Annotated in this window: 109 protein-coding genes, 1 tRNA gene and 1 riboswitch (1 of these 111 cut by a window edge); of the genes, 52 read left to right on the top strand and 58 right to left on the bottom strand. The window is 69.9% G+C overall.

Translation table 11 applies throughout. From position 1 onward, the window contains the following. Positions 1-998, bottom strand: partial view of an FHA domain-containing protein gene (locus tag OG984_RS25215; protein ID WP_328528902.1) — the 5' portion only. 889 nt of this gene lie to the left of the window's left edge; only the first 998 of its 1887 coding nucleotides appear in the window; it begins with the start codon at positions 996-998; the stop codon falls past the left edge of the window. Further along, a complete protein-coding gene (locus OG984_RS25210; protein ID WP_008360931.1) occupies positions 995-1822 on the bottom strand; it encodes a PP2C family protein-serine/threonine phosphatase in 828 nt (275 codons plus the stop codon). Before OG984_RS25210 ends, OG984_RS25215 begins: the two co-directional genes overlap by 4 nt. Before the next feature lie 282 nt (positions 1823-2104). On the opposite strand from OG984_RS25210, the gene OG984_RS25205 reads away from it, so the two are divergent. The 3 genes from OG984_RS25205 to OG984_RS25195 all read left to right on the top strand — a co-directional run bounded on the left by OG984_RS25205 (position 2105) and on the right by OG984_RS25195 (position 10576). Further along, the gene (locus tag OG984_RS25205) at positions 2105-4105 is read left to right on the top strand and encodes a helicase-associated domain-containing protein (protein ID WP_328528901.1); all 2001 of its coding nucleotides are present in this window, start codon (positions 2105-2107) and stop codon (positions 4103-4105) included. Positions 4106-4154: 49 nt separating this feature from the next. Further along, complete coding sequence (locus OG984_RS25200) at positions 4155-5804, top strand: DNA repair helicase XPB (RefSeq protein ID WP_328528900.1); 1650 nt, start codon at positions 4155-4157, stop codon at positions 5802-5804. A gap of 110 nt (positions 5805-5914) precedes the next feature. Further along, complete coding sequence (locus OG984_RS25195) at positions 5915-10576, top strand: family 78 glycoside hydrolase catalytic domain (protein ID WP_328528899.1); 4662 nt, start codon at positions 5915-5917, stop codon at positions 10574-10576. A gap of 3 nt (positions 10577-10579) precedes the next feature. Here OG984_RS25195 and OG984_RS25190 read toward each other — a convergent pair whose 3' ends face one another. From OG984_RS25190 to OG984_RS25180, 3 genes are read right to left on the bottom strand one after another with little or no spacing between them, the layout of a single operon-like run. After that, a complete protein-coding gene (locus OG984_RS25190) occupies positions 10580-10837 on the bottom strand; it encodes a hypothetical protein (RefSeq protein ID WP_328528898.1) in 258 nt (85 codons plus the stop codon). Between the two features lie 42 nt (positions 10838-10879). Further along, complete coding sequence (locus OG984_RS25185; RefSeq protein ID WP_328528897.1) at positions 10880-11524, bottom strand: hypothetical protein; 645 nt, start codon at positions 11522-11524, stop codon at positions 10880-10882. Next, positions 11514-11975 (bottom strand): pyridoxamine 5'-phosphate oxidase family protein, encoded by a 462-nt coding sequence (locus OG984_RS25180; protein WP_328528896.1) that lies wholly within the window; start codon positions 11973-11975, stop codon positions 11514-11516. The genes OG984_RS25185 and OG984_RS25180 overlap by 11 nt, the downstream gene beginning before the upstream one ends. A gap of 71 nt (positions 11976-12046) precedes the next feature. Between OG984_RS25180 and OG984_RS25175 the strand changes: the two genes are divergently transcribed. Further along, complete coding sequence (locus OG984_RS25175) at positions 12047-12343, top strand: DUF1905 domain-containing protein (RefSeq protein WP_008360921.1); 297 nt, start codon at positions 12047-12049, stop codon at positions 12341-12343. Positions 12344-12385: 42 nt separating this feature from the next. Here OG984_RS25175 and OG984_RS25170 read toward each other — a convergent pair whose 3' ends face one another. Further along, the gene (locus OG984_RS25170) at positions 12386-13009 is read right to left on the bottom strand and encodes a TetR/AcrR family transcriptional regulator (protein WP_196872800.1); all 624 of its coding nucleotides are present in this window, start codon (positions 13007-13009) and stop codon (positions 12386-12388) included. Further along, positions 13006-13617 carry a hypothetical protein gene (locus OG984_RS25165; RefSeq protein ID WP_328528895.1) on the bottom strand — a complete coding sequence of 204 codons (612 nt, stop codon included), beginning with the start codon at positions 13615-13617 and terminating at the stop codon, positions 13006-13008. The genes OG984_RS25170 and OG984_RS25165 overlap by 4 nt, the downstream gene beginning before the upstream one ends. A gap of 91 nt (positions 13618-13708) precedes the next feature. Here OG984_RS25165 and OG984_RS25160 point away from each other — a divergent pair, with 91 nt between their 5' ends. The 8 genes from OG984_RS25160 to OG984_RS25125 all read left to right on the top strand — a co-directional run bounded on the left by OG984_RS25160 (position 13709) and on the right by OG984_RS25125 (position 20328). After that, positions 13709-14707 (top strand): TIGR01777 family oxidoreductase, encoded by a 999-nt coding sequence (locus OG984_RS25160; protein WP_328528894.1) that lies wholly within the window; start codon positions 13709-13711, stop codon positions 14705-14707. Next, entirely contained in the window at positions 14704-15000 is a 297-nt protein-coding gene (locus OG984_RS25155) for a DUF2087 domain-containing protein (RefSeq protein ID WP_196872797.1), read from the top strand. Before OG984_RS25160 ends, OG984_RS25155 begins: the two co-directional genes overlap by 4 nt. Before the next feature lie 38 nt (positions 15001-15038). Continuing rightward, on the top strand, positions 15039-15458 hold the full coding sequence (locus OG984_RS25150; RefSeq protein ID WP_328528893.1) for a hypothetical protein: 420 nt from the start codon (positions 15039-15041) through the stop codon (positions 15456-15458). Positions 15459-15513: 55 nt separating this feature from the next. Next, positions 15514-16170: an exonuclease domain-containing protein gene (locus OG984_RS25145; RefSeq protein ID WP_328528892.1), complete on the top strand. Its 657-nt coding sequence runs from the start codon at positions 15514-15516 to the stop codon at positions 16168-16170. A 115-nt stretch (positions 16171-16285) separates the two neighbouring features. Continuing rightward, positions 16286-17134: a L,D-transpeptidase family protein gene (locus OG984_RS25140; protein ID WP_328528891.1), complete on the top strand. Its 849-nt coding sequence runs from the start codon at positions 16286-16288 to the stop codon at positions 17132-17134. A 74-nt stretch (positions 17135-17208) separates the two neighbouring features. After that, a complete protein-coding gene (serA, locus tag OG984_RS25135) occupies positions 17209-18405 on the top strand; it encodes a phosphoglycerate dehydrogenase (protein WP_328528890.1) in 1197 nt (398 codons plus the stop codon). A 17-nt stretch (positions 18406-18422) separates the two neighbouring features. Next, positions 18423-19040, top strand: a complete 618-nt coding sequence (locus OG984_RS25130) for an HD domain-containing protein (RefSeq protein ID WP_328528889.1) — start codon at positions 18423-18425, stop codon at positions 19038-19040. A gap of 40 nt (positions 19041-19080) precedes the next feature. Continuing rightward, positions 19081-20328 (top strand): MFS transporter, encoded by a 1248-nt coding sequence (locus OG984_RS25125; protein ID WP_328528888.1) that lies wholly within the window; start codon positions 19081-19083, stop codon positions 20326-20328. An 82-nt stretch (positions 20329-20410) separates the two neighbouring features. Here OG984_RS25125 and OG984_RS25120 read toward each other — a convergent pair whose 3' ends face one another. Further along, on the bottom strand, positions 20411-20677 hold the full coding sequence (locus OG984_RS25120) for a DUF4031 domain-containing protein (protein WP_008360901.1): 267 nt from the start codon (positions 20675-20677) through the stop codon (positions 20411-20413). 317 nt (positions 20678-20994) lie between these two features. Between OG984_RS25120 and OG984_RS25115 the strand changes: the two genes are divergently transcribed. Further along, positions 20995-21342, top strand: a complete 348-nt coding sequence (locus OG984_RS25115) for a hypothetical protein (protein ID WP_328528887.1) — start codon at positions 20995-20997, stop codon at positions 21340-21342. A 10-nt stretch (positions 21343-21352) separates the two neighbouring features. Here the strand turns inward: OG984_RS25115 and OG984_RS25110 are convergent, their stop codons facing one another. Beyond that, positions 21353-22087, bottom strand: a complete 735-nt coding sequence (locus OG984_RS25110) for a GntR family transcriptional regulator (RefSeq protein ID WP_328528886.1) — start codon at positions 22085-22087, stop codon at positions 21353-21355. A 126-nt stretch (positions 22088-22213) separates the two neighbouring features. Between OG984_RS25110 and OG984_RS25105 the strand changes: the two genes are divergently transcribed. Next, positions 22214-22825, top strand: coding sequence for an alpha-ketoglutarate-dependent dioxygenase AlkB (locus OG984_RS25105; RefSeq protein ID WP_008360896.1), 612 nt, complete (start codon positions 22214-22216; stop codon positions 22823-22825). A 7-nt stretch (positions 22826-22832) separates the two neighbouring features. On the opposite strand, the gene OG984_RS25100 is transcribed toward OG984_RS25105, so the two are convergent. The 3 genes from OG984_RS25100 to OG984_RS25090 form a co-directional block, all read right to left on the bottom strand. Then, on the bottom strand, positions 22833-23435 hold the full coding sequence (locus tag OG984_RS25100) for a TetR/AcrR family transcriptional regulator (RefSeq protein WP_328528885.1): 603 nt from the start codon (positions 23433-23435) through the stop codon (positions 22833-22835). 62 nt (positions 23436-23497) lie between these two features. Then, positions 23498-24388 (bottom strand): SDR family oxidoreductase, encoded by an 891-nt coding sequence (locus tag OG984_RS25095; RefSeq protein ID WP_328528884.1) that lies wholly within the window; start codon positions 24386-24388, stop codon positions 23498-23500. A gap of 33 nt (positions 24389-24421) precedes the next feature. Continuing rightward, on the bottom strand, positions 24422-25162 hold the full coding sequence (locus OG984_RS25090; RefSeq protein ID WP_328528883.1) for an SDR family oxidoreductase: 741 nt from the start codon (positions 25160-25162) through the stop codon (positions 24422-24424). A gap of 198 nt (positions 25163-25360) precedes the next feature. On the opposite strand from OG984_RS25090, the gene OG984_RS25085 reads away from it, so the two are divergent. Genes OG984_RS25085 through OG984_RS25060 form a run of 6 tightly spaced genes read left to right on the top strand, consistent with a single transcriptional unit; the run spans position 25361 to position 30491 of the window. Beyond that, positions 25361-26374, top strand: coding sequence for an AAA family ATPase (locus tag OG984_RS25085; RefSeq protein ID WP_008360887.1), 1014 nt, complete (start codon positions 25361-25363; stop codon positions 26372-26374). A gap of 36 nt (positions 26375-26410) precedes the next feature. Continuing rightward, positions 26411-27298, top strand: coding sequence for a DUF58 domain-containing protein (locus OG984_RS25080; RefSeq protein WP_328528882.1), 888 nt, complete (start codon positions 26411-26413; stop codon positions 27296-27298). After that, complete coding sequence (locus OG984_RS25075; RefSeq protein WP_328528881.1) at positions 27285-27788, top strand: hypothetical protein; 504 nt, start codon at positions 27285-27287, stop codon at positions 27786-27788. Before OG984_RS25080 ends, OG984_RS25075 begins: the two co-directional genes overlap by 14 nt. Further along, entirely contained in the window at positions 27779-28861 is a 1083-nt protein-coding gene (locus OG984_RS25070; RefSeq protein WP_328528880.1) for a VWA domain-containing protein, read from the top strand. Before OG984_RS25075 ends, OG984_RS25070 begins: the two co-directional genes overlap by 10 nt. Then, a complete protein-coding gene (locus tag OG984_RS25065) occupies positions 28858-29760 on the top strand; it encodes a VWA domain-containing protein (protein WP_328528879.1) in 903 nt (300 codons plus the stop codon). Before OG984_RS25070 ends, OG984_RS25065 begins: the two co-directional genes overlap by 4 nt. Next, positions 29757-30491, top strand: coding sequence for a tetratricopeptide repeat protein (locus OG984_RS25060; protein WP_328528878.1), 735 nt, complete (start codon positions 29757-29759; stop codon positions 30489-30491). The genes OG984_RS25065 and OG984_RS25060 overlap by 4 nt, the downstream gene beginning before the upstream one ends. Positions 30492-30518: 27 nt before the next feature. On the opposite strand, the gene OG984_RS25055 is transcribed toward OG984_RS25060, so the two are convergent. The 19 genes from OG984_RS25055 to OG984_RS24965 form a co-directional block, all read right to left on the bottom strand. Continuing rightward, positions 30519-32405 carry a carboxypeptidase regulatory-like domain-containing protein gene (locus OG984_RS25055; protein ID WP_328528877.1) on the bottom strand — a complete coding sequence of 629 codons (1887 nt, stop codon included), beginning with the start codon at positions 32403-32405 and terminating at the stop codon, positions 30519-30521. Positions 32406-32482: 77 nt separating this feature from the next. Next, positions 32483-33451, bottom strand: a complete 969-nt coding sequence (locus tag OG984_RS25050) for an AraC family transcriptional regulator (protein WP_328528876.1) — start codon at positions 33449-33451, stop codon at positions 32483-32485. A gap of 165 nt (positions 33452-33616) precedes the next feature. Beyond that, positions 33617-35098: a flavin-containing monooxygenase gene (locus tag OG984_RS25045; RefSeq protein ID WP_328528875.1), complete on the bottom strand. Its 1482-nt coding sequence runs from the start codon at positions 35096-35098 to the stop codon at positions 33617-33619. Between the two features lie 125 nt (positions 35099-35223). Beyond that, positions 35224-35922, bottom strand: coding sequence for an SRPBCC family protein (locus tag OG984_RS25040; protein WP_328528874.1), 699 nt, complete (start codon positions 35920-35922; stop codon positions 35224-35226). 3 nt (positions 35923-35925) lie between these two features. Then, positions 35926-36780 (bottom strand): FAD binding domain-containing protein, encoded by an 855-nt coding sequence (locus OG984_RS25035; protein ID WP_008360872.1) that lies wholly within the window; start codon positions 36778-36780, stop codon positions 35926-35928. Continuing rightward, positions 36777-39254 (bottom strand): xanthine dehydrogenase family protein molybdopterin-binding subunit, encoded by a 2478-nt coding sequence (locus OG984_RS25030; protein ID WP_328528873.1) that lies wholly within the window; start codon positions 39252-39254, stop codon positions 36777-36779. Before OG984_RS25030 ends, OG984_RS25035 begins: the two co-directional genes overlap by 4 nt. Continuing rightward, a complete protein-coding gene (locus tag OG984_RS25025; protein ID WP_141795068.1) occupies positions 39251-39766 on the bottom strand; it encodes a (2Fe-2S)-binding protein in 516 nt (171 codons plus the stop codon). The genes OG984_RS25030 and OG984_RS25025 overlap by 4 nt, the downstream gene beginning before the upstream one ends. Positions 39767-39864: 98 nt before the next feature. Continuing rightward, the gene (locus OG984_RS25020; RefSeq protein WP_328528872.1) at positions 39865-41088 is read right to left on the bottom strand and encodes a transcriptional regulator; all 1224 of its coding nucleotides are present in this window, start codon (positions 41086-41088) and stop codon (positions 39865-39867) included. A 158-nt stretch (positions 41089-41246) separates the two neighbouring features. Continuing rightward, the gene (locus OG984_RS25015) at positions 41247-42032 is read right to left on the bottom strand and encodes a hypothetical protein (protein ID WP_328528871.1); all 786 of its coding nucleotides are present in this window, start codon (positions 42030-42032) and stop codon (positions 41247-41249) included. 35 nt (positions 42033-42067) lie between these two features. Beyond that, positions 42068-43189, bottom strand: a complete 1122-nt coding sequence (locus tag OG984_RS25010) for an XdhC/CoxI family protein (RefSeq protein WP_328528870.1) — start codon at positions 43187-43189, stop codon at positions 42068-42070. Beyond that, positions 43182-44315: a vWA domain-containing protein gene (locus OG984_RS25005; protein WP_328528869.1), complete on the bottom strand. Its 1134-nt coding sequence runs from the start codon at positions 44313-44315 to the stop codon at positions 43182-43184. The genes OG984_RS25010 and OG984_RS25005 overlap by 8 nt, the downstream gene beginning before the upstream one ends. A 35-nt stretch (positions 44316-44350) precedes the next feature. Then, positions 44351-45229: an AAA family ATPase gene (locus tag OG984_RS25000; protein ID WP_328528868.1), complete on the bottom strand. Its 879-nt coding sequence runs from the start codon at positions 45227-45229 to the stop codon at positions 44351-44353. Positions 45230-45302: 73 nt separating this feature from the next. After that, positions 45303-45833, bottom strand: coding sequence for a nucleotidyltransferase family protein (locus OG984_RS24995; RefSeq protein WP_328528867.1), 531 nt, complete (start codon positions 45831-45833; stop codon positions 45303-45305). Further along, positions 45830-46405: a hypothetical protein gene (locus OG984_RS24990; RefSeq protein WP_328528866.1), complete on the bottom strand. Its 576-nt coding sequence runs from the start codon at positions 46403-46405 to the stop codon at positions 45830-45832. Before OG984_RS24990 ends, OG984_RS24995 begins: the two co-directional genes overlap by 4 nt. A gap of 284 nt (positions 46406-46689) precedes the next feature. Beyond that, positions 46690-47721 carry an alpha/beta hydrolase family protein gene (locus OG984_RS24985; RefSeq protein ID WP_328528865.1) on the bottom strand — a complete coding sequence of 344 codons (1032 nt, stop codon included), beginning with the start codon at positions 47719-47721 and terminating at the stop codon, positions 46690-46692. A gap of 176 nt (positions 47722-47897) precedes the next feature. Further along, positions 47898-49532, bottom strand: a complete 1635-nt coding sequence (gene groL, locus OG984_RS24980; protein WP_183550110.1) for a chaperonin GroEL — start codon at positions 49530-49532, stop codon at positions 47898-47900. Between the two features lie 210 nt (positions 49533-49742). Then, a complete protein-coding gene (locus OG984_RS24975; RefSeq protein ID WP_328528864.1) occupies positions 49743-50276 on the bottom strand; it encodes a GNAT family N-acetyltransferase in 534 nt (177 codons plus the stop codon). 26 nt (positions 50277-50302) lie between these two features. Beyond that, positions 50303-51637 (bottom strand): M1 family metallopeptidase, encoded by a 1335-nt coding sequence (locus OG984_RS24970; RefSeq protein WP_328528863.1) that lies wholly within the window; start codon positions 51635-51637, stop codon positions 50303-50305. Between the two features lie 15 nt (positions 51638-51652). Beyond that, the gene (locus OG984_RS24965; RefSeq protein WP_328528862.1) at positions 51653-55477 is read right to left on the bottom strand and encodes a Pls/PosA family non-ribosomal peptide synthetase; all 3825 of its coding nucleotides are present in this window, start codon (positions 55475-55477) and stop codon (positions 51653-51655) included. Positions 55478-55704: 227 nt separating this feature from the next. Between OG984_RS24965 and OG984_RS24960 the strand changes: the two genes are divergently transcribed. The 4 genes from OG984_RS24960 (at position 55705) to OG984_RS24945 (ending at position 59999) form a co-directional block, all read left to right on the top strand. Continuing rightward, a complete protein-coding gene (locus tag OG984_RS24960; RefSeq protein WP_328528861.1) occupies positions 55705-56064 on the top strand; it encodes a YciI family protein in 360 nt (119 codons plus the stop codon). A gap of 192 nt (positions 56065-56256) precedes the next feature. Next, complete coding sequence (locus OG984_RS24955) at positions 56257-56700, top strand: hypothetical protein (RefSeq protein WP_328528860.1); 444 nt, start codon at positions 56257-56259, stop codon at positions 56698-56700. 17 nt (positions 56701-56717) lie between these two features. Continuing rightward, positions 56718-58286, top strand: a complete 1569-nt coding sequence (locus OG984_RS24950; protein WP_328528859.1) for an AMP-binding protein — start codon at positions 56718-56720, stop codon at positions 58284-58286. 87 nt (positions 58287-58373) lie between these two features. Beyond that, positions 58374-59999 carry an AMP-binding protein gene (locus OG984_RS24945; protein WP_328528858.1) on the top strand — a complete coding sequence of 542 codons (1626 nt, stop codon included), beginning with the start codon at positions 58374-58376 and terminating at the stop codon, positions 59997-59999. A gap of 121 nt (positions 60000-60120) precedes the next feature. Here the strand turns inward: OG984_RS24945 and OG984_RS24940 are convergent, their stop codons facing one another. The 8 genes from OG984_RS24940 to OG984_RS24905 all read right to left on the bottom strand — a co-directional run bounded on the left by OG984_RS24940 (position 60121) and on the right by OG984_RS24905 (position 68446). After that, a complete protein-coding gene (locus OG984_RS24940; protein WP_328528857.1) occupies positions 60121-61041 on the bottom strand; it encodes an SGNH/GDSL hydrolase family protein in 921 nt (306 codons plus the stop codon). A 135-nt stretch (positions 61042-61176) separates the two neighbouring features. After that, positions 61177-62448, bottom strand: a complete 1272-nt coding sequence (gene thrC, locus OG984_RS24935) for a threonine synthase (RefSeq protein WP_328528856.1) — start codon at positions 62446-62448, stop codon at positions 61177-61179. 11 nt (positions 62449-62459) lie between these two features. After that, positions 62460-62598, bottom strand: a riboswitch (SAM riboswitch). Between the two features lie 87 nt (positions 62599-62685). Further along, positions 62686-63597 (bottom strand): GlxA family transcriptional regulator, encoded by a 912-nt coding sequence (locus OG984_RS24930; RefSeq protein ID WP_328528855.1) that lies wholly within the window; start codon positions 63595-63597, stop codon positions 62686-62688. Then, a complete protein-coding gene (locus OG984_RS24925; RefSeq protein ID WP_328528854.1) occupies positions 63594-64145 on the bottom strand; it encodes an isochorismatase family protein in 552 nt (183 codons plus the stop codon). Before OG984_RS24925 ends, OG984_RS24930 begins: the two co-directional genes overlap by 4 nt. A gap of 68 nt (positions 64146-64213) precedes the next feature. Then, on the bottom strand, positions 64214-66538 hold the full coding sequence (gene lon / locus OG984_RS24920) for an endopeptidase La (protein ID WP_328528853.1): 2325 nt from the start codon (positions 66536-66538) through the stop codon (positions 64214-64216). A gap of 166 nt (positions 66539-66704) precedes the next feature. After that, positions 66705-67559 carry a trehalose-phosphatase gene (gene otsB, locus OG984_RS24915; RefSeq protein ID WP_328528852.1) on the bottom strand — a complete coding sequence of 285 codons (855 nt, stop codon included), beginning with the start codon at positions 67557-67559 and terminating at the stop codon, positions 66705-66707. A gap of 92 nt (positions 67560-67651) precedes the next feature. After that, on the bottom strand, positions 67652-68149 hold the full coding sequence (locus tag OG984_RS24910) for a LytR C-terminal domain-containing protein (RefSeq protein ID WP_328528851.1): 498 nt from the start codon (positions 68147-68149) through the stop codon (positions 67652-67654). Then, entirely contained in the window at positions 68150-68446 is a 297-nt protein-coding gene (locus OG984_RS24905) for a DUF3263 domain-containing protein (protein WP_091046051.1), read from the bottom strand. Positions 68447-68602: 156 nt separating this feature from the next. On the opposite strand from OG984_RS24905, the gene OG984_RS24900 reads away from it, so the two are divergent. Next, entirely contained in the window at positions 68603-70045 is a 1443-nt protein-coding gene (locus tag OG984_RS24900) for an alpha,alpha-trehalose-phosphate synthase (UDP-forming) (protein ID WP_328532389.1), read from the top strand. 66 nt (positions 70046-70111) lie between these two features. Beyond that, entirely contained in the window at positions 70112-71137 is a 1026-nt protein-coding gene (locus tag OG984_RS24895) for a Gfo/Idh/MocA family protein (RefSeq protein WP_328528850.1), read from the top strand. Positions 71138-71140: 3 nt separating this feature from the next. Here OG984_RS24895 and OG984_RS24890 read toward each other — a convergent pair whose 3' ends face one another. Both OG984_RS24890 and OG984_RS24885 read right to left on the bottom strand, forming a co-directional pair. Further along, on the bottom strand, positions 71141-72256 hold the full coding sequence (locus OG984_RS24890; protein ID WP_328528849.1) for an FMN-binding glutamate synthase family protein: 1116 nt from the start codon (positions 72254-72256) through the stop codon (positions 71141-71143). A 498-nt stretch (positions 72257-72754) separates the two neighbouring features. Then, positions 72755-73747 carry an LLM class F420-dependent oxidoreductase gene (locus OG984_RS24885; protein ID WP_328528848.1) on the bottom strand — a complete coding sequence of 331 codons (993 nt, stop codon included), beginning with the start codon at positions 73745-73747 and terminating at the stop codon, positions 72755-72757. 52 nt (positions 73748-73799) lie between these two features. On the opposite strand from OG984_RS24885, the gene OG984_RS24880 reads away from it, so the two are divergent. Genes OG984_RS24880 through pdxY form a run of 4 tightly spaced genes read left to right on the top strand, consistent with a single transcriptional unit; the run spans position 73800 to position 76606 of the window. After that, positions 73800-74489 carry a uracil-DNA glycosylase gene (locus OG984_RS24880; RefSeq protein WP_328528847.1) on the top strand — a complete coding sequence of 230 codons (690 nt, stop codon included), beginning with the start codon at positions 73800-73802 and terminating at the stop codon, positions 74487-74489. 34 nt (positions 74490-74523) lie between these two features. Then, positions 74524-75090 carry a hypothetical protein gene (locus OG984_RS24875; RefSeq protein ID WP_328528846.1) on the top strand — a complete coding sequence of 189 codons (567 nt, stop codon included), beginning with the start codon at positions 74524-74526 and terminating at the stop codon, positions 75088-75090. Positions 75091-75104: 14 nt separating this feature from the next. Beyond that, the gene (locus OG984_RS24870) at positions 75105-75701 is read left to right on the top strand and encodes a rhomboid family intramembrane serine protease (protein WP_328528845.1); all 597 of its coding nucleotides are present in this window, start codon (positions 75105-75107) and stop codon (positions 75699-75701) included. 56 nt (positions 75702-75757) lie between these two features. Further along, positions 75758-76606, top strand: coding sequence for a pyridoxal kinase PdxY (gene pdxY / locus OG984_RS24865; RefSeq protein WP_328528844.1), 849 nt, complete (start codon positions 75758-75760; stop codon positions 76604-76606). Here the strand turns inward: pdxY and OG984_RS24860 are convergent, their stop codons facing one another. Both OG984_RS24860 and OG984_RS24855 read right to left on the bottom strand, forming a co-directional pair. Continuing rightward, positions 76607-76930, bottom strand: a complete 324-nt coding sequence (locus OG984_RS24860) for an HNH endonuclease signature motif containing protein (protein WP_328528843.1) — start codon at positions 76928-76930, stop codon at positions 76607-76609. It lies immediately after the preceding gene. A 117-nt stretch (positions 76931-77047) separates the two neighbouring features. Beyond that, positions 77048-77123, bottom strand: a tRNA-Thr gene (locus tag OG984_RS24855). 177 nt (positions 77124-77300) lie between these two features. On the opposite strand from OG984_RS24855, the gene OG984_RS24850 reads away from it, so the two are divergent. Continuing rightward, a complete protein-coding gene (locus OG984_RS24850) occupies positions 77301-78830 on the top strand; it encodes an alanine/glycine:cation symporter family protein (RefSeq protein WP_328528842.1) in 1530 nt (509 codons plus the stop codon). Positions 78831-78832: 2 nt separating this feature from the next. Here the strand turns inward: OG984_RS24850 and OG984_RS24845 are convergent, their stop codons facing one another. From OG984_RS24845 to nirD, 5 genes are all read right to left on the bottom strand, one after another. Continuing rightward, positions 78833-80347, bottom strand: a complete 1515-nt coding sequence (locus tag OG984_RS24845) for a metallophosphoesterase (protein ID WP_328528841.1) — start codon at positions 80345-80347, stop codon at positions 78833-78835. A gap of 62 nt (positions 80348-80409) precedes the next feature. After that, positions 80410-81366 (bottom strand): 23S rRNA (guanosine(2251)-2'-O)-methyltransferase RlmB, encoded by a 957-nt coding sequence (gene rlmB / locus OG984_RS24840; protein WP_328528840.1) that lies wholly within the window; start codon positions 81364-81366, stop codon positions 80410-80412. Continuing rightward, a complete protein-coding gene (cysS, locus tag OG984_RS24835) occupies positions 81366-82775 on the bottom strand; it encodes a cysteine--tRNA ligase (RefSeq protein WP_328528839.1) in 1410 nt (469 codons plus the stop codon). Before cysS ends, rlmB begins: the two co-directional genes overlap by 1 nt. A 116-nt stretch (positions 82776-82891) precedes the next feature. After that, positions 82892-83371 (bottom strand): 2-C-methyl-D-erythritol 2,4-cyclodiphosphate synthase, encoded by a 480-nt coding sequence (gene ispF, locus OG984_RS24830; RefSeq protein WP_328528838.1) that lies wholly within the window; start codon positions 83369-83371, stop codon positions 82892-82894. A 23-nt stretch (positions 83372-83394) separates the two neighbouring features. Then, entirely contained in the window at positions 83395-83757 is a 363-nt protein-coding gene (gene nirD, locus OG984_RS24825; protein ID WP_328528837.1) for a nitrite reductase small subunit NirD, read from the bottom strand. Positions 83758-83926: 169 nt separating this feature from the next. Here nirD and OG984_RS24820 point away from each other — a divergent pair, with 169 nt between their 5' ends. Beyond that, complete coding sequence (locus OG984_RS24820; protein WP_328528836.1) at positions 83927-84619, top strand: IspD/TarI family cytidylyltransferase; 693 nt, start codon at positions 83927-83929, stop codon at positions 84617-84619. Positions 84620-84642: 23 nt separating this feature from the next. Here the strand turns inward: OG984_RS24820 and OG984_RS24815 are convergent, their stop codons facing one another. Continuing rightward, complete coding sequence (locus tag OG984_RS24815) at positions 84643-85251, bottom strand: hypothetical protein (protein ID WP_328528835.1); 609 nt, start codon at positions 85249-85251, stop codon at positions 84643-84645. A gap of 79 nt (positions 85252-85330) precedes the next feature. Next, positions 85331-85816, bottom strand: a complete 486-nt coding sequence (locus OG984_RS24810) for a CarD family transcriptional regulator (RefSeq protein ID WP_008360791.1) — start codon at positions 85814-85816, stop codon at positions 85331-85333. 235 nt (positions 85817-86051) lie between these two features. Here OG984_RS24810 and OG984_RS24805 point away from each other — a divergent pair, with 235 nt between their 5' ends. The 3 genes from OG984_RS24805 (at position 86052) to OG984_RS24795 (ending at position 88493) form a co-directional block, all read left to right on the top strand. Continuing rightward, the gene (locus tag OG984_RS24805) at positions 86052-86897 is read left to right on the top strand and encodes a hypothetical protein (RefSeq protein ID WP_328528834.1); all 846 of its coding nucleotides are present in this window, start codon (positions 86052-86054) and stop codon (positions 86895-86897) included. Between the two features lie 67 nt (positions 86898-86964). Next, positions 86965-87753, top strand: coding sequence for a hypothetical protein (locus OG984_RS24800; RefSeq protein WP_328528833.1), 789 nt, complete (start codon positions 86965-86967; stop codon positions 87751-87753). After that, positions 87753-88493: a phosphoglyceromutase gene (locus OG984_RS24795; RefSeq protein WP_008360784.1), complete on the top strand. Its 741-nt coding sequence runs from the start codon at positions 87753-87755 to the stop codon at positions 88491-88493. Before OG984_RS24800 ends, OG984_RS24795 begins: the two co-directional genes overlap by 1 nt. Positions 88494-88582: 89 nt before the next feature. Here OG984_RS24795 and phoU read toward each other — a convergent pair whose 3' ends face one another. Continuing rightward, the gene (gene phoU / locus OG984_RS24790) at positions 88583-89233 is read right to left on the bottom strand and encodes a phosphate signaling complex protein PhoU (protein WP_328528832.1); all 651 of its coding nucleotides are present in this window, start codon (positions 89231-89233) and stop codon (positions 88583-88585) included. A 121-nt stretch (positions 89234-89354) separates the two neighbouring features. Between phoU and OG984_RS24785 the strand changes: the two genes are divergently transcribed. Both OG984_RS24785 and OG984_RS24780 read left to right on the top strand, forming a co-directional pair. After that, entirely contained in the window at positions 89355-90512 is a 1158-nt protein-coding gene (locus tag OG984_RS24785) for a sensor histidine kinase (protein WP_328528831.1), read from the top strand. After that, the gene (locus OG984_RS24780) at positions 90509-91186 is read left to right on the top strand and encodes a response regulator transcription factor (RefSeq protein WP_008360778.1); all 678 of its coding nucleotides are present in this window, start codon (positions 90509-90511) and stop codon (positions 91184-91186) included. The genes OG984_RS24785 and OG984_RS24780 overlap by 4 nt, the downstream gene beginning before the upstream one ends. Positions 91187-91267: 81 nt before the next feature. Here OG984_RS24780 and OG984_RS24775 read toward each other — a convergent pair whose 3' ends face one another. Next, positions 91268-92566, bottom strand: a complete 1299-nt coding sequence (locus OG984_RS24775) for an MFS transporter (protein WP_328528830.1) — start codon at positions 92564-92566, stop codon at positions 91268-91270. A gap of 71 nt (positions 92567-92637) precedes the next feature. On the opposite strand from OG984_RS24775, the gene OG984_RS24770 reads away from it, so the two are divergent. Continuing rightward, positions 92638-93621, top strand: a complete 984-nt coding sequence (locus OG984_RS24770) for a GlxA family transcriptional regulator (RefSeq protein ID WP_328528829.1) — start codon at positions 92638-92640, stop codon at positions 93619-93621. A gap of 192 nt (positions 93622-93813) precedes the next feature. Continuing rightward, on the top strand, positions 93814-94716 hold the full coding sequence (locus OG984_RS24765) for a DMT family transporter (RefSeq protein WP_328528828.1): 903 nt from the start codon (positions 93814-93816) through the stop codon (positions 94714-94716). Here OG984_RS24765 and OG984_RS24760 read toward each other — a convergent pair. Further along, positions 94713-95240: a YbjN domain-containing protein gene (locus OG984_RS24760; RefSeq protein WP_328528827.1), complete on the bottom strand. Its 528-nt coding sequence runs from the start codon at positions 95238-95240 to the stop codon at positions 94713-94715. The genes OG984_RS24765 and OG984_RS24760 overlap by 4 nt on opposite strands. Beyond that, positions 95237-96493 (bottom strand): D-inositol-3-phosphate glycosyltransferase, encoded by a 1257-nt coding sequence (mshA, locus tag OG984_RS24755; protein ID WP_328528826.1) that lies wholly within the window; start codon positions 96491-96493, stop codon positions 95237-95239. The genes OG984_RS24760 and mshA overlap by 4 nt, the downstream gene beginning before the upstream one ends. Positions 96494-96599: 106 nt before the next feature. On the opposite strand from mshA, the gene OG984_RS24750 reads away from it, so the two are divergent. Further along, positions 96600-97388, top strand: a complete 789-nt coding sequence (locus OG984_RS24750; RefSeq protein ID WP_328528825.1) for an SDR family NAD(P)-dependent oxidoreductase — start codon at positions 96600-96602, stop codon at positions 97386-97388. A gap of 96 nt (positions 97389-97484) precedes the next feature. Continuing rightward, on the top strand, positions 97485-98177 hold the full coding sequence (locus OG984_RS24745) for an aspartate/glutamate racemase family protein (RefSeq protein WP_328528824.1): 693 nt from the start codon (positions 97485-97487) through the stop codon (positions 98175-98177). 10 nt (positions 98178-98187) lie between these two features. Here the strand turns inward: OG984_RS24745 and OG984_RS24740 are convergent, their stop codons facing one another. Further along, complete coding sequence (locus tag OG984_RS24740) at positions 98188-99492, bottom strand: protealysin inhibitor emfourin (protein ID WP_328528823.1); 1305 nt, start codon at positions 99490-99492, stop codon at positions 98188-98190. Positions 99493-99590: 98 nt separating this feature from the next. On the opposite strand from OG984_RS24740, the gene typA reads away from it, so the two are divergent. The 7 genes from typA to OG984_RS24705 all read left to right on the top strand — a co-directional run bounded on the left by typA (position 99591) and on the right by OG984_RS24705 (position 108297). Beyond that, entirely contained in the window at positions 99591-101480 is a 1890-nt protein-coding gene (gene typA / locus OG984_RS24735; RefSeq protein ID WP_328528822.1) for a translational GTPase TypA, read from the top strand. A gap of 264 nt (positions 101481-101744) precedes the next feature. Further along, the gene (locus OG984_RS24730) at positions 101745-102581 is read left to right on the top strand and encodes a class II fructose-bisphosphate aldolase (protein ID WP_328528821.1); all 837 of its coding nucleotides are present in this window, start codon (positions 101745-101747) and stop codon (positions 102579-102581) included. A gap of 136 nt (positions 102582-102717) precedes the next feature. Continuing rightward, positions 102718-104019 (top strand): ABC transporter substrate-binding protein, encoded by a 1302-nt coding sequence (locus OG984_RS24725; protein ID WP_328528820.1) that lies wholly within the window; start codon positions 102718-102720, stop codon positions 104017-104019. Positions 104020-104022: 3 nt separating this feature from the next. Next, positions 104023-105015, top strand: coding sequence for a carbohydrate ABC transporter permease (locus tag OG984_RS24720; RefSeq protein WP_328528819.1), 993 nt, complete (start codon positions 104023-104025; stop codon positions 105013-105015). Then, positions 105012-105842, top strand: a complete 831-nt coding sequence (locus tag OG984_RS24715; RefSeq protein ID WP_040756108.1) for a carbohydrate ABC transporter permease — start codon at positions 105012-105014, stop codon at positions 105840-105842. Before OG984_RS24720 ends, OG984_RS24715 begins: the two co-directional genes overlap by 4 nt. Beyond that, positions 105839-107296: a glycoside hydrolase family 1 protein gene (locus tag OG984_RS24710; protein WP_328528818.1), complete on the top strand. Its 1458-nt coding sequence runs from the start codon at positions 105839-105841 to the stop codon at positions 107294-107296. The genes OG984_RS24715 and OG984_RS24710 overlap by 4 nt, the downstream gene beginning before the upstream one ends. 2 nt (positions 107297-107298) lie before the next feature. Then, a complete protein-coding gene (locus OG984_RS24705) occupies positions 107299-108297 on the top strand; it encodes a LacI family DNA-binding transcriptional regulator (RefSeq protein ID WP_328532388.1) in 999 nt (332 codons plus the stop codon). A gap of 21 nt (positions 108298-108318) precedes the next feature. On the opposite strand, the gene fahA is transcribed toward OG984_RS24705, so the two are convergent. From fahA to OG984_RS24690, 3 genes are all read right to left on the bottom strand, one after another. Beyond that, a complete protein-coding gene (fahA, locus tag OG984_RS24700; RefSeq protein WP_328528817.1) occupies positions 108319-109494 on the bottom strand; it encodes a fumarylacetoacetase in 1176 nt (391 codons plus the stop codon). A gap of 46 nt (positions 109495-109540) precedes the next feature. Continuing rightward, positions 109541-110722, bottom strand: a complete 1182-nt coding sequence (locus OG984_RS24695) for a homogentisate 1,2-dioxygenase (RefSeq protein WP_328528816.1) — start codon at positions 110720-110722, stop codon at positions 109541-109543. Positions 110723-110813: 91 nt separating this feature from the next. Next, positions 110814-111488: an IclR family transcriptional regulator gene (locus tag OG984_RS24690; protein WP_328528815.1), complete on the bottom strand. Its 675-nt coding sequence runs from the start codon at positions 111486-111488 to the stop codon at positions 110814-110816. 195 nt (positions 111489-111683) lie between these two features. Between OG984_RS24690 and ectB the strand changes: the two genes are divergently transcribed. The 4 genes from ectB (at position 111684) to OG984_RS24670 (ending at position 115308) form a co-directional block, all read left to right on the top strand. After that, positions 111684-113552, top strand: coding sequence for a diaminobutyrate--2-oxoglutarate transaminase (gene ectB, locus OG984_RS24685; RefSeq protein WP_328528814.1), 1869 nt, complete (start codon positions 111684-111686; stop codon positions 113550-113552). A 28-nt stretch (positions 113553-113580) separates the two neighbouring features. Next, positions 113581-114015: an ectoine synthase gene (locus tag OG984_RS24680; protein ID WP_328528813.1), complete on the top strand. Its 435-nt coding sequence runs from the start codon at positions 113581-113583 to the stop codon at positions 114013-114015. Then, complete coding sequence (gene thpD, locus OG984_RS24675) at positions 114012-114911, top strand: ectoine hydroxylase (protein ID WP_328528812.1); 900 nt, start codon at positions 114012-114014, stop codon at positions 114909-114911. Before OG984_RS24680 ends, thpD begins: the two co-directional genes overlap by 4 nt. A gap of 70 nt (positions 114912-114981) precedes the next feature. After that, the gene (locus tag OG984_RS24670; RefSeq protein ID WP_328528811.1) at positions 114982-115308 is read left to right on the top strand and encodes a DUF4333 domain-containing protein; all 327 of its coding nucleotides are present in this window, start codon (positions 114982-114984) and stop codon (positions 115306-115308) included. Positions 115309-115343: the final 35 nt, after the last annotated feature.

Raw genomic sequence — 115343 nt, 5'->3', positions numbered from 1 at the left:
GGCTCCGGGGATACCGCGGAGGGTCCGAAGGACGACGCCACCGCGGCGGCGTGCTCGTCGCTGGCGTAGTCGTCCTCGTAGCTCCGGGAGGCCGACTCCGGGTAGTCCTGGTCGTCGGCGTCCTGCGACGAGTCCTGCGACGCGGCCGGCATCTCGAACGCGTCGGTCGGCTCGGTCAGGTCGTCGTGGCGCGGGGCCGACGCCTCGCCGGGCTCGTCACCACGGTTGACCGAGACCGGCTCGTCCGAGTCGGTGTCGGAGTCCGCGTCGGCGCCGAGACCGGGAAGGTCACCCGAGACCGGGATCGGGGGCACCACCGAGAGCGAGGGCGGAGCCGCGACCGGCTCGTCCTCCTCCAGACCCTGCTCCTCGACGGAGTCGGGGTAGGTCTCCTCGGGCAGCGGGTCGGTGAGCGGGTCGGCCTGCGCCGGCTCGTCCAAGCTGTCGTCGGTGTCGTCGGCGGCTTCCTCGACCGCCACCGGGGCCGGCACGAAGCCGGCGCGACTCTCCGGCGAGTCGTCCTGGCTGGACTCCGGGGCCGGCGGCGGGACCTCGAGGCCCGAGACCCGCAGCAGGCCACCGAGCGCCGTCATCGGCTCACCGGTCGCGCCCTCCTCGCCGAGGGAGATGGACATCCGGGTGACGCCCTCGAGGGTGCGCTCGACCCACGTCTTCGACGACGACCCGTCGACCTCGACGGCACCCTCACCGGCCTCGAAGGAGACCACCGACGGGCCGCGCACGACGGTGCGTACGCTGCCGCCGTCAGGCGTCACGTCCCCGGCGACGAGGACGAAGCCCGGCAACGAGCTGAGCCCGGTCGCGACGAGCGCGTCGAGCACCTCGTCGAACCCGGCACCGTCGTCGACGAGAGCCCACAGGGCTCCCGCGCGGCTCTTCTCCGAGGGCGGGAGCAGCACCGTGGCGCTCTCACCGATGATGCCGAACCAAGTGCCCGGCGTGTAGGACGTGCTTGCGACGGTTGCTGATTCACTCATGGCAGCACTCCTAGCTTCTGCTCCATACTCACCCTTTGTTGCTCCGAGTCATACGGGTTCTCCTCGGCCAATCCCATCACATCGACCACGATCGCGGTGGCGTTGTCCCTGCCGCCCGCTTCGACCGCGGCGGCGACGAGCTTCTCGGCCGTGTCACGTGCATCGGTGTCCTCGGCGGCGAGGATGTCGGCGATCTCGGCATCCGAGATCATCCCGCTCACCCCGTCCGAGCACAGCATCAGTCGGGCGCCCACCGGCAGGGTCACCTGGAAGATGTCGGGGACCGCGGGGGCCATCCCGCCGAGCGCCCTGGTCACCACGTTGCGCTCGGGGTGGTGCTCGGCCTGCTCGCGCGTGATCTGCCCGGAGTCGACGAGCTCCTGGACGAGGCTGTGGTCGCGGCTGAGCTGGCTCAACGTACCGTCGAAGAATCGGTAGATGCGCGAGTCGCCGACGTTGAGGAGGATCCACAACGGGCTGCTCCCGCCGTCGGCGATCAGGGCCGCGGCGCAGGTGGTGCCGGACTGGTAGTCCGAGGCCCCGCGCGAGCGCTGCTCGAGCGCGAAGGCCACGATCCGGTCCTGGGCAGCCTGGAGCGCCTCGACCATCGCCTGGCTGCCGGACTCGGACACGTAGTGGGTGCCACCGAGCTTGGCGAACTCCTGGATCACCATCTCGCTGGCGATGTCACCACCGTCGTGGCCACCCATGCCGTCGGCGACGACGAAGACGGGGGGCTCGGCCACGTGGGAGTCCTCGTTGACCTTCCGCACCTGGCCGACATCGGTCGCCGCCCCGTGCGCGATCACTACTTTCCTGGACATCTCGCCCCCTAGGCCTGACGGGATAGCGTGATGCCGATGGACACAGGCTTCCGCTCTCTTGCAGACCAGTTGCGCTCTTGGCCCACAGAGCGCATCTCACGCCTGCTTCTTGCTCGTCCTGATCTCGCCACGCCGTCCCCTCATGACTCCGGCCAACTCGCCGCCCGAGCAGCCACTCGCACATCCTTGCACTACGCGATGGATGACCTTAACCATCTCGAGCTGATCGTGCTTGATGCCGTTGCCCTCGCGAATCAAATCACCAAAGCCCACTTATCTTCCATGGTGAACGCGGAAGTGGACGCCGCGACACGGGCACTTTCTCATCTGGAGGACAGCGGCCTGGTCTGGCACTCCCTCGGCGGCCTGCGCGCCGTGACCGGAGTCGCCGCTGTGTTGCGGGGCTCCCCGGGCGCCTCCGGCCTGCAGCCGTTCGCCGGCGATCCCGGGGCTGACCAGGAAGAAGTCGTACGCCGCCTGGCGGCCGTCTCCGGCGAGGCCCGCGCGATGCTGGAGGCCGTCGACGCCGCCGGCGGGCAGGCGTCCTCCTCCCGCGCGCGCCCGCGCGTCTCGGTGGCCGAGGCCTCCGGGCCGGCGGAGGAGCTGATCGCCCACGGGCTGCTGGTGTCCTCGGGCGACGGGATGCTGACCCTGCCCGGTGAGGTCGGACTCACACTCCGCGGCGGGCGGACGACGCGCGACCGGGTGGACGTCCCACCCTCGCTGCCGACCTCCGCGCGGGCGTCCGCTCTGGTCGACAGGGCGGCCGCGGGTGCCGCCTTCGAGCTCGTCCGCAACCTCGAGCTGCTCCTCGACGCCTGGGGCGCGACCCCACCCCGGTCGCTGCGCGGCGGGACCGGCCTCACGGTGCGCGACCTGAAGACGACCGCCGAGCGGCTCCACGTCACCGAGCCCACCGCGGCCCTGCTGATCGAGGTGTCCTGGTCCTCCGGCCTGCTGGGCCTGGGCACCGACGAGGAGGGCGACCCGTCCTGGATGCCGACCGAGCTCTTCGACCAGTGGCTGCAGCAGCCGCTGGCCGCCCGGTGGGCGCACGTGGCCACGGCCTGGCTCGCCTCGCCCCGGCTCCCCGGACTGGTCGGCCAGCGCGACCCAGCCGGGAAGACGTGGAACGCGCTGGCGCCCGACATGGCCGGCGCCTCGGCGGTCGAGATGCGGCGGCTGACGCTGGAGCTGCTCGCAGGCGTGCCGGAGGGCGAGGTGCTCGCCGCCGGCACCGGCCCTGCCGCCGTCGTGGCACGGCTGGCCTGGGAACGGCCGCGCCGGCCGCGCAGCCGCACCGAGTCCCGGGAGTCGCTGGTGGCCTGGACGCTCACCGAGGCGGAGACGCTCGGGCTGGCGGCGTTCGGGGGGCTGGCTGCGTACGGACGGGGGTTGGTGGCGGGTGAGGACCCGGTCCCGATCCTCGCGGGGCTGCTGCCGGAGCCGGTCGACCACGTCCTGCTGCAAGGCGACCTGACCGCGGTCGCGCCGGGGCCGCTGGAACCCGCCCTGGCCCGCACCCTGGCCGTGGTGGCGACGGTGGAGTCTCACGGCGGGGCGACGGTCTACCGGTTCACCAAGGAGTCCGTGCGCCGGGCGATGGACCGTGGCTGGACCGCCACCGAGATCCACGCGTTCCTCACCGCCGCCTCCCGCACCCCCGTGCCGCAGGCGCTGACCTACCTGGTCGATGACACGGCGCGTACGTTCGGGACGGTCCGGGTCGGGTTCGCCGCCGCCTACCTGCGCAGCGACGACGAGGCCGCGCTGGCCGAGCTGCTGGCCCATCCGGCGGCCGAGTCCCTGGGGCTGCGCCGGCTCGCGCCGACGGTCGTCGTCAGCACCGTCGCGCTCGACTCGCTCCTCCCCCGGCTGCGCGAGCTCGGCCTGGCGCCGGTCGTCGAGGCGCCCGACGGGTCGGTCCATGTGGCGCGCCCCGACGCCAAGCGCGCCAAGGCTCGCAACGCGCAGCGTCCGGCGGGTGCCCAGGAGGCCCACCTGACCGTACGCGCGACCGCGGTGGCCGCGCGCGTCAAGGCCGGCGACGAGACGGCCTCATCACGACCTTCCCCGCCCGAGCCGGCCTCGACGATGGCGATCCTGCACGAAGCCATCGATGCCGGGGAGCAGGTCGTCATCTCCTACGTCGACGGTCGCGGGGTCGCCGGCGAGGCGCGCGTCGAGCCGCTGAGCCTCGACGGCGGCTCGCTCACGGCCCGGGTCGACGACGACGAGCGCTCCTTCGCACTGTCCCGGATCAGGAGCGTCCGGCCGGCGTGAGCCGCCGCCATGAGATCTCGCGGCATCGCTCGGCCCGTAGGCTGGTCCGGTGAACGACGGCCCCCTGATCGTCCAGTCGGACAAGACGCTCCTGCTCGAGATCGACCATGCCCGGGCCGGCGAGTGCCGCAAGGCGATCGCGCCCTTCGCCGAGCTGGAGCGGTCGCCGGAGCACATCCACACCTACCGCCTCACCCCGCTGGGGCTGTGGAACGCCCGCGCGGCCGGGCACGATGCCGAGCAGGTGGTGGACACGCTGCTGGAGTTCTCGCGCTATCCCGTGCCGCACTCGCTTCTCGTCGACGTCGCCGAGACGATGGCTCGATACGGCCGGCTGCGGCTGGAGAAGAACCCGGCCAACGGGCTGGTGCTGGTCTCCTCCGACCGCGCGGTGCTGGAGGAGGTCGTCCGGGCGAAGAAGGTCTCCGGGATGCTGGGCGAGCGACTCGACGAGGACACCGTCGTCGTCCACCCCTCCGAGCGCGGCAACCTCAAGCAGGCGCTGCTCAAGATCGGCTGGCCGGCCGAGGACTACGCGGGCTACGTCGACGGCGAGGCGCACCCGATCGCGCTGGACACCACCGACTGGGCACTCCGCCCCTACCAGTCGGAAGCGGCCGAGTCCTTCTGGCACGGGGGCTCCGGCGTCGTCGTGCTCCCCTGCGGTGCCGGCAAGACGCTGGTCGGCGCCGCCGCGATGGCGCATGCTCAGGCGACCACGCTCATCCTCGTCACCAACACCGTCTCCGCGCGCCAGTGGAAGGACGAGCTCGTACGCCGCACCTCACTGACCCCGGACGAGATCGGCGAATACTCGGGGTCGGTCAAGGAGATCCGGCCGGTCACGATCGCCACCTACCAGGTGCTGACCGCCCGCCGGAAGGGCGCCTACCCCCACCTGGAGCTGCTCGACGCCCGCGACTGGGGTCTGGTCGTCTACGACGAGGTCCACCTCCTGCCCGCCCCGATCTTCCGGATGACCGCCGACCTGCAGGCCCGCCGCCGCCTCGGCCTGACCGCCACCCTGGTGCGCGAGGACGGGCGCGAGGGCGACGTCTTCTCGCTGATCGGCCCCAAGCGCTACGACGCTCCGTGGAAGGACATCGAGGCGCAGGGCTGGATCGCGCCGGCGGACTGCGTCGAGGTGCGCGTGACCCTGCCCGCCGACGAGCGGCTCGTCTACGCCACCGCCGAGCCCGACGAGCGCTACCGGATCGCCTCGTGCACGCACCACAAGATCGACGTGGTCAAGGAGATCGTCGCCTCCCACGCCGACAAGCCGACGCTGGTGATCGGGCAGTATCTCGAGCAGCTCGACGAGATCGCCGCCTCCCTCGACGCCCCGGTGATCGAGGGCAAGACGTCGGTCAAGGAGCGCCAGCGGCTCTTCGACGCCTTCCGGTCCGGTGAGATCGACCTGCTGGTCGTCTCCAAGGTCGCCAACTTCTCCATCGACCTGCCCTCGGCCGAGGTCGCGATCCAGGTCTCCGGGGCCTACGGCTCCCGCCAGGAGGAAGCCCAGCGCCTGGGCCGTCTGCTGCGCCCCGGCGACGGCAACAAGACCGCGCACTTCTACACGATCGTCTCTCGCGACACCGTCGACGCCGACTTCGCCCAGAACCGCCAGCGCTTCCTGGCCGAGCAGGGCTACGCGTACCGGATCGTCGATGCCGAGTCCCTCGGCGACCTCACCTCCTGACCTTCATTTGAATCGTTGATCGTGGCCGGATGCGGCCATATCACTGCGATCGAATGTGACGCACGCCATACTCGCTGAAGCGTTTCAATTCCTCGACCTCAGGAGTCCGCGTGCGCCGACACATCGCAGGGCTGGTCACAGCCACCCTCGCCATCGCCCTCTCGCCCGCACTGCCCCCACTCGCCGCCGGCGCCGTCCCGTCGACCGAGGACGTGGTGACGGGCACCGTCCCCGCCGTCAGCGAGCTGCGTACGAATGCGCTCGTCGATCCTCTCGGTATCGCGACGACCGCTCCCACCCTGGGATGGCAGGTCGACTCCGATCGCCGCGGGGTCACCCAGAAGGCGTACCAGATCCGGGTCGCGACCTCGGAGCGGCGGCTCACGTCACCCGACGTGTGGGACAGCCGGAAGGTGAGGTCGGGGCAGTCCGTCGACATCCGGTACGCCGGGCCCGCCCTGAAGCCGCGTACGGACTACGTGTGGTCGGTGCGGGTCTGGGACGACGAGGGTGTTGCGTCCGCATGGAGCGATCCGGCGACCTTCGCGACCGGCCTCGGGAACGAGGCGTGGACGGCGGACTGGATCGGCGCGAAGACTCCTGAGCTGGGCGCGGAGTGGACCGACTACACGATCGAGTTCACCGCCTCCGACATCGGTGGAGCGCTCGGCGTCTACTTCCGGGGCCAGAACACCGAGAACGCGTACATGTGGCAGTTCAGCGATGCCGAAGACTCGCTCCGTCCGCACGTGAAGCGCAACGGCGGATACTCCGTTCTCCCGGCCAAGCCGGTCCCGAGCGGCTTCGACTTCGCCGCCGAGCACGACTACGCGATCACCGTCGCCGGCGACACGATCACCACCTCGATCGACGGCCAGCAGCTCGACCGGCGCACCGACGCGACCTTCGCCGGGCCCGGGGTGATGGGTTTCCGCACCAGCGGGTCCGAGCACGGACTGGTCCACGACGTGACCGTCACCAGCGCGTCCGGCGCCGTTCTGGTGGACACCGACTTCCCGGCCGGCGACCGCACCTTCACCGCCGGCACCGTCACCGCCGACGGGCTCCGGGTCGACAACGCCGGCGGCGAGGCGTGGCTTCGCGGCGACGACGCGGTCCCGCTGCTGCGCAAGGAGGTCGACCTGGGATCGAAGCAGGTCACCCGCGCTCGGGTCTACGCCTCGGCACGCGGTGTCTACGAGCTGCGCCTCAACGGCAAGCGGGTCGGCGACACCGAGCTGGCGCCCGGCTGGACGGCCTACGACAGGCGCATCGACTACCAGACCTACGACGTGACGGACCTGGTGACGTCGGGCTCGAACGTGCTCGGGGCCGAGGTCGCTCCCGGTTGGTACTCCGGCAAGGTCGCGATGTTCGGCACCGACGTCTACGGCACCGCCAACTCGGTCATCGCCGAGCTCGTCATCGACTATGCCGACGGCACCAGCCGGGTCGTCCGCACCGACGACACCTGGCGCACGACCGGAGGGCCGACCCGCGAGGCCGACCTCCTCGACGGTGAGTGGTACGACGCCCGCCGCGCGGCCGAGGTCGACGGCTGGGACGAGGCCGGGTTCGACGCCCAGGACTGGGCACCGGTCGCCGTCAGGGACGAGCCGACCGACGTGCTCGAGCCGCAGACGGCCGTCGACGTACGCGTCACCGAGGAGCTCGAGACCGCCGAGCGGATCGACTCGCCGACGGACGGTGTCTACCTCTACGACCTCGGGCAGAACATGGTCGGCCACGTCCGCCTCACCGTGCAGGGCGAGAAGGGTCAGACGGTCACGATCCGTCACGGCGAGGTGCTCAACCCCGACGGCACCCTCTATACGGCCAACCTGCGCTCCGCGAAGGCCACCGACACCTACACGATCGGCTCCGACGAGCCCGAGACCTTCGAGCCGTCCTTCACCTTCCACGGCTTCCGCTACGTCGAGATCTCCGGGCTGGACGAGGCCCCCGACGCCTCCGACATCGTCGGCGTCGTGGTCGGCACCGACGGCGACCTGACCAGCACCCTGGACACCGACTCCGACCTGGTCGACCAGCTGCATCGCAACATCGTGTGGGGGATGCGCGGCAACTTCCTCTCCATCCCCACCGACACCCCGGCACGTGACGAGCGGATGGGCTGGACCGGCGACATCAACGTCTTCGCCCGCACGGCGGTCTACAACATGGACTCCGAGTCGTTCCTCACCAAGTGGCTGCAGGACCTGCGCGACACCCAGCGCCCGAACGGGTCGCTGCCCGGCGTCGCCCCGGTCGTACCCGGTCGCTTCGACGGCGGCTACGAGTCGGCCGGCTGGATGGACGCGGGCGTGCACGTGCCCTGGACGCTGTGGCAGGCCTACGGCGACACCGGCGTCATCACGGAGAACTACGACATGATGAAGCGGTACGTCGACTTCCTCGACGCCGACTCGACCGGACACATCCGGTCCGCCGGTGGCTACCTGGACTGGCTCAACCTCGACGACCCGACCCCCGCGGACGTCCTGGACACAGCGTTCGTCGCGAAGAGCACCCGGGAGTTCGCGCAGATGGCGAAGGCCGTCGGCAGGGATGCCGACGCCGCGGCGTACCAGGCCCGCTTCGAGGCCATCCGGACCGCCTACCAGCAGGCGTTCATCGCCGCTGACGGCTCCGTCAAGGGCGACAGCCAGACGGCGTACATCCTCACCCTGACCAACGACCTCGAGCCCGAGGACCGTCGCGACGCGGTCTACGACCAGTTCGTGCAGACGCTCGAGCGGCGCGACTACCACCTCTCCACCGGGTTCCTCGGTGTGGACGGGCTGCTGCCGGCGCTGACCAAGGCCGGACGCACCGACATCGCCTACCGGCTGCTGCAGCACGAGGACTACCCGTCGTGGGGCTACGAGATCGGCAAGGGCGCCACCACGATCTGGGAGCGCTGGAACTCGATCAACCCGGACGGCACCTTCAACGACGTGGGCATGAACTCCTTCAACCACTACGCCTACGGCGCCGTCGGCGAGTGGATGTATCGCACCATGGCCGGCGTCTCGGCGGCCGAGCCCGGCTATCGCAAGGTGACGATCGCACCCGAGCCCGGCGCGGGTGTCGAGCACGTCGACTACAGCCTGCAGACCCCGTACGGCACGGTGAAGAGCGCCTGGGCGACCGACGACGGGCCGATGACCCTCGAGGTGACCGTCCCGGCGAACACGACCGCCGAGGTCCGGATCCCGGCCGCCAACCGCTGGGCGGTGACCGAGGGCGGATCGCCGATCGAGAACTCGGAGGACGTCGAGTTCGTGCGCTACGACGGCAACGCGCACGTGGTCGTCCTGGAGATCGGGTCCGGCGACTACAGCTTCAGGGTCGCGCCCGCGCTCGGTGACATCGGTGCCGCCCGGGCCGAAGCCGCCGAGGCGGCTGTGGACGTCTCCTCGCTGTCGCTCAACGGTCCCGCCGGCAGGGCCGCCAAGCGCGACCTCGCGAATCGGACCGCATCCCTGCGCGCCGAGATCGGCGAGGCATGGGATCTCGCCGCCCGTGACGCCGACGAGGAGCGGATCGCCGAGGCGGTCCACCGCGCCCTCGCGGCGGTCGCGAACCTGGACCGGACAGTTCGGATGTACGCCGACAACGGCACCCTCTCCGAAGCGACCGCGACCGGCCTGCGCAACCGGCTGACGGCGATCGGGAAGAGCCTCTCCCGAGCATCGGCCAGGTTGGTCGGCGCGGTCGCCACGCTGCAGGTGCCCGCGGACGAGGTGCTCCCCGGTGATGCCGTCGAGGTCTCGGTGCGAGTCGACAACTCCGGCAAGCAGTCGCTGAAGGAGGTCGCCTCGTCGCTCACGCTGCCGGAGGGCTGGACGGCGGAACCGGTCGGCGCCCACACCGACACCGTGCCCGCCGGTGGCCAGGTCGAGCACACCTACGAGGTGAGCGTGCCCGGAGATGCTGCCGTGGGTCCTGTCGACCTGACCGGGCAGCTGTCCTACAGCCGCTCGGGTGGCACCGCCACGCTGCCGGTGGGAGGCACCCTCCTGGTCGGCTCCGGAGTGCAGATCACCGCGACGTCGAGCGCCCCGGCGTCGGTCGACGGCGGGCAGACCGCGACGATCACCACCACGCTGCACAACCGCAGCGGCGTCACCCAGCGCGGCGACCTGTCGCTGGCCGGACCCGGTGGCTGGTCGGCGGAGCCGGCGGGCTTCGAGATCCCGGCAGGCCAGGACGCCGACATCGACATCGAGGTCGTCGTGCCGCAGACGGTCGTGGCAGGTCCGGTCTCCCTGACCGTCTCGACCGGAGCCACACCGACGGAGCAGGCGGCAGCCACCGTGACCGTCGGCCTCGCGACGCCACCGGCGGACTCGACCGACCACATCGATCTCGGCGAGACGACCTCGGAGTCGGCCCACGGGCTGACCGCCTCCGAGCGGTCGGGGACCAATCAGGAGGCCGGTCTGACCCGCCGCTACACACACTCCTCCTACCCCGGCGGCTGGTTCGAGCTCGACGCCGCGGTGCCGGTGGACCGACGGTTCGTGGTCCGCGTCGTCGAGACGTTCGACGGTGCGCGACGCAAGACCTACGACGTCGAGCTGGACGGCCAGGTCGCGCACAGCGTCGACCTGACCCGCACGGCCGGCGGCCAGGGCACCATGACCCACCAGTTCCTGGTGGAGCCCTCGGCACTGACCGCTGACGGCTCGATGCGGATCCGGTTCCAGGACACCGGCGCCGACTACGACCCGTCGGTCGCAGACGTGTGGGTGGTGCCGGTGGGGTGAGGCTCATCCGAGCGCCACGACGCGCAGCTGATGAGGCGGCGGGCAGTTCGCGACCCACTGGTCCCGGCACTCCGGGCACAGCAGATAGGTGTGGGTGCAGCGGTCGTCGGGACAGATCACGGTCACGGCGTACGCCGCCGCCTCGCCACAAGGCTCTGCGTCGCTGTCCGGGCTGCCACAGCTGCACTCGCAGGCGGGCCGCTCGCCGAGCTCCTCCTCGAGCCGCTCGATCTCCTCATCGATGGTCGTGCTGATGGTCATGACATCTCCTCCGGCTGGATCGGATGTCGTCCTCACCACCACCTAAGCAGAGGCCACCGACATTTCTGCCTCGTGGATCGTGGTCTCGAAAGCGAGGTCGGACCGGGAGCCGCCGACCGGGCTCAGCCGCACCACGACCCCGGTCGCGACGTCCAGCGCGATGTCGTACGCCTCGGGGTAGACCGTCCCCGCGGGCGGCTCCCATTCCGGGGCCCCGTCGCCGTACTCGTACCAGTCGGAGATCCGTGACCACAGCAGCGGACAGCACCCGCACCGCGGCTCGTACCCCTCACCGGGCACGGCCCGCGCCCACCAGGTCTCCCGGCCGGCCAGCGGCTCCGAGCGCAGGTCGCTCAGCGTCACATCTTCCGACAGCTCCTCGGGATCGAGCATCGACACGAACACGTAGTTGTCCCACATCGGGTCGTCGATGTCGTGGGTGTAGGCGCGCGGCCGGCTCGCCACGAGACCGTCGGCGCGCAGAACCGGCTCCGGAAGCGCGCTCGCCTCCTCCTCGACGACTCGATCGCCCCGGGCGTCGCGGACCCGCAGCCGGCCGGGCCGGCGCAGCCAGCACTCGACGTCCACGTCCGGCCACGTCCGCCAGGTGAAGTGCAGTGCGGTGAAGCGCCACGGCGACGATCGGGCGAGCGCGCGGAACGTGTCCTCGGTCAGCTCAGCTTCCATCCGACCCACCCTCGTCCAGCCAGCGGCCGTTCCGCATCAGATGACGTCCCTCGAGCTCGTTCTCCTCGCGCCAGGCCTGGACCTTGGTCGGCCGGACCCGGATCAGGCTGTCGGCCCAGCGGCTCGGGTCGCCACCCTGCTTGGCCGCGTAGATCTCGAGGACCCGCGGCGGCGTACGCTCCATCGGCTCGACCTCGGCGCGACCGTCGATGATCACGACGTCGCGCAGCTCGCCGAGCGCGAGACGCACGGCCGGCGAGGCGGAGAGGTTCCGCTGCGTACGCGCCCCGCCCATGCTCGCGATCCAGATCTCGCCCTCCCACCACACGAAGGAGATCGGCACCAGCCACGGCTGGTCGTCGTGCGCCGACGCGATCCACAGGTCGACGTCGTTCTCCAGACGGGCGCGGGTGTCGGCGAGTCTCTGGTCGAGTGAGCGAGGGTCAGCCATGGCCGCACCCTAGTCGCCGACCGAGCGGGCGACCTACGGCTTTCTGGGGAGTTCTGGAGGAGGATGGGCGCATGGAGACCTGGGAGTTCGAGGCCGAGCTGTGGCCGTGGAAGGGCGAGACCGATGCCTGGATCTTCGTGACCGCTCCGCCCGAGGTCACCGAGGAGATCCGGGAGGCGTCGGTCGCGACCGGCCCGCCCCGCGGCTTCGGTTCGGTGAGGGTCGAGGCGCGGATCGGCACGACCATCTGGAGAACGTCCGTCTTCCCAGGTCAGGAAGGCTATGCGCTGCCGATCAAGAAGGCCGTACGCCGCAAGGAGGACCTCCAGGTCGGCGACCGCGCGCTCGTGTCCATCACCCTCGTCTGACGCCCGCGGGACCAGGCACAGGCGGGTGGAGACGGGTCGGCGCTAGCCGCGGCCCTTGAGCCGGGAGCGAAGCACGAGCCGGGCCGCCGGGCCGAGATCCTCGATGACCTCGACGAGCGAGCCGAGCTGCTCGAGGGCGGCGAAGGCCGAATCGGCGCCGGGGCGGTCCACCCCGTCGTACATGAGCAGGCCGACGAACGCCGAGCTGATCGCGCGCGACAGGCCGGGCGCGTCCACCACGCTCTCGACCGGGCTCCCCTCGAGCGCACGGGCGACCGCGGCCTCGATCTCCTCGTTCCACCGGCCCATCGCATAGCGACCTGTCTCGGCCAGCGTCTTGTCCCGCTGCGCACCGGCCAGCAGCTGCGACATCACCGTGATGTTGCCCGCGGCTCGCTCCCGCTCGTGGAGAACCCGCCCGAGCGCCAGCAGCTCGCTCAGCGAGGTCACCTCGGCGAGCTCGTCGCGGTAGGACGCCGCCGCCTCGTCGGTCGCCGCCCGGCACGCCTGGTCGACCAGGTCCATGACGGTCCCGAAGTGGTAGAAGACCAGCGCCTGGTTGACCCCCGCCCGGTCGGCGACCGCCCGCGCCGAGACACCGGCGATCCCGTCCTCCTTGAGCAGGTCGGTGACCGCCGACATCAGCTTGGCCTTGGTGGGGTTCATTCTGCGGCGGGCTCCTGGGTGACGAGCAGGTCGAAGAGGATCAGCACGCAGCCGAGTATGCCCCCGCAGGCGAGCGCCAACAGCATGGCCACGGCGACGACGCCCGGCTCGGACGCCCCGGTATCCGACAGGCCCACCACGGCGCTCGAGATGCTGCAGACCATGCCCAGGGCGACGGCTCCGATCACCGTGTGCTGGAGCGGGATCCGTACGCCGCGTATCACGGCTTCTCCGAACCAGGCCGCCACCGCCCCGGAGAGGCCGGCGATGGCGAGCAGGGCGCCGATGCTCTCACCCGCAACGCCCGGGCCGTCGTTCTCGACGAACATCGCGAACCCCAGCGCGAAGGTGATCCCGAACCCCACGAGGCCGGGCCAGATCCGGTCGAAGACCGGCGACGACGGCAACAGCACGGCCGGCGCGACCAGTGCCGAGGCGATCAGTCCCACGACGGCGCCGACGAAGCCGCCGTACCAAGCGCCCATGAGCGTCCCGAAGACCGGCACCATCACGCTCCCCACGCCTCCTCCGACAACCACACCGAGGACGGCTCCGAAGAACCACCACCGGCACAACGCCCAGAACACAGACCACATCCGCTCCGCCACGTACGCCTCCTCGAGTCATTTGAGCGATCGCTCAAATCTAAGGTAGCGCAGATCTTGAGCGATCGCTCAAATAGGTTCTAAGGTCGCTCGTATGAAGATCGTGATCCCCGGCGGAACCGGCCAGGTCGGAGGCGTCCTGCGACGTGCCTGGAGCACTCGCGGACATGAGGTCGTGGTGCTCTCCCGCCACCCGGAAGTACTGGAGGACGGCGTACGCCACCGCCTCTGGGACGGCCGCACGATCGGTCCGTGGGCCGAGGAGATCGACGGCGCGGACGTGGTGGTCAACCTCGCGGGCCGGACGGTCAGCTGCCGCTACACCGCTGCCAACCTGACGCAGATGATGGACTCGCGGGTCGAGTCGACCCGGGTCGTCGGCGAGGCCATCGCGAGGGCGGCCGACCCGCCGAACGTCTGGCTGCAGATGAGCACCGCGACGATCTACGCCCACCGCTTCGACGCGCCCAACGACGAGGCCACCGGCATCATCGGCGGCGACGAGCCGGACGTGCCCGGCTACTGGGAGTTCTCGACGCGCATCGCCAAGCACTGGGAGGCCGAGCAGGCCGCGGCGGCGACCCCGCAGACCCGCAAGGTGGCGCTCCGCTCGGCGATGGTGATGAGCCCCGACAAGGGCGGTGTCCTCGACGTACTTCTCACCATGGCCCGCCTCGGCCTCGGCGGCCCGGTCGCCGGCGGCGAGCAGTTCGTCTCGTGGATCCACGAGCGGGACTTCGTACGCGCCTGCGATCTGCTCATCGAGCGCGCCGACATCTCCGGGCCGGTGAACATGGCGGCCCCCGGATCGCTGCCCCAGCGCGACCTGATGCGCGTGCTGCGCACGGAGGCCGGGATGCCCATCGGGCTGCCCGCCACCGCCTGGATGGCCGAGATCGGCGCCTGGGTGATGCGTTCGGACACCGAGCTGCTCCTCAAGAGCCGGCGCGTCGCCCCGGGACGGCTGCTCGAGGCGGGCTTCGAGTTCGAGCTCCCCGAGTGGGAGGCGGCCGCCCGCGACCTCGTCGCCCGAGCACGGCGGCGGAGAAACCATTCGCATCGCGCGCATGCGGGGAGCACGATGGACGGGTGACCCGCGCGACCTGGCAGCCCCGACCCGACGACGCCGAGACCCTGAGACGGTTCTTCGGCAAGGACGGGCGGCTGCTCACGATCCCGTCGAAGCACGTCAAGAAGCTGGTCGTGCTCAACCAGCTCGCGCAGTCCTTCGAGCTCGGGAAGGTCTATCCCGAGCGGGAGGTCAACGAGATCCTGGGCCGCTTCCACGAGGACGTCGCCGCCCTGCGCCGCTACCTCTACGAGGAGGGGTTCATGATGCGCGAGGGCGGCTTCTACTGGCGCGATGGCGGGAGCGTCGACATCTGAGCGGCGACGCCTCTGCCCGATCGGGCATGATGCGCCCCATGACGATGCCGGACCAGTCGGGCCAGCCGGTGCCCGGACAGCCGCCCGTGGGGTGGATCGACCTGACCATCCAGGGCAGCCACATGACCTCCAACCTGATCGTGCCGACGGTGCTGCTCAACGGCCACCAGATGCCGACGCAGTACGGACGCAACGTCTTCCCGGTGCCGCCGGGCCGTTGGAACGTCGACATGTACACCCAGTGGACCTGGAAGTTCGGCAAGGCGTCGCTGAGCTGTGACGTCGCCGAGGGGCAGACGGTGCCGGTCTTCTACGCCTCTCCGCTGACCGGGTTCAGCAAGGGTGCGATCGGGCACGTCAAGCAGCGCAAGCCCGGCGTCCTCGGGTTCGTCCTCATGATGGTCGTGCTGGTGCTCATCATCGTGGCCGTCGTGGGCCTGGGCGTCGTCGCCGGCTGACGACCGCGCGGGGACACGAGCCGAACTGTCGGTGCCCACCGATAGCGTCAGCACTGTGACCACCACCGAACCGCGCGGCCGAAGCGAAGCCCGGGGCAACCGACGGGGCTTCGCGGTCCTCGACGTCGAGACCACCGGGCTCGACCCCTACCGCGACCGCGTGATCCAGGTGGCGATCCGCCAGATCGCCGCGGACGGCACCGCCGAGTCGGAGTGGGAGACGCTGGTGAACCCGGGCGCCGGCGTCGACCCGGGGCCGGTCGAGGTCCACGGCCTGACCAGCGCCCATCTCGCGGGCGCCCCGCCCTTCCGGGACGTCGCCGCCATGATTGCCGAGCGCCTCGCCGGCCGGGTCTTCGTGGCCCACAACGCCGCGTTCGACTGGGCGTTCGTGGCCGTGGAGTCCGACCGTGCCGGTGTGCGGCTGGAGGTCCTGGACTGGTTGTGCACGATGCGGTTCGCGAAGGCGCTCGCCCTCGACGTGCCGGACAAGTCGCTGGCCACCATCGCCGCCTACTACGCGGTCGAGCAGCTGAAGGCGCACGACGCCGGTGACGACACCCGGGTGGCCGCGGAGATCCTGCTGCGCGAGCTGGCCGACGCCGACCGGGCCGGCCTCACGCTGCCGCTGGTCGCGTGCAACAGCGCGCGACACCGGCTGAAGCGAACCGTGCGCCGCTGGTTCAGCCGCCTCGCTCGACCATCTCGTTGAGATCGTCCCATCACGCGGGACGTCTCCCGAACAAATGCAACCGGAGGACCCCGTTCGGGCATCAGTATGTCGTCGGCCCGATCTAACCTGGAGGGCCCTGGTCCGGAGCGAGGCGATGAAGATGGTCAAGCGGGCATTGATCGCGGGGGCGCTCGCCGCCCTGCTGGCAACCACGTTCGCAGCATGCGCCACCGAGCCGGCCGCCGCCCCCGAGGCCAGCGCCTCGACCGCCGGCTCCTCCTCGGCGAGCCCGTCGCCGAGCGCCACGCCCACCCCGACTCCCAGCGCGAAGCCCAAGCCCAGGCCGAAGCCGTCCCCCACCTCGGGCCCGCGGCTGTTCGGCAAGGGCGACAGCGGCGACGACGTACGTGACCTGCAGGCGCGCCTGAAGCAGATCGGATGGTTCAACGCCGGCGTGACCGGGTTCTACGGCAACGTCACCACCGAGGCCGTCTCCGGATTCCAGGCCAAGCGCGGCATCGCGGTCACCGGCTTCGTGGACCAGACGACCCTCGACCGGCTCCACGCGATGACCCGCGAGCCGACCGCGGCCGAGCTGACCGACGCCCCGCCCCCGGTCCCGGCGGGCAAGCTCGACCCGCGCTGCCTGACCGGCCGGGTGATGTGCATCGACAAGTCCACCTCGATGCTGCGCTGGGTGATCGGCGGCACGGTGCAGATGAGCGTCGAGGTGCGGTTCGGCTCGCAGGAGCTGCCCACCCGCGAGGGCCAGTTCTCGGTCTTCGCCAAGAGCCGCGACCACGTCTCCTCCATCTACAAGACCCCGATGCCGTTCGCGATGTTCTTCTCCGGCGGCCAGGCGGTCCACTACTCCCCCGACTTCGCCGCCAACGGCTACAACGGCGCCTCCCACGGCTGCGTGAACGTGCGCGACTACGGCGCCATCACCTCGCTCTACGACCAGGTGAACATCGGCGACGGCGTCGTCATCTACTGGTCCTGAGAACCGCCACGGACCGGCGTCCGGCCCTCGGGCGCGATTGAGGAGGCGTACGCCGCGCGCCTTAGGCTTGAGCCATGAAGGCGCTGCTCCTGGAGAACATCCATCCCGTCGCTGTCGAGAACCTCGAGAAGGCCGGCTTCGAGGTCGAGCTGCGCAGCAAGTCCCTCTCCGAGGACGAGCTGGTGGCCGACCTGCCCGGCGTGACGCTGCTCGGCATCCGCTCCAACACCCACATCACCCCGCGGGTGCTGGACGCGGCCACCGACCTCAAGGCGATCGGCTGCTTCTGCATCGGCACCAACCAGGTCGACCTGACCGAAGCCGCCGAGCGCGGCGTCGCCGTCTTCAACGCCCCCTACTCCAACACCCGCTCGGTCGTCGAGCTGGTCATCGGCTACATCATCTCCCTGGCCCGACGGCTGCCGGAGAAGACCGAGAAGATGCACGCCGGCGTCTGGGACAAGTCCGCGAAGGGCTCCCACGAGGTCCGTGGCCGCACGCTCGGCATCATCGGCTACGGCAACATCGGCACCCAGCTGTCCAACGTCGCCGAGGCACTGGGGATGTACGTCATCTTCTACGACATCGCCGACCGCCTCGCCCACGGCAACGCACGCCGGATGAAGTCCCTCGACGCGCTCCTCGCGGAGGCCGACGTGGTCTCCATCCACATCGACGGACGCCCGGGCAACCTGGGCATGTTCGGCGAGGAGCAGTTCGCGAAGATGAAGCCGCGCTCGCTCTTCATCAATGCCGCACGTGGCTTCCTGGTCGACAACGACGCGCTGCGCAAGCACATCGAGTCCGGACACATCGCCGGCGCCGCGCTCGACGTCTTCCCGATCGAGCCCAAGGCCCAGGGCGACGCCTTCGAGAGCCCGCTCCAGGGTCTCGACAACGTCATCCTGACCCCCCACGTGGGCGGCTCCACGCAGGAGGCCCAGGAGGAGATCGGCTGGTTCGTCTCCGGCAAGCTGCGCGACTTCATCGGCTCCGGTTCGACCGCCCTGAGCGTCAACCTGCCGGCCGTCCAGCCCCCGCCGATGGCGGAGGGCTCGCGACTCGCGCTGCTGCACGACAGCGTCCCCGGCGTGCTCGCCGAGCTCAACAACCTGCTCGCCTCCGAGGGCGTCAACGTGACCGGTCAATACCTGGCCACCAGCGGCGAGACGGGCTTCGTGGTCACCGATGTGACCAGCGTGCCGCCCACGACGCTGGAGAAGATCGCGGGCAACCCGCACACCAGGTGGGTGCGCGCCTACCACGCCTGACGCTAGCGTTCTGGCCCATGGAGCTCCCTCGACATTGGCCGCTGCCAGAGGCGACCGACCTTCTCGGTGAGGTTCTGGCGGCGTACGACGAGCCGACCCGCCGCTACCACGACCGCCGGCACCTCTCGGAGGTGCTGGACCGGATCGAGGAGCTGCGGGAGGAGGGAGAGCGCTTCGACGCGCTGACCGTCACCCTGGCGGCCTTCTTCCACGACTCCGTCTACGACGGGGAGCGGGACGCCGAGGAACGCTCGGCAGCCTGGGCCGAGGACGCGCTGGCCGCCTACCTGGAGGCCGACGTGGTCGCCGAGGTCGCCCGGCTGGTGCGGTTGACCGAGACCCACGACCCGGAGCCCGACGACCACAGCGGCCGAGTGCTCTCCGACGCCGACCTGGCGATCCTGGCGGCCCCGGCGGAGCGCTACGAGGAGTACGTCGCGACGGTCCGTGAGGAGTATCAGCACCTGTCCGACGAGGAGTTCCGCGACGGTCGCGCCCAGGTTCTGGAGCGGCTGCTGGAAAAGGAGTCGCTCTTCTCGACACCCTTCGCGCGGATCAGCTGGGAGGCCGCCGCGCGGGCCAACATCTCGGCCGAGATGGAGACCCTCACCACATATCTGTCACCTGACCGATAACAATTCGCCCGGTCGGTCGGACCGGTGGCAGAATTTCGTGGTGAGCTTCCAGACGTACGCCGACCTGTGGCGGATTCCTGACGTTCGCCGCATCCTCGTGCTGGGTCTGTTCCTGCGGATCCCGATGCCGGCGTCCTCTGTCATCGTGACCCTGCACGTGGTCGGCCCGCTGGACCGCTCCTACGCCGAGGCCGGCCTGGTCTCGACGGTGCTGGCGATCGCGATGGCGATCTCAGGGCCCTGGCTCGGCCGGCTCCTCGACCGCCTCGGCCTGCGGCGTACGCTCCTGCTGCCGCTGGCCATCCTCCCGATCGCCTGGTCGATCGCGCCCTGGGTCGGCTACCTTCCGCTGATCGCGCTGATCGCCGTCGCCGGGCTCTTCACCGTGCCGTCCTGGTCGATCGTGCGCCAGGTCGTGCTCCGCTCGGTCGAACCCGGGCAGCGCACCGCGGCGCTCAGCGCCGACGCAATCATGACGGAGCTCGCCTTCATGGTCGGGCCGGTGATCGGCGTGCTCAGCGCCAGCTACCTCGGCACCTCGTGGGCGCTGCTGGTGACCCAGTGGCTCGGGATCGCTGCGGCCATCGTGCTGTGGCTGCTCAACCCGAGCATCACCGAGGGCGAGCCGGCCGTACCGAGCGACGCGGTCCCCAGCGACTCCGGTGTCCCGGCTCGCCGCTTCGCACTTCCGTCGTGGGTCAGCCCGGGCGTCGTACTCCTCCTCGCCGGCACCTTCACCGCCTCGCTCATCCTCATCGCCGAGGACCTCGGCACCGTCGCCGCGATGCGCGACTTCGACCGCACCGCCCTCCTCGGCCTGGTGATGGCGATCTGGGCCCTCGGTTCCCTGGTCGGCGCGCTCGTCTACGGCGCGCTCAACCGCCACCCGTCCGCCGCGGTGATGCTCGTCCTGCTGGGCGCGACCACGGTGCTCACCGCGTTCGCCTGGGACACGATCTCGTTCGCCGCGCTGCTCCTGCTCAGCGGCTTCTTCTGCGCGCCGACCCTGACCGCGGCGCTCGAGGCGATCACCAGCCGCGTCCCCTCGACCGTACGCGGCGAGGTGATGGGCTGGCACGGCTCGGCGATCACCCTCGGCAGCGCCGTCGGCGCACCCACCGCCGGGTTCGCCATCGACCTGATCGGCTGGCAGGGCGGGTTCGTCCTCGGCGGCGGGCTCGGCCTGCTCATCGCGGCGGCCATCTGGCTCACCGTGCGTCGGATGTCCACCCCTTCGGCCGAGGCGTCGGTCCCGCCGGGCGAGAAGTCGCCCGCGCCGGCCGAGTAGTCACCGCGGCGCCCTCTGGGCCGACGTATGTGACGCCTCAGCCGGGGGTGACGCCTCCGCGCTTCGCGCGGTCACCCCTCGGCTATCGGGGTTTGCGGCGGCGCAGGCCGGCCGCGAGGAGTGCGGAGACCAGCGCTCGGGAGGTGACCTCGACCGCACCGGCGGCGACCATGTCGTCGTACGCCTCGGCCGGCACGTCGTAGTGATCCCGGTCGAACCCGCGGGCCGGGATCCCCATCCGGCTCGCGAAGGCGTGCAGCTCCTCGTAGGAGGTGTCACTGGCCAGGTGCGACCACATCCGGCCACGGCTCGGCACGTTCGGCGGATCGATCAGAATCACAGGCTGCATTGTTGGCGATTGCTCCGCAATTCGCGAGCGCTTCCGCTTGACCCTCGTCTTCCTCCGCTCCGCTCGTCGCTACGCTCCTCCCTCCGCTGCGTCCAGACGAGGGACGCTCCAGCACTGGATTGTTGGCGATTGCTCCGCAATTCGCGAGCGCTTCCGCTTGACCCTCGTCTTCCTCCGCTCCGCTCGTCGCTACGCTCCTCCCTCCGCTGCGTCCAGACGAGGGACGCTCCAGCACTGGCCTGTTGGCGATTGCTCCGCAATTCGCGAGCGCTGAATCGCTTCTCGCCTCCTTGACCGGTGGGCGAGAATGGTCGGTGATGAACACGACAGTGCTGTTCGAGGCTCGGGCGAGGGTGCTCCATGACCTCGATGCGCGCGGACTCGCAGGGGCGGCGGCCGTGTCGGCCCTCGAGGACGCGATGACCGAGCGCGGCTGGTGGGTTGAGCAGTGGCCGGAGGGGAAGGCGTACGTCGCGGGCCTGGTCGCCCAGGACGTGCAGGACGTGCTCTTCGACGAGAGCTCCGAGCGCTGGCCCGTGTGCACGCTCTGTCCGCCCGAGGCGCCGGTGCACTCGCTCCACATCACCCCCGACCTGGGCGGCCCGGACCCGATCTGGGTCTGCGAGGAGAGCGGCGACGTGGTCGCGCCGCTCGGCGACCTCTGAGCCGCAGGCGTCAGGAGGGGCCGAGCTGCAGGTGCAGCGCGTAGCGGTCGGCGCGATAGACCGAGCGGCAGACCTCGACGTAGCGATCCCCTGCGACCGACTTCCGCTGTCTGCGGAGCACAGGCACACCGACCGAGAGGCCGAGCAGCGTGGCCTCCTCGATGTTGGCCACGTCGGCTCGGAACGTGTCGTCGACCCACGAGGGGCGCATGTGCCGGCGGGCAAGCTCGGCGTAGAGGCTGGTCGGCGTGGTGCGCTCGAGCATCCCGGGCACGATCGCCTCGTCGAGGTAGACGTCCTCGATACAGATCGGCACCCCGTCGCCGCGGCGCAGACGCCGCCAGTGGACGACGGCCGCGCCCTCCTTGATCGCCAGCGCACGCGCGATGGTGGGCCCGGCCTTCTCCCGGCCGAGCAGCAGCGTCTCGGAGGAAGCCTGCATCCCCCGGCGAGCCATCTCCTCGCTGAACCCGAGCACCGGACTCTGCGCCCGCGGCGGACGCGCCACGAACGTGCCCCGGCCCGGGATCCGGACCAGCAGACCGTCGGCGACGAGCGCGTCGAGCGCCTGCCGCACGGTCGCCCTGGCGACGCTGAACTTCTGGACCAGCTCGCGCTCCGAGGGCGCGGACGCACCCGGGCTCTCCCCGATGACCAGCTCCCGGACGTACTCCCGGATCTGGACGTGCTTGAGCGAACGCTCACCGTCGACCGACCGGACCATGAGCAGAGCGTAGGTGTACACATGGCGTACGGTCCCGGGTTTGGTCAAGTTGTGACATTGCAATGAGATGAGGCGGATCAGGTGCAACGAAACCCGAATGCAGGATTTCGCTAGAACACATGTTCGATCCCGAGGTATGCTGCAAGGGTGGACTTCCAGGGAACACTCTTCGCCCCCACCGACGACGAGACCACCGAGACGACCTACGAGCGGATCCATCTGGACCGCGGAGCCTGGGTGGACGTCGCCCGCGGCTGGCTGCCTGATCCCGACGACGTCTTCGCGGCCCTGGTCCACGACGTCCCATGGCGCGAGGAGCGTCGACAGATGTACGACCGCGTCGTCGACGTGCCCCGACTCCTGCACACCTACCTGCAGGGCGACCCGCTCCCCCACCCGCGGCTCGCCGAGGCCCGCGGCCGCCTCACCGCTCATTACCTGCCCGAGCTCGGCGAGCCGTTCGTGACCGCGGGCTGCTGCTACTACCGCAACGGCAACGACTCGGTCGCCTGGCACGGCGACAGGATCGGTCGCGGTCGCAGCAACGACACGATGGTCGCGATCGTCTCCGTCGGCGACCCGCGCCGTCTGGCGCTGCGGCCCCAGGGCGGCGGCAAGGGCATGAGCATCGAGATGGGCCACGGCGACCTGGTCGTCATGGGCGGCTCCTGCCAGCGCACCTGGGAGCACGCCATCCCCAAGGTCTCCTCCGCCGGCCCCCGGATCTCGGTCCAGTTCCGGCCCCGCAACGTCTTCTGAGACTGGCTCAGGAGGCTGCGACGCCGTCCAGGAGGTTGGCGACAAGGGCGGTGGCGAACTCGCGGGTGACGGGCTCGTCGGGGATGAGCAGCCGGTGGTAGACGGATCCCCAGAGCTGGTCGATGAGGACGCGTACGTCGACGTCGGAGCGGAGCTGGCCGGCTTCCTGGGCGCGGGTGAGGCGCTCCACGGCCAGGCGACGGCGCTCGGCGGAGTAGAGCGCTCGGTAGGCGGCCGCCAGCTCCGGGTCTGTCTGCGCTTCCCCGATCAGCTGGAGAAGCGCAGACCCGCCCTTCGTCTCGGTCATCACTGCGACGAAGGCATGCAGCTGGCTGAGGAGATCGGTGCGGATGTCGCCGGTGTCCGGGAAGGCCAGGGTGTCCTCGACCGCATGGAAGTATCCGTCGAGGGCGAGCGCGCCCCGAGACGGCCACCACTTGTAGAGCGTGGTCTTGCTGACGCCCGCGACACGGGCCACCCGGTCGAAGGTGAGGTCGGCCATACCCTCGGTGAGGAGCAGTTCACCCGTCGCGCGAAGGATGTCGGCTCGGACCTCGTCGGCGGGTCGGCGGCCCCGTCCTCGGCGCGGCGGAACGTCCTCGGCGGTCATGATCCGCCCCCTTCTGATGTCGATCGGTGAGCCAGTGTATGGGGCACCAGCAGCAAGACGTCTCACCGAGCGATGGTGAGAAGGTCGGCGAGGTCGACGCGGGTGAGGAACTCGCGACGGACACGATCGGCCACGTCGGAGACCTCCTCCGAGCCGTCGTCAGCCGGATCGATGTGGACCCGGAACGGACGCTCACCGGCCGGCAGGGACACGATCCGAGCGATCTCGTCGGAGACCATCGAGGCGTCCGCGTCGGCCGGAGCCAGCGCGGCGAGCTTCTCGGCCACCTGGCCCATGAGCCCGGCGTAGCGCGTCTCGTACGCCGCCTCGACCGCCGTGTCGGCGGGCCGTCCGGAGTGCGCGAAGTGGTTCGTGCCGCTGGTGAACGAGCCGGGCACGACGATCGAGGTCTCCACACCCCACCGGGCCAGCTCACCGGCATAGGAGACGGCGAGGGAGTCCATGCCCGCCTTGGCCGCGAAGTAGGGGGCCAGGTAGGGCGGCGTACCGCCCTTGACCGAGGAGCTCGACACCCACACCACCAGGCCGGCACCCCGTGCCCGCATGCCCGGCAGCACCGCCCGGTTCACCCGCTGGGTCGAGAGCACGTTGACGTCGTAGAGCTCGGCCAGCTGCTCGGGCGTGAACGCCTCGGTCGGGCCGACCACCATGTGACCGGCGTTGTGGATGAGGACGTCGATGCGGCCGTGGTCGGCCTCGACCTGGGCGATGGCCGCATCCACCGAGTCCTGGGAGTTGACGTCGAGCTCGATCGCACGAAGGTCGACGCCGTGCTCGGTCGAGTAGTCGGCAGCGGCTCGAACAGCCGGGGCGTTGCGGCCGCCGGTCTCGCGCATCCCGGCATAGACGGTCTGTCCGGTCCGCGCGAGCGCGCGGGCGGTGAGGGCGCCGAAGCCGCTCGAGGCTCCGGTGATGACGACGATCTGATTCATGGCGTTGTCCTTCCTGCTGCTCGTCGACCCGGCTCAGACCATGCCGCCGTTGGCGTACACGACCTGGCCGTTGATCCACCGGCAGGGACCCGCGAGGAAGGCGACGACCTCGGCGATGTCCTCAGGCGTGCCGAGGCGGTGCAGCGGGTTCATGTTGGCCATCCGCTCGATGGTCTCCTCGTCCTTGTCGTCCAGGAACAGCGGCGTGGCGACCGGGCCTGGCGCGACCGCGTTGACGGTGATGTCGCGGCCGGCGAGCTCCTTGGCCAGCACCATGGTGAGGGCGTCGACAGCGCCCTTGGACGCGGTGTAGGCGGCGTACCCCGGCAGCGCGACCTTCTTGACCGAGGTCGAGAAGTTGATGACGGCGCCGCCGTCGCGGACCTGGTTCGCGGCGAGCTGCGAGACGACGAAGGTGCCGCGGATGTTGGTGCGGTGCATCCGGTCGAGGACATCCAGGTCCAGCGACGCGATCGGGCTCAGCGCCATGATCCCGGCGGTGTTGACGACGACGTCGATGCCGCCGAACGCCTCGCTGGTGGCCTTGAAGGCCTCGGCCATCGCGACCTCGTCCGCGACGTCGCCGCCGACTGCGATCGCCTGGCCGCCGGCCGCGGTGATCTCCGCGACGAGCTCCTCGGCCCGGCCGGCGTTGCCGGCGTAGTGAACGGCGACCGCGAAGCCGTCGCGGACGAGTCGCTCGACGACGGCCGTGCCGATGCCGCCCGAGCCGCCGGTGACGAGTGCGACGCGAGTGTTGGTGGTGCTGGTCATGGTGGTCTCCTTCAGGAGTCGATGTGAACGATGTGTCCATATAATCACAGATATGAACCGCCCGTCCACATATGTGTCTCATGCCACCTTCCGAAGGGTCCTCGCGGTTCGCGGAACGGGCTTTGGAGTGGGTCCCAGATGCGTTCCGTACGCTGGTAGGAAAGGATGGGACCGACAGCCGACGCCTCTGGAGCCGCCTTGACCACCACCGCACCAACCCTCGCCCCGCCATCCGCTGAGGAGATCGCCCGGGCGAAGGAGATCGTCGGGCGGATCAGCACCGCCTTCAGCAGCCGTGTGGTCGGCCAGGAACGCCTCAGGACGGCGCTCCTGATCGCGCTTCTCTCCGAGGGACACGTGCTGCTGGAGAGCGTGCCGGGGCTGGCCAAGACACTCGCCGCGAGCACGCTGAGCCAGACGGTCAAGGCGCAGTTCTCCCGGATCCAGTGCACCCCCGACCTGCTGCCGAGCGACATCATCGGCACCCAGGTCTACGACCAGCGCAACCACGAGTTCGAGACCCAGCTCGGACCGGTCCACGCCAACTTCGTGCTGCTGGACGAGATCAACCGAAGCTCCGCCAAGACCCAGAGCGCCATGCTCGAAGCGATGCAGGAACGCCAGACGAGCATCGCCGGCCACGTCCACCCGCTGCCGCGCCCGTTCATGGTGCTCGCCACGCAGAACCCGATCGAGGAGGAGGGCACCTACGTCCTCCCCCACGCCCAGATGGACCGGTTCCTGCTCAAGGAGATCGTCAACTACCCCAGCGACGGCGAGGAGCTCATCGTCCTGGAGCGCATCGAGGCCGGCACGCTCGGTCCCGACCACGAGGAGACCCGTCCGGTCGCCGACCCCGACGACGTGATCTGGCTCCAGGAGCTGACCAAGCGCGTCTACGTCGACCCGGCGATCAAGCGCTACATCGTCGCCCTCGTCCAGGCCACCCGCAACGCCCGCCAGCTGCTCGGGCCGGAGACGGGCTCCTACGTCGAGATCGGCGCGTCCCCGCGTGCCTCGATCGCGTTCCTGCAGGCGTCCCGCGCGGCGGCGCTGCTGCTCGGCCGTTCCTACGTCACCCCGGAGGACGTGCGCGAGCTGCGCCACAGCATCCTGCGCCACCGGCTCCACCTCAGCTTCGAGGCACTGGCGGAGAAGGTCCAGCCGGAGATGCTGGTCGACGCGCTGGTCCGCGCGGTCCCCAGCCCCTGAGCCGAGCCGACCTGAGCACCTGACCTGAGCACCGACATGGCGACGTACCTCCCCCGGATCCGCACGCGGCTGATGATCCATGCCCACCGCAAGGTCGTGGGCCTGCTCGACGGGGAGTACGCCAGCCTCCAGACCGGGCGCAGCATGGACTTCCACGACCTGCGGGAGTACGTCCCCGGCGACGACGTGAAGGACATCGACTGGAAGGCGACGGCCCGGTCCCGGAGCCTGCTGGTCAAGCGGTTCACGGCCGAGCGCCAGCATCTGGTGCTGCTGGCCATCTCCACGGGCCGGAGCATGGCCGCCCAGGCGACCGGCACCACGACCAAGCGTGACCTGGCGATCTTCACCGCCGGCCTGGTCGGCTGGCTGGGCGTACGCCACGGGGACAAGGTCGCGGTCGCCTACGGCGACTCGGAGACCCAGAAGCTCACCAAGCCCGCCGACACCGAGGTCGCGCTCGAGCGGGCGCTGGGGCAGGCCCACGACGCCATCACCCCCGATTCCGCCGAGGCGGACATCGTCGCCGTCCTGCGCCACATCGCCACCAACGTACGCCGCCGGGCGATCCTGCTCGTCGTCACCGACGAGCACTCGGTCAGCGACGAGATGGCCGCGATCCTGCGACGCCTCACCGTCCAGCACGAGGTGCTGGTCGCGGGCATCGACGACCTCGACCCGACCACCGCGGTGGCCGGCGCCGGCCCGACGGTCGACGTCGACACCGTCGCCGCCCTGCCGGGATGGCTCAGCGGCGACGCGGTCCTCCAGGCCCAGTACGCCGAGCTGGCCGCCGCCGAGGAGCACGGCCTGCGCAGCACGCTGGACCGCCTCGGCATCGCCTACCAGCGGGTCCGCGACGACACCACCGCCATCGGCGCCGTCTTCCATCTCCTGGAGAGGCACCGTCATGCGCGCCGGTAGCGTCCCGGAGGAGTTCCAGCAGCCGCTGGCCCACTCGGGCTGGTGGCTGGTGCTCGCGCTGGCGCTGCTCGCCGCGGTGGCGCTCTACTACCTCGCGGTCATCCTGCTGACCCGCAAGCGCCGCCCGGTCGTCGAGGTCGAGACGCCGTGGGTCCCCGAGCCGCGCGACCTGCGTGCCGAGCACCTGGCCGAGATCGACCGGATCGAGCGGGCGGTGCACCGCGGCGACGTACCGGCGCGGGTCGGCCACCAGCACCTGAGCCGCACCGTGCGCGACTACGTCGCCGAGGTCAGCCAGATCCCGGCCGACAAGATGGTCCTCGCCGACCTGAAGGCGACCGTACGCAGCGACCCCCGCACCCGTCCCCTGGCGATGGCCGTCGAGGTGATGTACCCGCCCGCCTTCGCCCCCGAGGAGGAGGGCCAGGCGGCCGAGCGCTTCCCCGAGGCGCTGGGCCGAGCCCGGCAGGTGGTGACGACATGGACCTGAGATGGCCCGTCCTCGGCGTGATCGTGCTGGTCGTCACGGCCATCGCCGTCGCCGCGATCGTCGTCCTCGCAGCCCGGGTGCATCGCCGCCCGGCCGACGCCGTGCTCGTCGCCCACACCGAGCGTCTCAAGCGGCTCCCCCGGTTTCGCGAGCTCGCCACCCAGCAGCGCTGGCTGTCCTGGTGGCAGACCGCGGGCATCGCGCTCGCCGTGATCGGCTGCATCTGGCTGATCGCCCGCCCGCAGACCACCGACATCACCCAGAACCGCTACTCCACCCGTGACATCGTGCTGTGCCTCGACGCCTCGACGTCGATGTTCGACGAGGACACCCAGGTCACCCAGGCCTACTCCCAGCTCGTCGCCGGTCTCAACGGTGAGCGGGTCAGCCTGGTCCTGTGGAGCGACGCCGCCGTCACCGTCTTCCCGCTCACCGACGACTACGGCTGGGTGCAGGACGAGCTGGCGCGGGCCGGCCGGGCCTTCGCCCTCGGCGACCAGGAGTACGTCGCCGGCACCTACCTCGGCAAGGAGCGCGCCTCCCTGATCAGCGACGGGATCGTCTCCTGCGTCAAGCGCTTCGACCTGTCCGACCCCGAGCGCGGCCGCGCAGTCATCGTCGCCTCCGACAACGACCCGCAGGGCGGTCCGCCGGTCTACACGCTGCCCGAGGCGACCGAGTTCGCCAAGGAGCGCGACGTCCAGCTCTACGGCATCGGCTCCGCCGACCTCAGCTTCCAGGAGGACAAGCGCGCCACCTTCGACAAGGCGATGACCGACACCGGCGGCACCTTCTCGCTGCTCGGTGACGACGGCTCGATCGAGTCCATCCTGGCCGGCATCGACCGGCTCTCGGCCGACGAGGTCGTCGAACCGCCGAAGTACCAGATCCGCGACGCTCCCGGCTGGCCGATCGCGACGATCGTCCTCGGGGTCCTCATGCTCATCGCCGGGTGGGTCTACGCCCTGGTGCGCTCCGGGAGACTGTCCCCGCGCCCCCGGCCGACTCCGCCCGCGGCCCCGTGGCCCCAGCAGACCGAGCAGGCCCGGCCACCGAGCGAGGTGGGCCGATGAGTGCTCTGGGATGGCAGATCCTCACGATCGTACGCCGGGTGCTGATCGTCCTGCTCACCGTCATCGTCCTGGTGCGGCCGAGCTGGGGCGCGGCACCGTCGGAGATGCGTACGGCCGATCTCGATGTCCTCGTCGTGGTCGACCGGACCCGGTCGATGGTCGCCGAGGACGGGCCCGACGGCGAGGCCCGGATGACGCAGCTCAAGAAGGACCTCAAGGCGCTCTCGGCGGCGCTGCCGTCGGTGCGCTTCGGGGCGATCACCTTCGGCGGCGAGGTCGTACGCACCGAGATGCCGTTCACCTACGACACCACGGCCTTCAACGCCTGGGTCGACGGTCTCTACGCCGAACGGGCCTTCGACGGGTCCGGCTCGATGGTCGACGCCCCGCGTGACGAGGTCATCTCGGCGCTCGAGCGCGACCAGGAGCGTTTCCCCGAGCGGCGCCGGATCGTGGTGTTCGCCTCCGACGGGGAGAACACCCGCGAGGGCGTCGACCAGCAGTCGTTCAGCGAGATCGACGACCTCTCCGCCGGCGGCGTGGTGCTCGGCTACGGCACCGAGGAGGGCGGCCGGATGCCGTGGGACGACGAACGCCCCCAGGACGGCTACCTCAAGGACGGCGAGGGCCAGGACGCCCGCTCCCGGATCGACCTGGCCAACCTGCGCGAGATCGCAGGTCAGATGGGTCTTCAGACGCTTCACCGCACGACGAAGGAGACCAAGGAGATCGCCACCGAGGCCTCCACCTGGGACTCCGAGATGCTGACCGAGAAGACCTCCGCCGGCGGCGAGGTGTCCCGCGCCTGGATCTTCGGCTTCCCCCTGCTGGCACTCTTGCTGTGGGAGCTGTGGGGCCACCGCCGCCGCGGGCACGAGGCCGAGGAGGTGCTGTCGTGACGCTGACCGAGACACCCGTCGAGACGACCGAGCCGCAGCACCCCGTACGCACCGCCCGCGAGCAGGTGCGGCGCGCGCTGCTGCTGGCCGGGATCGTGCCGGTGGTCATCGGGCTGGCCTTCCTGATGAAGGTGATCCTGATGGGCCACCACGACCGGGCCGGCCGAGACGCCTGGGACGTACGCGACGCCGCGACCGCGATGGAGCACTACTCCTCCAACCGCGAGCTCAACATCCTGCAGCCGTGGATCGCCCACTTCGACGCCGGCAACGCCGCCTTCCTCCTCGGCGAGAACGCCCGCGCGATCGCCTACTACGGCGAGGCCCTGGAGCGGGTGCCCGAGGACCACGAGTGCACCGTACGCATCAACATGTCGCTCACCCAGGAGGCGATCGGCGACCGCGCCCGCGACGCCGGCGACCAGCAGGGGGCGAAGGCGGCCTACGAGGAGGCGCTCGCCACGCTGGAGGAGGGCGACTGCCCCACCGACTCCGGCCAGGGCCCCGAGCAGTCGCAGCAGGGCGAGTCCGTCGAAGAGCGCCTCCAGGAGAAGCTGACCCCGAAGACGCCGATCAGGCCTGACCAGCAGGACGACCCGCCGGACCCGCCGCAGGACCAGAGCAAGAAGGAGGACAAGCTCGACAAGCGCAACGGCGACGGCGAGAGCTACCGCCGCGACGACGCCGACCTCGACGACTACGGCGGGTTCAGCGACGAGCCGCAGTGGTGAGGCGCTGGCCGCCCGACGTCAGGGCGGTCAGCGGAATCGGACGTACGTCCACGGGCCGGTCCCGGCGGCGTTCGTCGAGTCACCCGCGAATCGAGCCGCGATGCGGAATCGCGAGCCACTGGGGTGGTAGCGCGTGAGCGTCCATCGGGCCTTGCCGTACGCGTTGGTGGTTCGGCACGTCGAGGTCGCGACCGTGCGCCACGCCGCGTCCGTGTACTTCTGAACCGTCATCCGGACGCACAGACCGGAGCGAACCGGACGGACCGAGGTGACGAGAGTGGGGTCGGCGGACGGCCGATACACGGCGTATGCCCCGACCCGGCGCAGCGGGTTCAGCGCCTTTGTGGCGAGCCCGAGGCGTACGGATCGCTTGAGCGTCGCCTTGGCCGCCGTGCTCCGTGAGTCGGCAGGGTGGCTGGCCACGATCGTGGTGTTCCGCCACATCGTGCGGTTGAGAGTCAGTCCGGTCGACGGGACGTTGCCGTCGTAGAGGACCTTGATGGTGCCGCCGGCATCCTGAGCCGTGACCCGCACCCTTCGGCTGTCGGTCTTGGTGAGGTTGACCCGGAACGTGGCGGTCTCGCCGGCAGCGTACGACGTCTTGTTGGCCGTCAGCGTCACAGCGGGCGTCTGCGGCTGCACCGTCACGGTCTGGGCAGGGTGATTGGTGTAGATGTAGCGATCGTCACCGGGGACCCAGACGTCATAGATGACGGACCCGGCGACATTCGGCGTGTGGACGAACTCGAACGCGCCGTCCGAACCGGTTGTCGTCTGGTATCTGTGCTCGACTCCCGACTCGGTGGCTTGGACCACAACCGTGACCCCCGCGTTCCGACCGTCGGCCCGGGCGAGACTCCCCCGAATGGTGACAGGTTTGCCGACGATCACCGATGACACGAGTGGCGAGACACTGAGGTCTGTGGCGACCTGGGACACGGGCACCGTGACGGACCGCTCGGCCGCCATGGTGTCGTCGGTTGCGTTCATGGTCGCGTGGATGTTCCAGTTGCCGGGTTCGGTCGCCTTGATCGGGATCGCGGCGACACCGTCCGGACCCGATACGACGTCCAGGTAGGTCGGCCCTGTCGCATTCGGCGCGAAGTAACGGATGTGGACGGTACGGTTCGGAGCCGGCGCACCGTCGACGAGAACAGTGACGCTGGTGTCCAGGTCGTCGTTGACGAAGGCGGATGCCGGAGTGTGGATCTTGAGGTCCGACCGGCGCCACGCGGTCGGCTCTCTCGCCCAACTCTTGACCGGCTGATAGTCCTGGTCGCCGTCCCACCAAGCAATGAGTGCGTATTCAGGACACGGGAACTGCTGGTCGTACGTCACGGTGAACGTGCCGACGGCTGAGGTGGTGCTGTCCGTGATGCGGCCGACCGAGACCGGGCTGGTCTCGGAGTACCAACACTGAAGGTCCCAGTGCACGATCCGGTTGGCCAGCCCTGCGCCGTCGCCGGACAGGAGGACGTCGAACGAGATCTGCTCGTCGGTCTGACGGAGGCCGTTGTCGGAGAAGGTGAACGTCGACGGGTGCCGAGCGACGTCGAAGTTGGTCCAGTCCTCGTAGGTGCCGTCGGCGCCGGCGTAGCTCGCGTGCAGGGTGTAGCGGCTCGCGACGGGCGGGGTGAACCGGTAGGCCCAACGCCCGCTTGCATCGGTGACGACAGTGGCGTGCCACGCCGCGCTCGGATCGATCTGCGCAAGCTCGACGTTCGCGCCGGCAACCGGCGCACCGTTCTCGGTCACCGTGCCTTCGAGGTCCATCGGCTCGCCCCACATGAACGGCCCGTCCGCCGACGGGAAGATGGTCACGCCGTCGGGCTCGGCGGCCTCAGCAACCGCAGAGGCGAAGGTGAGAAGTGGTGCGATGAGCAGGATGGCGATCGCGCTTGCGAGCCGAGCCATTTGGACCTCCGATTGCGCAGCCTCGGGCGAGGTGCGCAGACAAGATAGACGAAGGTCGGCTCACCCCGCCATCGAACTCATCGCATGAGCGTCTGTGACGGGAGCTCCTGGAACTGTGCCCGGTAGGCCTGCGAGAACCGGCCGAGGTGGAAGAAACCCCACTGGGCGGCGATGGCGGTGACCGAGGTGGCGGACGCGTCCGCGGCGAGCAGGTCGGAGTGGGCGCGGTCGAGCCGGGTCCGCCGCCAGTACTCCAAGGGCGTCGTGTCGAGGTCGCGCTGGAACGCCTCCTGCAGCGTGCGGGTGGAGACGCCGACCGATCGGGCGAGCTCGGCGACCTTCCAGGGACGCTCGGGGTGGGCTTCGAGGAGATCGACGGCCATGCGTACGGCGCGGGAGACGGTGGGTGAGCCCCTCTCGGAGACGATCTCCAGGGACGTGTTGGCCTGGATCGTCAGCAGGCCGCCGATGAGCGCCTGCTCGTAGGGCGCGGCGACCAGCGGCGAGCTCATCAGCGAGCCACCGGCCTCGACGTTGTCGTAGGCCAGCCGGACCATCTTCAGCCAGTCGCGCACCTCGGGCCGGCCCAGGTCGAGCGTGGGGTCGAAGACGACCGGCCCGGAGCCGCCGATGCCCGCGGCCGCCTCCTCGACGGCGCTGCGGCGGATGTAGACCTGCAGCTTCTCGCAGCCGTCGGACCAGAGCATGTCGACCGGCTCGGTCGGCGAGCCGATCGAGGCGCGGGTGCGGTCGGCCAGGACGACGTGCTCACCGACCTTGACCTTCGCGCTGCCGGCCAGCGGGAGCTGGATCAGGTAGAAGTCGTCGAAGGTGCCTGGGGTGATCCGCACCTCGTCGCCGTAGCGCATGTAGTTGAGCATCACGTCCTCGCCCAGGGGCGCGGCGTTGTGCACCATGTCGAGCTGGGAGCCGGCCTTGGTCAGCGCCAGGTAGTGCGCACAGAATCGCTCGGCCACGGCTTCACGGGCCTGGTCCACGTCGGTGGTGGCGACAACGGTGTGGCGGCTCAGCAGGGGACGGGGCAAGGGAGGCTCCTGGACCGTGGCTCGACTGACCGAAGAGCGTAGCGGAGCCGGCGCCGTGTCAACGCGAACACGGCGCAATCACTGTCTAAGGTCCCGACTGGGGTCCAGGTCGAACCCGAAACGAGATGCCGGTCCCACCCTGGAACACCGGCATCTCGCGTCGTACTAGCTCCTCGCCGTCAGCTTCTCCACGAGCCTGGGCGTGACGGAGGCGTACGCCTTCGGGTTGATCGGCAGCAGCCACTGCACCGCCTTGGTCAGCCTGCCGACATCGAGACCGACGTCCCCGAGGACCTCGTCGATGTTGTGCATCGAGAACGGGATGATGTTGGTGCCGCGGGCGTGGTGACCGTCGGTGCGCTCCCGCATCCAGGCGAGCCGCGCGGTGACGTGGGCCTCCATCTCCTCGACCGGCGGGACCTCGTGGCCACCACCGAGGTGGGAGCCGATCCAGACGGCGCTCATCTCGGCCGAGAGCGGCGAGAAGAACGAGGAGTTGTAGCCGGCGAAGGTCAGGTCCTTCACGGTCAGCGGCAGGATCTGGCGGTAGAGCTGGTAGTCGCCGTTGTCGTCGGTGAGCTGGTCCTGGATCTCCTCGGAGAAGAACGGGAGCTCCTGCTTGAAGCCGGTCGCGGTCACCACGACGTCGGCAGGCACCGCGCGCCCGTTGGCGAGCTCGGCGTACGGCTTGCCGTCCTTGGTCACGAAGGCGACGATCTCGGTGTCGCGCTCGACGGTGATGTCCCCGGCCTCGACGCCCTCGAAGAACCCCTCGGTGGCCAGCGAGACCGTGGAGCGGGCGATGTCGGTGAACTGCCCCTTGGGGATCAGCCCGAGCTTCTTCAGCTTGAGCTGGCTGGTGGTGACCGACTCGACGCTGCCGACCATCGAGCCGGCCATCTTCGAGCCGCCCGCGTGCAGGACCTTCTCGGCGCCACGGATGTTCTGGTAGGGGAAGAGCCCCTCCCCCATGCGCGTGAGCAGCAGCATCTTGTAGTTGAGGACGCCCTTGATCTTGCGGGGCATCTTCCACAGCAGCTGGCGCGCGACCACGGTGGTCGAGGCCGCCTCCTTGGCGATCTCGACGGACACGTCGCAGGCCGACTTCCCGTAGCCGACGACCACGACGTCCTTGCCCTTGACGGTCTCCAGGTCGTGCAGCTCGCTCGCGGCGAGGATCTGGCCGCCGGCGGCCCGCAGCTCGTCGACCCCGTCGTACGCAGGGGCGAACGGCTCCGAGAAGACGCCGCTGGCCACGATGAGGTGGTCGTAGTGCTCGGTCGTCTCGCCGTCGGCCCCTGCATGAGTGATGTCCCAGCCGCCCCCTCCAGCCGGCTGGGCACTCCGCACCTCGGTGGAGAGCCTGATCATCGGGGCGAGCTCGAACTTCTCGACGTACATCTCGAGGTAGCTCTGCACCTGCTCGCCGCTGAGCCACTCCGGGAACACCTTCGGCATCCTCAGGTCCGAGAGCGTGTAGGAGTCCTTGTTGTTCTGCGTCGTCAGGCCCGGGTAGCGACGGGTGCGGCTCCATACACCACCGACATCGGGCGTCTTCTCGAAGACGGTGATGTCGTGCCCGAGCTGGGTGAGCACCTTGGCCGAGGCGATGCCTGCGAACCCGGCGCCGATGACCGCGATCTTCACTTTTCTGTTTCCTCTCGCAGCGGGGTCTGCGTAGGCAAAACGCTAGAGAGGTCGAACAGCGCTCCGCTATCCGTGTTGCGCGAGGGGTATCCGGTTTGCGCGACGGATTGTCGCGCACACCGGCCTCAGCCCCGCAGCAGCTTGTAGACGATCACCACCGCGGCGATGACGGCCACCCCGATGGCGATCTTCTTGCCGTAGTTCTTGATCAGCACCGGCACCACGGTCGCGCCCAGGTCGATCGCCTCGGTCTGCTTGGCGTGCCTCGGCGCCTGCGGCGTCGGCGCTGCGGCTGGCGACGGGGCAGCCGGCGATGGTTCCGAGCTCTCCTCACCCACGGGCTCCGCCGCGGCCGGTGTCTCCGGGGTCACCGGAGCGGCAGCCGGAGCCGACTTGGACTCCAGGCACGCGACGAACTGTCCGAGGAGCTTGTCGGAGACGTCCTGCATGACCCCACGACCGAACTGGGCGGGCTTGCCGGTGACGGCGAGGTCGGTGACGATCTCGACCCTCGTGCCGGTCCCTTCTGGAGCCATCGTCAGGGTCGCGTTGGCACCGGCGGTGCCGTTGCCGCGCTTGTCCCGCCCCTTCGCCTCGACGACCAGTCGCCGGGCGGACTCGTCCTTCTCGACGAAGGTGCCGGAGCCGGCGTAGACCATGGCGATCGGACCGAGCTTCACCTTCACCGTGCCGGTGAAGGTGTCGCCCTCGGCCGAGGTGACCTGGGCTCCCGGGAAGCACTCGGCGAGCGAGCCGATGTCCAGGAAGCTGTCCCAGGTCTCCTCGACCGAGGTCGGAACCGTGAACTGGTGCGTCAGATCCACGCGTCAGCCCCCGAGCGCCTGCGTGATGGCCCGCCGTGCCAGCACCGTGACCAGGTGACGCCGGTAGTCGGCGTCGCCGTTGAGGTCGGAGGGCGGCTCGGCACCGTCCGCGGCCAGGGCCGCGGCGTTGCGTACGACCTCCTCGGTGGCCTGTTGGCCGATCAGCGCCTGCTCGACGCCGGCGGCCCGCAACGGGGTCGAGCCCATGTTGGTGAGGCCGATCGCCGCGCCCTCGATCACACCGCCGGAGACCTTGAGGGTCGCGCCGACCGCGCAGATCGGCCACTGGTGGGCGACCCGGACGAACTTCTCGTAGTGAGCCGTCCATCCGGTGTGCTTCGGGATGCGTACGCCGACCAGCAGCTCGTCCTCGGAGACGGCCGTCTCGAAGAGCCCCTGGAAGAACTCCGAGCCCGGGACGACCCGCTCGCCGGCCGGCCCGGCGATGACGAACTCGGCGTCCAGGGCCAGGGCCGGGGCTCCGAGATCGCCCGCCGGATCGGCGTGGGCGAGCGCACCACCGAAGGTGCCGCGGTGGCGCACCTGCTCGTCGGCGACCGTCGCCGTGGCGCGAGCGACCAGGGTCGCGTGCTCGGCGACCAGAGGATCGGCCGCGACGTCGCAGTGACGCGTCATGGCGCCGATCAGGATCGAGTCGCCCTCGTCGCGTACGCCCTTGAGGGAGTCGATGCGGCCGAGGTCGATGACCCATTCGGGAGCGTTGAGACGCATCCTCAGCACCGGCAGCAGGCTCTGCCCGCCGGCGATGATCTTGGCCTCGTCGCCGTACTGCGCGAGGGCTGCCAGCGCCTCCTCGACCGTGGTCGGGGCGACGTAGTCGAACGATGCGGGAATCACTGGGCGTCTCCTTCCGTGCGGTCGACGTTCCCGGACATGCCCGTCGACGGATCGAAGTGTGCTGCGGCCGCGCCGGTGGTCTCGCCACCGGCCGAGCCCTCGTTGATGGCCCGCCACACCCGTTCCGGCGTGCAGGGCATGGTCACGTCGTGCACGCCCAGCGGTCGCAGCGCGTCGACGACCGCGTTGACCACGGCCGGGGTGGAGGCGATGGTGCCGGCCTCACCGACGCCCTTGGTGCCGAGCGTGTTGGTGGTCGCCGGCGAGGTGGTGTGGTCGATCTCGAAGCTGATCGTGTCGGCGGCGGTCGGGAGCAGGTAGTCGACGAACGAGCCCGAGACGAGCGTGCCGGCGTCGTCGTAGACGGCGTCCTCCCACAGCGCCTGGGCGATGCCCTGGACCAGTCCACCGTGCACCTGACCTGCGACGATGAGCGGGTTGATGATGTTGCCGATGTCGTCGCAGCAGACGTACTTCCGCATCTTCACCTGGCCGGTCTCGGTGTCGACCTCCATCGCGCACAGGTGGGTGCCGTGCGGGAAGTTGAAGTTCTCCGGGTCGAAGGTGGCCTCGGAGTCGAGGTTGGCCTCGACGCCGTCGGGCAGGTTGTGCGCCGCGAAGACCGCCGTGGACAGCTCGCCGATCGACATGCCCTGGTCGGTGCCGCGCACCGTCCACTTGCCTCCGGTGAACTCCAGGTCGTCGACGCTGGCCTCGAGCAGGTGGGCCGCGATCGGCTTGGCCTTCTCGAGCACCTTGTCGGCGGCCCTGACCAGAGCCTCGCCACCCACGACCAGTGACCTGGATCCGTAGGTGTCGTAGCCCTTGGCCGCGATCTGGGTGTCGCCGTGCAGCACCTCGACGTCCTCGAACGGTACGCCGAGACGGTCCGCCACGATCTGGCTGAACGCGGTCTCGTGCCCCTGGCCGTGCGCGCTCGCACCGGTGATGACCTCGACCTTGCCGGTCGGCGTCAGCCGCACCTGGGCGTGCTCCCAGCCGCCGGCGCCGTAGTCGAGGCTGCCGAGCACTCGTGACGGGGCGAGACCACACATCTCGGTGAACGTCGAGACGCCGATGCCCAGCTGGACCGGGTCGTTGTTCGCCCGGCGCTGCTGCTGCTCGGCGCGGAGCTCGTCGTACCCGAAGAGCTCCTTCGCCTTGGCCGTCGCCGCCTCGTAGTTCCCCGAGTCGTACGTCAGACCGGCGATGGTCGTGAACGGGAACTCCTCGTGCTTGATCCAGTTCCGCTCCCGGATCTCGAGCGGGTCGACCCCGACCTCGGCGGCCAGCTCGTCCATCAGCCGCTCGACGGCGTACGTCGCCTCCGGCCGCCCCGCGCCACGGTAGGCGTCGGTCCAGGTGGTGTTGGTGAAGTGGGTCTGACAGTTGAACTGGTAGGCCGGGAACTTGTAGATCGCGTTGAACATGAAGGCGCCGAGGACCGGGACACCGCCGCCGACGATGGCGACGTAAGCGCCCAGGTTGGCGTCGAGCTCTACCTTGAGGCCGGTGACCTGACCGTCCTTGGTGGCCGAGAGGGTCAGCTTCTGGATCTGGTCGCGGCCGTGGTGGGCGCTGAGGAGGGACTCCGAGCGGGTTTCGGTGTACTTCACGGGCTTGCCGAGCCGGCGGGCCATCGCGAAGACGATCATCTCCTCCGGCGTCTGCTGGAGCTTGCCGCCGAAGCCGCCGCCGACGTCGGGCGCGATCACCCGGATCTTCGACTCGGGCACGCCGGTGGTCGCGGCGAACGCGAACCGCAGGATGTGCGGGATCTGGGTCGCGCTCCACACCGTGATCTGCTCACCGGTCGGGTCGCACACGACGCTGCGCGGCTCCATGAACGCCGGGATCAGGCGCTGCTGGCGATAGGTCCGCTCGATCACGATCCCGTCGCTCTTGGCGGCGGAGATGGCCTCGTCGACGCTGCCGCCGGTGCCGGCCTGGGCGCTGTCGAAGACCCACAGCGCGGACTTGTTGGTGCCGAGGTCGGGGTGGGCGAGCACCTCGTCCTTGACCGCGTCCTCGAGGGAGACGACCGCGGGGAGCTCCTCGTAGTCGACCTCGACCATCTCGGCGGCATCGCGGGCGGCGGCCGCGGACCGGGCGGCCACGACCGCGACGATCTCACCGGCGAAGGTGACCCGGTCGGAGGCGATCGGCGGGTGGGCCGGCGTCTTCTGGTCGGGCGTGATCGGCCAGGCGTTGATGCAGACGCCGAGCGTCTCGTCGAAGTCCTTGGCGGCCAGCACGGTCACCACGCCCTCGGAGTCCTCCGCGGCGCTGGTGTCGATGCCGGTGATCCGGGCGTGGGCGAAGGGACTGCGCACCATCGCCAGGTGCAGCATCCCGGGAAGGTTGATGTTGTCGGTCCAGCGGGTCCGGCCGGTGATCAGGCGCGCGTCCTCCTTGCGGCGCCGGTCGCGGCCGATCTCGTTGGTCTGCTCCGGACGAGCCTCCACGGCGGTCACAGCGCGTCCACCTCCTCGGTCGCGCCGCGCGGGTTGGCGGCGGTGGCCAGGTGGCCGCTGGCGTACTGCACCGCGCGGACGATGTTGTGGTAGCCCGTGCAGCGGCACAGGTTGCCCTCGATGCCCTCACGGATCTCGTCCTCGCTGGGCTGCGGGTTGCGCTTGAGCAGGTCGACGGACTGCATGATCATGCCGGGCGTACAGAACCCGCACTGCAGGCCGTGACACTCGCGGAACGCCTCCTGGACCGGGTGGAGATCGCCCTCGACCGTGTCGGCGAGCCCCTCGATCGTGGTCACCTCGCATCCGTCGGCCTGCACCGCGAGCACGTTGCACGACTTCACCGAGTCGCCGTCGAGATGGACCGTGCAGGCGCCGCAGTTGCTGGTGTCGCAACCGATCACCGTGCCGGTCTTGCCGAGTCCTTCGCGCAGATACTGCACGAGCAGTGTCCGCGGTTCGACGTCGTCGGTGACCTTCATACCGTCGACGCGCATGCTGATCCGGGCCATGTTGTCTCCCTGCCAGACGTCACTGTGTGGGCCAGATCACAGTAGGACGCGCAGGGTTGGGCTCCGGTTGGCTGCTGCTGCCGGTTACCTCTTCTTGGTCAGCGACTGGCTGCCAAACGTGCCCTGAGCAGGGGCAACGCCGGGTGGGGACTCCCGCCGAGACGGCGCAGACAGATGTCGACGACCTCGGTGTCGTAGGGAGCCAGCTCGCTGTAGCGCAGCACCGCGTCGGGCTGCGGGTCGGCGATCAGCGCCTCGCGCAGCGCGACCGCGACGTACTCGGCCATCTCGGCCAGCGCCGGGCTGTTGGTGCCGGGCAGGAGATCACCTCCGTACGCCTCCACCGCAGCCGCCACCCGGCCGTGCCGGATCAGGGTGAGGACCTGGTCGACGTCGGTCGCGACCGGCATCAGCAGACGGTAGGGACGCGAGGCGACCTGGCCGCCGAGGGCGTGGCGCAGGTGGGAGACCTCGGCCTTGAGCGTCGAGAAGGTGACCGCCTGGTCGCCGTAGACCATCGCGTGCAGCCGCTCCAGCGAGAGGCCCTCGGGATGGAGCGCGAGCAGGGCCAGGATCTCGGTCTGGCGACGGTTGAGCAGCAGCCGCTGCCCGTCGAGCCAGGTCTCCGCGGTGCCCAGCAGGGTCAGGACCAGGCCGGGCTCGGCGATCGCCTCGTCCGCCCGCGGGGTCGGGATCTTCGGGAGCGCACCCTCGATGAGGCGCGCCATCACCCGGGCCGTGGCCATCCCGATCGGGTGGGTGCGGTCCCAGGTCGTGGAGAGGTCGAGGACGCCGAGGTGCTTTCCGGTGACCGGGTCGTGGAGGGGTGCGGCCCAGCAGACCCAGTTGTGCACGACCTCGGCGTAGTGCTCGGGGCCGAAGACCATCGACGGCGAGTTGGTGCGGTTGGCGAGGTCGAGCGCGTTGGTGCCGGCGCTCTCGTCGTCCCAGCGCCCGCCCGGCACGAAGTTGACCGACTCCGCCTTGTGGCGCATCACCCGGCCGCCGTAGGTCCACAGCACCCGGGTGTCGGGGTCGGTCACGGCGATGACCAGGTCACCGTCGTCGGCGGTGCACCGCAGCTCCTCCTCGACCCGCTCGACGGCCACCTGGAGCGGCGACCCGCGCCACATCTCCCGGGTCTCGTCCTCGTCGGCCAGCGGCGCCTCGCGCACGTCCGGCTTCACGGCCGTCGCCGAACGCGTCCAGCTGGTCAGGATCTCGGGCCGGACGAAGTCCTCGGCGGCGTCGCCGCTCTCCACGAAGGCGGTCCACGCCCGCGCCGCGCTGATGCGGCGCTCCTGCAGATCGCTACGGACCATCAGATCCCCCTTCGGAGTCCGGCCCACGAGGCTCGGTCCTGCCCAAGGTAGCACCCTGTGACGAGCCTCACGATCCCCTCGGCGGTACCCGCTCCGTACCCCTTCGGTCACAGGCCTCGCAGCACCCGTGCGGCGATGTCGCCGCGGGTGCCTGATGATCAGGTCGGAGCGCTTCCGGTGCGGCCGTCGTAGGACAGTCCGCGAGCGATCAGGTGGAAGAGCATCGCCAGGATCAGGATTCCGGCACAGACCAGCGCCGCGATGGCCACCGACGTGCTCTGCGAGAGCTCGATCTGGCGCAGACCGACCGCGACCAGCGCCCAGGCGCAGGAGATCAGCAGCTCGCGCAGGTTGCGCTCGAGCAGAAGAGCCAGCAGAGCGACGGTGAGCACCGCGATCACCACGATGGCGGCCAGTGGGCCGACGGTCACGTCCTTCGAGTCCAGATAGGTCGCGATGTTGACGATGCTCGCCGCGGTCACCCAGCCCGTGTAGAGCATCAGCGGCAGCCAGACCATGAGGAAATCCTTCGCGGACGGGCGGGTCGTACCTACCCCGAGGCGCCACAGCGCGGCGTACAGCGTGGCGGTGAGAGTCAGCAGGACGACGACGGAGAGGCCGACCCACTCCTTCACGAAGACATAGGTCCACAGGCCGTTGCAGATGCTGGCGACGATGAAGAGCGGCCCGAGCAGCTGCGGGATGTCGTTGTCATCGCGCGGATCACGAAGATCCCTCGCCTGGTGGACCGCGAAGACGATCAGCAGCAGATAGATGAGAGTCCAGATGGAGAACGCGTATCCGGCCGGCGTCAGATAGGTGGCGTACCGATCCGATATCTCCCCGATCGCCGGCAGATCGAGAATCTGCGCGCCGGTCAGGAAGTTGGCCACAAGCGCGAAGAGGAGGGCAAGAACATTACCGATCTGCCATGTTCTCTTCACTCTTCGACCGTAACAAACGAGATCGTGGATCTTGCCTAACGGTCCTCGTGGATCCGTCCGGTGGTGGTCGCCAGGCGCTCACCGGAGCCGCCCCAACGGCCGGCGATGATCTCGGCGGCGATGGAGATGGCGGTCTCCTCCGGCGTACGGGCGCCGAGGTCGAGGCCGATGGGGCTGCTCAGGCGGGCGATCTCCTCGTCGGTGAGGCCGGCGTCGCGTAGGCGGGCGAGGCGGTCGTCGTGGGTGCGGCGGGAGCCCATCGCACCGACGTAGGCGATGTCGGGGAGGCGAAGCGCGACCTCGAGAAGAGGTACGTCGAACTTCGGGTCGTGGGTGAGGACGGCGATCACGGTGCGCTGGTCGATGCGGCCCGCCTCGACCTCGGCGCCCAGGTAGCGGTGGGGCCAGTCGACGACGACCTCGTCGGCCGAGGGGAAGCGGGAGTTGGTGGCGAAGACCGGGCGGGCGTCGCAGACGGTGACGTGGTAGCCGAGGAAGGCGCCGACCCGGGCCACGGCAGCGGCGAAGTCGATGGCGCCGAAGACGAGCATCCGGGGCTTGGGCGCGAAGGACCAGACGAAGACGCGCATGCCCTCGCCGCGGCGCTCGCCATCGATGCCGTAGGAGAGCGTCTGGTTGGTGCCGTGGGCCAGCAGCCCGAGGGCGTCGTCGTGGACGGCGTCGTCCATCCTCGCGCTTCCCAGGGATCCCTTGACACCTTCGGGGCGGATGAGGACGCGGCGGCCGAGGATCTCGGGGTCGGGGTGCTCGATCACGGTTGCAAGAGCGACGGGGGTGCCGCTGCGTACGTCCTCGGCGAGCTCGCCGAGCTCCGGGAAGGTCTCCTTCGACACCTTCTCGACGAAGACGTCGAGGATGCCGCCGCAGGTCAGACCGACCGCGAACGCGTCGTCGTCGGAGACGCCGTAGCGATGGAGCTCCGGGACGCCGGAGGCGGCGACCTCACGGGCGACCTCGTAGACCGCGCCTTCGACACAGCCGCCGGAGACCGAGCCGACCGCGGTCTCGTCGGGGCCGACGAGCATCGAGGCCCCTGGGGGCCGAGGCGCCGACTGGAACGTCGCCACCACCGTCGCCACCGCCACGGTCTCGCCGGACTCCCACCACTTCATCAGATCGTCGAGTACGTCACGCACGCGCGATCACCTCCACCAGATCCTCGTACGTCGCCAGCGAATGTCCGGCGACGAAGTCGTCCACGTGCGGAAGCACCGCGACGATGCCTCGCTGCAGCGGCTCATATCCAACCTTGCCACGGTGTGGGTTGACCCACACCACACGATGGGCGAGGCGGTGCAGCCTCGCCGTCTGCTCCTCGAGGAGCGCGGGGTCGCCGCGCTCCCAGCCGTCGCTCGCGATGACCACCACCGCGCCTCGGGCAAGTCCTTGGTGTCGCCGCAGGAACGCCTGCAGGTCGTCGCCGAGCCGGGTGCCGCCCGACCAGTCGGGCACGGTCTCGCCCGCTGCGACCAGCGCACGGTCGGGGTCGCGGTGGCGCAGCGCGCGGGTGACGTCGGTGATCCTGGTGCCCATCGTGAACACCGCGCCGCTTCCGGTCGTCGAGGTCACCCGGTGCGCAACCCGCAGCAGCACGTCGGCGTAGGAGCTCATCGACCCGGACACGTCGATCAGCCACACGACACGGCGCGGCCGCTCTCCGCGCCTGCGGTAGTGGATCCCGGCCGGCTCGCCGAGGTGACGCAGGCTCGCGCGCAGGGTGCGGTGGGCGTCGACGCGGCCCCGTCGCCACTGCTCCTGTCGCGGTGTCCTTCTTCGCGGCGCCCGTGGGCGGAGCCGGGCGATCAGCGCAGCCACCCGCTCCTGCTCGGCCGGGTCGAGGTCCGCGACGTCGCGGTGGCGCAGGGTCTCGATCTCACTCGCGCGGGCCCGGATGACGTCGCCCTCCCCCTCCCCCGCCTCGTCGCCGTCCTGCGGCTCTGTCTCGGGGAGGCTGGAGGTGACCGAGACGGTACGCGGCGGCCCCTGTGGTCTCGGCAGCGTCGCCGTCGGCCCGAACCAGGCCTCGAAGACCTGGTCGTAGCGGCGCAGGTCGTCGGGGCCGGCGCACAACGTCGCCCTCCCGGCCGTGTAGGTCGCGACCGGGTCGTCGGCGCCGACGATCGCGGTCGCCTGCAGGAAGCCGTGGGCGCGGTCCTGGGTCACCGGCACCCCGGCCGCGCGGAGGGCTCGGGTGAAGCCGAGGAAGATCGCTGTTGGGATACCCGGTTCACCGGGTATCCCTGCACTTCTCTGGCGTTGCATTGCCCGAGAAGTGCCAGTTTTGCCAGAGAAGTCCGTCACGTCAGCAGCCGATCCAGCGCCGCCCGGACGCGATCGGCGTCCTCACGGTGCTTGACGAGCGCGCCGAGCGTGGCGGCAGCGCTCTCCAGGTTCATCTCGGTCGTGCCGAGGTGGTGCAGGGCGCGGGCCCAGTCGAGCGTCTCGGCGACCCCCGGCGGCTTGAGCAGGGCGTTCGCGCCCTCGGCGCCGCGCAGCTGCTGGACCACCGTGACCACCTGGCGGGCGAGCTCCTCGGCGACCTCGGGGGCTCGGCTGCGTACGATCTCGATCTCGCGGTCCAGGCCCGGGTGGTCGATCCAGTGGTACAGGCAGCGGCGCTTGAGGGCGTCGTGGAGCTCGCGGGTGCGGTTGGAGGTGAGCACGACGACCGGGGGGACCGTGGCCGCGACCGTGCCGAACTCCGGGATCGTCACCTGATAGGTGGACAGCACCTCCAGCAGGAACGCCTCGAACTCGTCGTCGGCCCGGTCGACCTCGTCGACGAGCAGCACCGAGGGCGCCTGCCGCAGCGCCGCCAGCACCGGACGGGCGAGCAGGAACCGCTCGTCGTAGAGCGACTTCTCGGCCTCCTCCACCTCGCCGGCACCACCGGCCGCCTCCAACGCGCGCAGGTGCAGGATCTGGCGGGCGAAGTCCCAGTCGTAGAGCGCCTGGGTGGCGTCGATCCCCTCGTAGCACTGCAACCTCACCAGCGGCAGGTCGAGTGCCTCGGCGACGGCCTCCGCGAGTGCGGTCTTCCCGGTCCCCGGTTCACCCTCGAGCAGCAGCGGACGCTGCATCCTGAGCGCGAGGAACGTCACCGTCGCCAGCTCCGGGTCGGCCAGGTATCCCGTCGACGCCAGGCGGTCGGCGATCTCCCGGGGCGTCAGGTCCATGACCTGAGCCTAGAACGCGAAGCGTTGGCTGAGGGTTGGACAACCTCTTAGGAGGGTAGGGGCGAGTCGCCGCTCAGCGGCGGTCGACGTCGTCCCCGCCGGCCAGGTCGCCGCACTCCACCAGGCGTACGTCATGTGTCTCGAGATAGCGCCGGGCGCCCTGGTCGCCGACGGCTGCGTCGATGACGCCGTCCCAGTGGTCGCGTCCGATCAGCACCGGATGACCCGGAACCCCGTGGTAGGCAGCCCGAGCCAGCCCGGCGGCAGAGGCCGAGGTGACCACCCGAGCCACCACGTCGGCACCCACGTCGGGCAGATCGACCAGATGGACCACGGCAGCCTGTACGTCCGGCCCGAGAGTTTCCAGACCAACCCGCAGCGAGGCACCCATCCCCTCGTTCCAGTCCTCGGCTACGACGACCCGCTGACCCGCCGGGAGCAGCGTCCGAGCCTCCTCGGCAGACGCCCCGAGCACGACGAGCACGTCGTCGCAGCCGCCCTCGCGCAGAACCCCGATCGAGCGGACCAGCCAGTCGTCGACGAGCGCCTTCGGCTTGCCCATCCGGCGCCCGGCGCCGGCGGCGAGAAGGAGCCCGGAGATCACTTGAACGCGGCGGTGTAGAGCTTCTGCAGCTTCGGGGTCTTCGCGTCGCTGTAGCCGCAGCCGATGACCTCGGCATCGCCCTTGGCAGCGACCAGGTAGCTCTTGCCCTTCTCGAACTCGGGCATCGGGATCGTGCTCGGGGCGGGCAGGACGATCCGGACGGTGTCGGTGCCGCCGAAGCCGTCGGCGTACATCCACGTCTTCACCCGCAGCACGGCCTCGCTCTTGGTCACGCTCTCGGCAGTGCCCTCGAAGGCCAACGCGGCATTCTGGGAGAGCCACTTCGACGTGGGCGGGATGCAGCGGGCAGCATCGGCGACGACGGTCAGCTCGGTCGCCCCCGAGGCCCCGGCCGGAGCCGAGGCCGAAGGGGGCGCCGCGGTCTCGGTGACCGTCGCGGTCGGCGAAGGTGGCTTGGCGTCGGGGTCCTCGGCGGTGTCGTCGGAGCCGAGAAGCCCGAAGGAGGCGACGACAGCGACGAGCACGACCGCGACGGCGATGACGGCCGCGAGCCAGCGCCACGGCGACCGCGGCGGCTGCATCCCGGTCTTCGGTCCGACGTCGACGCTCATGCCGACATCATGCCTCATCCCTGGGCGTCATCCGGGACCCCGCTACCCCAGGCAGGTTGACACACGCAGGCGGGGCCCTGGTCTCGAAGACCCTGACCCCGCCCGCCGCTGCAGAACTTCACCCGGACATTCCTTGGGCTTCAAAGCCCCCCAGATCCAGACGCTTCCCCGCAGTCGGCCACTGTGTGGAGCACCCATGTTGCGTTACCGAGCTGTTGTCGAGACAGTGTCGAAAGTCCCCAAAAGGATGGGACCGCTGGGCCCCTCGCTTCCGTCTGATCAGGTCATCCCAGATGACGATCCAGGAACCCGATCACCCGCCTGATCGAGAGGTCCCACTGCGGCCCGAAGGCATGCTGCTCCCCCTCGTAGACCCACAGCCGCTGACGCACACCGGCGCTCTCCATCAGGTCCCGGGTGGTGTAGGCCCACCGGATCGGGCAGGACTCGTCGTTGGTCCCGTGATGCATCTGGACCGGGACCTCGATGCGGTCGAAGTACGTCCGGGCCGACAGCCCCGCCCAGAACTCCGGCTCCCGCTCGGGATCTCCGTACTGCCGGTAGAGCCGGGCCACCTCCTCGGGCCGCGACGGCACCGCCCATCGGTTGATGTTGTCGACGATGTCGGAGGAGACCGACGCGTACGTCACGCCGGCACGCACCAGGTCCGGCTGGGCGACGAGCGCGTTCATCACCACTCCCCCGCCCATGGAGCGACCGAGCAGCGCGGTGCGGTCGGGGTCGACGTACGGAAGCCTCTTCATCGCCTGGACGGCGTTGATCGTGTCGCGGGTGTAGCCCAGGCGGCTCTCGTCCTCCTCGGTGCCCTCCGGGACGGGGGACGATCCGGCGTGACCGCGGTAGTCCGTGTGGAGGACGACGTAGCCCTCCCGGGCAAGCCGGTCCTGCTCCCGCTTCAGCCCCTGGCCGGTGACGTAGATGTCGGTGTCGATGTGGCCATGGGCGAAGACGACGCCGGGGAACGGCCCCTCGCCGCGCGGCCGGAAGAGCACTCCGGTGATCGTCAGCGGCCCGCTCGGGTAGCTGACCTCGAAACGCCGGTAGGCGTCCGTGCTGCCCGACTCCCGCAGCACCTTCACCTCGCCGCCCGGGAAGTCCTCCCGCATCAACTGTGGGAGCGAGACCTTGTCGGTCACCGGCGGCACGGTCTCCGACGGGCTCGGGGATGGCGCGGCCGACGAAGCCGAGGCCGACGGCTCCGCTGTCCGAGACGGCGGCGCGGCGGCCGGCTCACCGCCGCATCCGGCGAGGAGCACGGCCGATACCACCAGTGCCGGGATCGCCTTCAGGCCCATGCCGTCGAGAGTAGCCCGGCGTCGGGAGCGGGGTCGCCGGGTGTAGTCCAGGGAGTTTCCGTCCATCTACTCGCGAGTAACCGACGGAAACTCCCTGGACTACCCGGCGGCCGGCCGGAAAACCGGAAGAGGGCCCCTCCCGAAGGAGGGGCCCTCTTGCTGGAAACAGCGGGCGATCAGAAGCCCATGCCGCCCATGTCACCCATGCCACCGGTCGGGTCGCCACCAGCGGCGGCCTTCTCCGGCTTGTCGGCCACGACGGCCTCGGTGGTGAGGAACAGCGCGGCGATCGACGCGGCGTTCTGCAGCGCGGAGCGGGTCACCTTGGCGGGGTCGATGATGCCCGCGGCCAGCAGGTCGACGTACTCACCCGTGGCGGCGTTGAGGCCGTGGCCCTGCGGGAGGCCGGCGACCTTCTCCGCCACGACGCCGCCCTCGAGGCCGGCGTTGATGGCGATCTGCTTCAGCGGCGCCGAGATGGCGGCCTTGACGATCGAGGCACCGGTGGCCTCGTCGCCCTCGAGCTCGAGCTTCTCGAAGGCAGCGGCGGCGGCCTGGATCAGCGCGACACCACCGCCGGCGAGGATGCCCTCCTCGACAGCAGCCTTGGCGTTGCGGACGGCGTCCTCGATGCGGTGCTTGCGCTCCTTGAGCTCGACCTCGGTGGCCGCGCCGACCTTGATGACGGCCACGCCGCCGGCCAGCTTGGCGAGGCGCTCCTGGAGCTTCTCGCGGTCGTAGTCGGAGTCCGACTTCTCGATCTCGGCGCGGATCTGGTTGACCCGGCCCTCGATCTGACCCTGGTCGCCCGAACCCTCGACGATGGTGGTCTCGTCCTTGGTGATGACGACCTTGCGGGCCTGGCCGAGCAGCTCGATGCCGGCGGTCTCCAGGGAGAGGCCGACCTCCTCGGAGATGACCTGGCCACCGGTGAGGATCGCGATGTCCTGCAGCATGGCCTTGCGGCGGTCACCGAAGCCCGGAGCCTTGACGGCGACGGACTTGAAGGTGCCCTTGATCTTGTTGACGACCAGCGTCGAGAGAGCCTCGCCGTCGACGTCCTCGGCCAGGATGACCAGCGGCTTGCCGGTCTGCATGACCTTCTCCAGGACCGGGATCAGGTCCTTGACGCTGGAGATCTTCGAGTTGACGATCAGGATGTACGGGTCGTCGAGGACGGTCTCCATACGCTCCGGGTCGGTCACGAAGTAGGCCGAGATGTAGCCCTTGTCGAAGCGCATACCCTCGGTCAGCTCGAGGTCGAGCCCGAAGGTGTTCGACTCCTCGACGGTGATGACGCCTTCCTTGCCGACCTTGTCCATCGCCTCGGCGATGATCTCGCCGACGGTGGTGTCAGCGGCCGAGATCGAGGCGGTAGCAGCGATCTGCTCCTTGGTCTCGATGTCCTTGGCCTGGGCGAGCAGCTGCTCGGAGACGGCGTCGACGGCCGCCTCGATGCCGCGCTTCAGGCCGGCCGGGTTGGCACCCGCGGCGACGTTGCGCAGGCCCTCGCGGACCAGCGCCTGGGCGAGAACGGTCGCGGTCGTCGTGCCGTCACCGGCGACGTCGTCGGTCTTCTTCGCGACCTCCTTGACCAGCTCGGCACCGATCTTCTCGTAGGGGTCCTCGAGCTCGATCTCCTTGGCGATGGACACACCATCGTTGGTGATCGTGGGGGCGCCCCACTTCTTCTCGAGCACGACGTTGCGGCCCTTGGGACCGAGGGTGACCTTGACGGCGTCGGCGAGGGTGTTGAGACCCTTCTCCAGACCCCGACGGGCCTCCTCGTTGAAAGCGATGAGCTTCGGCATTGCTCCTGCGATCCTTCACTTGGGAAGTTCGTTGGATCCGGTCCGATGGGTTGCCCGCGACGGACGACGCCACTCCCGGCAGAACCCTTCCCTGCCGCTCGCGACGCCTCAACGTCACCGGTCCGGTTGTTGTCACTCTCATGGTAAGAGTGCCAGCCTCATGTTTAGCACTCGACCCCTGCGAGTGCAAGAAAATCGGCGCGGCGGCGGTCAGAGAGACTTCGCCAGCTCCGCGAACTCGAGGTCGTCGCGCAGCGGCACGCCGAAGCGCTCGTCGCCGTAGGGGAACGGCTCGAAGCGCCCCGTACGCCGGAACCCCCGCCGCTCGTAGAACGCGATCAGGTCCTCGCGCTGCCGGATCACGGTCATCCTGATCTCCTCGGCGCCCCACTCGCGCGCGATCCGCTCGGCCTCGGCCATCACGGCCTTGCCGACACCGGCGCCCTGCTGGCTCGGCGAGACGGAGAACATGCCGAAATAGACGTACGCCTCGCGCTTCTGCAGCTGGCAGCAGGCGACGATCTCCCCCGACCGCGCGGCGGCCTGTTCGGCGACCAGCAGCCGGGAGCCCGGCGCCACGATGACCTCGCGCACGCCCTCCGGGTCGGTGCGCTGGCCGGCCAGCAGGTCGGCCTCGGTGGTCCACCCGGCGCGGGAGGCATCGCCGCGGTAGGCCGACTCGATCAGCCCGACCAGGGCATCCACGTCGGAGAAGGTGGCGTCACGGAAGGTCAGCTCGGGCACGGGCCCAAGATACGACAGCGCGACAATCAGGCGGGCAGGTCCGGCAGCGACGGCCGCCGCAGCCAGGCGTCGAAGAGCGGCGTGAGGTCACGGCCGCAGACCTCGGCCGCGAGCGCCTCGAAGTCGGCGGTGGTGACCGAGCCGCCGCTGTGGCGGGCGACCCAGGTGCGCAGCAGCCGGAAGAACGCCTCGTCCCCGACCGTGCGGCGCAGTGCGTGCAGGGTGAGCGCTCCACGCTTGTAGACCCGGTCGTCGAACATGTCCGCGGACCCGGGGTCGGCGAGGACCAGGTCCTGCGGCAGCCCCGCCAGTCGGCGGTGGTGGTGCCGCGCGTGCTCGCCGCACGCGCGGCCTCCGGAGGCGTCCGACCACAGCCACTCGCTGTAGCAGGCGAAGCCCTCGTGCAGCCAGATGTCGCGCCACTCGCGCAGCGTCACCGCGTTGCCGAACCACTGGTGGGCGAGCTCATGGGCGACGAGGCGTACCTCCGACCACTCGCCGGTGAGGTGGTTGCGCCCGAAGGTCGACAGCGACTGCGACTCGAGCGGGATCTCGAGCTCGTCGTCGGTGACCACGACGGAGTAGGAGGCGAACGGGTAGGGCCCGAAGACCGAGGTGAAGTAGGCCATCATCTCCCGCTGCCGTCCGAAGGAGGCCTCGAACCCGGCGGTGGCGTCGACCGGGTACGCAGCCCGGATCGGCACCCGGCCGCCCGGCCCCTCGGTGGGCGCGATGTCGATGACCCGGTAGCGCCCGATCTGCACCGTGGCGAGATAGGTCGCCATCGGCTCGGCCTCCCAGTAGCGCCAGGTCTCCCCGCTGCCGCGGCGTACGCGGGAGGTCAGCTCGCCGTTGGAGACGACCGCATAGCCGGGCGCCGTGGTCACGCTGATCGCGTAGCGGGCCTTGTCCGAAGGGCGGTCGTTGCACGGGAACCAGGTCGGCGCACCGTGCGGTTGGCCGGCGACGATGACGCCGTCGTCGAGCTCCTCCCAGCCGGCGTCGCCGTGGTGGGGCAGCACCACCGGGCGGGGCTTGCCGGAGTACCTGACCGTGATCACGAACTCCTCGCCGGACGCGATCCTGGAGCGGAGGTTCAGGACCAGGCGGTGGTCGTGGTGGCTCCACTTGCCGGGCTGACGGCCGTCGATCGCCACCTTCTGCACCCGCAGGTAGGCGAGATCGAGGACGACGCGGCTGATGTCGTCGACCGCGACCGCGCGGATCGTCGCCGTGCCTGCGAGCCGGTTGCCGACCAGGTCGTAGGTGAGGTCGAGGTCGTAGTGGGTCGCGCTCCACGACAGGTCCCCGTGTCCCGGGAGATAGGGGTCGGCGGTGGGCAGCTTCGGCACGGCGGTCATGGTAGAGGCACCCGCTCAGCCGGCCTGGTCCCAGGGACCGATCGGGTTGCCGATCCACAGCGTCTTGTCCGGAAGGTTCTCGCCGCGCATCACCAGCGAGACCGGGCCGACGACCGCGTGCCGGCCGATGGCGGCGGCAGGCAGGATCACCGAGTTGGGGCCGAGCGTGGCGCCTCTCCTGAGTGTGACCGTGTCGAGGGCGAGCACGCGGTCGTGGAAGAGGTGGGTCTGCACGACGGTGCCGGCGTTGACCGTGGCGCCGTCGCCGAGCTCGACCAGGTCGGTCTCGGGAAGCCAGTGGGTCTCGATCCACACCCCGCGGCCGATCCTCGCGCCGAGCGCGCGGAACCACAGGTTGAGCACCGGGGTGCCCGACACGGCACCGGTGAACCAGGGCGCGGCGAGCACCTCGACGAAGGTGTCGGCCAGCTCGTTGGCCCACACGAACCAGCTCCACAGCGGGTGCGAGCCGGCCCGGACCCTGCCCACGAGCAGCCATTTCGCCACCACGGTGATGCCGGCCGCGACCGCTCCGGCGGCCGCGAGCACCGGCCCGGCGACCAGGACCGCGACGATCAGATCGGCCGACTCCCAGATCAAGACGAGCGACCAGACCACCCCGGCGTAGAGCAGCGCCGCGAGCGTCTGCGGCACCAACCGGGCCAGCTCGATGAGCGCACGAGCAACCTTGAGGCGGCCCGGTGGGTCATAGGTACGTCCGGAGTCGGCCTCCCCGGCCGCTCGGCGCAGCGGCGCGGGCGGCGAGCCGAGCCAGCTCTCGCCCTTCTGCGCGCGCTTGCGGCGCGGAGCGGCGCTGAGCACGGCGACCAGAGCGGCCTTCGGCACCTTCCGGCCGGGTGCGGCCATGCCCGAGTTGCCGACGAAGGCGCGCTTGCCGATCTTCACCCGCTCGACCCGCAGCCAGCCGCCCCCGAGCTCGTAGCCACCGATCAGGGTGTCGTCGGCGAGGAAGCTCTGGTCGTTGACCTGCGTGAGCGCGGGGATCATCAGCACCGTCGACGCCTCGACGTGCCTGCCGATCTTCGCGCCGAGCGACCGCAGCCACAGCGGCGTCAGCGTCGAGGAGTAGAGCGGGAAGAGCCAGGTGCGAGCCTCGTCGAGCACCTGCATCGTCGACCAGACCGCGACACCGGCCAGGCTGCGTACGGGATGTACGCCGGGGCGGATCGCCAGGCCCGCGAGCCGCACCACCGCCCAGACCAGCGCGGCCAGGGTGAGGAATCCGGCCGCCACCGCGACCGGGCTCCAGGCGAGCAGCGGCCCGACGTCGGCGTAGGAGCCGGGCACCCCGGCCAGGGCGACGCCGACGAGGATGCCGACGCCGATGGCGACCGCGGGGAGCAGGGCGAGCACGGCGGCCGCGATGCCGTAGAGGAGCATCCAGACCTGGGCCCGTGCCTGGGGTGGCTGCCAAGGCCCGCGCGCCTCCCGGGCGGCGCGGGTGGCCGGAGAGCCCGACCAGAACTCGCCCGCCGGCACCGTGCCGAAGACGGCGGATCCCGGCCCGACCTCGGCGTCGTCACCGACCCGGGCGCCGGGCAGCAGCGTCGACCGCGCCCCCACACGGGCGCGGTCGCCGACCGAGACCTCGCCGAGATGGAGCACGTCGCCCTCGATCCAGTGACCGGAGAGGTCGACCTCCTGCTCGATCGAGCAGCCCTTGCCGAGGGTGAGCATGCCGGTGACCGGCGGCAGGCTGTGCAGGTCGACGTTCTTGCCCATCCGCACGCCGAGCAGCCGGGCGTACCAGAGCATCCAGGGCGCGCCGGCCAGTCCGTGCGCCCCGAGCTCGTCGACGGCGTGCGTGGCCAGCCAGAGCCGCAGATGGACCTTGCCGCCGCGCGGGTGCTGCCCGGGACGTACGCCGCGCAGGATCAGCCGCGCCGCTCCGGCGGCGAGCAGCATCCGTCCGGGCGGGGTCAGGAAGGCGAGGACGGCCGGGACGAGGACCCACCAGCTGAGCGCGGGCAGCCAGGTCGCCCACGGCTGCGCGAGCGTCGTCCCGAGCGCGGTCCAGGTCAGCCAGCGGGGCGCGGCCAGGCAGCGCAGCAGGATCGTCGCGACCACCTGCGCGACCTGGGTCTCGAGACGTACCGCCGGCACCTCGCGCTCGGAGACCGCCGCCGAGCTGCCCAGCTCGTCGACGTACGCCGCCAGCGCTCCGAGCGTGGGCCGGTCGTAGATGTCGCCGAGCGCGACCTCCGGGAAGCGCTCCCGGATCAAGCTGACCATCTGGGCCGCGGTCAGGCTGCCGCCGCCGAGGTCGAAGAAGTCGGCGGTCGGCCCGGTCACCTCCGCCCCGAGCACGTCGTTCCACAGCCCGGCCAGCCAGGCCTCGGTGTCGCTCAGCCCCTCCCCCGCGCCCGCCGTGGACGCCAGCGGCCACGGGAGCGCGTCGCGGTCGACCTTCCCGCTGGTACGCGTCGGGAGGCTGTCGACCACGGCCAGCCGCGGCACCAGGGCCGCCGGCATGTCGGCCCGCAGCCTCGCGACGGAGGCGCCCTGGTCGAAGGTGTCGTCGACCGTGACGTAGCCGACGAGCAGGCTGTTGCCGGCGGCGCTCTTCCGCACCGCCGCCGCAGCCCCGACGACACCGTCGAGCTGGAGCAGGGCGCTGTCGATCTCGCCGAGCTCGATGCGCCGGCCGCCGAGCTTGATCTGGTCGTCGGCGCGGCCGCCGAAGAGCAGCCCGGCCGGGTCGTTGACGACGAGGTCGCCCGAGCGGTAGGCCCGCGACCAGCCGAGCGTGGGCATCGGGGCGTACTTCTCGGCGTCCTTGGCCGCGTCCAGGTAGCGCGCCAGGCCGACGCCGCCGATGATCAGCTCGCCGGTCTCGCCCTCGGGCACCGGGACGCCCGTCGCCGGGTCGACCACGGCGAGGTCCCAGCCGTCGAGCGGCAGACCGATCCGCACCGGCCCCTCCGCGCTCAGGCGGGCGCCACAGGCGACCACCGTCGCCTCGGTCGGGCCGTACGTGTTCCACACCTCCCGCTCAGAGGTGACCAGGCGGGCGGCGAGCTCGGGCGGGATCGCCTCGCCGCCGGTGATCAGCAGCCGGACCCGATCGAGCGAGGCCGGCGGCCACAGCGCGACGAGCGTGGGCACCGTCGAGACGATCGTGATCTGATTGGCGACCAGCCACGGGCCCACGTCGACCCCGGAGCGGACCAGCGCCCGTGGGGCCGGGACCAGACAGGCGCCGTAGCGCCAGGCGAGCCAGATCTCCTCGCAGCTCGCGTCGAACGCCACCGAGAGGCCGGCCATCACCCGGTCACCGACGCCGATCGGGGCGTCCTGGAGGAAGAGGCGGGACTCGGCGTCGACGAACGCGGCGGCGTTGCGGTGGGTGACCGCGACCCCCTTCGGCGTGCCGGTCGACCCCGACGTGAAGATCACCCAGGCGTCGTCGTCGGTCGACGGCTCCTCCGGCTCGCGCGCCTCGCGGGGCCCGGCCACGAGGGTGACCCGCAGGTCGTTCGTCACGACCGCGGCGACCTGCGCCTCACCGAAGACCAGCCGCGCCCGCTCCTCGGGGTCATCGGCGTCGACCGGCACGTAGGCGGCTCCCGCGCAGAGGATGCCGAGGATCGCGACGTACAGGTCGGTGGTGCCGCTCGCGATCCGCAGCCCGACCTTGTCCCCCGGCCCGATCCCGGCGGCGCTCAGCTCGGCGGCCAGCCCGTCGGCAGCCTCCTCGAGCTCGGCGTACGTCAGCAGGCCGTTGCCCGCCTCGACGGCCGGCTCCTCGGGCACCTGGGCAGCGGTGGCCCGAAAGATGTCGACGAGAGTTCGGGGCTCAGGCGCGAGATCGCCTCGCATCAGGGGGTCCTTCACGCGACCACGTCCGTAGCGCAAGCGCCATCATACGGACGCGGTCGCGTGAGGCTTGGATGGTTCACTCGCTGACGCTCGCTCACACGCGGAGCCTTCCGGGGTCAGTTGAACGGATGCCATACATCTTCCGTCCTTCTCGGTGTCGATTTGGCCTTGTCCCAGCCGTCATCCCCGATGACAGACTCACACCGATACGAACGGGAGAACCCACGATGACCAGATACATGGTGCTGCTGCCGACGAACGAGGCCTTCTGGGCCGAGTCGACGCCGGAGGAGAAGGCGGCCGGCTACGAGGTGCACGGCAAGTTCGCCAAGCTGCTCGCCGAGCGCGGCCACAAGGTCACCGGCGGCGCCGAGCTCCACCACTCCAGCAAGGCCAAGACGCTGCGCAAGCAGGGCGACGAGGTCGTGATCACCGAAGGCCCGTACGCCGAGACCGTCGAGCACGTCACCGGCTTCTACACGATCGAGACCGACGACGTCGCCGACATGCTCGAGTGCTGCAAGGTGCTCGCCGAGCTCGAGACGGCGCTGGAGATCCGCGAGATCGTCGAGCACGGGGAGATGTGATGCGGCCGACCCAGGGCGTCCAGATCAGGTGACGTACGTCGAGACGCTGCTGCGCGAGGAGTGGGGCCGGCTGCTGGCCCTGCTCGTCGCGCAGTTCCGTCGTCTGGACCTGGCCGAGGAGGGGCTGGCCGACGCCTTCGAGACGGCCGCCCGGCGCTGGCCCGTCGAGGGCGAGCCGGACAACGGCGCCGCGTGGCTGCTCACCGCCGCCCGGCGAAGGATCGTGGACCGGATGCGGTCGGAGGAGGTCCTGGCCCGCAAGATGCCGCCCTCACCGCCGGTTATGCGCCCAGCTCCGAGGCGACCGCGTGGGACCGCATCGTCGAGCGCTACGACGAGCTGCTCGCGCTGCGCGACACCCCGGTCGTACGTCTCAACCGGGCCGTCGCCGTGGCCGAGGCCTCCGGTGCCGAGGCCGGGCTGGAGGCGCTGGACTCGGTCGCCCTGCGGGGACACCGGCTGCCTGCCGTACGTGCACAGCTGCTGGAGCGGGCCGGGCGCCACCGGGATGCGATCGAGGCCTATGCGGAGGCCGTCGCGCTCTGCACGCACGGACCGGAGCGGGCCGATCTCGCCCGGCGACGGGACGCTCTGCAAGGTTTTGCATCCCGACCGGTAGACGAGAACACGTTCTAGTTGCCACACTCGGTGCTGTGACCCCGATCACTCTTCCGGACATCATCGAGGCGATGGCCGACGCCGTCCCCGACCGCACCGCCGTGTTCACGATGGAACACGCCTACAGCTTCGCCGAGATCGACGAGCGCGCGAGCCGGCTGGCCAACCACCTCATCGCGCAGGGCATCGAGCCGGGCGACCACGTCGCGGTCCACTCCCGCAACCGGATCGAGTGGGTCGACGCCTTCTACGGGTGCATGAAGGCGCGGGCGGTGCCGATCAACATCAACCACAAGTACCTCCACGACGAGCTCGACCACCTCTACCGCAACTCCGACGCGGTGATGGCGATCATCGGGCCCGAGCACGTCGAGGCGGTCGCCGCGCTCGGGCTCGGGATCCCGACGCTGGTGCTGGGCGAGGAGTACGACGCCGCGGTGGCCGCCGCCCCCAAGGAGCGCCCCGACATCGAGCGCAGCCCCGACGACCGCTACGTCATCTACACCGGCGGCACCACCGGGATGCCGAAGGGCGTCGTGTGGCGCCAGGAGGACATCATCCGAGCCGCGCTGAACGCGAGCCGGTTCGGAGCGCCCTTCGACACCGTCGAGCAGCTCGCCCAGGAGGCCGCGGCGCAGGAGACGCCGATGGTGCTGCTGGCCTGCGGCCCGATGATGCACGGCGGCAGCCAGTGGATCATGGGCAACGGCCATGTCGCCGGCTGCACGGTCTCGCTCTACACCGAGCCGACCTGGTCGGCCGAGACGATCCTCGACCTCGTCCAGGCCGCCGGGGTCAACTCGCTCACCTTCCTCGGCGACGCGATGGGCCGCCCGGTCGCCGAGGCGATCCTGCGCGAGCCGGAACGGTGGGACCTGAGCAGCCTGTTCGCCGTCTCGAACGGCGCCGCGCCGCTCTCCGCAGGGGTCCGTACCCAGCTCCGGGAGGCGCTGCCGGGCCGCTACATCCTCGACTCCTACGGCGCCTCGGAGTCCGGGGCGACCGGCATGCAGGTCGATGAGGGCAACGAGGGTGCGCAGGCCGCCCCGAAGTTCCAGGTCGGGATGGACGTACAGGTCTTCGACACCGAGCTGAAGCCGTGCGCACCGGGCGAGACCGGAATGCTCGCCCGCACCGGCTCGATCCCGCTGGGCTACTACAACGACCCGGTCAAGACCGCGGCGACGTTCAAGGAGGTCGACGGGCAGCGCTGGTCGATCCCGGGTGACTTCGCGCGACGTGAGGAGGACGGCTCGATCACCGTCCTGGGCCGCGGTTCGGGCTGCATCAACACCGGCGGCGAGAAGGTCTTCCCGGAGGAGGTCGAGGCGGTCCTGCTGCGTCACGCCGACGTCTTCGACACCGCGGTCGTCGGCACGCCGCACGAGCGCTGGGGTCAGCAGGTCACCGCTCTCGTGCAGCTCCGCGAGGGCGCCGCGACCTCGATCGACGCGCTTCGGGAGCACTGCCGCAGCCTGATCTCGGCCTACAAGGTGCCCAAGGACATCCTGCTCGTGGAGCGAGTCCCTCGCACGCCGGTCAGCAAGGTGGACTATCGTGCGAGCGCTACGGTCGCTGCCGAGCTGCTCGAGGCGCGTAGGTGACGGCCGGCTGATCCGACGTACGGCCTCGTGTCGTACGCCCCACCTCTGGCCCTAACCAAGGAAGGCGCAGACGTCCCTGTGTCCGCCGTGATCCCCCTCACACTGCCCGACATCCTGGAAGCGATGGCCGATGCGATCCCCGACCGCACGGCAGTCGTCACCACCGAGCGCGCCTACACGTACGCCGAGATCGACGAGCGTGCCACGCGCCTGGCCAACCACCTGCTGAGCGTCGGCCTCGAGCCGGGTGCCCAGGTCGCCGTCCACGCGACCAACCGGATCGAGTGGGTCGACGCCCTCTACGGGTGCCTCAAGGCCCGCACGATCCCGGTCAACATCAACCACGCCTACCGGCGTGACGAGCTCGCCAGGACGTACGCCGCCACCGACTGCGTCGCGGCCATCGTCTCCCCCGAGTTCACCGACGACCTCGACGAGCTCTCGCTGTCGTTGGATCACCGGGTCGTCCTGGGCCCCGACTACGACGCCAAGGTCGCCGCGGCGTCCAAGGAGCGGCCGACGGTCGGGCGCACGCCCGGCGACTGGCACATCATCTTCACCACCGGCACCACCGGCACTCCGAAGGGCGCGGTCTGGCGCCAGGAGGACCTGATCTGGGCGGCCCTGAACACCGTCCGCCGCAACGCGCCGATCCCGTCGGTCGAGGGCCTCGCCGCCGAGGCGGCCGCCCGCGCCTCGGGCGTCGTGCTGCTCGCCGGTGGGCCGCTGCTGCACGGCCAGAGCCAGCTGCTGCTCCTGCGCGCGCTGGTCGCCGGCGGCACCGCGGTGCTCGACACCTCCGAGGCGTTCTCGGCCGAGGCCTTCCTCGACCTCGCCGAGAAGTCCGGCGCCACCGCGATCACCCTCCTCGGCGACGCCCAGGCGCGGCCGGTGGCTGCCGCGCGGCTCGTCGGCAAGAAGCGCTGGCCGCTGCACTCGCTCGCGGGCGTCTCCAACACCGCGGCGCCGCTCTCCGACGGCGTCCTGTCCGTGCTGCGCGACGCGTTCGCCCGGCGGGTCATCGTCGACTCCTACGGCACCCTGGAGACCGGCGTCACCGGGTCCCGCGCCGACGACGGCTCGGCGCTCGCGCCCGGCGAGGCGCGGTTCATGGTGGGCCCGGAGGTGGAGGTCTTCAACCCCGACCTCACCCCGGCGGCTCCCGGTGTCGAGGGGCTGCTGGCCCGCTCCGGCCCGGCTGCGCTCGGCTACTACAAGGACAACGCCCGCTCGGCCACCGCGATCAAGCTGATCGACAACCGGCGCTGGACCTTCCCCGGCGACCTCGCCCGTCGTGAGGAGGACGGCTCGATCACGCTGCTCGGCCGGGCCGCGACCTTGGTGCGGACCGGTGATCTCGAGATCCACCCGGAGAAGATCGAGGGCGTGCTGCTCGCCCACGCCGACGTCGTCGACGCCGCGGTCTTCGGTATGCCCCACCCGCGCTGGGGCCAGCAGGTCGCGGCTCTGGTGCAGCTGACACCGGGCTCCGAGATCGCCGCTGCCGACCTGCGCAAGCACGCCCGTGACGTACTCGGGGAGTCGCACGAGCCCAAGCTCGTCCTGCTCGTCGAGTCGGTGCCGCGTACGCCGGCCGGGACCGTCGACTACCGCGCCGCCACCGGCCTCACCGCCGATCTGCTCAGCACCGGCGGACCCGGCAACGGTGCCAGGGCCCTCGACGAGACCGATGCCGAGGCTGCCGCAAACTAGCCGAGTCGGCGCAACTGTCCCGCCACCGGACGCCGAGTCGGCGCGTCTGTCCCAGCTGCTCGGGACATTCGCGCCGACTCGGCGCTGTTTTCCGGGACTGACGCGCCGGATCGGCGTTGGGTCAGGATTGCCGGTCGGGGGCGTCCGGGTCGTCGGGGGGCGGCGGCTCGGTCGCCTCGGGCGGGAGCTCGGGCAGGTGGTGCCCGAACGGGACCTGCTGGACCTGGCCGAGCGCGGCCAGGACGGAGGGCAGCATCGCCTTGGCGGTGCGCTTGTAGCCCATCGCGCTGGGGTGGAAGTGGTCGATGGCGAACATCTCGTCGGGGTTCGTGATGAAGAACGGGCCGACGACGTCGGAGAGCGAGACGACGTGGGCACCCCGGGCCAGCGCGGTCTCCCGCTGGCCGTCGGCCAGCTGCTTGGCGATCCTGCGCCCGAGCGAGCGCAGCGGCTGCGGCAGCGGCCGCACCGCGCCCACGTCCGGGCAGGTGCCGACGACCACCTCGGCGCCGCGCTCGCGCAGGGCGTCGATGACCTCGCCCAGCACCCGGGTGGAGTCCTTCTGCGGCACCCGGTGGGTGACGTCGTTCCCGCCCACGATGACCACCGCGACGTCGGGCCGATAGCTATCCGGCAGCGACTCGAGCTGGGCCGGGACCATCGAGGTCTCGGCGCCGACCACCGCAGCCGTACGCAGCCGCACCGGTCGTTGCAGCGCCTTGGCCGTGCCCTTGGCCAGCCGGGCGCCGAGGGTGCCGCCCCTGGTCTCCGCTCCCAGTCCGGCGGCGATCGAGTCGCCGAGGATCAGGAGCTCGACCGGCGTACCCCCGTAGGTCTTCTTGTAGACCTTGTCGGCGTCGATCGCCTCCTCGCCGAGAGGCTTGCCGATCACGTCGCGCGCGTGCGCCGCCTGTCTCTTCAGCAACGTCACGAACCCGGCCCCCGCAGCCGCCCCCACCACACCAACTGCGCCGGCAACGCCGGCGGTGGCGGCGACCATGCCGAGCCACCTGGCCTCTTCACTCGTCTTCGCGCTGCTCACATTCCTCATGTGTACCCCACGAGGGTGAACGGGCGGTTGGTTCGTCTAGGTATGCAGAGAAACCGTCGCTTCCCACGCGGAGTTCCGCACGGGAAGCGACGGTTCCGCTACATACCTAGACGAACATCCACGGACCTACGCCTGGGAGAGCCCAGCCTCCTCGAAGGAGTCGTAGTTGGGGGCGATGGTGGCGCGCGGGCCGACGATGCCGCTGACCGCGTCGAGGGTCTTGAGGCCGTGGCCGGTGTTGATGATCACCGTCTCCAGGCTCGGGTCCAGGGCGCCGGTCTCGACGAGCTTCTTGGTGACCGCGAGAGTGGTGCCGCCGGCGGTCTCGGTGAAGATGCCCTCGGTGCGGGCCAGGAGCACGATCGCGGCGCGGATCTCGTCGTCGGTGACCTCCTCGACGGCGCCGCCGGAGGACCGGGTGGCGTCGAGGACGTAGATGCCGTCCGCCGGGTTGCCGATCGCCAGCGACTTGGCGATGGTGTCGGGCTTGACCGGGCGGATGGCGTCGACGCCGGCCTTGAACGCGGTCGCGACCGGGTTGCAGCCGGTCGCCTGGGCACCGAAGATCCGGTAGGGCTTCTCCTCGACCAGACCGAGCTTGATCAGCTCCTTGAAGGCCTTGTCGACCTTGGTCAGCTGGGATCCGGAAGCCACCGGGATGACGATCTGGTCGGGCAGGCGCCAGCCGAGCTGCTCGGCGATCTCGAAGCCGAGGGTCTTGGAGCCCTCGGCGTAGAAGGGACGTACGTTGACGTTCACGAACGCCCAGCCGTCCTCCTCCGCGGCGATCTCCTGGGCGAGCTTGTTGACGTCGTCGTAGTTGCCGTCGACGGCGATCAGGTTGTCGGTGAAGACGGCGGAGTTGACCTGCTTGGGCTGCTCGAGGTTGCTGGGGATGAAGACCGCGGTGGGGATCCCAGCACGGGCGCCGGCGGCGGCGACCGCGTTGGCCAGGTTGCCGGTCGAGGGGCAGGCGAAGACCTTGGCGTCGAGCTCGCGGGCGGCGCTGAGCGCGCAGGCGACCACGCGGTCCTTGAACGAGTTGGTCGGGTTGGTCGAGTCGTCCTTCACCCAGATCTTCTCGACGCCGAGCTCCTTGGCGAGGTTCTTCGCGTCCAGGAGCCGGGTGAAGCCGGGCTCGGTGTTGGGGCTCTGCTCGATGTCGTCGGGCACCGGCAGCAGCGCCTTGTAGCGCCAGATGTTGCGGGGTCCGGCCTCGATCTCCTCGCGGGTCACGGCCGGGAAGTCATAGGCCACCTCCAGTGGCCCGAAACACTCCGGACAGGCGTAGTGCGGACCGAGGTCGATCTGGTTGCCACACTCCCGGCACGACAGCGCCGAGGCGTTGCCGAAAGCACCCTCGCGCAGGCCCTTCGTCTCCGTGGTCGCAGCGCTCATGAGAAACCTCCTCCTCATCTTCCCCGATCACGTCTCTCGCGCCGGGCCGGAATTAGCACCTGCTCCGCGCCCTGCCCGTGGTCGGGAGGAGGCTCGCGGTCGGTTGCCGGGACTTCACTGGGCCGTTCCCTCAGTCCCTCTCGATGAGCAGTAGCGATCGTACGGCAGGTATCCGGCGCCCCACACACCCGGGTTCCACTCCGCGGACCAACTGTCCGCTATCTGGACATGGGCGGCTCAGCGAGCGCGGAGGCGGCGCAGCATCCGGGCGTCGTCGAAGCCCACCGCCCGGGCGGCCGACTCCATGGTGGTGCCGGCGGCGAGCAGGTGGTCGGCACGCTCGCGGCGGAGCGCCTGCTGGTAGCGGAGCGGGGTGAGACCGGTCGCGCGTACGAAGGCGCGGGTCAGGGTGCGCTCGCTGACACCCGCGCCCTCGGCCAGACCGGAGAGCGGAAGCGGCTCGGCGAACCGGGCGTCGATGACGTCCTGCACATGGTGGACGGTGTCGTCGAGATGGTTGCGGTGGCGCAGCAGGACGCTCTCCTGCGGCTGGTCGCCGTTGCGCCGCGCGTAGACGACCATGTCGCGGGCGACCCGCGCCGCCAGCGCCGGTCCGTGGCGCATCGCGAGCAGGTGCAGGCTCAGGTCGATGCCGCTGGCGATACCGGCCGACGTCACGATCCGGTCATCGCTGGTGAACAGTACGTCGCGCACCACCCGGGCCTTCGGGTAGCGCCTCGCGAGCGCATCCTGGAGATCGTGATGGGTGGTGCACAGACGCCCGTCGAGGAGACCCGCCTGGCCGAGGGCGTCGGCACCCGCGCACACGCTCGCCACCTCACCCCCGGCCGCATGATGACCACGCAGCCGCTCGGCGGTCTCGGGCGTGAGCCGGGGGCCGGCGACGAGGTCGTACGCCGCCTTCCACCCCGGCACGAGCAGCAGGTCGCCAGGGTCGAGGTCGGGCCACTCGGCCGTCGCCGCCAACGGCAGTCCTTGGGCCGAGAGCACCTCTCCCTGATCGGCGCCCGCCACATAGACGAGGTCGTAGGGATGACCCAGGCCGCCGGCGGTGTGGAACGCCTGGGCCGGCCCGGCGAGATCGAGCAGATGTACGCCGGGCAGCAGCACGAACACGACCTTGCTCACGCGGCAGATGCTGCCACAGCCTCCAGCTCGGCGATGGTCGCGATCTCGGCGAACCGGCCGCTGAGCACGAGCTTCGTACGCTCCACGATCTCCGCGGCCGACAGCCCGCCCAGCGGCTCCGTGGTGACGGCGTCGGCCACGTAGGTGACCCGGTAGCCGAGGTCGGAGCCGATCCTTGCGGTGGTCTCGACACACTGCTCGGCGCGGATCCCGCAGACCACGAGCTCGGTGACGCCGTGCTCGGTCAGCACCTGCTGGAGGTTGGTCGTGGTGAAGGCGTTGTGCGAGGTCTTGCGCACCTCGACGTCGCCGTCCTGCGGGCCGCTGAGCCCGTCGAGGTAGCGCACGTGACCCGAGGCCGGGTCGAAGGCGCCGCCGCTGCCGGGCTCGGTGTGCAGCACCCACACGACCAGGTCGCCGGCCGCTCGCGCGAGGCTCACCAGCCGGTCGGCGCGCTCGGCGATGTCGGGGTACAGGGTCTGCTCCCACTTCCCGAGCTGGCGGAAGGATTCCTGGATGTCGATGACGAGGAGGGCACGATTGCTCATGCCTCCAGTGTGCGAGCTGCCCGCTCGATGCACGAGGCATCAAGCGGGCAGCATCCGGAACGATCCGGTCAGGCAGCGGCCACCGTGCTCTGCGTCGTGGCCTCTCCCCCGGCGGGCGCCAGGGCGCCGCGTACGACATCCCTGACATCGCTCACCAGGTTGATCTTCAGCGCCTGCTTCACGTCGTCGGGCACCTCGTCCAGGTCGGGCTCGTTGCGCTGGGGCACGAAGACCTCGGTCAGACCGGCCCGCTGGGCGGCGAGCAGCTTCTGCTTGAGGCCACCGATGGGCAGCACCCGGCCGGAGAGGGAGACCTCACCGGTCATGCCGACCTCGCTGCGCACCGGGCGACCGGTCGCGAGGGAGGTCAGCGCGGTGACCATGGTGATGCCGGCGCTCGGCCCGTCCTTGGGCACCGCACCTGCCGGCACGTGGACGTGCAGCGAGCGGTCGAGCACGGCCGGGTCGACGCCCAGCTCGGCCGCGTGCGAGCGCACGAACGAGAGCGCGATCTGCGCGGACTCCTTCATCACCTCGCCGAGCTGACCGGTGATGTTCAGCCCGGTCTGCCCGTCGGACGCCGACGCCTCGATGAAGAGCACGTCCCCACCGAGTCCCGTGACGGCCAGTCCGGTGGCGACACCCGGGACCGACGTACGCTCCGCCGACTCCGGCGTGAACCGGGGCCGTCCGACGAGGTCCTTGAGGTTGTCCAGGTCGACCTCGACGTGCTCCGCGCCGGTGGCCAGCTTCGTCGCCGCCTTGCGCAGCGCCTTGGCGATGAGCCGCTCGAGCTGGCGTACGCCCGCCTCGCGGGTGTAGTTCGCGGCCAGCTCACGCAGCGCCTCGTCGGCGACCGTGACCTCCTCGGCGGTCACCGCGGCACGCTCGAGCTGCCGGGGCAGCAGGAAGTCGCGGGCGATGGCGACCTTGTCGTCCTCGGTGTAGCCGTCGATCGTGACCAGCTCCATCCGGTCCAGCAGCGCGCTCGGGATCTGCTCCACGACGTTGGCCGTGGCGATGAAGAGCACGTCGGAGAGGTCCAGGTCGAGCTCGAGGTAGTGGTCGCGGAAGGTGTGGTTCTGCGCCGGGTCGAGCACCTCGAGCAGGGCCGCGGCCGGGTCACCGCGGTAGTCGGAGCCGACCTTGTCGACCTCGTCGAGTAGCACGACCGGGTTCATGGAGCCGGCCTCCTTGACGGCCCGCACGATGCGGCCGGGCAGCGCGCCGACGTAGGTGCGCCGGTGACCGCGGATCTCGGCCTCGTCGCGCACACCGCCCAGCGCGACCCGGACGAACTTCCGTCCGAGCGAGCGGGCGACCGACTCACCGAGCGAGGTCTTGCCGACTCCCGGAGGACCGGCCAGCAGCACCACGGCACCCGACCCACGGCCACCGATGACCTGCAGACCACGCTCGGCCCGCCGGGCCCTGACCGCCAGGTATTCGACGATCCGGTCCTTGACCTCCTCGAGGCCGTGGTGGTCGGCGTCGAGCACCTCACGAGCGGCGGTCACGTCGGTGGAGTCCTCGGTGACCACGCCCCACGGCAGCTCCAGGACGGTGTCGAGCCAGGTGCGGATCCACGCGGTCTCGGGGTTCTGCTCGGAACCACGCTCGAGCTTGTCGACCTCGCGCAGCGCGGCCTCGCGTACGGTCTCGGGGAGGTCGGCGGCCTCGACCCGGGCCCGGTAGTCGTCGGAGCCCTCGGGCTCGCCCTCGCCGAGCTCCTTGCGGATCGCGGCGAGCTGCTGGCGCAGCAGGAACTCCCGCTGCGTCTTCTCCATGCCCTCGCGGACATCCTCGGCGATCTTGTCGCTGACCTCGGACTCGGCGATGTGGTCCTTGGCCCAGGCGATCACCTTCTCGAGCCGCTCCTCGACGTCCGGCGTCTCGAGCAGCTCGCGCTTGGCCTCGTCGTCGAGGTAGGGCGCATAGCCGGCGGTGTCGGCGATCTCGGACGGCTCGATGAGCCGGTTGACCTGGTCGATGACCGGCCAGGCCTCACGGCGCTGCAGCACCGCGACGACCAGCCGCTTGTACTCCTCGGCCAGCTCCTTCGCGTGCTCCGTCGTCGTCTCGGTGGCGGGCTCGACCTCGACCCACAGCGCCGCGCCGGGTCCGGTCACGCCGGAGCCGATCTTCGCGCGGCCGACGGCCCTCAGCACCGCTGCGGGCTCACCGCCCCGGAAGCGGCCGACGCGCTCGATCGTGGCGACAGCGCCGTACGTCGCATACCGGTCCCCCAGCCGCGGCGCCACCAGCAGCCGGCTCTCCGAGCCGGCTCGGGCGGCATCGACGGCAGCCTGCGCGGCCTCGTCGAGCTCGATGGGCACGACCATCCCCGGCAGGACCACGGCGTCCGAGACGAACAGCACAGGAAGCTTGTCCATGCGGACCCTCCTAGAAAGTTGAGTGATACTGGCTCAACTTCCGGGAGCAACCGGATGTTCCCTCCGGTTATCGTGTTCGCTGTCAGCGGACGGCGCGAGCTGTAACACGCTGTTACACCCACTATCCGGTCGTTCAGAACGACCGGATAGTGCTCCGAACGACGTGTTACAGGGCCGCCGCGTCGGTCGCCAGCCCACGCAACAGCCCGAGCACGCCCTCCGGCCCGGCGACCTCGAGATCGGCCAGCCCCGCGAGCGGGCCACGGTCGGGCCCGGCGTGGGAGTAGACGAGCAGCGTCGGAGACCCGGTGGTCTTTCCCCACGCCTTGACGGCCTCGAACGCCTCGATGTCACCCAGGTCGTCACCGCCGAACAGGATCGCGCCCGGCTCGACCACCGAGATCAGCGTCTCGATGGCGTGACCCTTGTGCATGCCGGGGGCGCGTACCTCGATGACCTGCTTGCCGGGCTCGATCATCAGTCCGTGCTCGGCAGCCAGCTCGGTCAGCGGCGGAAGCAGGCGCGCGGTGAGAGCGTCGGGGTCGGGGAACCGGCGGGTGTGGACGCCGACGGCGAGACCCTTCTCCTCGATGTAGGCGTCCTGCGCCCCGTGCGCGGCGAGCACCGCCGGGAGCGCCGCCTCGAAGGCACCCAGCCCCTCGGGCGGCGGCGGGCCGACGACGACCCGGTCCGAGCCGCTCCAGCGCTCGTTGCCGTACTGCCCGAAGACATACAGCTCCTTGCCGAGCTCCGCGAGCGCGTCGGCGATCGCCGCCAGCCCGCCCAGCTCGACGACCTGTCCGGCCGGGCGGCCGGTGACGATGGCGACCGCCTTCACCCGGGCCGCGAGCGCGATCAGGGCCGAGGCCGCGTCCGGATGGATCCGGGCCGAGGCGGGGTCCTCGACGATCGGCGAGAGCGTGCCGTCGAAGTCGAGGCCGACGAGGGTCTCGGCGGCGGCAGCCGCGATCGCGGCGTACTTCTGCTCTCCTGCTGTGCCATCAGGCTGGAGTTCGGCCATGCCTCAACTGTGACACGGCAACGACCTCCGAGCCGACCGGGAATACGGGGTCGTGCGACAGATCACACACCGTCGAGAACGGCCGGAACCCCTCAGAGAGCGCCGGTCAGGATGACCGTCAGCCGGTCACCCTTCATCGAGCCCTCCACCGACAGATGGGTCCGTTTGATGCCGAGGTCGTCGGCCAGCTGCTGGCCCTCGCGCTTCATCCCGCTCGGGTAGTAGACGGTGTTCTCCGGGACGGAGCCCATCCAGTTGTCCTCGCCGACGACGTTCCAGCCGACCGTGGTCGCCTTCGCCGCGACATCGCTGGCAAGGCCGGCGACGTTGGACTGGTTGTAGACCTCGACGCTGACCTTGGCACGGTCGACGGGCGACGGTTCCGCCTTGGCCGCCTTCGGCGAGGCGGATGCCGAGGCCGAAGGGCTGCCACCGGTCTGGGCGATCTTCTCGCCCCGGCCGTCTCCGTCGCCGCCGGTGACCCAGAAGACGATCACCGCGACGACGACGGCCACCACGCTGAGCGCGATGACGGGTGTCGGGAGCGCGACGCCACGCTCCCCTTTCGAACGACGTACGCTGCCGGTCATTCAGACCTCGAAGCCGAGCCGTCTCGCCGAGCGCTGACGCTGCCGGGCAGCGCGGAGCCGTCGCAGGCGGCGTACCAGGAGCGGGTCGGCCTCCAGAGCCTCCGGCTTGTCGATCAGCGCGTTGAGCACCTGGTAGTAGCGGGTGGCGGACATGTTGAACGCCTCACGCACGGCAGCTTCCTTGGCACCGGCGTACTTCCACCACTGGCGCTCGAAGTCAAGGATCTGCTTGTCGCGCTCGCTGAGGCTCGCGGGGTCCTCGCCTGGGCCTGTGACCTGCACGTTTACAGCGCTCATTCCTCGTCCCCCGGTGTCGTCTGCATCTGGCCACAGACTAACGCGCCGAACTACACCGCTGTGGTTCACCCTCCGGCGTGTTACTCGACAGGTATTCCTGTGAGGGACCGCAGAGTACCCAGTGGAACGGCACCGCACCGAACCTGGCTCCGGTCCATTACAGTCGGAGATGTGCAGGCTGACCTGGTAATCGTGGCCAATCGGCTCCCCGTCGATCGAGTGGAGATGCCGGACGGCACGAAGGCGTGGCGCCGCTCGCCAGGAGGTCTGGTCAGCGCTCTCGAGCCGGTCCTGCGAGCCAACGACGGCGTCTGGATCGGGTGGCCCGGCGGCACCGACGAGGACCTCGAGCCGTTCGAGGACGACGGGCTCCACCTGCTGCCGATGACGATGACCGCCCAGGACATCGAGGAGCACTACGAAGGCTTCTCCAACGGCACCCTGTGGCCGCTCTACCACGACGTCGTGGCCAAGCCGGAGTTCCACCGCGAGTGGTGGGACGGCTACCAGCGCGTCAACAAGCGCTTCGCCGAGAAGTGCGCCGAGGTGGCCGCCAAGGGGGCGACCGTCTGGGTCCAGGACTACCAGCTCCAGCTGGTCCCGCAGATGCTGCGCGAGCTCCGCCCCGACCTGCGCATCGGCTTCTACCTGCACATCCCGTTCCCGCCGGCCGAGCTCTTCCAGCAGGTCCCCTGGCGAAGACAGCTGCTCGAGGGGCTGCTCGGTGCCGACCTGGTCGGCTTCCAGCTCCCCCAGGCCGCCCAGAACTTCGTCCGCCTGGTGCGCCAGCGCGTCGGCCACAAGACCCATCGTGACCTGGTCTATCTCCCCGACGGACGCACCGTGCACGCGGCCGCCTTCCCGATCTCGATCGACTTCGTCGGCTTCGACGAGATGGCGCACGACGAGGGCGTCAACCAGCGCGCCAAGGAGATCCGCCAGCAGCTCGGCGACCCGAAGAAGATCATGCTCGGCGTCGACCGGCTCGACTACACCAAGGGCATCTACGCCCGGCTGCGCGCCTTCGGCGAGCTGCTGCGCGACACCAAGCTCGACGTCGAGGACGTGATCTTCGTCCAGGTCGCGGTGCCCTCCCGCGAACGCGTCGAGCAGTACCGCAAGCTCCGCGACGACATCGACCGCCTCGTCGGCCGCCTCAACGGCGACCTCGGCCGCATCGGCCGCCCGGCCATCTCCTACCTGCACACGAGTCTCCCCCGGGCCGAGATGGCCGCGCTCTACCGTGCCGCCGACATCATGGTCGTCACCCCCTACCGCGACGGCATGAACCTGGTCGCGAAGGAGTACGTCGCCTGCCGCTACGAGGACGACGGCGCCCTGGTGCTCTCCGAGTTCGCCGGCGCGGCCGAGGAGCTGCGCCAGGCCTGGCTGGTGAACCCCTACGACATCAACGGGATGAAGGCCGCGCTGCTGGAGGCCTACGAGGCCGAGCCGAAGGAGCTCACCCGCCGGATGAGGGCGATGCGCAAGCAGGTCGCCGCCCGGGACGTACGGCATTGGGCCGACACCTTCCTCGAGGAGCTCGCCGCGGTGCCGGGCAACCACAACAAGAGCGTCCTTCCGCCCAACGGTCACTGAGACCACCGGAGCGAGGAAGTGACCGCGCGAAGCGCGGAGACCCGCGCAGGTGGCTAGAGTCGACGCGTGACCACCAACTCTGACCCGATCAGGTGGGGAATTCTCGGCACCGGCCGGATCGCCCACTCCCTCGCCACCGACCTGATGCTCGTTCCCGACGGCCAACTCGTGGCCGTGGGCTCACGGAGCAAGGAGTCCGCAGAGACGTTCGCGAAGGAGTACGCCGCCGCCGACGGCCCGGTCCGCGCGCACGGCTCCTACGAGGAGCTGGCCGCCGACGAGGACGTCGACGTCGTCTACATCGCCTCACCCCACTCCCACCACCTCGAGCACGCCACCCTCGTCCTCGAGGCGGGCAAGCACGTGCTGTGCGAGAAGGCGCTGACGCTCAACGCCGCCGACTCGCAGACCATGGTCGACCTGGCCACCTCCAAGAAGCTGTTCCTCATGGAAGCCATGTGGATGGCGACCAATCCGATCATCCGGCGCCTGGTCGCCGACGTGAAGTCCGGCCGCTTCGGGGTCCCCCGTCACGTGCACGCCGAGCTCGGCTTCGTCGCCGACCCCGAGCAGCACCAGCGCCTCCTCGACCCGGCCCTCGGCGCCAGCGCGCTGCTCGACATGGGCATCTACCCGCTCACCTTCGCCCACCTGCTCTTCGGCGAGGCCCGCTCGCTGACCGCGCAGGCCAACCTCGGGACCGGCGCCGACGGCGGCACCTTCGACCTCGACCTGGTGATGACCGGGAAGTACGCCGGCAACGAGCTCTCCACCATGGTCTCCTCGGTCACGTCCTACTCCTCCCGCTCGGCCGCTATCGCCACCGACCAGGGCCGCATCGAGCTGACCGACTTCCACCACCCGTCCTCGGCGGTCTTCAAGCCCGCCGACGGGAGCGAGCCCGTCGAGATCGTCGGTGACGAGCCCGTCATCGGCGCTGCGTACGGCAACGAGATCGTCGAGGTGCAGCGCTGCCTGCGCGAGGGCCTCCTGGAGTCCCCGCTGGTGCCGCACAGCCAGACGCTCAGCCTGATGCGCCAGATGGACATGATCCGCGAGTCCATCGGCGCCCGCTTCGCCGACGAGTCCTGAGGCTCAGGCGGTCGTCGGCTTCTCGTTGAAGGTCCGGTGCGGGTGCACGATGTCGAGGAGCTCGCCGACCACGTCGGGGCCCAGGGCACCCCAGTGGTCCTTGTAGCCGTAGACGCCGGCGAGGGTGCGTGACTCGTAGTCGCCGTTCATGACCTCGATGTCGCGCGGCGTGATCAGTCCGGGGTGGGCGACCCCGACGGCGGCGGAGACCTTCGTCAGCTCCCTGCGCAGCGTACGCAGGTAGCTGGCGCAGCGGTCACCCTTGTCCAGCGGGTCCAGACCGCCGGAGAGCCACTTGCTCTGGGTCGCCACGCCGGTGGGGCAGGTGTCGTCGTGGCACTTCTGGGCCTGGATGCAGCCGATCGACATCATCGCCTCGCGGCCGACGTTGATCATGTCGGCGCCGAGCGCGAAGGCGACGGCGGCGTTCTCCGGCAGGCCGAGCTTGGCCGACCCGATAAAGGTGACCGAGTCGGTCAGGCCGAGCTCGGCGAAGGTGCCGTAGACCCGGGAGAAGCCGATCCGGTAGGGCATCGCGACCGAGTCGGAGAAGATCAGCGGCGCGGCACCGGTGCCGCCCTCGCCGCCGTCGACGGTGACGAAGTCGACGCCGCGCTCCCCCGTGCGCATCCTGGCGGCCAGCTCCCGCCAGAACTCCATCTCCCCGACCGCCGACTTGATGCCGACCGGCAGCCCGGTCTCGGCAGCGATCATCTCGACGAAGTCGAGCATGGAGTCGACGTCGAAGAAGGCCGAGTGCCGAGACGGCGAGGCGCAGTCCTTGCCGACCTCGATGCCGCGGATCGCGGCGATCTCAGGGGTCACCTTGGCCGCGGGCAACAGCCCGCCGAGGCCCGGCTTCGCGCCCTGGGAGAGCTTGATCTCGATGGCCTTGACCGGCGCGGTGGCGACCCGCTCCTTGAGCCGGTCGATCGAGAAGCTTCCGTCGGCGTTGCGGCACCCGAAGTAGGCCGTGCCGATCTGCATGACCAGGTCCGCACCACCTTCGAGGTGGTAGGGCGAGATGCCGCCCTCGCCGGTGTTGTGCATCGCGCCGGCCTTGAACGCACCCCGGTTGAGCGCCGTGATCGCCGGCCCGGACAACGACCCGAACGACATCGCCGAGATGTTGACCACCGACTCCGGACGGAACGCCTTCGCGCGCCCGCGCGGGCCCCGAGCACCTTCGCCGACGGGAGCCTGGCGGCCCGGTCGTGGTCGTCGGGAAGGCTGTCGGCGAACGTACGGTGCTTGATGTGGATGTGGCCCTGCGTGTGCTCGATGTCGTTGTCGGTGCCGAAGCCGAAGTAGTTGTTCTGCTCCTTGGACGAGGCGTACACCCAGCGCCGCTGGTCACGGCTGAAGGGCCGCTCCTCGTCGTTGTCGGCGACGATGTACTGGCGCAGCTCCGGCCCGATCTTCTCCATCAGGTAGCGCGCGTGCCCGATCACCGGGAAGTTCCGCAGGATCGCGTGCTTGCGCTGGGTCAGGTCGCGCGCGGCGACCACGGCGGCAGCGACCGCCGCTCCCCCGAGGAGGGTCGTCATCTTCATGTACGTCTTCCTACCGGCCCGCCACGGCGTTGTAAACGTCCGTGGCGGTGTCGGCAGGCGTCGCTCAGGCGAACTCAGGCACGACCTTCGACTCGAAGAGTTCGATCGAGGAGCGGTCGTAGGCGGCGTCGCCGAAGTAGGTGATGGCGTAGGTCATCCCCAGGTCCTCCATCGCCTTCAGCTTCTCCACGATCTGCTCGGGCGTGCCGACCAGACCCTGGCTGCCGCTGCGGCGCGCGTGCTCCGCGCCGGCGGCCTCGCCGAGCGACTTGGTGAGGTGGTCGGCGTACCAGTCGATCTTGTCCTGGGCGTCCTTCTCGGTCTCGCCGATGAAGACGTTGTAGTTGGCGGAACGGGTGATCTCGGCGAAGTCGCGGCCGAGGTTGTCGCAGTGGCCGCGCAGGATCTCCGACTTCGCCTGGAACGTCTCGGGGTCGCCGGCGAAGTTGGTGTAGTCGGCGTACTGCGCGGCGATCTTCAGGGTCACCTTCTCGCCGCCGCCGGCGATCCACAGCGGAATCCCGGAACGGCCCTTCTGGATCGGCAGCGGCTGACAGATGGCGCCGTCGACCTGGTAGTACTTCCCGTCCAGCGACGAGACGCCCTTGGTCCAGGCCTGCTGGAAGATCTGGACGCCCTCGCGGAGCATCCCGAGCCGGTCGCGCGCCTCCGGGAAGCCGTAGCCGTAGGCCCGCCACTCGTGCTCGTACCAGCCCGCGCCGATGCCCATCTCGATCCGGCCGCCGCTGACGTGGTCGGCGGTCGCGGCGACCTTCGCCAGGTAGGCGGGGTTGCGGTAGGACATGCAGGAGCACATCTGGCCGAGGCGCACCCGCGAGGTGACCGCACCCAGGCCGGCCATCAGCGTCCAGGCCTCGTGCGTCGCCTGGTCCGAGGGTTCCGGGGTGGTGTGGAAGTGGTCGTAGACCCAGATCGACTCCCAGCTTCCGGCATCGGCGTGGAGGGCCAGGTCCTTCATCGTGGTCCACTGGTCTGCCGGGTCGATCCCGACGAGGTCAAAGCGCCATCCCTGCGGGATGAAGAGTCCGAACTTCATACACCACAACCTATCCAGGGTCCCTGGGCGTGGCGAACGATATGTTGAGGGAATGAGCGCACTCGCCGGACTCGTGGACAAGGGCCTGATGGCTGCCGACTGGGCCGAGGCGCTGGCGCCGGCCGAGCCGCAGATCGAGCAGATGGGCCGTTTCCTGCGCGAGGAGCTGGCGGCGAGGCGTCCCTATCTTCCCGACGGCGACCGGATCTTCAACGCCTTCCGGCGCCCGCTGCGCGACGTACGCGTCCTGATCGTCGGTCAGGACCCCTACCCGACGATCGGGCACCCGATCGGGCTGAGCTTCGCGGTCGAGAAGGACGTGCGTCCCCTGCCCGCGTCGCTGCGCAACATCTACGCCGAGCTGGTCACCGACCTCGACCTGAAGATGCCCGAGCACGGCGACCTGTCGACCTGGGCCGACCGCGGGGTGATGCTGCTCAACACCTCGCTGACGGTGCGCCCCGGTGCCCCCGCCTCCCACTCGAAGAAGGGCTGGGAGGAGGTCACCGGGCGGGCGATCGACGTCCTGGGCCGCCGCGGCGGACCGCTGGTCGCCATCCTGTGGGGCCGGCACGCGCAGAACCTCGAGCCGCGGCTCAACGGCGTGCCCGCGATCAAGTCGGTCCACCCCTCGCCGCTCTCCGCCCGTCGCGGGTTCTTCGGCTCCCGGCCGTTCTCGCGCGCCAACGCCCTCCTGGTCGAACAGGGCGGATCCCCGGTCGACTGGTCCCTTCCGGACTAGGATCGGCGCATCGGCGCGGCGAACGGGGGGTCACGTGAGCGAGAACACCACCGATCCGACGCTGTCGGTGCCCCGCCGGCTCAAGATCGCCGGGACCATCGTGGTCGTCCTGCTGGCGGCCTGGGCCGCGGTGCTGGGCGTCCGGGCCCTGCTCGACCGGGCCGCTCCTCCGGAGCTCCCCGCGACCGAGGTACGCGACTGGGCGACCTTCGCCGACCACCTCGTCCTGGGCACCGCCGGCCCCGACGACACCGACCGGCTCGAGGTCACCACCGTTCTGTGGAGCCGGCAGGGAGCCCACCCGATCGGTCGGCGGATCACCGTCGAGGCCGCGATGACCGAGGGCGAGGCGTACGCCGTGCCGGTGGCCTGGCTCGACGACGGCGGCAGCGACGGGCGCTGGGTCGCGCTCGCGCCCGGTGCGGTCCTCCCCCTCGACGGCGGCCGGATCACCGACGGCGGCGACACCTGGGCCGAGGAGCACATCGGGGAGTCCGCCCGCACCCTGGCCACCGAGCTCTACGAGACCGGGCCCTACCCGGCCGCGGTCCCGCACCTCTACGAGAGCCTCGAGCAGAGACTTGCCGCTGTTGACCGGTAGGTAAGATTTCACGCGTGAGCCAGGATTCCCCCACGCGGCCCCAACGCGCCACCTGGCTGAGGGCCGGCATTTGGTCACTCGGATTCGTCGCCCTTCTGTGGGTGCTCGAGGTCACCGACTACATCAGCGGCCACCAGCTCGACACCCTCGGCATCCAGCCGCGCACCGACGCCGGCCTGCTCGGCATCGTGTTCGCACCGGTGCTCCACTTCGGCTGGGCCCACCTCTACGGCAACACCCTGTTCGCGCTCGTCCTGAGCTTCCTGGTGCTCGCCTCCGGGTTCGGCCGCGGGATCGCCGCGACGCTCATCATCTGGATCGTCGGCGGCGTCGGTGTCTGGCTGATGTCGCCCCCGGGCAGCATCACCGCCGGCACCTCGATGCTGATCTTCGGGTGGCTCGTCTACCTGATCCTGCGCGGACTGTTCAACCACCGCGTCGGCCAGATCATCATCGGCGTGCTCATCTTCCTGGTCTGGGGCAGCCTGCTGCTCGGCGTACTCCCCGGACAGACCGGCGTCTCCTGGCAGGGCCACCTCTTCGGTGCGATCGGTGGCGCGCTCGCGGCCTGGCTGCTCAACGACCCGCCCCAGAAGCAGGCCCAGAAGTAGGCCCAGAAGAAGGCCCAGAAGAAGTCCGCGCGAGCCGGCTGATGGAGACTGGTTCCATGCAGATCCTCTCCATCCAGTCGCACGTGGCCTTCGGCTACGTCGGCAACTCGGCGGCCGTCTTTCCGATCCAGCGCCTCGGCCACGAGGTCTGGCCGGTGCTCACGGTCAACTTCTCCAACCACACCGGCTACGGCGCGTGGCGCGGACCCGTCGTCGCCGCCGACCAGGTCGCCGAGGTCATCGAGGGGATCTCCGAGCGTGACGGTCTCTCCACCGTCTCCGCGGTGCTGTCCGGCTACCAGGGCGACCCGGCCGTCGGCGCGATCGTCCTGGACTCCGTACGCCGCGTGAAGGCCCTCAACCCGCGGGCCCTCTACTGCTGCGACCCGGTGATGGGTGACGTCGGGCGCGGGATGTTCGTGCGTGAGGGCATCCCGGAGTTCATGCGCGACGAGGTCGTGCCCGCCGCCGACGTGATCACGCCCAACCACTTCGAGCTCAACTTCCTGGCCGGCCTCGAGTCCACCGACACCCTGCAGGAGGTGCTCGCCGCGGTCGACATCGTCCGTGAGTCCGGCCCCTCGAACGTGCTGGTGACCTCGGTGATCACCAAGGACCCCACCCACCTCGACCTGGTCGCGGTCTCCGACGAGGGCGCCTGGTCGGTCACCACTCCCCTGCTCCCGATCTCCCCCAACGGCGGCGGCGACGTCACCGCGGCGGTCTACCTCTCCCACCTGCTCTCGACCGGCTCCACGCCGGCCGCCCTCGGCCGCACCGCGAACACCCTCTTCGCCATCCTCGACCGGACGCTGAAGTCGGGGCGCCGCGAGCTCGAGCTCGTCGCCTCCCAGGACGACATCGCCAACCCGCCGACGACGTACGAGGTCACCCAGCTCCGCTGATCAGTAGGACTTGCCGTCGGAGTATCGCTGCCGCCGCCAGGCCCTGCCGCTGCCGCGGTTCTTGGCCTTGTACGTCGGCAGCTGGCTGTCGCAGTTCGGGCACACCAGCCGCAGGTTCTCGCGCCTGTTTTTGGTGGCATCACCGTCGATATGGTCCAGCACGAAGGTCAGCTCGAGGTCATTCCACGTCGCCGGACATGCGCATATCGCGCACAGGCCGACCTGGTCCTCCATCAGATGGAGCTTCACATAATGGCGCCGACTACCACTGAGCGTGGCCTCGCCGGTCTTCAGCCATCGCTCGATCTTCTCGCGACGTTCCATCGCCCGCTGACAGGCGTTGCTGCAGAACCTGAGCTGATGGCGCTTCTCAAGGGGCGCGCCACACCCCACGCAAACTCTCATGCCGGCGACACTAAGCGCGACCACCGACAACTCTCGTGGAGCCGGTGACAGGACTCGAACCTGCGATCTTGGTCTTACAAGGACCCTGCTGTACCAACTCAGCTACACCGGCATGCCGTACGTCTCCGCAACGGCGGGACAATCGTAGCCAGTCACCGTCCCATCTGTGCATCCGGCGTGTCGTCCCGACCGTGACGCACCTCGAGGCAACCCCTCGAAAACCTGCGCGGGGAGGACGTCTGAGAGGGTTTCCCCTCATCCGAACGTCGGATAGATGAAGGGAAGACGGATGACGGACATCTTGGGCGCCATCAGTGCAGTCGTGTGGAGCAACTGGCTCGTGTATCTGTGTCTCGCGGTGGGGGTGTTCTTCTCCGTGCGGTCACGCTTCCTCCAGGTGCGGCACTTCCCCGAGATGGTGCGGCTGCTCGTACGCGGCGAGAAGTCGTCCTCCGGGGTCTCCTCGTTCCAGGCGCTGGCGATGTCGCTGGCCGGGCGCGTGGGCACGGGCAACATCGCCGGTGTCGCCACGGCGATCGCCTTCGGTGGGCCGGGCGCGATGTTCTGGATGTGGGCGGTGGCGTTCCTCGGCGCCTCGACGTCCTTCGTGGAGAGCACGCTCGGTCAGGTCTACAAGACCCGGGACCCGCTCACCGGTGAGTACCGGGGCGGTCCTGCCTACTACTTCAGCCGCGCCTTCGCGCACACCCGCGCCAGCAAGTTCTTCACGGTCTACGGGTTCGTCTTCGCGGCCGTGACCGTGCTCGCGTGCGGCGTACTCCTTCCCGGTGTCCAGGCGAACTCGATGACGGCGGGCATGACCAACGCGTGGGGCGTCCCGACCTGGGGCGTCGCGCTCGCGACGGTGATCGTGTTCGCGTTCGTCGTGGTCGGTGGTGTCAAGCGGATCGCGTCCTTCGCGACGCTCGTGGTGCCGTTCATGGCGGTGGCGTACGTCGCCGTCGCCATGGTCGTCGTGGTGGTGAACTCGGACCAGATCCCTGGGGTCATCAGCGACGTGGTGTCCAGCGCCTTCGGCCTCCACTCCACGTTCGGCGCGGTGCTCGGTCTCGCCGTGATGTGGGGCGTCAAGCGCGGGGTCTACTCCAACGAGGCGGGGCAGGGCACCGGCCCGCACGCAGCGGCCGCGGCCGAGGTCTCGCACCCGGCGAAGCAGGGCCTGGTGCAGGCCTTCGCCGTCTACGTCGACACCCTGTTCGTCTGCTCGGCGACCGGCTTCCTGATCCTGTCCACCGGCGCCTACCGCGTCTTCGAGGGTGGCAGCGAGAGCGGCGACGTGATCGCGGACGGCGGGGTGCTCGCCGCGGGCGCGGAGGTCGGCCCGGCCTACACGCAGTCGGCCTTCGACACCGTGTTCCCCGGGATCGGCGCCTCCTTCATCGCGGTCTCGCTCGCCTTCTTCTGCTTCACGACGATGGTCGCCTACTACTACATGGCCGAGACCAACCTGCGCTTCATCGTCGGCCGGTTCGCCACCGTTCGGCTCGGTGGGCAGCGCGGTGTCTCGCTCGGTCGGGTCACCACACTGGCCCTGCAGGCCGTGATCCTGGTCGCCTCGGCGTACGGCTGCGTGTCGACGGCCAGCGACGCCTGGACGCTCGGCGACATCGGCGTCGGCCTGATGGCGTGGCTCAACATCCTCGGCATCCTCGTCCTCCAGCAGCCCGCGTTCGCGGCCCTGCGGGACTACGAGCGGCAGAAGAAGCAGGGGCTCGACCCGGTCTTCGACCCCCGCGCCCTGGGCATCACCGGAGCGACGTACTGGGAGAGCTACGAGCCGGAGCGCGAGCGCGTCTAGCCCTACTCGCTCCCGACGGGAGTGCCCAGCGGGACGTACTCGTGGGCGGTGAGCACGCCGTTGGTCTCCAGCTCGACCGACTGGAGACCGACGGGCTGCCCGTCGGCGTAGGTGATCAGGGAGACCTCCGCGGTGCGGCGGATCTTCCCCATCGCGAAGGCGTACGCAGCACCACCCGTGGTGCCGTTGGTGTAGGTCCAGCCGACCTGACCGTTCTCGCCGGTCACCTCGGTCGGACCCTGATGGACGTGACGGTGGCCGCCGACGACGAGGGTGGCGCAGCCGCGGCGCAGGGTCTCGCGGGCCAGCGACGGGTCGTGGACGAGGAGCGTCGCGACCGGCTTCCCGTCGTCCATGGAGTCGCAGGCGATGTCGGCCAGCTTCTCGCCGGCCTCCTCGAGGGTGACGCCCTTCTCGTCGATCCAGTTGCCGAGGCCGCTGGTGCGCGGGTCGGGGACCCCGAGGAGCGTCGAGCCTCCGGGGCCGTCGACGACCTCGCCGTCGAGGACGGTCCAGCCCTTGTCGGCCAGGTAGGTGCCGACCGTCGGACCGTGGTCGTGGTTGCCGGTGACCGCCCACTTGTCCAGACCGTCGCTCGCGTCGGTGAGGGAGTCGAGGGAGAAGGTCTCCCAGTCGGACCCGGTCGAGGTGTCGTCGCCCCCGTCCAGGATGCCGGTCGCGCCGCCCTCGTCGGCGATCGCGCGCACCACCGAGTCCATGCCGACGTTGTCGTGGCGGTCGGAGACGAGAGCCACCACGGTCTCGTCCTCGGCCGGCTCCCGCAGGGCCAGGTCCGGCACCTTCTCCACCACCTTCTCGTAGAAGGTGCGGCTGGAGTTGTAGGTGTCCACGGCACTGGCCACCAGCCTCCGGGTCTGGTTCGCGTAGGCGTCGCCGCGCACCTCCACCCCGGCCAGCTCGTCGGGCACGGGGATCCCCTGGCCGAGGAAGGCGGCCAGCGGGGTCCAGTCACCGGCGACCGGCTCGGCCGCGGTGTCCGCCGCCGGCGCCGCGTAGACCCCCCACGGCTGCCAGACCGCGGCCGCGAGCACGCCCGCGGTCACCACGCCGACGCCTGCGGTGGTGAGGCCGCGCCGTGTGCGGACCGCTTCCGTCGTACGTCGCCGCAGCTCGGCACGGCGTTCGGCCCCGGGCAGCCACCACAGCAGGACGCCCCCGGCCACGATCGCCAGCGAGAACGCTGCACCGCGGATCACGGCGGCGATGAGCATCGACTCGACCTGCTCCACCACGACGGCACGCTGACCGTCCGGCGCCGACCCGAGCACCGCGTAGCGCTCGAAGAGCTCGTCCATCGACCTCAGCTCGGTCTTCCCGAGGGTCACGTCGACGCCGATCGGACCGGCCACGTCCAGACGTACGTCGGGAAGCACCGGTCCGGTGTGGATGATCGCCTTCCCCGACAGGGTCGGGCGCAGGACCGAGTCGTGGCCGGCCAGGACCACCTGGCGTTCGCTGGACAGGAAGAGCCACGCGCTCACCGCCACGGCGAGCACGAGCCACAGCACTCCTAGCCCCGCCCAGACGGCGAGGCCACGAAGCAGGCTGCGGCGGGAGATCAGCGGCGCGCCTCCGCGACGGCGTAGAGCACGACCGACGCAGCGACGCCGGCATTGAGGGACTCCACCGAGTTGGCCATCGGGATCGACACTATCTGGTCGCAGGTCTCCTGGACCAGGCGCGACAGGCCGCCGCCCTCGGCACCGACGACGATCACCAGCGGACCGTCGGCGAGACCGTCGGGGGCGCCCAGCTCGGGCAGCGTGATGTCGCCCTCCATGTCGAGGCCGACGACCATGCAGCCGGCGTCCTGGTAGGCCTTGAGCTGCCGGGTCAGGTTGACCGTCTGAGCGACCGGGATCCGGGACGCCGCACCGGCGCTCGTCTTCCACGCCGCGGCGGTCATCCCGGCGGCACGGCGCTCCGGGATCACGACGCCGTGGGCACCGAAGGCCGCGGCCGAACGCACGATGGCGCCCAGGTTGCGCGGGTCGGTGACCTGGTCGAGGGCCACGATCAGCGGCTTCTCGCCGGTCTCGGCGGCGTGGTCGATCAGGTCGTCGGCGTGGGCGTACTCATAGGCGGGGATGCGCGCCGCCAGGCCCTGGTGGCCGTTGAAGCCGGTGAGCCGGTCGAGCTCGATCTTGGTCACCTCGAGCAGCGAGATGCCCTTCTCGGAGGCGAGCTGGAACGCCTCTCGCAGCCGACCGTCGCGCTCGGCACCCTCGGCGACGTAGATCCCGTTGACCGGTACGTCCTCGCGCAGCGCCTCGACCACGGAGTTGCGGCCGATGATCCACTCGGCGTCGCCCGCGGCCCGCTTGCGCGGACCCTTGTTGGCCCGCTGCTCGGCGGCCTGGGCCGCCTTGTGGGCCTTGTGGTAGGGCCGGTCCTTCGCCTTCGGCGTCGGTCCCTTGCCCTCGAGCCCACGACGGCGGTTGCCGCCGGACCCGACCTGGGCACCCTTCTTGCGTCCCTTCGCGATCGCTCCGCGACGCTGGGAGTTGCCTGCCATCAGTTAACGCTCCATTTCGGACCCTCAGGGGTGTCCTCGATCTCGATCCCGGCATCCTTGAGCCGGTCTCGCATGGCATCTGCGCGGGCCCAGTCCTTGGCGGCACGCGCCTCCGCGCGCTCGTCCAGGACCCCGCGGACGAGTACGTCCAGCGCACCGGTCAGCTTCTCGTCCGCACCGCTCTCCGGACCCCATGAGGGGTCGGCCGGGTCCAGACCGAGGATGTCCAGCATCGCGCGCACGCTCGCGGCGACCCCGCGCAGCGCCGGGCTGTCGCCGTCGGCGAGCAGCTTGTTGCCCTCACGGACGACGTCGTGCAGGGCGGCCACGGCGGCGGGGGTGCCGAGGTCGTCGTCCATCGCGCTGACGAAGTCGGCGCACGGGACACCGTCGGCCGAGATCTCACCGACCACGGACGCCGCCCGGTCCAGGAAGCCCTCGATCCGCTGGAACGCCAACGCCGCCTCGTCCAGGGCGGAGAAGGAGAACTCGACGTGTGACCGGTAGTGGGCCGCGACCAGGTAGTAGCGCAGCTCGATGCCGCGTACCTTCTTCAAGACCTCGGGGATGACCAGCGAGTTGCCCAGCGACTTCGACATCTTCTCGCCGGAGGTGGTGATCCAGGCGTTGTGGAGCCAGTAGCTCGCGAACGGCCGGCCGGCGGCGCGGGACTGCGCCTGCTCGTTCTCGTGGTGCGGGAAGCGCAGGTCGAGGCCTCCGCCGTGGAAGTCGAAGGCGGGACCGAGGTACTTCCCGGCCATCGCCGAGCACTCGATGTGCCACCCGGGACGCCCCAGCCCCCAGGGCGAGGGCCACGAGGCGGTCTCCGGCTCGGAGACCTTCCGGCCCTTCCACAGCGCGAAGTCACGAGGGTCGCGCTTGCCCCGCGGGTCGGCGTCGGCGGCGGCCTCCATGTCGTCGACCTTCTGCCCCGACAGCTCGCCGTAGGAGGGCCAGGAGCGCACGTCGAAGTAGACGTCGGCCGAGCCGTCCTCGGCGGCGTAGGCGTGACCTTTCGCGATCAGCTCCTCGATCAGCGCGATGATCTCGGGGATGTGGCCGGTGGCCAGCGGCTCGTAGGTCGGCGGGGCGACGTTGAGCGAGGCGTAGGCCGCGTCGAGCTCGCGGTGCATGTCGTAGGCGAGGTTGTACCAGGGTCGCCCCTGGTCGGCGGACTTCGCCAGGATCTTGTCGTCGATGTCGGTCACGTTGCGGATGAACGTGGTCTCATAGCCCGACGCCCGCAACCACCGCTGCAGCACGTCGAAGTTCACCCCGCTGCGGACGTGCCCGACATGCGGCTCGCTCTGCACGGTCAGGCCACAGACATAGAGCGACGCCTTGCCGGGGTGCAAGGGGGTGAAGTCACGTACTTCACGGGTCGCCGAGTCGTAGAGCCTGAGTGCCATGCCCCAAGTCTAGGGACGTAGCCGGTGAGTTCAGGATTCGCGACGCACGACGAGCGAGCGCCAGCGAGCGAGCGATGGCGCTTTCATCGGGCCATGTCGGTAACCTCGCGCTTGCGCTACCGACGTGGCGCGATGATCGCGGTAGCGATCGCGGCGACACCTTCGCCTCGGCCGGTGAGCCCGAGGCCGTCGGAGGTCGTCGCCGTCACCGTGACCGGCGCGCCGGCCGCCGCGGAGAGCGCCCGGTTGGCCTCGTCCCGCCGCGGACCGATCTTGGGCCGGTTGCCGATCACCTGGACCGCGACGTTGCCGATCTCGAAGCCGGCCTCGCGGACCCGGCGCGCGGCCTCCGCCAGCAGCACGACGCCGGCCGCCCCGGCCCACTCGGGCTCGGAGGTGCCGAAGTTCGATCCCAGGTCGCCGAGCCCGGCGGCGGAGAAGAGCGCGTCGCAGCAGGCGTGGGCGGCGACGTCCCCGTCGGAATGCCCGGCCAGACCCTGCACCTCATCGGGGAAGGCGAGGCCCGCCACGTGCATCGGGACACCGTCGGCAAGGCTGTGTACGTCGGTCCCGATGCCGACCAGAGGAAGCTGCACGCCCGCAGTCTCCCAGATGCGGCTCAGGTGATCTTCCGGTGCCCGACGTGGATGAGTCCGTCGACGACCCGGACCTCGTAGGCCGGGATGGACACGTGCGGGTCCTCCAGACACTGCCCGGTACGCAGGTCGAACCCGTGCCGGTGAGCGGGCGAAGCCACGAACGGCACCCCGTCGCGGACCCCGACGATGCCCTTGGCGATCACCGACGCCTTCGCGAACGGATCGTGGTTGCCCAGCGCATAGACGACGTCGTCGGGCATCCGGAAGATGGCGATGGCCTGCCCGTGGACCAGTGCCGTGGCGCCGCGCTTCACCTCGAGCGCATCGACGGGACAGACGGGCTGCCACTCTGCGTGGTCGTCCCGCTGCGCGTGAGCACTCATGACGTCGCCGGCCCGAGCCGCTTCGTCGACATTCGTCGGGTCCTCCCTTCGGTGGATTTGAACCGTAGGACGCGTGAGGGACACCTCCTGTTTCGCTCTGTTACGGGTGCGTAAACACCAGCGCCCAGCCCCTCGGCCGTCCCCTCGCCCGAACGGATAGCCTCCAGGGGTGCCCGCCGCTCTCGTACTCCTGGCCGCCGGATCCGGCACCCGCGTCGGAGCCGCCACCAACAAGGTGCTGCTCCCCCTCGACGGGTCCGACGATCCGGCCTCCTCAGCCCTCGGTCTCTCGCTCCGGACCGCCCTCGAGGTGCCCGACGTGCACCGCCTGGTCCTGGTCGTACGCAGCGGCGACGAGGAGGCGGTCGCGGCCGTGGCGCAGCCCCTGCTGGGCGAGCGCGAGGTCGCGATGGTCACCGGGGGCGCCACCCGCCACGCCTCCGAGCAGGCCGCGCTCGGCGTGCTCCGCGCCGACATCGAGGCGGGCCGGGTCGACGTGGTGGCGATCCACGACACCGCCCGGCCGCTGGCCGCTCCCGAGCTCTATGCCGCGGTCATCGGTGTCGCCCGCGAGCACGGCGGCGCCATCCCCGCCGCCCCGCTCACCCACCTCTCCTCGCGTGATCTCCAGCCGGTGGGTGGTGCTCTCGTCGGCGTACAGACACCGCAGGCGTTCCGGGCCGCCGACCTCCTGGCCGCCTATGCCCAGGCCGCGGCCGACGGGTTCGACGGCACCGACACCGGCGCGACGCTGGAGCGCTACGCCTCCGACGTACGCATCGTCGCCGTGCCCAGCTCGCCGCTGAACCTCAAGGTGACCTTCGCCGACGACCTCCAGGCCGCCGCGGCGCTGCTCGGCTGAAGCGGAGGCCGAAGCGCAGCGGTTCAGCCGATCCGGCTGCGCGAGAGAGCCTCCAGCAGGCGTACGTCATCGGGCGACGTCACCCGGCGACCGACCGGCGGCGCCTCGACCGAGACGACCGGGAACCGGCGGGCCAGGGCACCCGCGATCTCGGCGAAGTCACCGGAAGGCCAGTCGTCGAGCGAGGCGACCACGGCCGGAGGCAGCACGATCGGTGCCGCGACCGAGACGAGCGCGGACCGGTCGACGGTCTCGCCGAGCACCGGCACCCCGTCCTCGGCGGTGAGCTTCTTGACCGTGTCCGTGACCGGGCGTACGCCGACCACGACCGCCTCGCGCGCGAGCGCGGTCGAGACGCAGTGGGCGATGAAGGCGGGCGGGGTCATCGGGCACAGCGAGTCGTGCAGGACCAGCGGCTCCTCGGCCTCCACGATCCCTTCCCACGACGTGGTGAAGTCGACGGGGGTCACTCCGGACTCCCCGAGGGACCACGTCGCCGCGGCAACGAGCGCCTCACCGTGGATCAGCGCGAACGGCAGCGAGCCCCGGCCGTCGTCGGCGACGATCCCGAGGGCCGGCGGCAGCTCGGCGGTCTCGTCGAGCTCGTCGTAGTCGGCGTAGGGGTCCTCCATGGCAGTCACCGTATCCGCCCCAGAACGCGAAACAGGCCCCGGGATGACCCGGAGCCTGTAACGCAGACCGAAACCAGCTTCAGCTGGCCAGCACCTCGTCGAGGAGGACTTCAGCCTTGTCTTCGTTGGTGTGCTCGCACAGCGCGAGCTCCGAGACGAGGATCTGGCGTGCCTTGGCGAGCATGCGCTTCTCCCCGGCGGAGAGGCCACGGTCACGCTCACGACGCCACAGGTCACGCACGACCTCGGCGACCTTCATGACATCGCCGCTGTGCAGCTTCTCCAGGTTTGCCTTGTAACGACGCGACCAGTTGGTCGGCTCTTCGACGTGCTCCGCACGAAGCACCTCGAAGACTCGATCAAGCCCGTCCTTGTCTACGACGTCTCGAACTCCGACGAGCTCGAGATTGTTGGCCGGAACACGCACCACGAGGTCCTGCTGAGCGATGATGCGGAGGACCAGATACTGCCGCTCCTCGCCCTTGATGGTGCGCATCTCGATGTCTTCGATGACGGCCGCGCCATGGTTCGGGTATACGACGGTCTCGCCGACGGTGAAAGTCATATTTTTAGGTACCCCTTCCTAGGACCATAAGTCTACCACGGATCTTAGAATTCGGATTCCGCGTTTCTGCAGGTCAGGGGCTCAATCTGGGGTTGACAGATTGACAACTTGTGTGGTTCCGCGCGCGCAGGCCGGTTAAGAGTGGCAGCATGGCTGATTTCGAAACGGAGCCGAAATCTCGTCGTAGCCAGCCTGTTGTCCTGCGCGTGTCGGCGGAGTGCCCGATACTGCCGCCATGGCGAATGCATCGCAGAGCGCCCCCAAGACCATCTTCACCGTGTCGTCGCACGCCCAGGATCAGGACCCGGAAGAGACGCAGCCCAGCGCGTCGGCCGTTCCTGATGCCCCGGCGAGCAGTCAGAGCGTCATGGACAAGATCGGCAACTGGGCCCCGTTCCTCCTCATCCGCACCACCCACCCCCGTCAGGCCGTGCTGACCGCCATCGGCCTCTCGGTCGCCGCGGTCCTGGCCGGGCTGACCACCCGCGAGGTCACCCTGATCGCGGTCACCGTGCTCGTCGGCCAGGCCGTCCTCGGCTGGCACAACGACCTCGTCGACCAGGTCGTCGACCGCCGTCACGGGCGCGAGGGCAAGCCGATCTCGGACGGCCGCCTCGAAGCCGGTGGCGTCTGGTTCGCGCTGTGCTGCGGCGTACTCCTCGTCATTCCGCTCTCGGTCACCTCGGGCACCGTGGCGGGCCTGTTCTACCTGGGCTCGCTCGTGATCGGGATGCTCGCCAACGTACTGCTGCGCAAGGGCCTCTTCTCCTGGGTCCTGTGGGCGGCCGCCTTCGCCTGCTACCCCGCATACATCTCGTACGCGGGCTGGGCCGGCGAGACCGCCGGCGGCCCGCCTCACTGGGCGATGGTGGCGCTCGCCGCCGCGCTCGGTGTCGGCGTCCACTTCCTCGCCGCCCTGTGGGGCCTGGTCGCCGACAACGAGGACGGCTGGACCTACCTGCCGCTCAAGGCCGGGCTCAAGCTGGGAGCGGGGAAGCTGCTCGTCGTCACGCTGGTCTACATCGCCGTCGTGATCGGCGCGATGCTGTACGCCGCGAGCGCCGTCGGACTGCGCGCATGACCGGTGCCTGACCTGCGAGGCTGACCCTTTTCCGGTATCGCCGGATCGGGCGGATAGAGTGTCGCGCGTGACGACCAAGGTTATGCGGAAGCGGCTCGCGGTGACGGGCGCCCTCGTGGCTCTCGCCCTGCCGGCGCTCACCGCCTGCAGCAGCTTCGACTACGCGACCGACCGGCCCAACGAGATCGCCCACGGCGGCTCGACGCTCGACGGTGCCATCCGGATCAACGCGGCCCGCATCGTGACCGCGCAGGAAGGCTCCGGCATCCTGGTCGGCACCTTCTCGCTCGACCCGGCGATCAACCCGGCGGTCGCCGGCGAGGCGCTGCCGTCGGTCACCTCGATCGCGACCGGTTCCGAGGCCGGCAAGACGGTCACGCCCGAGTCGTTCACCCCGATCGAGCTGCCCACCGCCGGCATCATCAACCTGGCCGACCCCGACAACGGCGGGATCGCGGTCACCGGCGACTTCAAGCCCGGTGACAGCATCCCGATGACCTTCACCTTCTCCGACGGCGAGGAGCGGACCATCTCGGTCCCGGTGGTCACCCAGTGCGGTCCGTACGCCGAGGTCGTCGCCGCTGTCGACGAGACCACCACCAAGCCCGCGAAGAAGGGCAAGAACGCCGAGGCCGAGGCGTCCGAGGGCGCGGCCACCGGCGAGGAGGCCTCGACCCTGCCGGCCGAGACCGCCACCGAGGGTGAGGCCACCGAGGGCGAGCACGCCACGGAGACCGAGGCCGGCGCCGAGGCCGAGACCGAGGAGCACGGCGAGTCCGCGGGCACGATCTCCGAGGACCCCTACTCCTGCGAGTTCCCGCCGGCTGCCCTCCCCGGCGCCGAGGAAGCTCACTGATGACCTACAAGCTCGTCCTGCTGCGCCACGGTGAGAGCGAGTGGAACGCGCTCAACCTGTCCACCGGCTGGGTCGACGTCGACCTCACCGACAAGGGTCGGGCCGAGGCCGTCAACGGCGGCAAGCTGCTCGCCGAGGCCGGGATCCTTCCCGACCTGGTCCACACCAGCCTGCTGCGCCGCGCGATCAACACCGCCAACATCGCCCTCGACACCGCCGAGCGCCACTGGATCCCGGTGCGCCGCGACTGGCGTCTCAACGAGCGCCACTACGGCGCGCTGCAGGGCAAGAACAAGTCCGAGACGCTGAAGAAGTTCGGCGAGGAGCAGTTCCAGCTGTGGCGTCGTTCCTACGACGTCCCGCCCCCGCCGATCGAGGCCGACTCCGAGTTCTCCCAGGCCGGTGACCCGCGCTACGCCGACATCGAGGTGCCCGCCACCGAGTGCCTCAAGGACGTCGTCGCCCGGATGATCCCCTACTGGGAGTCGGCGATCGTGCCGGACCTGCAGGCCGGCAAGACCGTGCTGGTCACCGCCCACGGCAACAGCCTGCGTGCGCTGGTCAAGCACCTCGACAACATCTCCGACACCGACATCGCCAAGCTCAACATCCCCACGGCCCAGCCGCTGGTCTACGAGCTCGACGAATCGCTGAAGCCGGTCGTCACCGGCGGCACCTACCTCGACCCCGAGGCCGCGGCCGCCGCGGCCGAGGCCGTCGCGAACCAGGGCAAGCAGTAGCTACCTGACGGGCAGTTCGTGGGCTTGACGGGTGTTTCAGTGCCCGTCAAGCCCGGGGATACCCGGTCGACCGGGTATCCCCGGCCCCGTCAGGAGTCGGTCGGCGTCTCGCCGGTCACCACGAAGACGACCCGGTTGGCCACGGTGACGGCGTGGTCGGCGATGCGCTCGTAGTAGCGCCCCAGGAGGGCGACATCGACGGCCGGCTCGACGCCGGCGGTCCACTCCTGGCCCAGCAGCTCGGCGAACGACTTGCGCCGCAGCCGGTCCATCTCGTCGTCGTCGGCGACCAGGTCCTGGGCCGCGGAGACGTCGCGGTCGCGCAGGATCTGGCAGGTGCGCTCGACCATGTGCTCGGCCACCTCCGCCATCTTGGCGATGGTCGGCTGGGCGATCTCGGGAACAGCCTTGTTCGGCGTACGCAGCCTGGCGATCTTGGCGACGTGGACGGAGAGGTCACCCATCCGCTCGAGGTCGGAGATCATCCGCAGCGCGGCCACGACGACGCGGAGGTCGCCGGCGACCGGGGACTGCAGACCGAGCAGCTCGAGGGCGTTCTCCTCGATGCGCTCGCGGGCGTCGTCGATCTCGACATCCTTGTCGATCACCTGCTCGGCGAGGTCGTTGCGGGCCTCGAGAAGAGCGATGGTGGCGTCGCGTACGGCCACCGACACCAGCTCACAGACACTGGTCAGATCGGTGAAGATGGCATCGAGGTCGTCATGGAAAGCAGCGCGCATGAACCTGATCCTAGACACCCGACATGTACGGATCTTCATCGCGAGTGAACCGATGGTGAACGTTCGGCGCGGAGGCGTCCAGAGGCGAAGTTTGGGTGTTTGATGGGATTACCCTGATCGTGTGGACTCGACGACGCAGGCTTTTCTTGCTGCGCTCCTCGGCGCCGTCGTCGCCGGAGCGGCGGTGCTTGCGTGGGCGATGAGCGAGCGTTCCCGGCAGCGGATCCCGGAGGTGGAGCCTCCCAAGGTTCCCTCCGAGGTGGCCGCTGTCCTCTCCGTGCTGCGCAGCAGCGCGGTCGTGGTGGACGAGGACGACACCGTCCTGAAGGCCAGCGCCCCGGCGTACGCCCTGGGCCTGGTGCGAGGCACCTCGCTGGTCTCCCCTGAGCTCTCCGAGCTCGTCCACGGCGTGCGTCGTGACGGCCAGATCCGGGAGACGGAGCTGGTGATCTCGCGCGCCAACGGGGCCTCGCGCCACGTCACCGCCCGCGTCGCCCCGCTCGGCACCCACCTGACCCTCGCCCTGGTCGAGGACCGCACCCGCGAGCGCCGCGTCGAGGCCGTGCGCCGCGACTTCGTCGCCAACGTCAGCCATGAACTCAAGACCCCGGTCGGCGCGATCCGGGTGCTCGCCGACGCGGTCACCGAGGCCTCCGACGACCCCGAGGCCGTACGCCGCTTCTCCAACCGGATGATCACCGAGTCCGAGCGCCTGACCGAGCTCGTCCAGCAGATCATCGAGCTCTCCCGGCTCCAGGGCGACGAGCCGCTGGAGGCGCCGGTCGCCGTCGACGTCGACAAGGTCATCGTGTCCGCGATCGACAGCTCGACCGTCGATGCCGACGCCAAGAACATCAACGTGGTCGGCGCCGGCACCGCCGGGCTGCACGTCTTCGGCAACGAGGAGCAGGTCTCGACCGCGGTCACCAACCTGGTCTCCAACGCGGTCGCCTACTCCGACCCGGGCTCGACCGTGACGGTCTCGACCCGCGCGACCGACGGATCGGTCGAGATCTCCGTCGTCGACCAGGGCATCGGCATCCCGTCCACGGAGATCGACCGGATCTTCGAGCGCTTCTACCGCGTCGACCCGGCCCGCCACCGCTCCACCGGCGGCACCGGTCTCGGCCTGTCGATCGTCAAACACGTCGCTGCCACGCATGGTGGCGAGGTCAAGGTGTGGTCGCAGGAGGGTCAGGGGTCCACCTTCACCCTCACCCTGCCCCAGCACCTACCAACTGCCGGGCAGTCCGGCACAAGCAAGGAGGAACGCCCGTGACCCGGGTACTCGTCGTCGAAGATGAAGCCAGCTACAGCGAGGCGCTGTCCTACATGCTCCGCAAGGAGGGCTTCGAGGTCGCCGTCGCCGAGGACGGCACCGACGCTCTGAAGGAGTTCGACCGCAACGGGGCAGACATCGTGCTGCTCGACCTGATGCTTCCCGGCCTCTCCGGCACCGAGGTGTGCCGGCAGATCCGGGCCACCTCGTCGGTCCCGGTCATCATGGTGACCGCCAAGGACGACGAGGTCGACAAGGTGGTCGGCCTCGAGCTCGGTGCCGACGACTACGTCACCAAGCCCTACTCGCCGCGCGAGCTCGTCGCCCGCATCCGCGCCGTCCTGCGACGTGGCACCGAGCCCGACGCCGCCCCCGCCACGCTCGAGGCCGGACCGGTCCGGATGGACGTGGAGCGCCACGTCGTGACCGTCGACGGCAACGAGCAGCGCCTGCCCCTCAAGGAGTTCGAGCTCCTCGAGATGTTCCTGCGCAACCCCGGCCGGGTGCTCACCCGCGGCCAGCTCATCGACCGCGTCTGGGGCTCCGACTACGTCGGCGACACCAAGACCCTGGACGTACACGTCAAGCGTCTGCGCGCCAAGCTCGAGCCGGACCCGTCCGAGCCGAAGTTCCTGGTCACGGTGCGCGGGCTGGGCTACAAGCTCGACCTGTGAGGGCCGGCTGGATGTTCGTCTAGGTATGCAGCCGAACCGTCGCTTCCCACGCGGAACTCCGCTTGGGAAGCGACGGTTTCTCTACATACCTTGCTGAACCGCGGCCGGCACCCGCGGCATCACCAGCGACATCAGCGCAGCGGCAGCGCACAGCGCACCGGCGGCGTACCAGACCAGGTCGTAGGAACCGGTGACATCGCGTACGACGCCGCCGACCCAGGCGACCAGACCGGCGCCGACCTGGTGGGAGGCGAGGACCCAGCCGAAGACGATGGGGGCGTCCTCGGTCCAGATCTCGCGACAGAGCGCCAGCGTGGGCGGCACGGTGGCGACCCAGTCGAGGCCGTAGAAGACGATGAAGAAGACCATCGGGATGTGCACCTCGGGCGCCAGCAGCATCGGCAGGAAGATCAGCGAGATCCCGCGCAGCGAGTAGTAGACGCCGAGCAGCACCACCGGGTTGAAGCGGTCGGTGAGCCAGCCGGAGAAGATCGTCCCGGCGACGTCGAAGATGCCGATCACGGCGAGCAGCGAGGCGGCCGCGACCGTGGCCATGCCGTGGTCGTGCGCGGCAGGCACGAAGTGGGTCCTGATCAGGCCGTTCGTGGTGATTCCGCAGATCGCGAAGGCGCCGGCGAGGAGCCAGAAGGCCTTCGTACGCATCGCCATCCCGAGCACGCGCACGGTCCGTAGCGCGGCTCCGGTCGCAGGCGCGGGCCGCGGCACCATCTGCGAGGAACCATAGGGCGCCAGGCCGACGTCGGCCGGGTAGTCGCGGAGCAGGAGCACCACGAACGGGATCACCGCGGCCGCGACCAGAGCGATCGTGACCGAGGCGGCCCGCCAGCCGAACTCCCCGATCAGCACCGCCAGCACCGGCAGGAAGATCAGCTGTCCCGAGGCGCCTCCGGCCGTCAGCAGACCGCTGACCAGGCCCTGCCGCTTGTCGAACCAGCGGGTGGTGATCGTGGCGCCGAAGGCGAGCGCCATGCAGCCGCTGCCGCCACCGACGAGGACGCCCCAGCCGAGGACGAACTGCCACGACTCGCTCATCCAGACGGTGCCGAGCGAGCCGAGGGTGATCATGGTGAGCGCGACGGCCACCACCGGACGGATGCCGAAACGGTCCATCAGCGCCGCGGCGAACGGCGCGGTCAGGCCGTAGAGCGCGAGCTGCAGCGTGATCCCGGCCCCGATCGTCCCGCGCGACCAGCCGAACTCCTCGTGCAGCGGACCGACCAGGAGGCCGGGGGCGGCGGTGAACGCGGCGGCTCCGACGATGGTCACGAAGGCGATGCCGGCCACCCACCAGGCGGGGTGGATGCGCGGACGGCGTGCGGCGATGCGGCCGGCAGGCGGCGGGGTCGTCGTCTGGGTCATGGAGATGATCCTCCCGTGTGTGCGCCCGGACTGACAGTGGCCTGATTGACATCTATCGATAAGATCCAGCCATGGGCGACGAATGGGTTCCTTCTCCGCACCGGGTCGCGGTGCTGGTCCAGGACGGGTTCATCCCGTTCGAGATCGGCATCCCGCACCGGATCTTCGGCAAGGCTCGCGACAGCCAGGACCGGCTGCTCTACGAGGTCGTCACCTGCACCACCGACGGGCCCGGGCCCGTGCAGTCGGACTCCGACCTTGTCGTCCTCGCTCCGCACGGACCCGAGGCCCTCGCCGAGGCGGACACCGTGGTGATCCCGAAGTTCGGCCGCGACTACCCGACGGTCTCCGACGGCGTGCTGACGGCGCCGCTGAAGGAGGCGCTCGACATGATCCGGCCCGGCACGCGGATCATGTCGATCTGCACCGGCGCCTTCGCGCTCGCCGCCGCCGGTCTCCTCGACGGCCGTCCCGCGACCACCCACTGGGCGCACACCGACGACTTCCGGACACTGTTTCCGCAGGTCAGGCTGGACCCTGACGTACTCTTCGTCGACGACGGCGACATCCTCACCTCCGCCGGCGTGGCCTCCGGCGTGGACCTCTGCCTCCATGTCGTACGCAGCGACCACGGCGCCGCGGTCGCCAACCGCGTCGCCCGGGTGACGGTCGTACCTCCCCACCGCGACGGCGGCCAGGCCCAGTTCATCCGCCACCCCGCGCCTGCGCCGGGCGACGCCGGCATCTCGGCGGCGACCGCCTGGGCGCTTGCTCACCTCGACCAGCCGCTCACCCTGGAGTCGATGGCGTCCCAGGTGTCGATGTCGGTGCGTACCTTCACCCGGCGGTTCCGCGACGAGACCGGCGACTCCCCCGGCCGCTGGCTCCAGCGCCAGCGCATCGAGCTCGCCCGCACCCTCCTGGAGACCACCGACCTGAGCATGGAGCAGGTGGCCTCCCGCTGCGGCCTCAACACCGCCCAGTCCCTCCGCCTCCACTTCCACGCCGCCCTCGGCATCACCCCGACGGCGTACAGACGAACCTTCCGCGGCTAACACCCCCGGCGAGTCCGCACTTTTGGAGGCCGAGTCCGTAGTTGTGGGCGACGAAAGTAGACCTTCGTCGCCCACAACTACAGTCTCGCGCGACAGAACTACCGATTCAGCGGGGACGGAGATGGCGGGATGTCGGACATCGTTGGCTGATATCCGCTCGCTCGAATGCGTCGGTGTCTCTAGCCTTTTACCGTGACGACGACGATCGAACCGGCCCCGGCCACGACGACACCGCTCTGGAAGCCGCTGGTGGCCTGCGGGGTCACGCTGGTGCTGTGGGCGTCGGCGTTCGTCGGGATCCGGCACCTGGGTGACACCGTTCCGCCCGGAAGCCTGTCGCTGGGACGGCTGATCGTGATGGTCGCGGCGCTCGGTGCCTACCTCGCGCTGAAGGGTGGGTTCCGGCTGCCGACCCGGCGGGAGTGGCCGCTGATCGCGCTCGGCGGCGCGTCATGGCTGGGCATCTACAACCTCGCGCTCAACGAGTCGGAGCGGCGCATCGACGCCGCCACCGCCGCCCTGATCATCCAGGTCGGGCCGATCGTGGTCGCGCTGCTGGCCGGGCTCGTCCTCAAGGAGCGCATCCACCGCTGGATCCTGATCGGCACCGGCGTCGGGTTCGCAGGCGTCGTCCTGATCGGGCGCGCCTCGGCCAACGGCGACACCGGCGACTGGATCGGCGTCATCCTCTCCCTGGTCGCAGCACTGACCTTCGCGGTCGGGGTGCTGACCCAGAAGAAGCTGCTGCCGACGATGAGCGCGCTGCTCCTGACGTTCTGGTACGCCGTCGCCGGCCTCGTCATCTGCCTGCCCTGGTCGCTCGAGCTGGCCACCACGATCCCCGACATCAGCGTCGGCAACATCGGATGGATCGTCTACCTCGGCCTGTTCCCGAGCGCGCTGGCATTCGTGACCTGGGCCTATGCGCTCTCGCACTCCGATGCGGGCAAGTTCGCGCAGTCGACGTTCCTGGTGCCGTTCATCACCGCGCTGATGGCGTGGCTTGTCCTCGGCGAGGTGCCGCCGGCGCTCGCCTTCGTCGGTGGCGCGATGTGCATCGCGGGTGTGCTGATCACCCGGCGCCAGCCGCGCTAGTCCTTCGCCTCGTCCTCGCCAGCCTCGAGCCAGCCACGGAACGCCTCGAGGTTGGCGGTGGACTCACCGCGCAGCTTGCGCCACTCCCACTCCTTGCGGATCGAGGAGGCGAAGCCGAGCTCGAGGATGGTGTTGAAGGACTCGTCCGCGTACGTCAGGACCGAGCCGAGCAACCGGTCGAGCTCCGCGCTCGAGACCATCGCCAGCGGCAGCCGGCCGTCGAGGTAGATGTCGCCGAGCCGATCGAGCCCGAAGGCGACCCCGTAGAGCCGCAGGTTGCGCTCGAGCAGCCAGCGGTAGACGGTCTCGAAGTTCTCGTCGGGGCGGCGGCAGACGAAGGCGTGCACGCCCAACGCGTGCTGGCCCAGGTCGAGCCGGACCGGAGTCTGCAGCTTGCGCTCGCCCGGGAGCGAGAACGAGAAGACCAGGTCCCCGCTCGGCAGCGCCGTCTCGTCCCAGGTCAGGTCGTTCGACTTCAGCCAGCCCCGTACGACATCTTCCCGTTCATCCTGCGCACCACTCACGCTGTCAGCTCCTCACGCATCAGCATCTTGGCCTCTTCGTAGACCTCGAGCGTATTGCGTGCGGTGAGATCCCAGGAGAAGTCCTGGGCGTGTTCGCGGGCGCCGTCGGCCAGCGCCGACCAGCGCGAGTGGGACACGACGGCGTTGGTGAGGGCGTCGGCCCACTGGGCCGGGTCGTGCCCGTCGACCAGGAGTCCGCTGCGGCCGTGGTGCACCGCGGTGGTCAGGCCGCCGACCGCGGCCGCGACGACGGGCGTGCCGCAGGCCTGGGCCTCGACGGCGACCAGGCCGAAGGACTCGTTGTAGGAGGGGACGGCGACGACGGAGGCAGCGGAGTACCAGAGGGCGAGCTCGTCCTGGCGCACCGGCGGGACGAACCGGACCACGTCGGATATCCCCAGCTCAGCAGCGAGATCGACCAGCCCGGTCGGGTGCTCCAGCCCGGAGCCGGAGGGACCCCCGACGATCGGCACCACCAGCGAACGGCGCAGCGACGGGTCGCGGGCGAGCATGACGGCGGCCGCCCGCAGGAGTACGTCGGGAGCCTTGAGCGGCTGGATGCGACCGGCGAAGAGGAGCACGTGAGCCCGGGCCGGCAGCCCGAGCGCGGCCCGCGCGGCGGCCCGCCCCCGCGGACGGAAGACCCGCAGGTCGACCCCGGGATGCACGACGGCGACGCGGCCCGGCTCGGCGTCGTACATGTTGATCAGCTGCTTGGCCTCGAGGTCGGTGTTGGCGATCAGCATGTCGGCCGCGTCGACGACCTGCTCCTCGCCGATCACACGGGCCTCCGGCTCGGGGCTGTCGCCCTCGGCGAGCGCCTCGTTCTTGACCTTGGCCATGGTGTGCATCGAATGGACGAGCGGCACCCCCCAGCGGTCGCGGGAGAGCGCCCCGACCTGGCCGGAGAGCCAGTAGTGGGAGTGCACGGCGTCGAAGTAGCCCGGTGGGTTGGACGCCTCGGCACGCAGCACCTCGCGCGCGAACGTGCACAGCTGCCCGGGCAGGTCTCCCTTGGCCAGCCCCTCGAAGGGACCGGCGTGGACGTGGTGGACCGCCACCCCGTCGTACGCCTCCACGACCTGCGGCAGGCGCGAGGAGGTCGCGCGCGTGAAGATGTCGACGGCGATGCCCTGCGTGGCCAGGCGCCGGGAGAGCTCGAGCACGTAGACGTTCATGCCACCGGCGTCGCCGGTGCCCGGCTGGTCGAGCGGAGAGGTGTGCAGACTGACCATCGCTACGCGGTGGATCATCCCTGCCCCTTTGTGTCTACGCCTGTGGTCTCGTCTCTCAACACGCGGAAGTCGGCCATCATTCCCGGCGGCGGGAATCATCTTCGATCGTGGGACCCGGTGCCCGATGTCGAGCGACCGACGGGAGAATGGATCCGTGCCTTCCAAGAACGCCGTCTCCAAGAACGCTGTCGTCACCGGCGCCTCGAGCGGGATCGGCGCCGCCACCGCCCGCCAGCTCGCGAAGGAGGGCTACCACGTCTTCCTCGCCGCTCGCCGGACCGACCGGATCGAGGCCTTGGCCGCGGAGATCGGCGGCACCGCGGTGGCGACCGACGTCACCTCCGACGAGTCCGTCGCCGCGCTGGCCGAAGCGGTCGGCGACCGTCTCGACCTGCTGGTCAACAACGCCGGCGGCGCCTTCGGCGTGGACCAGGTGGCCGAGGCCGATCTGACCAAGTGGCAGGCGATGTTCGAGGTCAACGTGATCGGCCTGACCCGGGTGACCAAGGCACTGCTCCCGGCCCTGATCGCGTCCGGAGCCGGCGCGGTCATCAACGTCGGCTCGATCGCCGGCCGGCGCGCGTACGAGGGCGGCGCGGGCTACAACGCGGCCAAGTTCGGCACCCGCGCGGTCACCGAGGCGCTGCGCCTGGAGATCGTCGACAAGCCGGTGCGGATCATGGAGATCGCCCCGGGCATGGTCCAGACCGAGGAGTTCTCGCTCGTACGTCTCGGGGGCGACCAGGCCGCGGCCGACGCCGTCTACCGGGGCGTCGCGGATCCGCTGGTGGCCGAGGACATCGCCGACGCGATCGTCTGGATGGCCACCCGCCCGGCTCACGTCAACATCGACGAACTGGTCATCAAGCCCCGCGCCCAGGCTGCCCCGCACAAGGTGCACCGCGAGAGCTGAGCCCGACCTCCGATCCGGCCTCTGACCTGGTCTGGACCGGGTCAGAGGGGTGCCGAGGATTCAGTACGCGGCAGCCGACGGTGTCACACTCGAACAGTGCAGACGATCGGACTCATCGGCGGCATGAGCTGGGAAAGCACAGCCGCGTACTACGAGGGACTCAACAAGGGTGTCCAGGAGCGGCTCGGCGGTCTTCACTCCGCCAAGATCGTGCTGGCCTCTGTCGACCTGGCCGAGCTGACGGCGCTGCAGGAGAAGGAGGCCTGGGACCAGGTCGCCGACATCCTCGTCGCCGCTGCGCGCAGCGTCGTGGCCGGTGGTGCCGACTTCATCCTGCTGTGCACCACCACCTTCCACAAGGTCTACGACGAGGTGGCGGCCGCCGTCGACGTACCGGTGCTGCACCTGGCCGACGTCCTCGCCGCCAAGGCCAAGGAGCTCGGCATCACCAAGGCCGGCTTCCTCGCCACCCGCTACACCGTGGAGAACGACTTCTTTGCGCAGCGGATCTCCGACCACGGCGTCGACGTGAACCTGCCCGACACCCTCCACGTGGAGATGCTCGACTCGATCATCTACGAGGAGCTCGTCCACCGGAACGTGGTGTCCGGGTCGCGCAAGCGGGTCCTGGAGGTCGTCCACGAGCTGTGGGACGCCGGGTCGGACGGCGTCATCCTCGGTGCCTCCGAGCTCAGTCTCCTGGTGCGGCCCAGCGATGTCGACGTACCGATCCTCGACGCCATCACCGTGCACGTCGAGGCGGCCCTCAACCAGGCCCTCGGCGAGTAGTTCCTCCGGTCTACTGCTCGAGCATCCGGTTGGCGAGCTCGCGCAGCTCGGGAGTCATGTCTCCCTCGTGCACGACCGTACGCCGGCCGTCCACCTCGAACTCGTAGATGTAGCGGTCCGCGCCCTTCGGCTTCGACGGGCCGGCGTTGGCCAACAGGTCACGCAGCGTGGCCGCCTGGGCGTCGCCGGGCGCGATCTCGGTGACCCCCTCCTGCGTACGTCCGATGAAACCGCCGCTGCGGCGTAGCTTCACCACGGTCGGCGCCTCACCGTCGGGCGCGGGCGCGGGCGCGGACGTGCCGGGCGCCGGGGTGACTCCGACCTCTGCCCAGGCCGTGGTCACCGCGTCGGCGTGGTCGCCGGCCTCGGCGACGGTGGCCGCCGCGAACCCGGCGAAGTCGGTGTCGGTGGTGACGGCGCCGTTGGTGAGCGCGGCGTACCAGACCTTGCCGGCGCCGTCCCACGAGTTGCCGCCGATCGCCTTGGCGGCGAGGGCGAAGGCGCGGTTGGGGATGCCGGAGTTGATGTGGACGCCGCCGTTGTCGTCGGTGCCGTCGTAGATGTCGTCCATGTGGGCCGGCTGCGGGTCCTTGCCCAGCTCGGGGTCGTCGTAGGCCGTCCCGGGCTCGAGCATGTTCCGCAGCCCGACGCCCTGGACCGACTCGGTGAAGAGGCCCTCGCCGATGATCCAGTCGGCCTCGTCGGCGCTCTGACCGAGGAGACGCTGCTTGAGGCAGGAGCCGAACACGTCCGACATCGACTCGTTGAGCGCACCGGGTTGCCCCTGGTAGACGAGACCCGCGGTGTGCTCGGTCACCGCGTGGGAGAGCTCGTGACCGATCACGTCGACGGCCTTGGTGAAACGCTGGAAGACCTTGCCGTCACCGTCGCCGAAGACCAGCTGGGTGCCGTCCCAGAAGGCGTTGGCGTAGTCCCGGTCGTAGTGGACGGTCATCACGACCTCGATGCCCTGTCCGTCGTAGGAGTCGCGGCCGTAGACCTCCTCGAAGAGCGCCAGCGAGCCGGTGATGCCGGCCGCGGCCTCGTCGACGCTCTCGTCGCCCGACTCCGGCTCTCCCGCGGCCCGCACCTTCTCGCCGGGCAGGTCGGTGCCGTTGCCGGCGGAGTAGACGGTCCAGTCGCCTGCCTCGGCGGCGGGGCTGCCCGCCTCCGGGGCGGGGAGCTCGGCGAGGACCCTGGTCAGGTGCTCGGCCCGAGCGGCTCGGAAACCGTTGTCCTGGTCGAGACGACCGGGATCGAGCCGCTGCATCAGGTAGGGAGGCACGATGTGGCAGACGTGATTCCGAGAGGTCATGGGTTCAGCCAACCGTCATCTCCGGATGCGGGTCAAGGACGTCGCGGCGGATAAGATCAGACGTCCCGTCCCGCGCCAGAAATCGAGCCGCTTCGCACATGTCCGAGATCCTCAAGGCCAATCTTCGCAACGTCGCCATCGTTGCGCACGTCGACCACGGCAAGACCACGCTGGTCGACGCCATGCTGAAGCAGGCCGGTGCTTTCTCCGAGCACGCCATGGAGTCGGTCGAGGACCGCGTCATGGACTCCGGTGACCTGGAGCGCGAGAAGGGCATCACCATCCTCGCGAAGAACACCGCCATCCACTACAACGGGCCGTCCGCGCCCGAGGGGATGACGATCAACATCATCGACACCCCCGGCCACGCCGACTTCGGTGGCGAGGTCGAGCGCGGCCTGTCGATGGTCGACGGGATCGTGCTGCTCGTGGACGCCTCCGAGGGCCCGCTGCCGCAGACCCGGTTCGTGCTGCGCAAGGCGCTCAACGCCGACATGCCGGTCGTGCTGGTGGTCAACAAGGTCGACCGCCCCGACGCCCGCATCGAGGAGGTCGTCGACGAGACGTACGAGCTCTTCATGGACCTGCTCGACGACTCCCACAGCCAGGACGCCCTCGACTTCCCGGTGATCTACGCCTCCGGCAAGGCAGGTGTGGCCAGCCTCGAGCAGCCGGAGAACGGCACCCTTCCCGACTCCAAGGACCTCGAGCCGCTCTTCTCCACCATCCTGGACACCATCCCGGCCCCGACCTACGAGGCCGGCGCGCCGCTGCAGGCCCACGTCACCAACCTCGACGCCTCGCCGTTCCTGGGCCGCCTCGCGCTGGTCCGCATCCACCAGGGCACCCTGAAGAAGGGCCAGAACGTCGCCTGGATGCAGCGCAACGGCGAGACCAAGAACGTACGCATCACCGAGCTGCTCATCACCGACGGCCTCGAGCGCAAGCCCGGCGAGGAGGCCGGCCCCGGTGACATCGTCGCCGTCGCGGGCATCCCCGAGATCATGATCGGCGAGACGCTCGCCGACCCGGAGAACCCGGTCGCGCTGCCGCTGATCCACGTCGACGACCCGGCCATTTCGATGACCATCGGCACCAACACCTCCCCGCTCGTGGGCAAGGTGAAGGGCGCCAAGGTGACCGCGCGCATGGTCAAGGACCGCCTCGACCAGGAGCTGATCGGCAACGTGTCGCTGCGCGTGCTGCCCACCGACCGTCCCGACGCCTGGGAGGTCCAGGGCCGCGGTGAGCTGGCGCTGGCGATCCTGGTCGAGCAGATGCGTCGCGAGGGCTACGAGCTGACCGTCGGCAAGCCGCAGGTGGTCACCCGCGAGGTCGACGGCAAGCTCCACGAGCCGTTCGAGCGTCTCACCATCGACGCCCCGGAGGAGTTCCTCGGCACGATCACCGAGCTGCTCGCCAACCGCAAGGGCCGCATGGAGGGCATGACCAACCACGGCACCGGCTGGGTCCGGATGGAGTTCATCGTCCCCTCCCGTGGTCTGATCGGCTTCCGCACCGACTTCCTCACCGAGACCCGCGGCACCGGTATCGCCCACCACATCTCCGAGGGCTACTTCCCGTGGGCCGGCGAGATCCGTTCGCGCAACAACGGCTCGCTGGTCGCCGACCGCGCCGGTGCTGCCTCGGCCTACGCGATGACCTCGCTCCAGGAGCGCGGCGTCCTCTTCGTCGAGCCCACCACCGAGGTCTACGAGGGCATGATCGTCGGCGAGAACTCCCGCCAGGACGACATGGACGTCAACATCACCAAGGAGAAGCAGCAGACCAACATCCGGTCCGCCACCTCCGACAACTTCGAGAAGCTCATCCCGCCGAAGAAGCTCTCGCTCGAGCAGTGCCTGGAGTTCTGCCGCGAGGACGAGTGCGTCGAGATCACCCCGGACCAGATCCGCATCCGCAAGGTCATCCTCGACCAGAACGAGCGCGCCAAGATCGCGAGCCGAGCGCGCAAGGCCAACAAGTAGGCGGAGCACCAGCGGAGCCTGCTTGATTGGACTTGTCGCGGGAGGCGAAGCGATCCCTGACCGAAGGTCAGGACGATCGCGAGCCGAGCGCGCAAGGCCAACAAGTAGAAGGTCCGTACGCCGGCCGCCGACTCTCCATGGGAGTCGGCGGCCGCTGCGCATCCACACCACCCGTAGTCCTCGCCTACACCATCCGAGCCAACCGTTTCGGGGCAGGGTGTTCACCGAGCAGAGCCCGCGCCTCGCACCTTGGACAGGACGCCCATGACCCTCGCCACCACTGCCTCGCTCGTCAGCACGGCCTATGCGGAAGGTCGCGGTGTCGCCGCCTTCAACGCGATCAACCTGGAGACCGTCGAGGCCATCGCGGCCGGGGCGGAGACCGCGAACCGGCCGGTGATCGTGCAGATCAGCGAGAACGCGGTGCGCTACCACGGCAGCCTGGCACCGCTGGCCCACGCCGCGATCGCCGTCGCCTCCGGCTCGACGATGCCGATCTCGCTCCACCTGGACCATGCGACCGATGAGCGCCTGGTCGGGATCGCGGTCGACCTCGGCTTCTCGTCGGTGATGTACGACGCCTCCCAGCTCTCCTACGAGGAGAACCTCACCCGCACCACCGCCGTCGTGCGCCGATGCCACGACCGTGGCGCCCACGTCGAGGCCGAGCTGGGCGAGGTCGGCGGCAAGAACGGCGTCCACGCCCCCGGCGTACGCACCGATCCCGACGAGGCGGCCGCGTACGTCGCCGACACGGGCGTCGACGCACTCGCCGTCGCGGTCGGCTCGAGCCACAAGATGACCACCCGCGACGCGGCGCTCGACGAGGCGCTGATCTCGGCGATCCGGCGCGCGGTCGACGTACCGCTGGTCCTGCACGGCTCCTCCGGGGTCAGCGACGACGGGCTCCGGGCCGCCATCGCGGCCGGGATGACGAAGATCAACGTCGCGACCCAGCTCAACAAGGCCTTCACGGCCGCGGTGCGGGAGACCCTCGGCGCCGACCCCGCCCTGGTCGACCAGCGGCGCTACCTCGGTGCCGGGCGAGACGCCATGGCGACGGAGACGGCACGCCTGCTGACGGTGATTTCTCACCAATAAAGTGGAAGCGCTCCCACCACAACAAAATCGTTACTCACGCGCCTCTTGACAGGGAGTTGTGAGCACACTCACACTCTCCCTAGTCCCGAGAGTGGAAGCGCTCTCACTCCCCACACAGACGTGCAGGAGCACCCCCGTGTCCAAGATCTCCAAGTCATGGCGCCGAGCGCCACGGACCGCCCTCGCCGCGTGCGCGGTCGCCTCCCTCGTCGCCGGCCTGGCCGCCTGCGGCGGTGACGGTGGCGATGACGAGCAGGCCGCACTCGGCAAGGACGACACCCTGACCATCACGACGTTCAGCGAATTCGGCTACGGCGACCTCATCGAGCAGTGGAACGCCGACCCTGAGCGCCCCTTCAAGGTCAAGCAGACCGTGGTCGCCGAGTGGGACACCTGGAAGCAGAGTCTCACCACCGGCCTGCAGTCCGGCGAGGGCCTCACCGACATCGTCGCCGTCGAGGGCGACATGATGCCCGCGCTCGTCGCCGAGGGCGCCTCCGAGCAGTTCGTCGACCTCACCGACAAGGAGCTCGACAGCCGCTGGATGGAGTCGAAGTACCTCGAGGGTCAGACCGCCGACGGCAAGCAGATCGGCTACCCGACCGACGCCGGCCCCGAGGCCTTCTGCTACCGCGCCGACCTCTTCGAGAAGGCCGGTCTCCCGTCCGACCGCGAGTCCGTGAAGGCCCTCTTCAAGGACTGGGACACCTACTTCGCCACCGGCGAGCAGTTCAAGAAGAAGGTGCCGAACACGGCTTGGTACGACTCCAGCGGCGCGATCGCCCAGGCGATGCTCAACCAGGTCGAGTTCCCCTTCCAGACCAAGGACCAGAAGATCGACGTCGACAACCCGGAGCTCCGGAACGTCTACGACACGGTCTCGCAGTACGCCCCCACCCTCTCGACCAAGGTCGAGCAGTGGGGCGAGGACTGGATGGCCAACTTCACCAACGACGGCTTCGCCACCATCCCGTGCCCGGGCTGGATGTTCGCCAACATCAAGGACTCCGCACCTGACGTGAAGGGCTGGGACATCGTCGACGCCTTCCCGGGCGGCGGCGGCAACTGGGGCGGCTCCTACCTCGCCGTCCCGGCGCAGTCGGAGCACCAGGAGGAGGCCAAGGAGTTCGCGAACTACCTGACCAACGCCGAGTCCGAGGTGGCCGCTTCCAAGGTGGCCGGCAACTTCCCGGCGAACCTGGAGGCGCAGGAGACCCTGGCCGCCGAGAACGCCACGGATCCCTACTTCAACGACGCCCCCACCTCGCAGATCCTGGCCAACCGGGCGAAGGCCGTGCCGGCGGGTGTCCCGTTCAAGGGTGACAAGTACTCCGACATCCTGGGCCTCTTCCAGCAGGCGATCCGGCGTGTAGACGAGGGCACCGACCCCGACAAGTCGTGGGCGACCTTCGTCGAGGGCGTCGAAGGAATGTCCTGATCCATGCCGACCACCACCTCTGCCCCGGTCGAGAACGCCACCACGGCGCCCTCGACCGGGGCAGCACCCCGCCGCCAGGCGTGGCGTAACCGGCTCTCCCGGTGGGACTTCAAGTTCTCGCCCTACCTGTACGTCGCGCCGTTCTTCCTGGTGTTCATCCTCATCGGGCTCTACCCGATGCTCTACACCGGCTACCTGTCCTTCTTCTCCTGGCCCGCCTACGGCTCCGAGATCGGTCCGTGGGTCGGTTGGGACAACTACGCCCACGTCCTCGGTGACTCGGTCTTCCGGAAGGCCTTCTGGAACACCATCGGGATGTTTCTGCTCTCCTCGGTGCCCCAGATCATCGTGGCGACCATCCTCGCCGCTCTGCTCGACACCCGGCTCCGGGGCCGCACCCTGTGGCGGATGAGCATCCTGCTGCCCTTCGTGGTCGCTCCTGCGGCGTCCGCGATGATCTTCGGCGCGATCTTCGCCGACGGCACGGGCCTGATCAACCAGACGCTCGACGGCTTCGGGTTCCCGAAGGTGCCGTGGCATGCCGACCGGTTCGCGAGCTGGACCGCGATCGCGACCATGGTCAACTGGCGCTGGACGGGCTACAACGCGCTGATCATCCTCGCCGCCATGCAGGCGATCCCGCGGGACCTCTACGAGGCGGCCGAGATCGACGGCGCCTCCAAGGTGAAGCAGTTCTTCAACGTCACGCTGCCCTCGATCCGGCCGACGATGATCTTCGTCATCGTCACCTCGACCATCGGCGGCCTGCAGATCTTCACCGAGCCCCGGATCTTCGACACCAACCTGCGCTTCCAGGGCGGCTCCGACTTCCAGTACACGACCCTGACGATGTACGTCTTCAACACCGCCCAGACCACGACCAACCCGTATCCGCGTGCGGCCGCCGCCGCCTGGGTGCTGTTCCTCATCATCGTGGGGATCGCCCTGGTCAACTTCCTGGTCACCCGGGCCGTCCAGCGAAGGAGCCTGCGATGAGTAGGAGACCTGGATTCCTCGTCTACGGCCTGCTCACGGCATTCCTGCTGGGCTCGGCCTTCCCCCTCTACTGGTCCTTCGTGATCGGCTCGGTCACCCGGCAGCGGGCGATCCAGTCGCCTCCGCCGCTGGTCCCAGGAGGGCATTTCCTCGAGAACGCCGGCCGGGTCTTCGACCGGATCGACTTCTGGTCGGCGCTGCTCAACTCGATCATCGTCTCCGGGATCTCGGCTGCCTCGGTGGTGCTGTTCTCGACCCTGGCCGGCTACTCGTTCGCCAAGCTCCGCTTCCGCGGCTCCAACGCGGGAATGGTCTTCGTCGTCGCCACCTTGGCGGTGCCGACCCAGCTGGCCCTGGTGCCGATGCTCAAGCAGTTCTCCAACCTCGGCCTGACCGGCACGCACGCCGCCGTGATCCTGCCGTGGGTGGTGACCGCGTTCGGTGTCTTCTTCATGAGGCAATACCTCGTCGACGCGATCCCCGACGAGCTCATCGACGCCGCACGCGTCGACGGCGCGTCCATGATCCGTACGTTCTGGACCGTCGCGATCCCGGCAGCTCGTCCGGCGATGGCGATCCTCGGTCTGTTCACCTTCATGCAGGTGTGGACCGACTTCATGTGGCCGCTGATCGTGCTGCAGGGGTCCGACGTACAGACCCTGCAGACCGCGCTCGACGCACTCAAGGTCGCGCCCGGTCAGGGACATGCCGACATGGCCCTGGTCCAGGCCGGAACGATCCTCGCGACCGTACCCCTACTTCTGTTGTTCATCGCCACCGGACGCCACCTGGTGTCCGGCATCATGCAAGGAGCCGTCAAAGGATGACCAGCTCGATCTACCCGGGCCGAACCTTCCCCGAGAACTTCCTCTGGGGCGCTGCCACAGCGTCCTACCAGATCGAGGGGGCGGTCGACGAGGACGGACGTACGCCGAGCAACTGGGACACCTTCTCTCGGGTCCCCGGAGCCATCCTCAACGGCGACACCGGCGATGTGGCCTGCGACCACTACCACCGGATGCCCGAGGACGTCGCGCTGATGAAGCGCCTCAACCTGGCCTCGTACCGGTTCTCGACGGCGTGGCCGCGGATCCGGCCCGACGGCGGCAAGGTCAACGAGGCGGGGCTCGACTTCTACAGCCGTCTCGTCGACGAGCTGCTCGAGGCCGAGATCGCACCGTGGATCACGCTCTACCACTGGGACCTGCCGCAGGCTCTGGAGGACCAGGGCGGCTGGACCAACCGGGACACCGCCTACCGGTTCGTGGAGTACGCCACGACCGTCTACGACGCGCTCTCCGACCGCGTCGACAACTGGACGACGCTGAACGAGCCGTGGTGCTCGGCGTTCCTCGGCTACTCCGGTGGCCAGCACGCGCCGGGCCGCCAGGAGGGTGTCGCCGGCATCGTCGCTGCTCACCACCTCATGCTCGGCCACGGCCTCGTCGTCAACGAGCTGCGCAGCCGCGGCGCGACTCCGGAGAACGGGAAGTCCCTCGGCATCACCCTCAACCCGACGGTCGTCGACCCCTACGACGCCGACCGTCCAGAGGACGTCGACATGACCCGGCGGATCGACGGCCTGCACAACCGGGTGTTCTTCGAGCCGCTGTTCCGAGGCAAGTACGCCGACGACCTCGCCGCCGACACCGAGGGGCTGACCTTCCAGGGCCGGCCGTGGCAGGACTGGGTGCTCGAGGGCGACCTCGAGGTCATCTCGGCGCCGCTCGACGTGCTCGGGATCAACTTCTACTTCGGCAACGCCATCGCGGCGAAGCCGTTCGAGATCGACCCCGACGAGGTGCTGGGCAGCCGGCTCGTCCACTCCGACATGCCGCGGGGAAACCCGTACCCCGGTGCCGAGTTCGTCACCCCGCGCACAGGTCGTGCCACGACCGCCCGCGACTGGGAGATCGACCCGGTGTGGCTGACCCGGCTGTTGACCCGGCTCAGCGACGAATACGGTGCCCCGCCGATCTACATCACCGAGAACGGCGCCTACTATGACGACGTGGTCGAGGACGGGGCAGTGCACGACATCGCCCGTCTCGACTACATCGACCAGCACCTGCGCGCGACGCTCGACGCGATCGAGAAGGGTGCTGACGTACGCGGCTACTTCGCGTGGTCCCTGCTCGACAACTTCGAGTGGAGCTACGGCTACGCGCACCGCTTCGGGATCGTGCACGTGGACTTCGAGACCCAGGTGCGGACCCTGAAGGACAGCGGTCTCTGGTTCGCCGATGTCGCCGCCAACAACCGGGTGCCGGCCCGCCCGTGAACATGCCCACGCTCGACGAGGTCGCCCGGCTGGCTGGTGTCAGCCGGGCGACCGCGTCGCGCGCCATCAACGGCGGCTCGCGCGTCTCGGCGAAGGCGGCGGAGGCCGTCGCCGAGGCCGTGCGGACGCTGGGGTATGTCCCCAACCCGGCTGCCCGCTCCCTGGTGACGCGACGGACCGAAACCGTCGCGATGGTCGTGCCGGAGTCGGACGAGCGCGTCTTCGCCGACCCGTTCTTCGCCCGCACCCTGCACGTGGTGACCCAGGCTCTCGCCCAGCGCGACCTGCAGGTCGTGCTGCTGATCGCCCAGCCGGGCGACGAGATGCAGCGGACGCTGCGCTACCTACGCGGCGGGCACGTCGACGGCGCGATCGTCGTCTCCCACCACCGCAACGATGCGCTCGCCGACCACCTCGCGGCCATCGGGCTGCCGGTCGCGTTCATCGGCCGGCCGTTGACCGGCGCGGAGAAGGTCTTCTACACCGATCCCGACAACATCGCCGGTGCTCGCGAGGTCACGAACATCCTGATCGAGCGTGGCTGCCGTCGCATCGGCACCATCACCGGTCCCATCGACATGAGCGCAGGCACCGACCGGGCCGCCGGATGGCGGGCCGCACTCGAGGCTGCCGGGCTCGCCACCGACGCGGTCGTCGAGGGCGACTTCACCGAGGACGGCGGCGAGGCCGCCTGCGAGGTGCTGCTGCGCGCCCATCCGGACATCGACGGCCTGATGGTCGCCTCCGACCTGATGGCGGCGGGCGCGCTCCGTGCGCTCGGCCGGGCCGGCCGCCGCGTCCCCGACGACATCGCGGTCGTCGGCTACGACGACCTCGGCATCGCCGAGCGCACCACTCCCCCGCTCACCACGGTCAAGAACCCGATAGGAGACATGGCGAGGGAGGCCGTCCGGCTTCTCCTCGCCCAGCTCGACGGCGGCACCACCATCCCGCGGCGGGTCGTCTTCGCGCCCGAGCTGGTGCGGCGTACGTCTGCCTGATCCGGCAAGCGATCGGCTCGGTCAGGCCTTGCCCACGATCCGTCCGCGAGCCTCGCCGAAGCCGATCCGGGCGCCGTCGGCTCCGGGCGCGGTGGCGCTCAGGACGATCTCGTCGCCGTCCTCCAGGAACGTGCGCACTACGCCGTTGACCTCGACCGGCTCGGTGCCGCCCCAGGTCAGCTCGATGAACGCGCCTCGCTGGTCGCGCTCCGGGCCGGAGATCGTCCCGGAGGCGAACAGGTCACCGGTACGGCTGGGCGCACCGTTGACGGTCTGGTGAGCGAGCATCTGCGCGGGTGACCAGTACATCGCTGCGTACGGCGGCCGGGACACGACCTGGCCGTTCCAGTCCACCTCGAACTCGATGTCCAGGCCCCAGGGACGCCGCATCTGCAGGTAGGGCAGGACGGCGGGATCCTGGCCGGGGGTCGGGACCCGAGCGGCGTCCAGCGCCAGGAGGGGAACGACCCAGGGCGAGACCGTCGAGGCGAAGGACTTGCCGAGGTTCGGGCCGAGCGGGACGTACTCCCAGGCCTGGATGTCGCGCGCCGACCAGTCGTTGAACAGGACCACACCGAAGATGTGCCGCTCGGCATCCTCGGCGGGGATGCTGGTGCCCATCTCGTTGCCGGTGCCGACGACGAAGCCCAGCTCGGCCTCGATGTCGAGGCGGACCGAAGGCCCGAAGACCGGCAGCTCCTCGTCGGGGCTCTTCCGCTGGCCGGACGGGCGGACGATCTCCGTGCCCGAGACCACGATGGAGGAGGACCGGCCGTGATAGCCGACGGGCAGGTGCTTCCAGTTGGGCATCAGGGGCTCGGCGGCCTCCGGGCGGAACAGCCGGCCGAGGTTGGAGGCGTGATGCTCGGAGGCGTAGAAGTCGACGTAGTCCGCGACCTCGAACGGAAGGTGCAGCGTGACCGACCCGAGGTCGTGCACGGCCGCGTCCGGCACGTCGCCCTGGATCCTCTCCGTGATCGATGCGCGGACCTCGACCCAGCGCTCGTGTCCCTGCGCCATGAACGGGTTGAGGCTGCCGGTGGCGAAGACGTCGTCGCCGAGCAGGAGCGCCAGGTCGACCACGTGGTCGCCCAGCCGGACACCGACCCGCGGGTCCTGTCCGGCGACGGAGTAGACGCCGTAGGAAAGGTTGGCCAAGCCGTAGAGCGAGCCCTCCGGAATGCTGATGGTGGTCACACGAGGTCCTTTGCGTAGCGGGTGTCGAACAGGGACGCGGGGCAGCTCACCGGTTGCGCTCCCACGAGTACGCGTAGGTTCCGTCATCGGTCGCGCGGCCGGCCTCACCCAGAAGGAGCGGACGGAAGGTGTCGACCATGACGGCGAGCTCGTCGAAGAACTCGGCCCCGATGCTGCGCTCGTACGCACCCGGCTGCGGGCCGTGCGGATGACCGCCCGGATGCAACGAGATCGAGCCCTGCCCGATGCCGGAGCCCTTGCGCGCCTCGTAGTCGCCGCCGCAGTAGAACATCACCTCGTCGGAGTCGACGTTGGAGTGGTAGTAGGGCACGGGGATCGCGAGCGGGTGGTAGTCGACCTTACGCGGCACGAAGTTGCAAATGACGAAGTTGTTGCCCTCGAAGACCTGGTGCACCGGCGGCGGCTGGTGGATCTTGCCGGTGATCGGCTCGAAGTCACGGATGTTGAACACGTACGGGTAGAGGCACCCGTCCCAGCCGACGACGTCGAACGGGTGGTGCGGCAGCACGTGCACGGTCCCGGCGATCCCATCCGGTCCGCGGTGCTTGATGTAGACCTCGACGTCCTCGCCCTCGACCACCTTCGGCCCCTCGGGCAGCCGGAAGTCCCGTTCGCAGAACGGAGCGTGCTCGAGGAGCTGCCCGTGCTTCGAGAGGTAGTTGCGAGCCGGCCCGATGTGGGAGTTGGCCTCGATGACGTAGATCCGCAGCACACCGTCCGGAACGACGCGGTACGTGGTCGCGCGGGGAATGATCACGTAGTCGCCGTCCGCCACCTCGAGGTCGCCGAACACCGTCTCGACGCGCCCGGCGCCCTTCTCGACGTACAGGCACTCGTCGCCGAGCGCGTTGCGGTAGTGCGGGCTGGCCGCGTCGGCCACGACGTAGGCCAGCCGTACGTCGTCGTTGCCGAGCAACAGGCGACGGCCCGTCACCGCGTCGATGCCCGTCGTGCCCTCCTCGAAGAGCTTGTGGGTCGACAGGTGCCGCGGGATGAGCGGGTGGTTGGGCACGAGGGACTGGTCGTTCAGCTCCCATGAGCGGTACTCACGCACGGCTGACGGGATGTTCCGGTGGTAGAGCAGCGAGGAGTCGGAGGAGAAGCCCTCCTCCCCCATGAGCTCCTCGAAGTAGAGGTTCCCGGCCTCGTCGCGGTGCTGGGTGTGCCGCTTCGGGGGAACGGCGCCGACGGAGTGGTAGTACGGCATGTGTGCTCCTTGTGCGTTGAACGCACATTTATGTGCGCTCTAAGCGCAAAAGTAGGACGGCCGCCCACACGCCGTCAAGAGACCGGCCGGCTCAGCCCACGCCGAGCTCGGCCAGGCGACGCGCGGCGGCATCCACCAACGGGCCGACCTCGGCCGGGTCGATGTCGTCCATCGTGACGATTCCGACGGACGCCCGCAGGTGCCCGGGGGCCTCGAAGCCGACAGCGACCCCGACCGCACCGCGCTGCAGCTCGCCCGCGGTGTGGCTGTAGCCGAGCTCGCGCGCCTCGCGCACCGCCGTCGAGTCCCCCGGCCGCGGCTCGGCGAGCGCGAGGATCGCGATCCCGCTCGCTCCCCTGTCCAGCGGGTAGCGCAACCCGATCCGGTAGCCCACGCGCACCGGCCCCTGCCCCACCTTCGGGTCGGCCTCCAGCACCGGGACGCACTCGTCCTCGCCATGGGCGACCGTCAGGAACGCCGGGGCCCCCACCTCGTCGGCGAGATCCTGCAGGGACGGCTCGGCCGCCTGGATCAGCTGGGACGAGAAGCGACCCGCCAGCGCGATCACGCCGGCACCGAGACGCAGCCGCTTGTTGCGCCCCTGCGTGACCAGGGCGCGCGCCTCCAGCGTGGCCACGATGCGATATGCGATCGCGCGGTCCACGTCGAGGTGGGCGGCGACGTCGGCCACCGTGACGCCGGCCGGATTCTGGGAGACGAAAGCCAGTGCCGCCAACCCGCGATCCAAGCCCTGAAGCGTGGCCATCCTCATCCTCCCGGTCGTCGACTGGGCGCATCAGCTCCCAGCCGCACACTAGAGCACGCCACCGCACACAAGCATCGGCGGCAGCGACGTGCCACCCGTCCGCCCGCATATCGCAGTGCGGACTCCTCCCGGGCCTTACGTCCTACATCCTGTTAGCGTCGCGAGGCGATGCCACATCGCAATTCGAATGGCAGCGTGCCCCGCCCGGAGTCGGCTACCCGAGTCGACTTCCGCTCACCGACCCTCGAGGACGGTCAGCATCTGTGGCGGATGGCACGGGAATCTCGGGTACTCGACGTCAACACCTCGTACGCCTACCTGCTGTGGGCGCGCGACTTCGCGGCGACGTCGATCGTCGCGACCGTCGATGACGATCCAGGAGGATTCGTCATCGGCTACCGCCGGCCGGACGAGCCGGAGACCCTGATGATCTGGCAGGTCGCCGTCGACGAACGGCACCGCGGCCAGGGTCTGGCCCGTCGCATGCTCGACGAGCTCGTCGACAGTCTCTCCGGCCCCGCAGAACATCACCTCTCCGGCGACCCGGCAGTACGCCGCCTGGAGACGACCATCACCGCGGACAACAGCGCCTCCATCGCGCTGTTCACCTCGTTCGCGAACGCACGCAACGCCTCGATCGAGCGCACGCCGCTCTTCGAGGCGGAGATGTTCCCTGACGGGCACGACGCGGAGCTGTTGTTCCGCATCGGCCCGTTCTCGACCGCACGACCCGAGGGGAACGCCCCCTCGGGATCGACGACACACGGAGGTGTCATGTCCATGACGACGACCGCCGAACCCACCACCGCGATCTTCGACTCCCTCGAGTCGCAGGTCCGCAGCTACTGCCGCAGCTGGCCGGCGGTGATGACCCACTCCCAGGGCTCCACCGTCACCAGCGAGGACGGGCGAGAGTTCCTGGACTTCTTCGCCGGAGCCGGCGCGCTCAACTACGGACACAACAACCCCGCGCTGCTCGATCCCCTGCTCGACTACCTGCGCGAGGGCCGCATCGTGCACTCGCTGGACATGCACACCAGCGCCAAGCGGGACTTCCTGCAGGCCTTCTCGGACCTGATCCTCGAGCCGCGCAACCTCGACTACAAGGTGATGTTCCCCGGCCCGACCGGGACCAACTCCGTCGAGGCCGCTCTCAAGCTGGCCCGAAAGGCGACCGGACGCCAGCACGTGCTGTCCTTCACCAACGCCTTCCACGGGATGACGCTCGGCTCGCTGTCGGTGACCGGCAACTCGATGAAGCGCAGGGGCGCGGGCATCCCGCTGACCAACAGCTCGAAGATCCCGTACGACGACTACTTCAACGGTGCCGTCGACGACTTCATGTGGCTGGAGCGGGTGCTCCAGGACAGCGGCTCCGGCGTCGACAAGCCGGCCGCGATCATCGTGGAGTCCGTCCAGGGCGAGGGCGGCCTCAGCGCCGCCCGGCTGGAGTGGCTCAAGGCGCTCTCGGACCTGTGCCGCGAGCACGACATCATCCTGATCCTCGACGACGTGCAGGCCGGCTGCGGCCGGACCGGCACCTTCTTCAGCTTCGAGGAGGCCGGGTTCACCCCCGACATCGTCTGCCTGTCGAAGTCGATCTCCGGCTTCGGCCTGCCGATGGCGCTGACCCTGATCCGGCCCGACCTCGACCAGTTCGAGCCCGGCGAGCACAACGGCACCTTCCGCGGTCACAACCTCGCCTTCGTCACCGCCCGGGTGGCCTTGGAGACGTACTGGGCCGACGACTCCTTCCAGAAGGACGTCCAGGCGAAGGCCACCGAGCTGCGTACGGGGCTGACGAAGATCGCCGAACGCTACGAAGGTGCGGCCGTCCGCGGCCGAGGTCTCCTGACCGGCATCGCCTTCCCGGACGCCAGCTCGGCCGGGAAGATCGCGGCGGCGGCGTACGAGAACGGCCTGCTGGTCGAGACCTCCGGGCCCGAGGACGAGGTCCTCAAGACGATGCCGCCGCTGACCATCACCTCCGAGGAGCTCGCCCGCGGTCTCGCCGTCCTCGAGGAGGCCACCGCATCGGTCCTCGGCGACGCCACCGCGGCCTGACCTGCCCTGACACCTGAATCGAGAGAACATGCGCGTCACCTATCTGGAAGACCTCGACGACACCGACCGAGACGTACGCGTCGAGTCGGAGCACGGGACCTGGCGCAGCCGCCGGATCGTCCTGGCCCGCGAGGGCGTCGGTTTCTCCTTCCACGAGACCAACATCCCTGCCGGGACGACGAACGAGTTCTGGTACGCCAACCACATCGAGTGCGTCTACTGCGTCGGCGGCGAGGGCGAGCTCCTCGACCGCGAGACGGGAGAGACGTACGAGATCCGCGACGGGATGTGCTACCTGCTCGACAAGCACGACAAGCACACCGTCACCGCCACGACCGACCTGCGTCTGATCTGCACCTTCAACCCGCCTGTCACCGGTCGTGAGGTGCACGACGCCGACGGCGTCTACCCGCTCCTCACCGAAACCACCGAAACCGCCGACACCGAGGAGGTAACTGCATGACCGCTACCAACGAACACGCCGAAGACCTCTACCCCACCCGCCTCGGGGAGGGCTACTCCGTGCTTCCCCGGCACGACCAGGTCGTCTGGGGCACGGCGGCCGACGGGCCGATCGACCAGCAGACGCTCGACCACTACGACGAGCGCGGCTACCTGACCGTCCCGGACCTCATCACTCCCGAGGAGGTCGAGGAGCTCCGCGCCGAGCTGCGTCGACTCAGCAACGACCCGGAGACCCGGGCCGACGAGCGCACCATCATCGAGTCCGCCTCGCAGGAGGTGCGCTCGATCTTCGAGGTGCACCGGACCAGCGACGTCGTCGCCCGGCTCGCGGCCGACCCGCGCGTGGTCGGCCGCGCCCGGCAGATCCTCGGCTCGGACGTCTACATCCACCAGAGCCGGATCAACCTCAAACCCGGCTTCGGCGGCGGGGACTTCTACTGGCACTCCGACTTCGAGACCTGGCACGCCGAGGACGGACTGCCCCGGATGCGGACGGTCAGCATCTCCATCTCGCTGACCGACAACCACTCCTTCAACGGGCCGCTGATGATCATGCCCGGTACGCACCGGACGTACGTCTCGTGCGGCGGCGCCACTCCTGAGGACAACTACAAGTCCTCGCTGGTGATGCAAGGGGCGGGCACCCCCGACCAGGAGACGGTCACGAAGATGGCCGACACCTATGGGATCGACGTGCTGGCCGGTGCTGCCGGCAGCGCGGTCATGTTCGACTGCAACTGCATGCACGGCTCCAACGGCAACATCACGCCGTACCCGCGCTCGAACGTCTTCCTGGTGTTCAACAGCGTGGAGAACGCCGCGGTCGAGCCGTTCTCGGCCCCGAGTCGCCGGCCCTCGTTCATCGGGGCCCGCGACTTCACCCCGGTGGGCTGACCACCCCGCGGCGCCCGAGCTGGTGCGGCGTACGTCTGTCTGGTCTTTGCCTACCCCTAGGCTGAGCCCCATGACACGCACCCGCGCCTTCTCGGGCGCCATGACCGGCGCGGCTCTCCTGGCGCTGCCGCTCGCGCTGACGGCCTGCGGCTCGAGCGAGGACTACGTGCAGGAGAAGACGGTCGAGCGGATCGCGACCGAGCAGCTCACCAACGCCATCGGCGTCACGCCCGAGGACCTCGACTGCCCCGGTGACCTCGAGGGCAAGGTCGGCACCGAGATGACCTGCGTCCTCACCTCCGAGGGTGAGAAGTACGACGCGATCATCACCGTCGACGACGTCGACGGTGGCCGGGTCCACTTCAACATCGACGTGCCGCCCAACGCCACGGAGTGAGCCCACAGAGTCCCCGGAACCGATAACCTGTTGAG

The organism is Nocardioides sp. NBC_00368, from assembly GCF_036090055.1.
Taxonomy (GTDB): domain Bacteria; phylum Actinomycetota; class Actinomycetes; order Propionibacteriales; family Nocardioidaceae; genus Nocardioides.
The sequence above is the reverse complement of the archived record's forward strand: the minus strand, read 5'-3'. Positions and strand labels throughout refer to the sequence as shown.

Excerpts from the sequence above, each read along its gene's own strand:
- phoU (WP_328528832.1), bottom strand. The coding sequence starts at position 89,233 with ATGCGCGCTGCTTTCCATGACGACCTCGATGCCATCTTCACCGATCTG.
- OG984_RS24985 (WP_328528865.1), bottom strand. The coding sequence starts at position 47,721 with ATGGGCCTGAAGGCGATCCCGGCACTGGTGGTATCGGCCGTGCTCCTC.
- OG984_RS24990 (WP_328528866.1), bottom strand. The coding sequence starts at position 46,405 with ATGAGCGTCGACGTCGGACCGAAGACCGGGATGCAGCCGCCGCGGTCG.
- OG984_RS24705 (WP_328532388.1), top strand. The coding sequence starts at position 107,299 with ATGCCCACGCTCGACGAGGTCGCCCGGCTGGCTGGTGTCAGCCGGGCG.
- OG984_RS24905 (WP_091046051.1), bottom strand. The coding sequence starts at position 68,446 with ATGAGCGCTGTAAACGTGCAGGTCACAGGCCCAGGCGAGGACCCCGCG.
- OG984_RS25130 (WP_328528889.1), top strand. The coding sequence starts at position 18,423 with ATGGAGCTCCCTCGACATTGGCCGCTGCCAGAGGCGACCGACCTTCTC.
- OG984_RS24690 (WP_328528815.1), bottom strand. The coding sequence starts at position 111,488 with ATGGCCACGCTTCAGGGCTTGGATCGCGGGTTGGCGGCACTGGCTTTC.
- OG984_RS24695 (WP_328528816.1), bottom strand. The coding sequence starts at position 110,722 with ATGCCGTACTACCACTCCGTCGGCGCCGTTCCCCCGAAGCGGCACACC.
- OG984_RS24740 (WP_328528823.1), bottom strand. The coding sequence starts at position 99,492 with ATGACCTCTCGGAATCACGTCTGCCACATCGTGCCTCCCTACCTGATG.
- OG984_RS25065 (WP_328528879.1), top strand. The coding sequence starts at position 28,858 with ATGAGTGCTCTGGGATGGCAGATCCTCACGATCGTACGCCGGGTGCTG.
- OG984_RS25115 (WP_328528887.1), top strand. The coding sequence starts at position 20,995 with ATGAACACGACAGTGCTGTTCGAGGCTCGGGCGAGGGTGCTCCATGAC.
- OG984_RS25080 (WP_328528882.1), top strand. The coding sequence starts at position 26,411 with ATGGCGACGTACCTCCCCCGGATCCGCACGCGGCTGATGATCCATGCC.
- OG984_RS24670 (WP_328528811.1), top strand. The coding sequence starts at position 114,982 with ATGACACGCACCCGCGCCTTCTCGGGCGCCATGACCGGCGCGGCTCTC.
- OG984_RS24715 (WP_040756108.1), top strand. The coding sequence starts at position 105,012 with ATGAGTAGGAGACCTGGATTCCTCGTCTACGGCCTGCTCACGGCATTC.
- OG984_RS24880 (WP_328528847.1), top strand. The coding sequence starts at position 73,800 with ATGAGCGCACTCGCCGGACTCGTGGACAAGGGCCTGATGGCTGCCGAC.
- OG984_RS25070 (WP_328528880.1), top strand. The coding sequence starts at position 27,779 with ATGGACCTGAGATGGCCCGTCCTCGGCGTGATCGTGCTGGTCGTCACG.
- OG984_RS24795 (WP_008360784.1), top strand. The coding sequence starts at position 87,753 with ATGACCTACAAGCTCGTCCTGCTGCGCCACGGTGAGAGCGAGTGGAAC.
- OG984_RS24960 (WP_328528861.1), top strand. The coding sequence starts at position 55,705 with ATGACCAGATACATGGTGCTGCTGCCGACGAACGAGGCCTTCTGGGCC.
- OG984_RS24720 (WP_328528819.1), top strand. The coding sequence starts at position 104,023 with ATGCCGACCACCACCTCTGCCCCGGTCGAGAACGCCACCACGGCGCCC.
- OG984_RS25150 (WP_328528893.1), top strand. The coding sequence starts at position 15,039 with ATGACGATGCCGGACCAGTCGGGCCAGCCGGTGCCCGGACAGCCGCCC.
- OG984_RS24885 (WP_328528848.1), bottom strand. The coding sequence starts at position 73,747 with ATGAAGTTCGGACTCTTCATCCCGCAGGGATGGCGCTTTGACCTCGTC.
- groL (WP_183550110.1), bottom strand. The coding sequence starts at position 49,532 with ATGCCGAAGCTCATCGCTTTCAACGAGGAGGCCCGTCGGGGTCTGGAG.
- OG984_RS24850 (WP_328528842.1), top strand. The coding sequence starts at position 77,301 with ATGACGGACATCTTGGGCGCCATCAGTGCAGTCGTGTGGAGCAACTGG.
- thpD (WP_328528812.1), top strand. The coding sequence starts at position 114,012 with ATGACCGCTACCAACGAACACGCCGAAGACCTCTACCCCACCCGCCTC.
- OG984_RS24925 (WP_328528854.1), bottom strand. The coding sequence starts at position 64,145 with ATGAGCAATCGTGCCCTCCTCGTCATCGACATCCAGGAATCCTTCCGC.
- OG984_RS24805 (WP_328528834.1), top strand. The coding sequence starts at position 86,052 with ATGGCGAATGCATCGCAGAGCGCCCCCAAGACCATCTTCACCGTGTCG.
- OG984_RS25090 (WP_328528883.1), bottom strand. The coding sequence starts at position 25,162 with ATGACCAGCACCACCAACACTCGCGTCGCACTCGTCACCGGCGGCTCG.
- OG984_RS24815 (WP_328528835.1), bottom strand. The coding sequence starts at position 85,251 with ATGGAGGACCCCTACGCCGACTACGACGAGCTCGACGAGACCGCCGAG.
- nirD (WP_328528837.1), bottom strand. The coding sequence starts at position 83,757 with ATGAGTGCTCACGCGCAGCGGGACGACCACGCAGAGTGGCAGCCCGTC.
- rlmB (WP_328528840.1), bottom strand. The coding sequence starts at position 81,366 with ATGGCAGGCAACTCCCAGCGTCGCGGAGCGATCGCGAAGGGACGCAAG.
- OG984_RS24890 (WP_328528849.1), bottom strand. The coding sequence starts at position 72,256 with ATGTCGTTCGGGTCGTTGTCCGGGCCGGCGATCACGGCGCTCAACCGG.
- OG984_RS25140 (WP_328528891.1), top strand. The coding sequence starts at position 16,286 with ATGAAGATGGTCAAGCGGGCATTGATCGCGGGGGCGCTCGCCGCCCTG.
- OG984_RS25190 (WP_328528898.1), bottom strand. The coding sequence starts at position 10,837 with ATGACCATCAGCACGACCATCGATGAGGAGATCGAGCGGCTCGAGGAG.
- OG984_RS24710 (WP_328528818.1), top strand. The coding sequence starts at position 105,839 with ATGACCAGCTCGATCTACCCGGGCCGAACCTTCCCCGAGAACTTCCTC.
- cysS (WP_328528839.1), bottom strand. The coding sequence starts at position 82,775 with ATGGCACTCAGGCTCTACGACTCGGCGACCCGTGAAGTACGTGACTTC.
- serA (WP_328528890.1), top strand. The coding sequence starts at position 17,209 with ATGAAGGCGCTGCTCCTGGAGAACATCCATCCCGTCGCTGTCGAGAAC.
- OG984_RS24810 (WP_008360791.1), bottom strand. The coding sequence starts at position 85,816 with ATGACTTTCACCGTCGGCGAGACCGTCGTATACCCGAACCATGGCGCG.
- OG984_RS25100 (WP_328528885.1), bottom strand. The coding sequence starts at position 23,435 with ATGACCGCCGAGGACGTTCCGCCGCGCCGAGGACGGGGCCGCCGACCC.
- mshA (WP_328528826.1), bottom strand. The coding sequence starts at position 96,493 with ATGATCCACCGCGTAGCGATGGTCAGTCTGCACACCTCTCCGCTCGAC.
- lon (WP_328528853.1), bottom strand. The coding sequence starts at position 66,538 with ATGGACAAGCTTCCTGTGCTGTTCGTCTCGGACGCCGTGGTCCTGCCG.
- OG984_RS25185 (WP_328528897.1), bottom strand. The coding sequence starts at position 11,524 with ATGGAAGCTGAGCTGACCGAGGACACGTTCCGCGCGCTCGCCCGATCG.
- OG984_RS25020 (WP_328528872.1), bottom strand. The coding sequence starts at position 41,088 with ATGGTCCGTAGCGATCTGCAGGAGCGCCGCATCAGCGCGGCGCGGGCG.
- OG984_RS25095 (WP_328528884.1), bottom strand. The coding sequence starts at position 24,388 with ATGAATCAGATCGTCGTCATCACCGGAGCCTCGAGCGGCTTCGGCGCC.
- OG984_RS24970 (WP_328528863.1), bottom strand. The coding sequence starts at position 51,637 with ATGACCGCCGTGCCGAAGCTGCCCACCGCCGACCCCTATCTCCCGGGA.
- otsB (WP_328528852.1), bottom strand. The coding sequence starts at position 67,559 with ATGGCCGAACTCCAGCCTGATGGCACAGCAGGAGAGCAGAAGTACGCC.
- OG984_RS24860 (WP_328528843.1), bottom strand. The coding sequence starts at position 76,930 with ATGGAACGTCGCGAGAAGATCGAGCGATGGCTGAAGACCGGCGAGGCC.
- OG984_RS24730 (WP_328528821.1), top strand. The coding sequence starts at position 101,745 with ATGACCCTCGCCACCACTGCCTCGCTCGTCAGCACGGCCTATGCGGAA.
- OG984_RS24750 (WP_328528825.1), top strand. The coding sequence starts at position 96,600 with ATGTCGAGCGACCGACGGGAGAATGGATCCGTGCCTTCCAAGAACGCC.
- OG984_RS25160 (WP_328528894.1), top strand. The coding sequence starts at position 13,709 with ATGAAGATCGTGATCCCCGGCGGAACCGGCCAGGTCGGAGGCGTCCTG.
- thrC (WP_328528856.1), bottom strand. The coding sequence starts at position 62,448 with ATGAGCGCTGCGACCACGGAGACGAAGGGCCTGCGCGAGGGTGCTTTC.
- OG984_RS25175 (WP_008360921.1), top strand. The coding sequence starts at position 12,047 with ATGGAGACCTGGGAGTTCGAGGCCGAGCTGTGGCCGTGGAAGGGCGAG.
- OG984_RS25180 (WP_328528896.1), bottom strand. The coding sequence starts at position 11,975 with ATGGCTGACCCTCGCTCACTCGACCAGAGACTCGCCGACACCCGCGCC.
- OG984_RS24775 (WP_328528830.1), bottom strand. The coding sequence starts at position 92,566 with ATGACCCAGACGACGACCCCGCCGCCTGCCGGCCGCATCGCCGCACGC.
- typA (WP_328528822.1), top strand. The coding sequence starts at position 99,591 with ATGTCCGAGATCCTCAAGGCCAATCTTCGCAACGTCGCCATCGTTGCG.
- OG984_RS25120 (WP_008360901.1), bottom strand. The coding sequence starts at position 20,677 with ATGCAGCCTGTGATTCTGATCGATCCGCCGAACGTGCCGAGCCGTGGC.
- OG984_RS25000 (WP_328528868.1), bottom strand. The coding sequence starts at position 45,229 with ATGGACCTGACGCCCCGGGAGATCGCCGACCGCCTGGCGTCGACGGGA.
- OG984_RS24965 (WP_328528862.1), bottom strand. The coding sequence starts at position 55,477 with ATGCGAGGCGATCTCGCGCCTGAGCCCCGAACTCTCGTCGACATCTTT.
- OG984_RS25075 (WP_328528881.1), top strand. The coding sequence starts at position 27,285 with ATGCGCGCCGGTAGCGTCCCGGAGGAGTTCCAGCAGCCGCTGGCCCAC.
- OG984_RS25170 (WP_196872800.1), bottom strand. The coding sequence starts at position 13,009 with ATGAACCCCACCAAGGCCAAGCTGATGTCGGCGGTCACCGACCTGCTC.
- pdxY (WP_328528844.1), top strand. The coding sequence starts at position 75,758 with ATGCAGATCCTCTCCATCCAGTCGCACGTGGCCTTCGGCTACGTCGGC.
- OG984_RS25210 (WP_008360931.1), bottom strand. The coding sequence starts at position 1,822 with ATGTCCAGGAAAGTAGTGATCGCGCACGGGGCGGCGACCGATGTCGGC.
- OG984_RS24910 (WP_328528851.1), bottom strand. The coding sequence starts at position 68,149 with ATGACCGGCAGCGTACGTCGTTCGAAAGGGGAGCGTGGCGTCGCGCTC.
- OG984_RS25025 (WP_141795068.1), bottom strand. The coding sequence starts at position 39,766 with ATGGCCCGGATCAGCATGCGCGTCGACGGTATGAAGGTCACCGACGAC.
- OG984_RS24770 (WP_328528829.1), top strand. The coding sequence starts at position 92,638 with ATGGGCGACGAATGGGTTCCTTCTCCGCACCGGGTCGCGGTGCTGGTC.
- OG984_RS25055 (WP_328528877.1), bottom strand. The coding sequence starts at position 32,405 with ATGGCTCGGCTCGCAAGCGCGATCGCCATCCTGCTCATCGCACCACTT.
- OG984_RS24680 (WP_328528813.1), top strand. The coding sequence starts at position 113,581 with ATGCGCGTCACCTATCTGGAAGACCTCGACGACACCGACCGAGACGTA.
- OG984_RS25005 (WP_328528869.1), bottom strand. The coding sequence starts at position 44,315 with ATGCAACGCCAGAGAAGTGCAGGGATACCCGGTGAACCGGGTATCCCA.
- OG984_RS25205 (WP_328528901.1), top strand. The coding sequence starts at position 2,105 with ATGGTGAACGCGGAAGTGGACGCCGCGACACGGGCACTTTCTCATCTG.